The sequence below is a fragment of the Nonomuraea sp. NPDC050643 genome (assembly GCF_040654715.1).
Classification (GTDB): Bacteria; Actinomycetota; Actinomycetes; order Streptosporangiales; family Streptosporangiaceae; genus Nonomuraea.
On the sequence record NZ_JBFAIM010000024.1, the window covers coordinates 1 to 113,907 of the forward strand.

Annotated in this window: 98 protein-coding genes and 1 pseudogene (1 of these 99 only partly in view); 55 read left to right on the plus strand and 44 right to left on the minus strand. The window is 71.6% G+C overall.

The genetic code is table 11. The features are described from left to right. Nucleotides 1-185 precede the first annotated feature (185 nt). Genes AB0I15_RS30025 through AB0I15_RS30035 form a run of 3 tightly spaced genes read right to left on the minus strand, consistent with a single transcriptional unit; the run spans nt 186 to nt 2,910 of the window. Nucleotides 186-848 (minus strand): iron-sulfur cluster assembly protein, encoded by a 663-nt coding sequence (locus AB0I15_RS30025; protein WP_358102414.1) that lies wholly within the window; start codon nt 846-848, stop codon nt 186-188. Next, the gene (locus tag AB0I15_RS30030; RefSeq protein WP_358102416.1) at nt 845-1,870 is read right to left on the minus strand and encodes an amidohydrolase family protein; all 1,026 of its coding nucleotides are present in this window, start codon (nt 1,868-1,870) and stop codon (nt 845-847) included. The genes AB0I15_RS30025 and AB0I15_RS30030 overlap by 4 nt, the downstream gene beginning before the upstream one ends. Nucleotides 1,871-1,875: 5 nt before the next feature. Beyond that, nucleotides 1,876-2,910, minus strand: a complete 1,035-nt coding sequence (locus tag AB0I15_RS30035) for an NAD(P)-dependent alcohol dehydrogenase (protein WP_358102418.1) — start codon at nt 2,908-2,910, stop codon at nt 1,876-1,878. Between the two features lie 157 nt (nt 2,911-3,067). Between AB0I15_RS30035 and AB0I15_RS30040 the strand changes: the two genes are divergently transcribed. Further along, entirely contained in the window at nt 3,068-3,535 is a 468-nt protein-coding gene (locus AB0I15_RS30040; RefSeq protein ID WP_358102420.1) for a PPOX class F420-dependent oxidoreductase, read from the plus strand. Nucleotides 3,536-3,548: 13 nt separating this feature from the next. Here AB0I15_RS30040 and AB0I15_RS30045 read toward each other — a convergent pair whose 3' ends face one another. After that, nucleotides 3,549-4,181, minus strand: coding sequence for a helix-turn-helix domain-containing protein (locus tag AB0I15_RS30045; RefSeq protein WP_358102422.1), 633 nt, complete (start codon nt 4,179-4,181; stop codon nt 3,549-3,551). 71 nt (nt 4,182-4,252) lie between these two features. Here AB0I15_RS30045 and AB0I15_RS30050 point away from each other — a divergent pair, with 71 nt between their 5' ends. The 4 genes from AB0I15_RS30050 to ligA all read left to right on the plus strand — a co-directional run bounded on the left by AB0I15_RS30050 (nt 4,253) and on the right by ligA (nt 8,586). After that, complete coding sequence (locus tag AB0I15_RS30050) at nt 4,253-4,927, plus strand: hypothetical protein (protein WP_358102424.1); 675 nt, start codon at nt 4,253-4,255, stop codon at nt 4,925-4,927. Between the two features lie 145 nt (nt 4,928-5,072). Further along, the gene (locus tag AB0I15_RS30055; RefSeq protein WP_358102426.1) at nt 5,073-5,981 is read left to right on the plus strand and encodes a hypothetical protein; all 909 of its coding nucleotides are present in this window, start codon (nt 5,073-5,075) and stop codon (nt 5,979-5,981) included. A 108-nt stretch (nt 5,982-6,089) separates the two neighbouring features. Next, on the plus strand, nt 6,090-6,359 hold the full coding sequence (locus tag AB0I15_RS30060) for a hypothetical protein (RefSeq protein WP_358102428.1): 270 nt from the start codon (nt 6,090-6,092) through the stop codon (nt 6,357-6,359). A 139-nt stretch (nt 6,360-6,498) separates the two neighbouring features. Continuing rightward, nucleotides 6,499-8,586 (plus strand): NAD-dependent DNA ligase LigA, encoded by a 2,088-nt coding sequence (gene ligA, locus AB0I15_RS30065; protein WP_358102430.1) that lies wholly within the window; start codon nt 6,499-6,501, stop codon nt 8,584-8,586. A gap of 166 nt (nt 8,587-8,752) precedes the next feature. Here the strand turns inward: ligA and AB0I15_RS30070 are convergent, their stop codons facing one another. The 4 genes from AB0I15_RS30070 to AB0I15_RS30085 all read right to left on the minus strand — a co-directional run bounded on the left by AB0I15_RS30070 (nt 8,753) and on the right by AB0I15_RS30085 (nt 13,167). Beyond that, nucleotides 8,753-9,649, minus strand: a complete 897-nt coding sequence (locus AB0I15_RS30070) for a phosphorothioated DNA-binding restriction endonuclease (RefSeq protein ID WP_358102658.1) — start codon at nt 9,647-9,649, stop codon at nt 8,753-8,755. A 237-nt stretch (nt 9,650-9,886) separates the two neighbouring features. After that, nucleotides 9,887-11,032, minus strand: coding sequence for a serine hydrolase domain-containing protein (locus AB0I15_RS30075; protein WP_358102432.1), 1,146 nt, complete (start codon nt 11,030-11,032; stop codon nt 9,887-9,889). A gap of 119 nt (nt 11,033-11,151) precedes the next feature. Beyond that, complete coding sequence (locus tag AB0I15_RS30080) at nt 11,152-12,198, minus strand: tartrate dehydrogenase (protein ID WP_358102434.1); 1,047 nt, start codon at nt 12,196-12,198, stop codon at nt 11,152-11,154. A gap of 69 nt (nt 12,199-12,267) precedes the next feature. Next, nucleotides 12,268-13,167 carry a LysR family transcriptional regulator gene (locus AB0I15_RS30085; protein ID WP_358102436.1) on the minus strand — a complete coding sequence of 300 codons (900 nt, stop codon included), beginning with the start codon at nt 13,165-13,167 and terminating at the stop codon, nt 12,268-12,270. A 103-nt stretch (nt 13,168-13,270) separates the two neighbouring features. Between AB0I15_RS30085 and AB0I15_RS30090 the strand changes: the two genes are divergently transcribed. Further along, nucleotides 13,271-14,869 carry a DASS family sodium-coupled anion symporter gene (locus AB0I15_RS30090; protein ID WP_358102438.1) on the plus strand — a complete coding sequence of 533 codons (1,599 nt, stop codon included), beginning with the start codon at nt 13,271-13,273 and terminating at the stop codon, nt 14,867-14,869. Nucleotides 14,870-14,956: 87 nt separating this feature from the next. Here AB0I15_RS30090 and AB0I15_RS30095 read toward each other — a convergent pair whose 3' ends face one another. Continuing rightward, entirely contained in the window at nt 14,957-15,691 is a 735-nt protein-coding gene (locus tag AB0I15_RS30095; protein ID WP_358102441.1) for a Clp protease N-terminal domain-containing protein, read from the minus strand. 64 nt (nt 15,692-15,755) lie between these two features. On the opposite strand from AB0I15_RS30095, the gene AB0I15_RS30100 reads away from it, so the two are divergent. The 4 genes from AB0I15_RS30100 to AB0I15_RS30115 all read left to right on the plus strand — a co-directional run bounded on the left by AB0I15_RS30100 (nt 15,756) and on the right by AB0I15_RS30115 (nt 20,389). Beyond that, the gene (locus AB0I15_RS30100) at nt 15,756-17,192 is read left to right on the plus strand and encodes a serine hydrolase domain-containing protein (protein WP_358102443.1); all 1,437 of its coding nucleotides are present in this window, start codon (nt 15,756-15,758) and stop codon (nt 17,190-17,192) included. 68 nt (nt 17,193-17,260) lie between these two features. Beyond that, nucleotides 17,261-18,331, plus strand: a complete 1,071-nt coding sequence (locus AB0I15_RS30105; protein WP_358102445.1) for an AAA family ATPase — start codon at nt 17,261-17,263, stop codon at nt 18,329-18,331. After that, complete coding sequence (locus AB0I15_RS30110; protein ID WP_358102446.1) at nt 18,324-19,643, plus strand: VWA-like domain-containing protein; 1,320 nt, start codon at nt 18,324-18,326, stop codon at nt 19,641-19,643. Before AB0I15_RS30105 ends, AB0I15_RS30110 begins: the two co-directional genes overlap by 8 nt. Then, nucleotides 19,640-20,389 (plus strand): hypothetical protein, encoded by a 750-nt coding sequence (locus AB0I15_RS30115; protein ID WP_358102448.1) that lies wholly within the window; start codon nt 19,640-19,642, stop codon nt 20,387-20,389. The genes AB0I15_RS30110 and AB0I15_RS30115 overlap by 4 nt, the downstream gene beginning before the upstream one ends. A 21-nt stretch (nt 20,390-20,410) precedes the next feature. Here the strand turns inward: AB0I15_RS30115 and AB0I15_RS30120 are convergent, their stop codons facing one another. The 3 genes from AB0I15_RS30120 to AB0I15_RS30130 all read right to left on the minus strand — a co-directional run bounded on the left by AB0I15_RS30120 (nt 20,411) and on the right by AB0I15_RS30130 (nt 25,088). Further along, nucleotides 20,411-22,234: an ABC transporter ATP-binding protein gene (locus AB0I15_RS30120; protein ID WP_358102450.1), complete on the minus strand. Its 1,824-nt coding sequence runs from the start codon at nt 22,232-22,234 to the stop codon at nt 20,411-20,413. Next, nucleotides 22,234-24,063, minus strand: a complete 1,830-nt coding sequence (locus AB0I15_RS30125; protein WP_358102452.1) for an ABC transporter ATP-binding protein — start codon at nt 24,061-24,063, stop codon at nt 22,234-22,236. The genes AB0I15_RS30120 and AB0I15_RS30125 overlap by 1 nt, the downstream gene beginning before the upstream one ends. A gap of 176 nt (nt 24,064-24,239) precedes the next feature. Continuing rightward, complete coding sequence (locus tag AB0I15_RS30130; RefSeq protein ID WP_358102454.1) at nt 24,240-25,088, minus strand: dioxygenase; 849 nt, start codon at nt 25,086-25,088, stop codon at nt 24,240-24,242. Nucleotides 25,089-25,473: 385 nt separating this feature from the next. Between AB0I15_RS30130 and AB0I15_RS30135 the strand changes: the two genes are divergently transcribed. The 3 genes from AB0I15_RS30135 to AB0I15_RS30145 all read left to right on the plus strand — a co-directional run bounded on the left by AB0I15_RS30135 (nt 25,474) and on the right by AB0I15_RS30145 (nt 29,134). Continuing rightward, nucleotides 25,474-27,078, plus strand: a complete 1,605-nt coding sequence (locus AB0I15_RS30135) for a hypothetical protein (RefSeq protein WP_358102456.1) — start codon at nt 25,474-25,476, stop codon at nt 27,076-27,078. A 131-nt stretch (nt 27,079-27,209) separates the two neighbouring features. Further along, on the plus strand, nt 27,210-27,845 hold the full coding sequence (locus AB0I15_RS30140) for a disulfide bond formation protein DsbA (protein WP_358102458.1): 636 nt from the start codon (nt 27,210-27,212) through the stop codon (nt 27,843-27,845). Then, nucleotides 27,842-29,134, plus strand: coding sequence for an ArsB/NhaD family transporter (locus AB0I15_RS30145; RefSeq protein WP_358102460.1), 1,293 nt, complete (start codon nt 27,842-27,844; stop codon nt 29,132-29,134). The genes AB0I15_RS30140 and AB0I15_RS30145 overlap by 4 nt, the downstream gene beginning before the upstream one ends. Here the strand turns inward: AB0I15_RS30145 and AB0I15_RS30150 are convergent. The 4 genes from AB0I15_RS30150 to AB0I15_RS30165 all read right to left on the minus strand — a co-directional run bounded on the left by AB0I15_RS30150 (nt 29,127) and on the right by AB0I15_RS30165 (nt 33,424). Further along, a complete protein-coding gene (locus AB0I15_RS30150; RefSeq protein ID WP_358102462.1) occupies nt 29,127-29,585 on the minus strand; it encodes a nuclear transport factor 2 family protein in 459 nt (152 codons plus the stop codon). The genes AB0I15_RS30145 and AB0I15_RS30150 overlap by 8 nt on opposite strands. A gap of 103 nt (nt 29,586-29,688) precedes the next feature. Continuing rightward, on the minus strand, nt 29,689-31,959 hold the full coding sequence (locus tag AB0I15_RS30155; RefSeq protein ID WP_358102464.1) for a xanthine dehydrogenase family protein molybdopterin-binding subunit: 2,271 nt from the start codon (nt 31,957-31,959) through the stop codon (nt 29,689-29,691). Further along, nucleotides 31,956-32,951: a xanthine dehydrogenase family protein subunit M gene (locus AB0I15_RS30160; protein ID WP_358102466.1), complete on the minus strand. Its 996-nt coding sequence runs from the start codon at nt 32,949-32,951 to the stop codon at nt 31,956-31,958. Before AB0I15_RS30160 ends, AB0I15_RS30155 begins: the two co-directional genes overlap by 4 nt. Further along, nucleotides 32,948-33,424 carry a 2Fe-2S iron-sulfur cluster-binding protein gene (locus AB0I15_RS30165; RefSeq protein ID WP_358102660.1) on the minus strand — a complete coding sequence of 159 codons (477 nt, stop codon included), beginning with the start codon at nt 33,422-33,424 and terminating at the stop codon, nt 32,948-32,950. Before AB0I15_RS30165 ends, AB0I15_RS30160 begins: the two co-directional genes overlap by 4 nt. A gap of 123 nt (nt 33,425-33,547) precedes the next feature. Here AB0I15_RS30165 and AB0I15_RS30170 point away from each other — a divergent pair, with 123 nt between their 5' ends. Both AB0I15_RS30170 and AB0I15_RS30175 read left to right on the plus strand, forming a co-directional pair. Next, a complete protein-coding gene (locus tag AB0I15_RS30170) occupies nt 33,548-34,210 on the plus strand; it encodes a TetR family transcriptional regulator (protein ID WP_358102468.1) in 663 nt (220 codons plus the stop codon). Nucleotides 34,211-34,386: 176 nt separating this feature from the next. Then, on the plus strand, nt 34,387-35,943 hold the full coding sequence (locus AB0I15_RS30175; RefSeq protein ID WP_358102662.1) for a cellulase family glycosylhydrolase: 1,557 nt from the start codon (nt 34,387-34,389) through the stop codon (nt 35,941-35,943). 117 nt (nt 35,944-36,060) lie between these two features. Here the strand turns inward: AB0I15_RS30175 and AB0I15_RS30180 are convergent, their stop codons facing one another. The 6 genes from AB0I15_RS30180 to AB0I15_RS30205 form a co-directional block, all read right to left on the minus strand. Then, nucleotides 36,061-38,184, minus strand: a complete 2,124-nt coding sequence (locus AB0I15_RS30180) for a sensor histidine kinase (protein ID WP_358102470.1) — start codon at nt 38,182-38,184, stop codon at nt 36,061-36,063. A gap of 119 nt (nt 38,185-38,303) precedes the next feature. Continuing rightward, entirely contained in the window at nt 38,304-42,314 is a 4,011-nt protein-coding gene (locus AB0I15_RS30185; protein ID WP_358102472.1) for an Ig-like domain-containing protein, read from the minus strand. A gap of 9 nt (nt 42,315-42,323) precedes the next feature. Continuing rightward, nucleotides 42,324-44,153, minus strand: a complete 1,830-nt coding sequence (locus tag AB0I15_RS30190; protein WP_358102474.1) for a beta-L-arabinofuranosidase domain-containing protein — start codon at nt 44,151-44,153, stop codon at nt 42,324-42,326. After that, nucleotides 44,146-44,910, minus strand: a complete 765-nt coding sequence (locus AB0I15_RS30195; RefSeq protein ID WP_358102476.1) for a carbohydrate ABC transporter permease — start codon at nt 44,908-44,910, stop codon at nt 44,146-44,148. Before AB0I15_RS30195 ends, AB0I15_RS30190 begins: the two co-directional genes overlap by 8 nt. Then, nucleotides 44,907-45,803 carry a sugar ABC transporter permease gene (locus AB0I15_RS30200; RefSeq protein WP_358102478.1) on the minus strand — a complete coding sequence of 299 codons (897 nt, stop codon included), beginning with the start codon at nt 45,801-45,803 and terminating at the stop codon, nt 44,907-44,909. Before AB0I15_RS30200 ends, AB0I15_RS30195 begins: the two co-directional genes overlap by 4 nt. 5 nt (nt 45,804-45,808) lie before the next feature. Continuing rightward, entirely contained in the window at nt 45,809-47,080 is a 1,272-nt protein-coding gene (locus AB0I15_RS30205; RefSeq protein ID WP_358102480.1) for a sugar ABC transporter substrate-binding protein, read from the minus strand. Nucleotides 47,081-47,191: 111 nt separating this feature from the next. Between AB0I15_RS30205 and AB0I15_RS30210 the strand changes: the two genes are divergently transcribed. From AB0I15_RS30210 to AB0I15_RS30245, 8 genes are all read left to right on the plus strand, one after another. Further along, nucleotides 47,192-48,205, plus strand: a complete 1,014-nt coding sequence (locus AB0I15_RS30210) for a LacI family DNA-binding transcriptional regulator (protein WP_358102482.1) — start codon at nt 47,192-47,194, stop codon at nt 48,203-48,205. Between the two features lie 48 nt (nt 48,206-48,253). Next, nucleotides 48,254-48,523, plus strand: coding sequence for a sulfurtransferase TusA family protein (locus tag AB0I15_RS30215; protein WP_358102484.1), 270 nt, complete (start codon nt 48,254-48,256; stop codon nt 48,521-48,523). A gap of 89 nt (nt 48,524-48,612) precedes the next feature. Beyond that, a complete protein-coding gene (locus AB0I15_RS30220) occupies nt 48,613-49,629 on the plus strand; it encodes a LacI family DNA-binding transcriptional regulator (protein WP_358102486.1) in 1,017 nt (338 codons plus the stop codon). A 520-nt stretch (nt 49,630-50,149) separates the two neighbouring features. Next, a complete protein-coding gene (locus AB0I15_RS30225) occupies nt 50,150-50,944 on the plus strand; it encodes an alpha/beta hydrolase (protein WP_358102488.1) in 795 nt (264 codons plus the stop codon). Beyond that, complete coding sequence (locus tag AB0I15_RS30230) at nt 50,941-51,387, plus strand: YdeI/OmpD-associated family protein (RefSeq protein WP_358102490.1); 447 nt, start codon at nt 50,941-50,943, stop codon at nt 51,385-51,387. The genes AB0I15_RS30225 and AB0I15_RS30230 overlap by 4 nt, the downstream gene beginning before the upstream one ends. A gap of 106 nt (nt 51,388-51,493) precedes the next feature. Continuing rightward, nucleotides 51,494-51,826 carry a DUF3140 domain-containing protein gene (locus tag AB0I15_RS30235; protein WP_358102492.1) on the plus strand — a complete coding sequence of 111 codons (333 nt, stop codon included), beginning with the start codon at nt 51,494-51,496 and terminating at the stop codon, nt 51,824-51,826. Between the two features lie 3 nt (nt 51,827-51,829). Then, nucleotides 51,830-52,180, plus strand: coding sequence for a nuclear transport factor 2 family protein (locus AB0I15_RS30240; protein WP_358102494.1), 351 nt, complete (start codon nt 51,830-51,832; stop codon nt 52,178-52,180). A 37-nt stretch (nt 52,181-52,217) separates the two neighbouring features. Then, nucleotides 52,218-52,430 carry a hypothetical protein gene (locus tag AB0I15_RS30245; protein ID WP_358102496.1) on the plus strand — a complete coding sequence of 71 codons (213 nt, stop codon included), beginning with the start codon at nt 52,218-52,220 and terminating at the stop codon, nt 52,428-52,430. 32 nt (nt 52,431-52,462) lie between these two features. On the opposite strand, the gene AB0I15_RS30250 is transcribed toward AB0I15_RS30245, so the two are convergent. After that, the gene (locus tag AB0I15_RS30250; RefSeq protein ID WP_358102498.1) at nt 52,463-53,062 is read right to left on the minus strand and encodes a TetR/AcrR family transcriptional regulator; all 600 of its coding nucleotides are present in this window, start codon (nt 53,060-53,062) and stop codon (nt 52,463-52,465) included. Between the two features lie 72 nt (nt 53,063-53,134). Between AB0I15_RS30250 and AB0I15_RS30255 the strand changes: the two genes are divergently transcribed. Next, nucleotides 53,135-54,073: a beta-ketoacyl-ACP synthase III gene (locus tag AB0I15_RS30255; RefSeq protein ID WP_358102500.1), complete on the plus strand. Its 939-nt coding sequence runs from the start codon at nt 53,135-53,137 to the stop codon at nt 54,071-54,073. A 21-nt stretch (nt 54,074-54,094) separates the two neighbouring features. Here AB0I15_RS30255 and AB0I15_RS30260 read toward each other — a convergent pair whose 3' ends face one another. Further along, nucleotides 54,095-54,241, minus strand: coding sequence for a hypothetical protein (locus tag AB0I15_RS30260; RefSeq protein ID WP_358102502.1), 147 nt, complete (start codon nt 54,239-54,241; stop codon nt 54,095-54,097). Between the two features lie 62 nt (nt 54,242-54,303). Here AB0I15_RS30260 and AB0I15_RS30265 point away from each other — a divergent pair, with 62 nt between their 5' ends. Together AB0I15_RS30265 and AB0I15_RS30270 are read left to right on the plus strand one after the other, a co-directional pair. Beyond that, nucleotides 54,304-55,602, plus strand: a complete 1,299-nt coding sequence (locus tag AB0I15_RS30265; protein ID WP_358102504.1) for a hypothetical protein — start codon at nt 54,304-54,306, stop codon at nt 55,600-55,602. A 95-nt stretch (nt 55,603-55,697) separates the two neighbouring features. Beyond that, complete coding sequence (locus tag AB0I15_RS30270) at nt 55,698-58,556, plus strand: BTAD domain-containing putative transcriptional regulator (RefSeq protein WP_358102506.1); 2,859 nt, start codon at nt 55,698-55,700, stop codon at nt 58,554-58,556. Nucleotides 58,557-58,619: 63 nt separating this feature from the next. On the opposite strand, the gene AB0I15_RS30275 is transcribed toward AB0I15_RS30270, so the two are convergent. Continuing rightward, nucleotides 58,620-59,453 carry a phosphotransferase gene (locus AB0I15_RS30275; RefSeq protein ID WP_358102508.1) on the minus strand — a complete coding sequence of 278 codons (834 nt, stop codon included), beginning with the start codon at nt 59,451-59,453 and terminating at the stop codon, nt 58,620-58,622. 251 nt (nt 59,454-59,704) lie between these two features. Between AB0I15_RS30275 and AB0I15_RS30280 the strand changes: the two genes are divergently transcribed. After that, nucleotides 59,705-60,607 (plus strand): acyl-CoA desaturase, encoded by a 903-nt coding sequence (locus tag AB0I15_RS30280; RefSeq protein ID WP_358102510.1) that lies wholly within the window; start codon nt 59,705-59,707, stop codon nt 60,605-60,607. 17 nt (nt 60,608-60,624) lie between these two features. Here the strand turns inward: AB0I15_RS30280 and AB0I15_RS30285 are convergent, their stop codons facing one another. Next, entirely contained in the window at nt 60,625-60,852 is a 228-nt protein-coding gene (locus AB0I15_RS30285) for a hypothetical protein (RefSeq protein ID WP_358102512.1), read from the minus strand. A 70-nt stretch (nt 60,853-60,922) separates the two neighbouring features. Between AB0I15_RS30285 and AB0I15_RS30290 the strand changes: the two genes are divergently transcribed. From AB0I15_RS30290 to AB0I15_RS30305, 4 genes are all read left to right on the plus strand, one after another. Further along, entirely contained in the window at nt 60,923-62,050 is a 1,128-nt protein-coding gene (locus AB0I15_RS30290; protein ID WP_358102514.1) for a sensor histidine kinase, read from the plus strand. Next, nucleotides 62,047-62,715 carry a response regulator transcription factor gene (locus tag AB0I15_RS30295; protein ID WP_358102516.1) on the plus strand — a complete coding sequence of 223 codons (669 nt, stop codon included), beginning with the start codon at nt 62,047-62,049 and terminating at the stop codon, nt 62,713-62,715. Before AB0I15_RS30290 ends, AB0I15_RS30295 begins: the two co-directional genes overlap by 4 nt. Nucleotides 62,716-62,813: 98 nt before the next feature. Continuing rightward, nucleotides 62,814-64,064, plus strand: a complete 1,251-nt coding sequence (locus AB0I15_RS30300) for a cytochrome ubiquinol oxidase subunit I (protein WP_358102518.1) — start codon at nt 62,814-62,816, stop codon at nt 64,062-64,064. Between the two features lie 11 nt (nt 64,065-64,075). Then, complete coding sequence (locus AB0I15_RS30305; protein WP_358102519.1) at nt 64,076-64,816, plus strand: cytochrome d ubiquinol oxidase subunit II; 741 nt, start codon at nt 64,076-64,078, stop codon at nt 64,814-64,816. Nucleotides 64,817-64,832: 16 nt separating this feature from the next. On the opposite strand, the gene AB0I15_RS30310 is transcribed toward AB0I15_RS30305, so the two are convergent. Both AB0I15_RS30310 and AB0I15_RS30315 read right to left on the minus strand, forming a co-directional pair. Next, on the minus strand, nt 64,833-66,494 hold the full coding sequence (locus AB0I15_RS30310; RefSeq protein ID WP_358102521.1) for an alpha-amylase family protein: 1,662 nt from the start codon (nt 66,492-66,494) through the stop codon (nt 64,833-64,835). A gap of 69 nt (nt 66,495-66,563) precedes the next feature. After that, entirely contained in the window at nt 66,564-67,610 is a 1,047-nt protein-coding gene (locus AB0I15_RS30315) for an alpha/beta hydrolase family protein (RefSeq protein WP_358102523.1), read from the minus strand. Nucleotides 67,611-67,829: 219 nt separating this feature from the next. Here AB0I15_RS30315 and AB0I15_RS30320 point away from each other — a divergent pair, with 219 nt between their 5' ends. From AB0I15_RS30320 to AB0I15_RS30340, 5 genes are all read left to right on the plus strand, one after another. After that, nucleotides 67,830-73,628, plus strand: a complete 5,799-nt coding sequence (locus AB0I15_RS30320; RefSeq protein WP_358102524.1) for an SDR family NAD(P)-dependent oxidoreductase — start codon at nt 67,830-67,832, stop codon at nt 73,626-73,628. Beyond that, nucleotides 73,625-74,923: a crotonyl-CoA carboxylase/reductase gene (ccrA, locus tag AB0I15_RS30325; RefSeq protein WP_358102526.1), complete on the plus strand. Its 1,299-nt coding sequence runs from the start codon at nt 73,625-73,627 to the stop codon at nt 74,921-74,923. The genes AB0I15_RS30320 and ccrA overlap by 4 nt, the downstream gene beginning before the upstream one ends. 73 nt (nt 74,924-74,996) lie before the next feature. Further along, complete coding sequence (locus tag AB0I15_RS30330; protein ID WP_358102528.1) at nt 74,997-75,410, plus strand: SgcJ/EcaC family oxidoreductase; 414 nt, start codon at nt 74,997-74,999, stop codon at nt 75,408-75,410. A 96-nt stretch (nt 75,411-75,506) separates the two neighbouring features. Beyond that, complete coding sequence (locus tag AB0I15_RS30335; protein WP_358102530.1) at nt 75,507-76,886, plus strand: ATP-binding protein; 1,380 nt, start codon at nt 75,507-75,509, stop codon at nt 76,884-76,886. Continuing rightward, on the plus strand, nt 76,883-78,073 hold the full coding sequence (locus AB0I15_RS30340) for a tetratricopeptide repeat protein (RefSeq protein ID WP_358102532.1): 1,191 nt from the start codon (nt 76,883-76,885) through the stop codon (nt 78,071-78,073). The genes AB0I15_RS30335 and AB0I15_RS30340 overlap by 4 nt, the downstream gene beginning before the upstream one ends. Here the strand turns inward: AB0I15_RS30340 and AB0I15_RS30345 are convergent. Then, nucleotides 78,070-79,050 (minus strand): aldo/keto reductase, encoded by a 981-nt coding sequence (locus AB0I15_RS30345; protein WP_358102534.1) that lies wholly within the window; start codon nt 79,048-79,050, stop codon nt 78,070-78,072. The genes AB0I15_RS30340 and AB0I15_RS30345 overlap by 4 nt on opposite strands. Nucleotides 79,051-79,112: 62 nt before the next feature. Here AB0I15_RS30345 and AB0I15_RS30350 point away from each other — a divergent pair, with 62 nt between their 5' ends. The 3 genes from AB0I15_RS30350 (at nt 79,113) to AB0I15_RS30360 (ending at nt 81,459) form a co-directional block, all read left to right on the plus strand. Further along, nucleotides 79,113-79,991 (plus strand): LysR family transcriptional regulator, encoded by an 879-nt coding sequence (locus AB0I15_RS30350; RefSeq protein WP_358102536.1) that lies wholly within the window; start codon nt 79,113-79,115, stop codon nt 79,989-79,991. A 31-nt stretch (nt 79,992-80,022) separates the two neighbouring features. Then, nucleotides 80,023-80,223 (plus strand): EF-hand domain-containing protein, encoded by a 201-nt coding sequence (locus AB0I15_RS30355; protein WP_358102538.1) that lies wholly within the window; start codon nt 80,023-80,025, stop codon nt 80,221-80,223. A gap of 63 nt (nt 80,224-80,286) precedes the next feature. Then, entirely contained in the window at nt 80,287-81,459 is a 1,173-nt protein-coding gene (locus AB0I15_RS30360; protein WP_358102540.1) for a helix-turn-helix domain-containing protein, read from the plus strand. Nucleotides 81,460-81,465: 6 nt separating this feature from the next. Here AB0I15_RS30360 and AB0I15_RS30365 read toward each other — a convergent pair whose 3' ends face one another. Further along, entirely contained in the window at nt 81,466-81,879 is a 414-nt protein-coding gene (locus AB0I15_RS30365) for a PPOX class F420-dependent oxidoreductase (protein WP_358102541.1), read from the minus strand. 81 nt (nt 81,880-81,960) lie between these two features. Here AB0I15_RS30365 and AB0I15_RS30370 point away from each other — a divergent pair, with 81 nt between their 5' ends. Then, nucleotides 81,961-82,419 carry a nucleoside hydrolase gene (locus AB0I15_RS30370; RefSeq protein WP_358102543.1) on the plus strand — a complete coding sequence of 153 codons (459 nt, stop codon included), beginning with the start codon at nt 81,961-81,963 and terminating at the stop codon, nt 82,417-82,419. 59 nt (nt 82,420-82,478) lie between these two features. Here the strand turns inward: AB0I15_RS30370 and AB0I15_RS30375 are convergent, their stop codons facing one another. Then, nucleotides 82,479-82,811 (minus strand): hypothetical protein, encoded by a 333-nt coding sequence (locus tag AB0I15_RS30375; protein ID WP_358102545.1) that lies wholly within the window; start codon nt 82,809-82,811, stop codon nt 82,479-82,481. A 152-nt stretch (nt 82,812-82,963) separates the two neighbouring features. After that, nucleotides 82,964-85,087 (minus strand): alpha-galactosidase, encoded by a 2,124-nt coding sequence (locus AB0I15_RS30380; protein ID WP_358102546.1) that lies wholly within the window; start codon nt 85,085-85,087, stop codon nt 82,964-82,966. Between the two features lie 146 nt (nt 85,088-85,233). Here AB0I15_RS30380 and AB0I15_RS30385 point away from each other — a divergent pair, with 146 nt between their 5' ends. Next, nucleotides 85,234-86,394: an ROK family transcriptional regulator gene (locus AB0I15_RS30385; RefSeq protein ID WP_358102548.1), complete on the plus strand. Its 1,161-nt coding sequence runs from the start codon at nt 85,234-85,236 to the stop codon at nt 86,392-86,394. A gap of 116 nt (nt 86,395-86,510) precedes the next feature. Here the strand turns inward: AB0I15_RS30385 and AB0I15_RS30390 are convergent, their stop codons facing one another. The 5 genes from AB0I15_RS30390 to AB0I15_RS30410 are packed head-to-tail and all read right to left on the minus strand — an operon-like array spanning nt 86,511 to nt 94,692. After that, nucleotides 86,511-87,803, minus strand: coding sequence for a hypothetical protein (locus tag AB0I15_RS30390; protein WP_358102550.1), 1,293 nt, complete (start codon nt 87,801-87,803; stop codon nt 86,511-86,513). Nucleotides 87,804-87,856: 53 nt separating this feature from the next. Next, complete coding sequence (locus tag AB0I15_RS30395; protein WP_358102552.1) at nt 87,857-89,062, minus strand: glycosyltransferase; 1,206 nt, start codon at nt 89,060-89,062, stop codon at nt 87,857-87,859. Beyond that, a complete protein-coding gene (locus AB0I15_RS30400) occupies nt 89,059-90,402 on the minus strand; it encodes an MFS transporter (RefSeq protein ID WP_358102554.1) in 1,344 nt (447 codons plus the stop codon). Before AB0I15_RS30400 ends, AB0I15_RS30395 begins: the two co-directional genes overlap by 4 nt. Continuing rightward, on the minus strand, nt 90,399-92,999 hold the full coding sequence (locus AB0I15_RS30405) for an MMPL family transporter (RefSeq protein WP_358102556.1): 2,601 nt from the start codon (nt 92,997-92,999) through the stop codon (nt 90,399-90,401). The genes AB0I15_RS30400 and AB0I15_RS30405 overlap by 4 nt, the downstream gene beginning before the upstream one ends. Then, on the minus strand, nt 92,992-94,692 hold the full coding sequence (locus AB0I15_RS30410) for a fatty acyl-AMP ligase (RefSeq protein ID WP_358102558.1): 1,701 nt from the start codon (nt 94,690-94,692) through the stop codon (nt 92,992-92,994). Before AB0I15_RS30410 ends, AB0I15_RS30405 begins: the two co-directional genes overlap by 8 nt. Before the next feature lie 187 nt (nt 94,693-94,879). On the opposite strand from AB0I15_RS30410, the gene AB0I15_RS30415 reads away from it, so the two are divergent. Continuing rightward, on the plus strand, nt 94,880-96,136 hold the full coding sequence (locus tag AB0I15_RS30415) for an MFS transporter (protein WP_358102560.1): 1,257 nt from the start codon (nt 94,880-94,882) through the stop codon (nt 96,134-96,136). Here AB0I15_RS30415 and AB0I15_RS30420 read toward each other — a convergent pair. Together AB0I15_RS30420 and AB0I15_RS30425 are read right to left on the minus strand one after the other, a co-directional pair. After that, nucleotides 96,118-96,588: a hypothetical protein gene (locus tag AB0I15_RS30420; RefSeq protein ID WP_358102561.1), complete on the minus strand. Its 471-nt coding sequence runs from the start codon at nt 96,586-96,588 to the stop codon at nt 96,118-96,120. The genes AB0I15_RS30415 and AB0I15_RS30420 overlap by 19 nt on opposite strands. A 140-nt stretch (nt 96,589-96,728) precedes the next feature. Then, nucleotides 96,729-97,355 carry a hypothetical protein gene (locus tag AB0I15_RS30425; protein ID WP_358102563.1) on the minus strand — a complete coding sequence of 209 codons (627 nt, stop codon included), beginning with the start codon at nt 97,353-97,355 and terminating at the stop codon, nt 96,729-96,731. Between the two features lie 83 nt (nt 97,356-97,438). Between AB0I15_RS30425 and AB0I15_RS30430 the strand changes: the two genes are divergently transcribed. The 7 genes from AB0I15_RS30430 (at nt 97,439) to AB0I15_RS30460 (ending at nt 104,018) form a co-directional block, all read left to right on the plus strand. Beyond that, nucleotides 97,439-98,068, plus strand: a complete 630-nt coding sequence (locus tag AB0I15_RS30430) for a helix-turn-helix domain-containing protein (RefSeq protein ID WP_358102565.1) — start codon at nt 97,439-97,441, stop codon at nt 98,066-98,068. A 92-nt stretch (nt 98,069-98,160) separates the two neighbouring features. Further along, on the plus strand, nt 98,161-99,330 hold the full coding sequence (locus AB0I15_RS30435; protein WP_358102567.1) for a homogentisate 1,2-dioxygenase domain-containing protein: 1,170 nt from the start codon (nt 98,161-98,163) through the stop codon (nt 99,328-99,330). Further along, nucleotides 99,312-100,094: a hypothetical protein gene (locus AB0I15_RS30440; protein WP_358102569.1), complete on the plus strand. Its 783-nt coding sequence runs from the start codon at nt 99,312-99,314 to the stop codon at nt 100,092-100,094. The genes AB0I15_RS30435 and AB0I15_RS30440 overlap by 19 nt, the downstream gene beginning before the upstream one ends. After that, nucleotides 100,091-101,194 (plus strand): fumarylacetoacetase, encoded by a 1,104-nt coding sequence (gene fahA / locus AB0I15_RS30445; protein WP_358102570.1) that lies wholly within the window; start codon nt 100,091-100,093, stop codon nt 101,192-101,194. Before AB0I15_RS30440 ends, fahA begins: the two co-directional genes overlap by 4 nt. Nucleotides 101,195-101,266: 72 nt before the next feature. Next, a complete protein-coding gene (locus tag AB0I15_RS30450) occupies nt 101,267-102,436 on the plus strand; it encodes an Ig-like domain-containing protein (RefSeq protein ID WP_358102572.1) in 1,170 nt (389 codons plus the stop codon). A gap of 70 nt (nt 102,437-102,506) precedes the next feature. Next, complete coding sequence (locus AB0I15_RS30455; RefSeq protein ID WP_358102574.1) at nt 102,507-102,938, plus strand: NfeD family protein; 432 nt, start codon at nt 102,507-102,509, stop codon at nt 102,936-102,938. A gap of 3 nt (nt 102,939-102,941) precedes the next feature. Beyond that, nucleotides 102,942-104,018, plus strand: a complete 1,077-nt coding sequence (locus AB0I15_RS30460; RefSeq protein ID WP_358102576.1) for an SPFH domain-containing protein — start codon at nt 102,942-102,944, stop codon at nt 104,016-104,018. A gap of 47 nt (nt 104,019-104,065) precedes the next feature. Here the strand turns inward: AB0I15_RS30460 and AB0I15_RS30465 are convergent, their stop codons facing one another. The 3 genes and pseudogenes from AB0I15_RS30465 to AB0I15_RS30475 form a co-directional block, all read right to left on the minus strand. Further along, the gene (locus AB0I15_RS30465; RefSeq protein WP_358102665.1) at nt 104,066-104,290 is read right to left on the minus strand and encodes a hypothetical protein; all 225 of its coding nucleotides are present in this window, start codon (nt 104,288-104,290) and stop codon (nt 104,066-104,068) included. A gap of 55 nt (nt 104,291-104,345) precedes the next feature. Beyond that, nucleotides 104,346-104,522 (minus strand): annotated as a pseudogene (locus tag AB0I15_RS30470) (sigma factor); the annotation flags it as partial. A gap of 12 nt (nt 104,523-104,534) precedes the next feature. Then, nucleotides 104,535-105,728, minus strand: a complete 1,194-nt coding sequence (locus tag AB0I15_RS30475; RefSeq protein ID WP_358102578.1) for a Gfo/Idh/MocA family oxidoreductase — start codon at nt 105,726-105,728, stop codon at nt 104,535-104,537. A 159-nt stretch (nt 105,729-105,887) separates the two neighbouring features. Here AB0I15_RS30475 and tdh point away from each other — a divergent pair, with 159 nt between their 5' ends. From tdh to AB0I15_RS30505, 6 genes are read left to right on the plus strand one after another with little or no spacing between them, the layout of a single operon-like run. Beyond that, nucleotides 105,888-106,985: an L-threonine 3-dehydrogenase gene (gene tdh / locus AB0I15_RS30480; RefSeq protein ID WP_358102580.1), complete on the plus strand. Its 1,098-nt coding sequence runs from the start codon at nt 105,888-105,890 to the stop codon at nt 106,983-106,985. After that, the gene (locus tag AB0I15_RS30485; protein WP_358102582.1) at nt 106,985-108,154 is read left to right on the plus strand and encodes a glycine C-acetyltransferase; all 1,170 of its coding nucleotides are present in this window, start codon (nt 106,985-106,987) and stop codon (nt 108,152-108,154) included. The genes tdh and AB0I15_RS30485 overlap by 1 nt, the downstream gene beginning before the upstream one ends. A gap of 34 nt (nt 108,155-108,188) precedes the next feature. Continuing rightward, entirely contained in the window at nt 108,189-109,091 is a 903-nt protein-coding gene (locus AB0I15_RS30490; protein ID WP_358102584.1) for a LysR family transcriptional regulator, read from the plus strand. A gap of 60 nt (nt 109,092-109,151) precedes the next feature. Beyond that, nucleotides 109,152-109,697, plus strand: coding sequence for an RNA polymerase sigma factor (locus tag AB0I15_RS30495; RefSeq protein WP_358102586.1), 546 nt, complete (start codon nt 109,152-109,154; stop codon nt 109,695-109,697). After that, on the plus strand, nt 109,694-110,557 hold the full coding sequence (locus AB0I15_RS30500; protein WP_358102588.1) for a hypothetical protein: 864 nt from the start codon (nt 109,694-109,696) through the stop codon (nt 110,555-110,557). The genes AB0I15_RS30495 and AB0I15_RS30500 overlap by 4 nt, the downstream gene beginning before the upstream one ends. A gap of 22 nt (nt 110,558-110,579) precedes the next feature. Next, nucleotides 110,580-111,734, plus strand: a complete 1,155-nt coding sequence (locus tag AB0I15_RS30505; protein ID WP_358102590.1) for an MFS transporter — start codon at nt 110,580-110,582, stop codon at nt 111,732-111,734. A 46-nt stretch (nt 111,735-111,780) separates the two neighbouring features. Here AB0I15_RS30505 and AB0I15_RS30510 read toward each other — a convergent pair whose 3' ends face one another. Then, nucleotides 111,781-113,589, minus strand: a complete 1,809-nt coding sequence (locus tag AB0I15_RS30510) for a YfjP family GTPase (RefSeq protein ID WP_358102592.1) — start codon at nt 113,587-113,589, stop codon at nt 111,781-111,783. Then, on the minus strand, nt 113,586-113,907 hold the final stretch of the coding sequence (locus tag AB0I15_RS30515; RefSeq protein ID WP_358102594.1) for an ABC transporter. Its footprint extends 1,442 nt past the window's final position; the window shows 322 of its 1,764 coding nt (coding positions 1,443-1,764); its start codon lies off the right edge, out of view; its stop codon occupies nt 113,586-113,588. The genes AB0I15_RS30510 and AB0I15_RS30515 overlap by 4 nt, the downstream gene beginning before the upstream one ends.

The window sequence follows — 113,907 nt, forward strand, 5'->3', positions numbered from 1 at the left end:
TCGGGTTCCTCCTAGAGGGGCTACCACCGGCCCATCCGGCGATGACCTGAACGTTACGGAGAAGCCCCACGATCAACTGTGGAGGAATCCACACATCAGGGGTGATCAGCACCACACGGCGACTGTGCTGAACGACCGTGTTCCCCCGCGGCGTCTTCGTGGCAGCCGCCAGATCACCCAGGGCATCACGCCTGCTCATAGCGCGTACGCAGCAGGCCCCGGCACAGACCGGCGTTGCCCTCGATGCTCACCCGCACGACCCGGGCGAAACGCAACCGGCGTTCGCTCTCCTCCGCGGGGATCGGCACGCCGCGCTCGTCGAAGAGCAGCGGCGCGCCCGGCGAGCAGTCCAGGCCGAGGCCGGCCCGGCGGCGCAGCAGACCGGACAATTCGCCCGAGGCGGGCACGTCGCCCAGCCGCAATCGGGCGAGCTCCCGGCCCTCGACGGCCAGCCGTCTGGCCAGCCGGTCGAGCGCCGCCAGGTACGCCTTGCGCCGGAACGCCAGGCGCAGGGCGTCCAGCTCCTCCCGGGCCTCGCCGGGAAAGGCGCCGGTGAAGCCCGCGTCCGCCGCGACACCCGCGTTGATCTCGCCGGAGGCGAAGTGGTCCGCCAGCCGGACGTCCGCCGAGAGCACCCCGGGAAGCGCCCGGACCGCGTCGGCGGCGTCGGCCACCATGAGGTAGGCGAAGTTCGGCGCGCAGAAGTAGGTGGGCAGCCGCAGGCGTACCGAGGCGTGGCCGTCGCGGAGCTCGGCCTCGCTGACGAAGCCCAGCTCCGTGATCGGCTCGTCCAGCTCCGGGTCGCGCACGGTGGCCAGCGCGTCCCAGAGCGGAGACGGCCCGGTCATGCCGAGCCGATGGGCCGGTCGCTGCCCGCGTGGGCGTCGGCGACGTCGAGCTCGGGCGGGACCTTGATGTCGTAGAGCCGGGCCGCGTTGAGGCCCAGGATCTTCCGTTTGACCTCGAAGGTGAGCTCGCCGTACTCGCCGCGCATGTCCTCGGGGATCTGGAAGTCGACGAAACGCTCGATGAGCCACTTGGGCGTCCAGATGGCGTAGTCGCTGGCGAACGTGATGCGGTTCTCGTCGAGCCAGTAGAGCAGTTCGCCGATCACCTGGGCGAAATAGCGCGGCCTGGTGTGGATGAACGGCAGCGCGACCGCGATGCCCGCGTACACGTTGGGCTCCTGCGTGGCGATCCAGCAGAAGTCCTCCAGCCTGGGCAGCCCGCAGTGCTCGACGATGAACGTCAGCCCGGGGAACGCGCTCGCGGCGTCGTCCACGTCGGCCACGTCGAACGCGTCCCGGTTGAGCGGGTAGATCGTCGGACCCTTGTGCACGTGGATGTTGCGGATCCCGAGTTCCTGGCATTTGTCGAGATAGCGGTAGGCCCAGGGGTCGGACAGTTTCCAGCCCTTCGAGCCGCCCTTCCATTCGGCGGTGTACAGCTTGACCCCTCGCAGGTTCCAGCGCCGGGCCAGCGCCTCCAGGCGGGCGAGGCCGAGCTCGCCGTCGCGCGGATCCCATGAGCCGTTCACGATGAACCGGTCCGGGTGCTTCTCGGCGAGGGCGCCGTCCTGCTCGGTGGTGTTGAAGCCGTCGACGAAGAACTCCGTCAGGTAGGTGGGCTGGAAGATGGCCCGGTCCACGTAGCCGACCTCGAACAGGTCGTGCAGGATCCGCTCCTCGCTCTGCCGCCAGAACTCCTCCAGCGTCCAGACCTCCGAGGCCGGCGAGAGGTTGCGGTGGTAGTCGTAGAAGCAGTTGATGAAGCCCTCGCCGTAGCGGTTGGCCTGGTTCGACGGCCTGCCGTCCCAGAAGTGCACGTGTCCGTCGACGATGAAGTATTTGCGGCCGTCCTTTTCGTACATGGCCCTCAGCTCCTCGCCGGCACGAGAATGCCCCGCCCTCGCAGGCGTCCGTTGTCCAGGTCGTCCATGGCCTCGTTGACGGCGTCGAGCGGGTACGTCCTCGTGTACAGGCGCACCTTGCCGCGCGCGGCCAGGGCCATCAGCTCGGCCAGGTCGTTGTAGGAGCCGACGAGGTTGCCGACCACGTTGATCTCGGTGGAGATGATGTCAATGGTGGGGATCTCGACGCGGCCTCCGTACCCGATCACGAAGTACGAGCCCGCGCGGCGCAGCATCGCCACGCCCTCCCGCTCGGCGCCGCCCTCGCCGACGAAGTCCAGCACCACGTGGGCGCCCTGGCCTCCGGTGAGGTCGGCGACCGCCTCGACCTGCCGCCCGTCGGCCGGCACGGTGTGCGTGACGCCCAGGTCCTGGGCCAGCTCCAGCGCGGCCGGGGACCGGTCCACGACGATGATCTCGGCGGGCGTCATGGCGGTCAGGCACTGCACGCCGATGTGGCCCAGCCCGCCGGCGCCGATCACCACGACGTGGGTGCCGGGATAGAGGAGGGGCGCCGCCTTGCGTACCGCGTGATAGGCGGTGAGTCCCGCGTCGGCGAGCGCGGCGACATCCGCCGGACGCAGGACGGGATCCAGCTTGACCGCCGACCGGGCGTTGGTGAGCAGCAGTTCGGCCATGCCGCCGTCGGAGTCGATGCCGGGGAACCTCGATGCTGCGCAGTGCACGTCGTCGCCGGCGCGGCAGGCCCGGCACAGCCCGCACGTCACCACGGGGTGCAGGATCACCGCGTCGCCCGGACGGAGGTTCGTGACGGCGGGGCCGACCTCGCGTACCCAGCCGGCGTTCTCGTGCCCGATCGTGTACGGCAGCGCCACGCCGGCCTTCTCGGCCCACTGACCCTCGACGATGTGCAGGTCAGTGCGGCACAGTCCGGCGCCGCCGATCTCGACCAGAACGTCCGTCGGCCCGCCGATCACGGGGTCCGGGACGTCCTCCACGACCGGACGCTTGGTGTACTCATGCAGGCGTACGGCTTTCATCGCCACGCCCCTCTCTGGCAGTCTGACCGTCGAAAGGCCCTAGCCCGATCGTTGGATCGCGGGCGGTGACGGTCAACAGCCGATATTTCATAACGCGGGAATTTCTGCCGGGGGTGAAAGGATCGAGACCTTGGTCCGACACCGAAAGGCATGACTGATGGCTCCGAACATCGCGACCGCGCGCCGTACCGAACTGCCCGAACTGCTCGAGTTCCTGCGGCCCCGGCACCACGGCCTGCTGTCGACCACCCGTGCGGACGGGCGACCGCAGCTCTCGCCGGTCTCCTGCGGGGTGGACGAGAGCGGCCGGATCGTGGTCTCCACCTACCCCGACCGGGCCAAGGCCCGTAACGCGCGCCGTGACGAGCGGGTGTCGATCTGCGTGCTGTCCGACGACTGGAACGGGCCGTATGTGCAGGTCGACGGGCGCGCGGAGGTGCTCGACATGCCGGAGGCCGTCGAGGCGCTGGTCGAGTATTACCGGTGCATCGCCGGTGAGCACCCCGATTGGGACGAATATCGCGAGGCCATGCGACGCCAGGACAAGTCACTGATCCGCCTCCACATCGACCGCTGGGGCCCGATCGCGACCGGCGGCTTCCCCGCCCGCCTCATGCAGGACTGAGCAACGCGTACCCTCACGGAGGGCTGAGCAGTTCGCGCACCAGCGCCTCGCACCACCACTTCTCCACCCGGTCGGGCGACCATCCGCGCTCGGCGGTGAGCGTGGTGTAGACGTCGATGCTGCACAGACCCGCGTAGACGTCCACGGCCGCCCGCACGTCCAGGCCCGCGCGCAGGGTGCCGGCCGGCCAGGAGGAGAACACCGCGACGCGGGTCTCGTCGGCCCGCGCGCGGCCGTCGCGGTAGACGTCCGCCAGCTCGGGCTCGGTACGGCTGGCCTCGCGCACCAGGGTGATGACGTCCCCCGCGCGCTCGAACAGCCGCCGGTCGAAGGCGGCCATCACGGCGAGCTGCCGCCCGGGGCCCGCCTCCGGGGCCTCGAGCTCCGCGAGCAACTGGGCCACGTCGCCCGACAGGTCGGCGGCGTCGGCCAGGGCCCGGGTCAGGCCGGCCTTGTTCCCGTACACCGAGTAGACCGTCGGCACGGAGACCCCCGCCTCGCGCGCCACGTCGCGCACGGTCGTCGCCGCCCACCCGCGCTCGACGAAGAGCCGGCGGGCGGCCTCGGCGATGCCGGCCCGCGTCTCCAGCGCCTGCGTCGTGCGGCGCAGCGAGTCGTAGCGCCGCCGGCCCACCTCTGCACTCATGCTTGGCAGCCTAAGTGTTTACGCTACCTATAATGAATATAAGGTGCGTAAACCTCAGGAGGTCGTCCAGCATGCGCTTCACCCGGCTCAGCGGCATCGCCGCCATCGGCTTCGCCACCGCGATCGTGACCGCCAACCTGTTCATGGCCCCGGCCGGCCTGCCCCTCACCGGCGCCGACGAGGCCGCCGTCAGCGCGTTCTTCAGCGCCAAGGGCCATGTCGTCGGCCTCGCATCCACGTTCGTACCGGCCGCCTGGGTGCTGGCCACCCTGTTCGGCGCGGGCGCCGTGGCCGCGCTGTGGAGCTCGGAACGGGAGCGGGGCGAGGCCTGGTCGCTGGTCGGTTTCACCGGCCTGATCCTGCAGAACGTCACCTTCGCCGGTGTCATCTCGGCCCGCCTCGCACTGACCAGGACCGACCCGGCGGGCGTCCCGGCGCTCTGGGCACTGCACGACGCGGTGTTCACCCTCAACGGCACGTTCCTGGCGATCGCGATGCTGGGCCTGTCGGTCGGGGGACTGCGCGCCAAGCTCATCCGCCCCTGGCACGGCGTACTCGGCTTCCTGGCGGCGGCGCTGCAGTTCACCTCGGCGAGCCTGACGTACTCGATCATGCGCGAGGAGGGCCCGCTCGGGCTCATCGGCCTGGCCGGCTGGCTGCTGTGGGTGGCCTGGATCGTGACGTACGGCATCCGCCTGATCCGCCACCCCCAGGAGCAGCGGACGGTGGCGCCCGCGGGCCGATAGCCCGGCGACCGCGCCGTGGATGGTCGGCCACCGCTGTCATGCGTCCCGCGACGGAGCCGACCGTCCGTCAATCATCATCACTTTAAGTGTTCATCGTGCAACAATAAGCGACATGCCGTCCCCCTCACACGACGCTCTGGTTCAGATGTTCAGCGACCGCCCCCAACTGGCGGTGGAGATATTGCGTGACCTCATGGGCGTGGATCTGCCCGCCACCCCGCTGATCCAGCAGGAGGACAGATCCTTCAACACCCGCCCCTCCGACGACCTCGAGGCCGACCTGGTCTTCACCCTCGGACCACCCCAGCAGCCCGCCCACGCGATCATCGTCGAGGTCCAGCAGGACAAATCCAAAGACCCCCGGCAACTCGCCCGATACGCCGCCGCCCTGTGGCTGTTCCTCTGCTGCGACGTCACCGTCCTGGTCATCTGCCCCAGCCGCTCGGTCGCCGACCACTACGCGAAGCCGGTCGACACAGGGCTGACCGGTTACCGCATGCAGGCCCGGGTGCTGGGACCGGACGGCATCCCCGTCATCGTCAAGTCCGAACAGGCCGCCGCACACCTGGAACTCGCCGCCATGTCGGTCATGATCCACGGCCGCAACCGCAGGGTCATCGAAGCATTCGCCGCAGCCCTCGCCGAGGCCCCCGACGAACACTCTCCGAAGTATTATGAATACGCCTACAGTATGTCCGCGCCCGCGATCCGGGACCTCCTGAAGGAGATCATGATGTCCACCACCTGGCCGGTCTACAGCCCCTTCGCCCGCGAACACTACGGCCGCGGCCTCGAAGAAGGCCAGGCAAAAGGCAAAGCTGAAGGCATTGCTACGGGCGTGGCCAAAGGTAGAGCCGAAGGCATGGCCAGAGGTAGAGCAGAAGAGGCTGCCAGGGTGGTGTTGCTGGTGCTCACGGCCCGCGGCATCGAGATCCCGGACAACGCACTCACCGAGATCACCACCTGTCCCGACGTTACCCAACTCGAAATCTGGGTCGCCCGCGCAGCCACCGCCCAAACCGTCGACGACCTCTTCAACGAAGAGAACGAATAACGCGGCCACCGCCAAACACGCACAAACCCCACTCAACGCGCGCAGGACGACTTGAGCGCCTTCAGCATGTCCACACCCGCGATCCAGCACCTCCCGAAAGAGACCACGATGTCCGCCTGGCCCGTCTACAGCCCCTTCGCCCGCGAACACTACGACCGCGGCTTCGAAGAAGGCAAAGCCAAAGGCATGGCGGCAGGCAAGGTCGAAGAGGCTGCCAGGATGGTGTTGTTGGTGCTCGCGGCCCGCGGCATCGCGGTCCCGGACAACGCGTTCGCCAAGATCGCCACTTGTACCGACGTTGCTCAACTCGAAACCTGGGTCGCCCGCGCAGTCACCACCCAGACCATCGACGACCTCTTCAACGAAGAGAACGAATAACGCGGCCAGCGGGCACAGGGGCCACCGCGTCCGGGGCTCGCCCAAAGGGTTCGCCGGCGTACGCCGGGCTCACGCACCGCAGTTCAGGTCCCGTTTTCGTGTGCGGGAATTTGTCGGTACGGCTCGCCATGATGTCTTCATGACCGAGACACCTCCCGCCACCGTCCTTGCCGACGACATGGCCTACGCCGAGGCCGTTCAGCTCGCTGTTGACTCCGCCGCCGCCTACTACGCCGACGGCACCTCCACACTTGACGACGACGCCTACGACCGGCTGGTCCGCGGCATTCAGGCGTACGAGGAGGAGCATCCCGAGGCGGTGCTGCCGTCCTCGCCGACGGGCAAGGTGGCGGGCGGGGCCGTGGTGGGCGATGTGCCGCACACGGTGCCCATGCTCAGCTTGGACAACGTGTTCGGCACCGAGCAGCTCACAAGCTGGGCCGCCGGGCTGGAGCGCAGGCTGGGGCGGGCCGTCACGGTCTGGAGCGTGGAGCCCAAGCTCGACGGGCTGGCGATCTCGGCGCGCTACCGGCATGGGCGGCTGTCGCAGTTGGTGACGCGGGGAGACGGCAGCGCGGGTGAAGACGTCTCGCATGCCATCGGCACCATCGTCGGCCTGCCCGATCGGCTGGCCGACGCGGTCACGGTGGAGTTGCGCGGCGAGGTGATGATGACGGCCTCCCAGTTCGAGGAGGCCTGCGCCAAGCGGCAGGCGCATGACGGCACCACGTTCGCCAATCCGCGCAGCGCCGCCGCGGGCACGTTGCGGGCGCAGGATCGGCCGTACGTGTGCGAGCTGACGTTCTTCGGCTACGGCGTTCTGCCGCCTCCCGGTGACGACTCCGAGCTGGCCGTCCGCCTGCGCGAGCTGCCGCACAGCGAGATCATGGACTGGGTCGCCGCGCAGGGTGTGCAGACCACCGCGACCACGCCGGTGGCCGGGATCGTCGCCGAGACGCTGGAGCGGGTGCAGGAGCGCGTCGGGGAGATCGCCGGGGCCCGTGCCGGGCTGCCGTTCGGCATCGACGGGATCGTGATCAAGTGTGATCTGGCGAGCGACCAGGCCGAGGCCGGGTTCAGCTCGCGGGCGCCACGCTGGGCGGTCGCGTACAAGCTGCCTGCCACCGAGAAGATCACCAAACTGCTCGGCGTGGAGTGGAACACCGGCCGCACCGGCGTCATCGCACCGCGCGCAGTGCTTGAGCCGGTCGAGCTGGACGGCAGCTTGGTCACTTATGCCACTCTGCACAACGTCGCCGACATCACCCGTCGGGGCCTGATGCTCGGCGACAGCGTGACCGTCTACAAGGCGGGCGACGTGATCCCGCGGGTCGAGGCGCCGGTGGTGCACCTGCGCACCGGCGATGAGCAGCCGATCCCGATTCCCGCGGTCTGCCCGTCGTGCGGTGACGCCATCGACAGCTCGCAGGAGCGCTGGCGATGCGTACGCGGCCGCGCATGCCGCGCGATCGCGTCCATCATCTACGCGGTCGGCCGCGACCAGCTCGACATCGAGGGCCTGGCGGAGAACCGCGTCAAGCAGATGCTCGACGCCGGCCTGATCACCGACTTCGCCGACCTGTTCTTTCTGACCCGCGAGCAGTTGCTCGGTCTGGAGCGCATGGGCGAGACCAGCAGCGACAACCTGATCGCGGCCCTCGATCAGGCCAAGGGCCGGCCGCTCAGCAGGGTGTTCGCGGCGCTCGGCGTACGAGGCACGGGCCGCTCGATGAGCCGCCGCATCGCCCGCCACTTCGCGACCATGGAAGCGATCCGCGCGGCCGACGCCGAGGCGATCCAGCAGGTGGAGGGCATCGGCCCGGAGAAGTCGCCGGTCGTGGTGGCCGAGCTGATCGAGCTCGGCCCGCTCATCGACAAGCTGATCCTGGCCGGGGTGAACATGACCGAGCCCGGTGCCACCCCGTCTGTCGCGGGGGACGACGCGCAGGAAGCTCAGGAGACCGGGGTCGAACTACCGCTGGCCACGATGTCGGTGGTGGTCACTGGCACGATGACCGGGCCGCTGGCGGCACTGTCGCGCAACGAGGTCAACGAACTGATCGAGCGGGCGGGCGGCAAGGCATCCTCCAGCGTGTCCGCCAAGACGTCCCTGCTGGTGGCGGGAGAGAAGGCGGGCTCCAAGCGGACCAAGGCGGAGAGCCTGGGGGTGCGGATCGTCAGTCCGGAGGAGTTCGCCGACCAGGTGGAAGCGTTCATCCGAGGGTGATTCGCGGGAAGGTGGGTCGCTCGTTGTACGCGCCATACAAGGCTTGTGGATGGGGCTCGCCTTGGGCTGGTGTCTCGGGCTGGTGCTTTGAATTTGAACTCGTGCTGTGAGTTCGCGCCCTGAGCTGTGCGTCCTTGGGTGTGGGGGTGGGGTTGTGGGGGGGTGGTCAGTTGCGGGGTGGGGTGCGGAATACCTGGTGGCCGTGCCAGGCGATGTGGGTCGGCTCGACTGGTTCCCAGCCTGACTGCGGTTCTCTGGCTGGGCGGCCACCCAGTGACAGGACCAGGTCCTGGGAGGCGGCCGAGCGGCCGGCGAAACGGGCTGACACGGTGACGGTGCGGTCCGGGGTCAGGCCGAGCACGCCCTTGTCGAACAGCTTGTGGTGGATGGCGCAGAGGCACAGCCCGTTGGCCAGGTCGTCGGGTCCGTCGAAGGCCCACCACCGTACGTGGGCCGCGTCCAGCCCCACCACCGTGCCGTCCAGCCAGCCTTCGTAGCCGCAGAACGCGCAACAGTACTCGTACGCCATCAGCACCCGATCCCGGAAGCCCGGATCGCGGCGGGCCGGCGGTGGTCTGGTTCCGCCTGGGATCTCCAGGGTGGTTTCCAGAGTGTCCAGGTCGAGGCCGGCCAGCAGGCAGAGGTCGGCATGCAGGGATGGGGCGAAGTTGGTGTCAAGCAGGTAGCGGGCCATCCGGCCGAGCAGGCCGGGCTCCTCCGAGAGGGCGCGGGCCAGGTCGGGGTGGAGGCGTCCGCTGGCCTGGGTGTCGCGGAGGCGGCCCAGCTCAGGGCCTGGGCTGCCGGGGCCGTGGATGGTCTCCACCAGCCAGAGGCCGTCGCTCGTCAGGTGGTGGAACGGGTAGCCCGGGCTGGTGGCGCGGGGTGGGCCGTACTCCTTGAGGAGCTTTTTGAGCTCGGCCTCTGCGGCGCTGAACGGGATGGGTCTGTTGCCGTGGTGTTGGAAACGGCCCAGGACGTAGAGGAGGAGGAGCGGCTTGTGCGGGGCCCGCTCGCCGCCCCTGGTCCAACGCCGGATTTCGGCGACCCGATCGATCCAGTCCATCACGGTGGGCCAGTGTAGAACGGGCGGGAGTTTTGGGGTCGCTCTTGAGAGAGGTACAGGGTGTATGCCTCGTTGGGAGGCCCGCTCGCGGCCGGTGCAGGGCCTGTTCGATCGGATCGCTCTTGGGGCCGGAGTTGAGCTGCCTGGTCGGATCGCTCTCGGGGGCCAGGGTGGGGATGGCTGGTCGGGTTGCTCTCGGGGTCGAGTGGGACTTCTTCGAGAGGCTTGGGTGGGGGGTCAGGGGTTGCAGAGGGCTGTGTCCAGGGCGGTCTCGACGTTGTTACGGGCGGGGAGGGTAGTGGGGAGGTGGGTGACGGCGATGGTGGCGGCGCGGCCGTCTTTGGTGGCCGCGTTCGTCGTGTAGTAGCCGGGGATCGCGCCCCCATGCCCCCACGCGGTGGTGCCGCAGGTGAGTTTGGTGGCGCTCAGGCCGAGGCCGTACTGGGTGTTGGGGCCGAGTAGCGGGCTCTTGACCGTGGTGCGCATCTGCTTCAGTTGGGCGGGCTTGAGGAGCTTGCCGTCCAGGAGGGCGGTGAAGAAGCGGTTGAGGTCGGAGGGCGTGGAGACCATCTGGCCGGCGGTCCAGGCCTGGGAGGGGTCGAAGACGGTGACGTCGGTGAGGGGCTTGGCCGGGTCGTCGCGGTGGTAGCCGTTGGCGTGCGGGGTGCGGAGCTCCTGGTCGCCGACGTTCGGGAAGTAGGTGTGGTCCAGGCCGATCTTCTTGATCGTGCGCTTGGTGATCTCCTCGATGGCGGGGCGGCCGGTGACCTTCTCGATGAGCAGGCCGGCGACGATGTAGTTGGTGTTGGTGTACTGCCACTTGGCGCCGGGGGCGAAGGGGGCCTTCTGCTTCAGGGCCATGGCCAGCAGCTCGTGGGGCTGGAAGTAGACGTGCTGGTACGGCAGCGCCCCCTTGGCCAGGTAGTCGGTGTACTCGGGCAGGCCGCTGGTGTGCTGCAGGAGCTGCCGCACCGTGATGTTCCGGCCGTTGACGCCCTTGCCGCGCAGCAGCCCCGGCAGGTACGTCTCCACCGGCCCGTCCAGCTTGACCTTGCCCTCGCCGACCAGTTGCAGGACGGTCACCGCGGTGAAGGTCTTGGTGTTGCTGCCGATGCGGACGTACCCGTCGGCCGGTGGCTCCTCGTTCGTCTCCAGGTCCGCCACCCCGGCCGCATGGGTCTCGGTTCGCCCGTCGCGGCCCTGGACGACGGCCACGGCGGCCGGGAACTTGTCCTTGGTGACGAGGTCGTCCATGGCCTGCCGCACCGGGTTCGCGGTCGAGGCGTGTGCGACGCCGCCAAGGGTGCCGAGGGCGGCGGTGCTGAGGAGGGTCAGGGTGAGGACGGAGGCGCCGGTCCACCGGCGGGAGGAGGTTGTGATCATGCGACAACGTTATGAGCGGGCCGGGGGGAGCATCGATCCCGCTGGTGGCACTTTGTTGGTAGCGCAGGCTGTACCTCCCCGGCCCCCGGTATCCCGGCTCCGGGGGCGAGAGGCGGGTGTCAGGCCAGTTCGCTCAGCACCGCACGCGTGAACTCCTCGGTCCCGGCCGTGCCACCGAGGTCCCGAGTCCGTACGCCCCCCTTCGCCAGTACGGCCGCGATGCCCGCCACCACCTCCCCCGCCGCCGCCTCATGCCCGAGGTGTTCGAGCATCATCGCCGCCGACCAGATCGCCCCGATCGGATTGGCCACCCCTTGACCGGCGATGTCGGGCGCGGAGCCGTGTACGGGTTCGAACATCGACGGGAAGTCGCGCTCCGGGTTCAGGTTGGCCGATGGGGCGATGCCGATGCTGCCCGCGACCGCCGCCGCCAGGTCGCTGAGGATGTCGCCGAACAGGTTCGAGCCGACGATCACATCGAACCGCGACGGCTGCAGCACCAGCTTGGCGCACAGGGCGTCGATGTGCTCCTGGTCCCACCGCACGTCCGGATGGGCCGCCGCGCGTTCCAGGATCAGCTCGTCCCAGAACGGCAGCGTGTGCACGATGCCGTTGGACTTGGTGGCGGAGGTCAGGTAGCCGCGGCGGCGGCCGGCCAGGGTGAAGGCGTAGTCGAGGACGCGGGTCACGCCTACCCGGGTGAAGACGGCCTCCTGGACGGCCATCTCCTCGGGGAAGCCGCGGTTCATCCGGCCGCCGATCTCGCTGTATTCGCCCTCGGTGTTCTCCCTGACGACCACGAGGTCGATGTCGGCGCGTACGGGGCTTTCGATGCCCTCGAAGAGGCGTACCGGCCGGAGGTTCACGTACTGGCGGAAGGCGCGGCGGATCGGGATGAGCAGTCCCCACAGGGAGACGTGGTCGGGGACGCCGGGCGCGCCCACCGCGCCGAGGAAGATCGCGTCGTGGCGGCGAAGGAGCTCCAGGCCGTCGGACGGCATCATGGCGCCCTCGCGCAGGTACCGCTCGCACGACCAGTCGAACTCGGTGAACCGGAACCCGAAGCCGTGGCGGCGGCCCGCCGCCTGCGCGACCTCCAGGGCCGCGGGGGTGACCTCGAGCCCGATGCCGTCTCCTGGGATCACGGCGATGTCATGCGTCGTCATGTCCTCGATTCAAGCGGGGACCTGCGAAAACGTCCAAGACCGGCGGGTGATGCGTCCTATAGGCTGCGCCTATAGGACGCGGCGGGTGCTGCGCTTATGGGACAGAGCGAGGGCGAGGAACTCCTCGGCCGCCGGGGTCAGCCAGCCCTTCCTGCTGACCAGGGCCAGGTGCAGCGACGCGGGCGGGTCCAGCTCGAACACCAGCGCCCCCGCCCGTTCCGCGAGCGGGCGCCACGCCTCGGCCAGCAGGCCGATCCCGACGCCCTTGAGCACCAGGGGCAGGAACGCCTCGCGGTGCTCCGACTCGACCGCGATCGACAACTCGACGCCGGAGGCCCGGATCTCCTCGATCAGCCGGCGCAGCCCCGTGCCGTGCTCGCCCACGATCAGCCGCTGCCCGGCCAGCCGCGCGCGGGGCAGCGACGGGGCCGGCTCGAACGGGCCGTCCGGCGGGGCGACGAGCACGAACCGCTGCTCCTCGACGGGGTGCAGCGTCACGTCGGAGACCACGGGCAGCTCCCGGGCCGACAGCAGGCCGAGCTCGGCGACCCCTGTACGGACGAAGTCGATCACGGTTTGGGGCACCGGCGCGTCCTTGATCACCACCTCCACGCCCGGACGCCGTTCGCTGAACCGGCCGATCATGGTGCTCAGCGGCTCCACCGCCGGGGACGGCATCGAGGCGATGGCCACGCTGCCGCGCATCATCCCCTGTACGGAGGCCACACTGGCACGGGCGGCCGCGAGACTGCGGACGACCTGCCGCGCCGGCTCGATGAGCGCCTGCCCCGCGTCCGTGAGCACCACCCGCCGCCCGATGCGGTGGAAGAGGCGGCTGCCCAGGTCCTTCTCCAGCGTCCTGATCGCCTGGGACAGGGAGGGCTGGGCCATGAACAGCGCCTTGGCGCCCTTGTTGAAACCGCCGTGGTCGACGACGGCGAGGAAGTATTCGAGCTGCCGCACGTCCATCGAACGCTCCTATAGGAGACACCTATAACCACGGTAGCCATCGCGTCTTGGACTCCCGCGCCATCCAGATCTTCAATGACGGCGGAAACGTTAGGAGCAGGCGATGAACTCCGGTGGCCCCAGAACCGACGTCGACCAGGCCCTCCTCGGCCACGCTACCTATCGCAGTCTAGGGGAGCAGCGGCTGTCGCCGGCGGAGGAGCGCTTCGAGAAGGCCCGGCGCACCACCGGCTTGTGGCTCGCGCCGCTCGTCACGATCGTCTTCCTGCTGCTGCCCCTCGCCATGGACCCCAAGCAGCAGGCGCTGGCGGCCGTGCTGCTGGGCGTCATCGTCCTGTGGGTGACCGAACCCGTGCCCATCCCCGTCGGCGGCCTCATCGGCGTCGCCGCGATCGTGCTGCTCGGCGTGGCCTCGGCGGCGGACGCGCTGGCGCCGTTCGGCTCGCCCACGATCTTCACCTTCATCGGCGCGTTCATCCTGGCGCAGGCGATGCTCAAGCAGGGGCTGGCGCGGCGGTTCGCGTTCCGGATCCTGTCGTTGCCCGGGGTGGGGCGCTCGACGTTCCGGCTGATCGTGGCGTTCGGCGTCATCACCTGCCTGCTGTCGGCGTTCGTCTCCAACACCGCCACCGTGGCGATGCTGCTGCCCACGGCGCTCGGCATGCTCGCGGTGATCGCCAAGCTGCTGCAGGACCGGGGGCTGGTCGCGGCCGACTTCAACCCGCTGCGGCTGCGGGTGGGCGCGGCGCTCGTCCTGATGCTCGCGTACGGCGCCAGCGTCGGCGGCCTGCTCACCCCCGTCGGCAGCCCGCCGAACCTGATCGGCCGCGGTCTCATCGAGGAGGCCACCGGCAAGCGCATCTCGTTCGCCGAGTGGGTGATCACCGCGGTGCCGATCTGCGCGCTCATGTTCGTCGCGCTCGTCGCCGTGCTGCTCCTGCTGAACCGCCCGGAGATTCGCAAGATCGAGGGCGTCGAGGCGTACGTGCACAGCGAGCGCGCCGCCATGGGCGAACTGTCGCGCGCCGAGAAGAACACGCTCGTGGCCTTCTTCACCACCGTGTTCCTGTGGATCTTCCCCGGCCTGGTGGCGGTGTTCGCCGGGACGGAGTCCGCCCTCTACACGACCGTCAGCGGCCGGCTCAACGAGGGCATCGTGGCCGTGCTGGGCGCCTCGCTGCTGTTCCTGCTGCCGACCGACTGGAGCAAGCGCGAGTTCACCATGAACTGGAGCGACGCCGCCCGCATCGACTGGGGCACGATCCTGCTGTTCGGCACCGGCATCATCTTCGGTTCCCTGCTCGAGGGCACGGGGCTGGCCAAGACCATCGGCTCGTCGGCCGCCTCGGCGATCGGGCTGAGCAGCGTGTTCACGATCACGGCGTTCGCCGTGGTGCTGGCGGTGCTGGTCTCGGAGACCACCAGCAACACGGCCTCCGCCGCCGTGGTGGTGCCGATCATCATCCCGATCGCGGTCGCGGCGGGGATCAACCCGTTCGTCCCGGCGCTGGCGGCGACGTTCGCGGCGTCGTTCGGGTTCATGCTGCCGGTCTCGACGCCCCAGAACGCGATCGCGTACGGGTCCGGCGTCGTGCCGATCACCACGATGATCCGCTCGGGCGTCAGCTTCGACGTGCTGGGCGCGCTGCTGCTCATCCTGCTCCTGCCACTGCTCATCGCGGTGACCGGCATAGGCGGATAACGGAGACCTCGTACCACCTGCTGGGGCGTCTTCGCGGTGAACAAGAGGGCCGCCCGGCCCGAGTGTCCGTTGTTCGGCAGGTGGGAGCTACGTCTCGCGGGCGCGCAGGAGCGCTTCGAGGGCGGCGCGGACGGTCGCCCTCGTCGGCTCCAGCGTGATCCCCTGCTCGCGCAGGAGCTCGGCGGCCGGACTCGACCTGTCGCGCAACAGGCCCAGGAGCATGTGCTCGGTGCCGACGTAGTTGTGCCTGAGCTCCACGGTCTCGGCGAGCGTGGCCGTCAGGACGCGCCTGGCCTCGGCGCCGACCGGGACCGCCGCCGGCGACGGACCGGAGCCGGCGGGCAGGCGCTCTTCCAGGTCGGTACGCAGCCCCGCCGGGTCCGTGCCCTGGGCGGCGATCGCCTTGACGGCCAGGGTGACGGGGTCGTCGAGGATGCCGAGCAGCAGGTGGCCGGCGCCGATGGCGGACTGGCCCAGGCGGCGGGCGTGCCCCTCGGCCCGTTCGAGGGTCTGCTTGGCGCGGCCGGTGTAGCGCTCGAACGCCCCCGACTGGGCGAGGTCGGCGACGGTGAGGCTGGACCAGCGGCGGCCGAAGCGCTGCTGGGCGGCCTGGCGGCTGATGCCCAGGTGGTCGCCGATGTCGGCCCACGAGCAGCCCTCGGCCCTGGCCAGCTCGACGAGGTAGCCGAGCAGCCGGTCCCCGACGCCCTGCATGTCGGACAGCACGCCTTCGGCCACGGTGAGGCGGGTCAGGGCGTCGGCGTCCGTGGTGCGCTGGTCGACGATCGTCAGCAGCGTGGTGAGGTCGGGAAGCTCGGGCACCGTACCATTATGCCTGTCAATGTTCGCCTTGACACTTCTGGAGCGTCAATGCCAGCCTTGACACATGGACGTCAGTCGTTTGGCAGAGGCGCTCGACGTACTCGTGCCGGAGATCATGGGACATTGCGGGACACCGGGGTTGTCGATCGCGGTGGGGGTGGGTGCGGAGGTGGCGCTGGCCCGGGCGTACGGGCTGGCCGACCTCGCCACCGACCGGCCGATGACGGTGGACACGGTGGGGCCGACGGGGTCCGACTGCAAGCCGTACACCGGCGTGGCCGCCCTGCAGCTCGTGGAGCGGGGCCTCATCGGGCTGGACGACCCGATCGACCAGATGCCCCTCGTGAACCCGCACGGCGAGCGCCCGATCACACTCAAGGACCTGCTGACCCACCACAGCGGCCTGGGCCCCGGACTGGGCAACTGGGACCGGGTGCCGCCCGCGCCGCTGGGCGAGCACCTGCGCAGGGTCCTCGAGGCCGGCCGGTCCGACGCGTACGGCGGGTCGCTGCTGCCGTTCTGGGCCGGCCGGGTCGGTGAGCGCTACCAGTACAGCAACCTCGGGATCGCGATCATCGGATATCTGGTCGAACTGCTCAATCCCGACGGGGTCTCGTTCCCGGAATGGGTGGCGCGGCGGGTGTTCGAGCCGCTGGGGATGGACTCGACCTGCTTCCCGCCGGCCCAGCACCCCGATCACGTACCGGCCGAGTTGCTCGCGCGCCGCTCGACCGGGTACGCCACCCTGCCCGGATACCACTTCCCGCTCCCGCCCCTGTATCCCGGCGACTACCCGGCGGGCTCCGCGCTGACCACGCCGTCCGACCACGCCCGGTTCGTCCTCGCCCTGCTCAACGGCTCCGGCGCGGTACTCGACCCGGCGACGGCCCGGCAGATGATCACCGCTCAGGCGCCCGGCGGGACCCTCCTGGGGCCGAGCCAGGACATCTCGGTCGGGCTGGTCTTCAACGTCTTCGGCGGGGATCACCCGTACATCGGGCACGGCGGCGAGTATCCGTGGGGCTGGGGCCACTTCACCCGCGCCTGGCCCGGCCCGCAGGTGGCGCTGGTGATCTCCGCCAACCAGTACGACCTGGGCGACTTCACGCTCTCCCACCGCCCCAGCCACCAGGCCGGCCGCCTGGTCGCCGAGATCGTCACCGCGTGGGTGCACGGGGCCGACCCCAGGCCGCGGCGCGATCCGGTCGCCGCCCGGAGCTACCTGGCCGGGCTGCTGGTCGGCGACCGGCTCACCACGCGGTTCGGCATCGCGTCGGAGCCCGCACCCGAGGACGTCGCCGGGCTGGCGCGGGCGGCGATCGTGGCGCCCGGCCTCGGCTGGGACCCGGAGGCGTTCCGCCAGGCGGTCGGGCAGGTCCGGCTCAGCACCCTGCCGGACGCCGCCGCGCTCACCCGGCGCGAACTGCCCGACCACGAGCTCGCCCTGCTCAAACAGCAACTCGGCGTACCCGGCTTCGGCACCCTGGCCCAGGCGAAATGAGCGACCAAGGGCACGGTTCGGGTGGAACGGGCGATCAGGGGCACGGTTCGGGCGGTTTGAGTGCCGTGGTGCGTGAGGCGCTGTCGGTCGCGGTGTCGGCCGGGGTTCCCGTGCTGCTGTGGGGCAGTCCGGGGACCGGCAAGACCTCCGCCGTCGTCGCGCTGGCCGAGTCGCTGAACTGGCCGCTCGAAGTGGTGATCGGGTCGATCCGCGAGCCGAGCGACTTCGCCGGCCTGCCCGTGATCTCCGAGGGCACGGTGCGGCTGGCACCGCCCGCCTGGGCGCACCGGCTGGTCGCGGCCGGGCACGGCCTGCTCTTCCTGGACGAACTGACCACCGCTCCCCCGGCCGTACAGGCGGCCATGCTGCGGGTGGTGCTCGAACGGGTGGTCGGTGACGTACGCCTGCCGGACAAGGTGCACGTGGTGGCCGCCGCCAACCCGCCCGAGGAGGCGGCCGACGGCTGGGAGCTGGCCCCGCCACTGGCCAACCGACTTGTCCACCTCACCTGGCCGGTGGACGGCAGGCAGATCGCCCGGGGACTGGCTGTGGGGTTCCCCGCGCCGCCGCTGTCGGCGTTCGAGCGCCCGCCGGCCCATGAGCAGACGGCCGCGGCGCGGGCGACCGTGGCGGCGTTCCTCGAGGTACGGCCCGCGCTGGCGCTGCGGGTGGCGGCCGGCGGAGGGCAGGGCTGGCCCAGCCCGCGCTCGTGGGAGTCGGCGGCCCGCCTGATGGCCGCGTGCCAGGCCGCCGACGCTTCGCCCGACGTGCTGGCCGTACTGGTGGCCGGGGCCGTGGGTGAGGGGGCGGCGCTGGAGTTCCTGTCCTGGCTGGAGCATCTGGATCTGCCCGATCCCGTCGCCGTGCTGCGGGATCCGGACGGGTTCGAGCTGCCTCGGCGCGGCGACCGGGCGTTCGCCGTACTGACCTCGGTGGTTTCGGTGGCGGTCACCGCCGGGGACGCCGAGACGTGGGACGCGGCCTGGAAGGTGATCGCCAAGGCCGCGCGGTCGGCGCCCGACGTGGCCACCTTGGCCGCCCGTACGCTGGCCGGCCGCCGGCCCGCCGGTGCCCGGATCCCGGCGGCGCTGCTGGAGCTGACCCCGATCCTGCGAGCCGCCGGGTTGCTCGATGGCTAGCGCGCCGCTGCCGGAGAAGTGGGCGGCGGCCCGCGTGTGGGCCGCCCACCAGGCGCCGTACCTGGCCGGGGCGCTGCTCGCCCTGGAGCCCGTCGTCGTCACCGACCCCTCGGCGGATCTCCGCAGGTTCCCGGCCGACACGGGGTGGCGCGTGCATCTCAGCGTCATGGAGCTTGAACGGCAGAGTGTGGCCGAGGTGGGGTTCTGGCTGGTGCATCAGGTGACGCATCTGCTGCGGGAGCATGCTCGGCGGTATCCGGGCGGCGGCTCCCGGGCGGATTCGTCGCGCTGGAACCTGGCCGCCGACGCCGAGATCAACGACGACCTCGGCCTCACGCCACCCCCTGGGGCGATCACCCCTGCCCTGCTCGCCCTACCGAACGGGCACACGGCCGAACGCTACTGGCACGACCTGGACAGACGAACCACAGAGCAGGCGTCGGGCGAGCGGGCCGAGGAGCGGGACCTGGGTGAGCGGGACCTGGGTGAGCGGGTCGCAGAGCAGGAGCTGGGCGGGTGGGACGCAGGGCGAGGGCTGGGTGAGTTCGGTGGGGAGGGGGGTTTGGGTGGGGGTGTGGTGGAGGGGGATTGTGGGAGTGGGTGTGATGGGGTGGCTCGGGTTTGGGATCTTGGGCGGCCGGGGCTGTCCGGTGTGGGTGCACGGCTCACCGCGCTCGATGTCGCGAGGCGGATTCGGGAGCGGATGCGGGCGCGGGACGACGTACCGGCCGGGTGGTTGCGCTGGGCCGAGCAGGTGCTCGAACCGGCGGTGGACTGGCGGCGGCTGCTGGCCGCCAAGATCCGCCATGGACTCGCCCACACCGCAGGGCGAGTCGACTACACCTACCGCAGGCCGTCGCGCAGGGCCCTGCCCGGCGTCGTGCTGCCCAGCCTGCACCGGCCACTGCCCGCCGTGAGCGTGGTGATCGACACCTCGGGCTCGGTGACCGACGGGATGCTGGGGCAGGCGCTGGCCGAGGTCACCGGGGTACTGCGGGCCGCCGGGCGGCTCACGGTCATCTCGTGCGACGCCCGGGCGTACCGGGCGCAGGACGTCAAGCGGGTCGCGGAGCTGCGGCTGGGCGGTGGCGGGGGCACCGACCTGCGGGAAGGGTTCGCCGCCGCCCGGGCGCGGCGACCACCGCCTGACCTGATCATCGTGATCACCGACGGCCACACCCCGTGGCCGGACCGCCCGGACGCCAGGACCCGGGTCATCGTCTGCCTGCTCGACGCCGCCGCTGAGCCGCCCGGGTGGGCCGAGACCGTACGTGTCGATGTCGATGTCGATCAGTCTTCAGGAGCGTCATGAGCTCGTCGTTCGACCCGGGACCCTATCTGGCCGCCGGGATACGGTTGTCCGAGGCACGCCGCTGGTGGGGGTGGCGGCTGAGCGCGGCGCAGGCGCTGGCCTGGCGGCTGGCCGGGGTCGCCGATCCGGCCCGCGCCACGCAATGGGCCACCGCCGGCGTCACCCCCGACACGGTCGCGGACTGCCGCGCCGCCGGGCTGAGCGCCGCCGAGGCGCTGCTCTGGCACGAGTACGAGTTCGACGTGGGCGAGGCCCTCACCGCCAGACGGCAGGGCCACACCCCCGCCCAGGCCTTCGACCTCGTACGGGGCCGCAAACCGCAGCGTCAGGACGACCCCGACCCGTTCAGCAGCCTCATGGCCTTCACCGGCGGCGGCGATCCGCAGGACGGGACCCAGCGCTTCCTCGCGCGGGCCGCCCGCGCCGACGCCCTGGTGATGTACGGCTACATCAGCGAGAGCTGGACCGACGACGAGGCCGTCGCCTGGGCCCGCCAGAACATCGACGCCCCCACCGCCCGCATGTGGCAGGACTTCGGGCTGCGGCCGCACGAGGCGAGGCGCTACCTACGGCGCGGGCTCACCCCGATGGCCGTGGCGCGCGCCTGGTGGCAGGCCGGCATCCCCTTCGATGAGGCCGCCTCCTGGGCCGGTGCCGGGCTCTCCCCTCAGGAGGCCACCGAACAGCGCGCCAGAGGCGTCACCGCCGAACAGGCCGAAACCCTCCGCGCCCTACGCGACGACTGACCGGCGACACGGCCTGGCCCGTCACGGTGAGCTGACCGGGACGAAGCCGGTGCCGGCGCGGTAGTTGGGCGACTGGTGCCGGAAGTAGGTGTTGTAGACCTGGCAGTAGCGCCCGCCCCTGGCCAGCAGCGTGGGATGGTCGCCCTCCTCCACGATCTGTCCGTGATCGAGCACGATGATCCGGTCGACGTGCTCGATCGTGGACAGGCGGTGGGCGATGACGATCGAGGTGCGGCCGGCCAGCACCACGTCGAGCCCCTCCTGGATCTGGGCCTCGGTCATCGGGTCGACGCTGGCCGTGGCCTCGTCGAGGACGACGATCGCCGGGTCCTGGATGAGCAGGCGGGCCAGCGCGACGAGCTGACGCTGCCCCATGGACAGGGCCCGGCCGTGCTCGCCGACGTCGGTCTCGAGGCCGGCCGGCAGGGCGTCGATCCAGTCGCCGCCGCCCACCGCCGACGCGGCGGCCAGCACCTCCTCGTCGCGGGCGTCCGGCCGTGGATAGCGGATGTTGTCGGCGACCGTGCCGCTGAACAGGAACGGCACCTGCGGGACCGCCCCGATCTGCCGCCGGTAGGAGCCCAGGTCGAGGGTGCGGATGTCGCGCCCGTCGATGAGCAGCCGGCCTTCCTGGAACTCGTAGAAGCGGGTGATCAGCTTGCTCAGCGTGGACTTGCCCGCCCCGGTGTGGCCGACGAGGGCCACGCTCTCGCCCGCCTCGATGACCAGGTCGAAGTCGCGCAGCACGGGGTTGGCGGCGTCGTAGCCGAACGTGACCCGCTCGAACTCGATGCGCCCGGCCAACTCCCCGGCCGGTTGCGTGTCGCTCTGCACCACGCGGGGCGGCGCGTCGATCAGGGCGAAGACCCGCTCGGAGGCGGACAGGCCCTGCTGGAACTGCGACCAGAACGCGGCGATGGACGTCAGCGGGAACCAGAAGAGCGAGATGCCCTGGAGGAACAGGTACCAGGCACCGGCGGACAGGCCGCCGCCCAGCACCGCCGTGCCGCCGAGCTGGACGAGCGCCACGGTGGCGAGCCCGGCCACGAGGAACAGCACCGGGAAGATGGCCGAGAAGACGAACCCCTGCCGCAGCGTCACCTGGTAGCTCTGCCGGTTGATGGGCCCGAACTCGTCGTAGACCTGCCGCTCCTGCCGGAAGTTCTTGGCCACGGCGATGCCGCCCATGGTCTCCTGGAGGTTGGCGTTGACCCGGCTCAGCGAGCGCTGCGCGCGCCGGGTGCTGGCCCGGGCGAGCCGGCGGAACAGCAGCGCCAGGCCCACCACGATCGGCACCACCAGCAGCGTCAGCAGGGCAAGTTCGACGCTGCGCAGGAAGAGCAGGGCCGTGACGAAGCCGACCATCAGCACCTGGCTGATCAGGTCCATCGTGAGCGTGGAGACGGTGGCGAAGTCGTCGGTGTCGGACGTCACCCGGCTGACGATCTTGCCGGACGGCGTCTCGTCGTAGAAGGACAGGTCGCGTTCGAGCACGGCGTCGAAGGCGTCTTCGCGCAGCCGGAGCACGACGTCGCCGGTGACGCGCGAGCTGTACCACTGCCGGACGAAGTTGAAGCCCCAGCCGAGCAACCCGGCGGCCAGCAGCCCGGCCACGAACCTCCAGGCGACGTCGCCGATCGTGCCGTCCGCGATGGCGTCGACGCACCAGCTCACCAGCAGCGGCATGGCCGCCTGGCTCATCGACGACAACACGATCATGCCGGCCACCAGGAACATCGCCCCCAGCTTGGGCCGGAAGTAGGACAGGATCCGGCGCAGCAGGTCGCGGTCGTTGTAGGTGCGGTCGTAGTCTTCGGCGTCGAGGCCGTCCATGATGAAGCCCATCAGCGGGCACCCCCCTGCTCGCTCGCCAGGACCGGGGTGTCGTCTCCCGCGTCCACGCCGGCCTCGTCGTAGTGGGCGAAGATCCGCCGGTAGAGGCGGCTCCGCTCGATCAGCTCGTCATGGGTGCCGCTGTCGACCAGCTCGCCGCGGCGCATCAGCAGGACCTTGTCGGCCCACCGGATCTGGGAGAGCCGGTGGGTGATCAGCAGGGTGGTGCGGCCGTCGAGGATGCGGCCGATGGCCTGTTGGATCTTGTCCTCGGTGGCGGAGTCGATGGCGCTGGTCGAGTCGTCGAGGACGAGGATCGCCGGGTCGGTCAGCAGCGCCCGCGCGATGGCCAGGCGCTGGCGCTGACCGCCGGAGAGGGTGACGCCGCGCTCGCCGATGACCGTGTCGTAGCCATCGTCGAGCTCGGCCACGAACTCGGCGGCCTGCGCGTCTTCCGCGGCCCTGATCACGGCCTCCCGGTCGGCCCGCTGGCCCAGGCTGAAGGCGATGTTCTCGGCGACCGAGCGGGAGAAGAGCACGATGTCCTGCTCGATGGTGGAGATCTGGGACCGCAGCGAGTCGAGGTCCCATTCGCGTACGTCGACGCCGTCGACCAGGATGCGCCCCGAGGTGACGTCGTAGATGCGCGGCACCAGCTTCGTCACCGTGCTCTTGCCCGAGCCGGTCTCGCCCACGATCGCCACCGTCTCGCCCGGCCGCACGGTGAACGACACCCCGCGCAGTGCGGGCTCGCCGTCGTCGTAGCCGAACGTCACGTCGTCGAAGACGATCTCGCCGGTGATGGGGGCGGCGTGGCCGTCGGCCGGCTGCTGCAGCTCGGCCTCGGAGGCGACGATGCTCAGGATCCGGCGGGCGGAGGCGATGCCGACCTGCACCAGGGAGAAGGTGAAGATCGACATCTGCGTGGGGAAGCCCAGCATGACCATCAGGCCCATGAACGCCACCAGGTCGCCGACGCTGATGGCGCCCGTGCCCTGGAGATGGAGGCCGTGCCAGAGCGCCCCGGCCATGGCGCCGGCGAACAGCAACGTGGGCAGGTAGCGGGCCTGGACCAGGCCGTTGCGGACGAAGGAGTCGCGGTAGAGGCGCGCGTTGGCGCGGAAGCGCCGCCGCTCCTGGCCCTCCTGCGCGGTCACCTTGATCACCTCGATGCCGCGCACGGCCTGGTTGAGCGCCGCGTTGAGGTCGCCGAACTGCTCGCGCATGCGCGTGGCCACCGGGTTGAGCTGGCGCATGTAGTGCCAGAGCGCGAACACGAAGATGACCGCGTAGACGCAGGGCACCAGCAGCAGCCGCGGGTCGATGGTGGCGATGAAGAACAGCGGCACCAGGCCGGTCAGGCCGGAGTCGACGATCAGGTCGACGCCCGGGGTGACCATGATGGAGAGCTGCCTGATGTCGTTGGCGGCCCGGGCCATCAGGTCGCCGACGCGCTGCCGGTTGTGGAAGGTCTGGCTCTTGCCGAGCAGGCTCACGTAGAGCTCGTCGCGGGTGTCGCGTTCGAGCCGCTTGGCCAGGACCTCGCTCGACAGGCGGGCGACGAGGTCGAACAGGCCGCGGGCCGCCACGATGGCCAGCAGGGCCAGCGAGATCAGCCCGAGCGTGGCACCCGCCCCACCCCCTTTGGTCAGCACGGCGTCGAAGGCGGCGCCGGTGAGCTGGGGCACCGCGGCGTTGAGCACCACCATGACGAGCGAGCCGCCGAGGAAGCCGAGCAGGTGCAGCGGGTGATGGCGGACATGGGACCAGAGCCAGCGCACCGGGCCGCGGCGGTTGTAGCGCGGACCGGAGACGGAGAACTCCGAACTGCTGGTGCTCACGGGACGAGGCCTCCCGACCGCGGATGGCGAACATCGGACCCCGTTTTCTATCACCGGGGTCCGACAATTTTCCAACGGTTTAGGGCCCGCCCCGCCTGCGTGTCGCTTTCAGGGAGAGACGGGAGGTGTGCGGTCCTCGCGGCGCAGGGGCTCCGGGATGACCTGTGGGAACGGAGTCACTCGGGTTTCCAGTCCAGTGGCACCAGCCGGAGGTCGAACTCGATCTCCTCGTACGGGCCGTCCATCTCCCACCCCGACGTACGCGGCAGCGGCTCGCGCACCAGCTCATCCTTGACCGCGTACGCGGCGTCGGAGCCCAGATAGGGGTCACCGGCCACGAACACGTGCGTGACCAGCGGCCGGTGGCCGCCGGCGGAGACCCGGTAGTGCAGGTGGGCCGGGCGCATCGGATGCCGCCCGACGGCCCGCAGCAGCGTGCCGGCGGGGCCGTCGGTGGGCACGGGGTAGCTGCTCGGCCGGATCGTACGGAACCAGTAGCGCCCCTCCGCGTCCGTCCTGAACAGCCCCCGCAGGTTGCCGATCTCCTGGGCGTCGTCCTGGCTGTCGTACAGTCCGGCGTCGCTGGCCTGCCACAACTCCACCTCCGCGCCCGCCAGCGGGGTGCCGTCGCAGTCGAGCACCCGGCCGTGCACGACGGTCGGGGTGCCCCGCTCGCGCTCGGGCCCGTGGCTGATCCAGTCGCCGAGCGCGCGCACGGGCGCCGGGGAGTGGAAGGGCCCTTCGACGGAGGACGGCGTCATGTTGTCGGGGCCCTGGTGGTTGACGTCGTCCACCGCGCTGGTCAGGCCCAGCATGTCGGACAGCAGGACGAACTCGTTGCGGTGCTCGGTGCACATCCGCCCGGTCGCGATCAGGAAGTCGAGCCCCGCCAGCCATTCCCGCTCGGTGGGCCGGACCTCTTCGACGAAGTTGTGCAGGTGGGTGACGAGCGCGGCGACGACCTCGTTGATCCGGGGGTCGGGCCCGTCCACCTGGCTCAGGACCTGGCGCAGCAGCGGGGTCACGGGTGATCTCCTCCTACGGCTCAGCGGGAGCGTATCTCCCGCGCCGCCCCTGCGGCTACGGCCGCGCGAAGCGGGACGCTCACGCTCTGCGATAGACAGAGCGTGGGACCGTTCACCTTGGTTCGCCGTACGGGATCCGCGGCGCTGAGCGGGCGGCAAGCGCTTGCAGTAGATGCGTCCACATGCAACAAAGCTGCACATCCTACGCATTGACTTGCCTAACAATCGGTTGCATAAAGGTGTGAAAGCTCTCGAGTTTTACGCGCGACACCACATCCAGTGAGGAGCCCGTTCACGGCGGACGGGCTCCGCGGTCACGGCTGCGCGGAAGACGCTCGCCTGAGCCGAGCGCGGCCCGGTCGCCATCACAACCGGAGGCTCCAGAGTGCGAAGCAGGAAAGCACGGACCCGCTTACCGTTCGCCGTTCTCTCGGCGACCACGGCCGCCGCGCTGCTCGTGGCGGCGGCCCTGCTGGGGATGCCGAGCGCGTCGGCGGCGACGCTGTTCGGCGACGACTTCGAGGACGGCGACGCGGCCGGGTGGTCGCGTTCGGGCGGGAGCTGGTCGGTGGTCACCGACGGCTCCCAGGCCTACCGGCAGTCGGGCACCAGCGCGGACGCGCGGGCGGTGGCCGGCGCCGGGTGGACGGACCAGGCGGTGCGGGCGCGGGTGAAGCCGATCGCGTTCAACGGCGCGGGCCGGCACGTCGCGGTGCTGGCCAGGGCGCAGAGCACCAGCAGCTACTACTTCCTCGGGCTGAGCAACGCCGGCTCGGTGATCCTGGGCAGACGCACCGGCGGCGCCCCCGTGACGCTCGCCTCGGCCGCCGCCTCGGTGGTCCCCGGCACCTGGTACGCCCTCAGGCTCGAGGTGTTCGGCACCACGCTGCGCGGCTTCCTGAACGACGTCCAGGTCGTCACGGCGACGGACACCAGCCTGTCCTCGGGCCGCGCCGGCCTCGCGGGCCTGTACGCCAGCGCCTCGTTCGACGACGTGCTGGTGACCGACGTGGGCGGCCCGACCCAGCCACCGACCAGCCCGACCCCACCGCCCACCGGCACGTGCGTCTCCCCCGGCGGCCCCACCGGGTTCGCCTCGGTGAACGCCTGGGGCCAGAACGGCACCACGGGCGGCGCCGGCGGCCCCACGGTCGAGGTGGACACGGCGGCCGAGCTGATCTCCTCGATCGGCCAGAGCGGCCCCCTGACGGTCTGCGTCCGCGGGATGATCACGGTCCCGGCGGGCATGTACGACGTCGCCTCCGACAAGACGATCGTCGGCATCGGCGCCGGCTCGGGCATCAGCGGCGGCGGGCTCAACATCGGCCTGCCGGTGTCGGACGTCACCTCCCCGCCCGCGGACGCCGTGCACAACGTCATCGTCCGCAACCTGCTGTTCAGGGGCGCCAGCGACGACTCGATCAACGTGCAGATGTTCAGCCACCACGTCTGGATCGACCACAACGACCTGGCCGACGGCTACGACGGCCTGATCGACGTCAAACGCGGCTCCTCGTACGTCACCGTCTCCTGGAACCACACCCACGACCACACCAAGAACATGCTGCTCGGCCACGACGACGGCAACGGCGCGCAGGACGTCGGGCGGCTCAAGGTCACCTACCACCACAACTGGTTCGACCGCACGCCGCAGCGCAACCCCCGGGTGCGCTTCGGGGAGCCGGTGCACGTGTTCAACAACTACTACGTCTACAACACCGACGTCGGCGTGGCCTGCCAGGCGAACGCCGGCTGCGTGGTCGAGGGCAACTACTTCGAGCGGGTCGAGGAGCCGGTGAGCAACTCGTACGCCGGGCCCGGCGGCAGGTGCGTGGCCAGGAACAACGTGTTCGTGGACGAGTCCGGCGCGCCCGACTGCTCGGGCACCGTGCAGGAGCCCGGCACGTACTACGCCTACACCGTGGACGACCCGAACTCCGTGCGGGCGGCGGTCATGGCCGGGTCGGGCGTCGGCAGGATCGGGTCGTGAGATGAGACTCCCCGGCATCCTGGCGGCGGCCTGTCTCCTCGCCTGCCTGCCCCCGCGCCCGCTTCGGCGAGAGCTCTAGCCGGCGACGGGCCGCCGCCCGGACGGCGGCCCTTCCTGGCAAGCTGATCCTCATGCCTGCCAACGACCTCGCGAAGGCCACCGCGGACTTCTGGTTCGACCCGTCCTGTCCCTACACCTGGCTGACGTCACGGTGGCTGCTGGAGGTCCGGCAGGTGCGCCCGGTCGAGGTGCGCTGGCACGTGATGAGCCTGTCGGTGCTCAACGAGGGCCGCGACGACGACCCGGAAGGCGACCCCGAGGGCTACCTGTGGGTCCCGGTCCGGGTGTGCGCGGCCGTGCGGCGTCTCCATGGGCAGGAGGCGCTCGGCAGGCTCTACACCGCGATGTGGACCACCGGTGACGGCGACTGGCTCGGCGACCTGCGCACGGCCCTGACCACCGCGGGCCTGCCGGCCGAGCTGGCCGAGACCGGGCTGTCCGGCGACTACGACGACGACGTGCGCGCCTCGCACGCCGAGGCCATCGCCCTGATCGGCGGCGACCACGTGGGCACCCCGATCGTGGCCGTCACGCACGACGACGGCCCGCGGCGGGGCGAGCGCGCGGTGTTCTTCGGGCCGGTCGTGTCCCGCGTCCCCACCGGTGAGCAGGCCGGCCGCCTGTGGGACGGGACGCTGCTGGTGGCGGGCACGCCGGGCTTCCACGAGCTGAAGGGCAGGCCGCACGAGGAGCCGGAGCTCCGGTGACGGTCCTGGCGTGGGTGGCGGTGGCCGCCTTCCTGGGGGCGTACACGCTGATCGCCACCGAGAAGGTGCACCGGGTCGCGGCGGCGCTCGGCGGTGCGGGGATCATGCTGCTGATCCACGCCACCGACGCGGGCGCGGCGTTCTTCGACGAGCGCTCCGGCATCGACTGGAACGTGATCTTCCTGCTGCTCGGCATGATGGTCATCGTCGGCGTGCTCAAACAGACCGGGGTCTTCGAGTTCCTGGCCATCTGGGCGGCCAAGCGGGCCCGGGGCCGGCCCTTCCGGCTCATGGCGCTGCTGATCCTGATCACCGCGTTCGCCTCGGCGCTGCTCGACAACGTGACGACCGTGCTGCTGATCGCGCCGGTGACGTTCCTGGTGTGCGAGCGGCTGGCGCTGCCGGTGGCGCCCTACCTGATCGCCGAGGCCATGGCCTCCAACATCGGCGGCACCTCCACGCTGATCGGCGACCCGCCGAACATCATCATCGCCAGCCGGAGCGGCCTGACGTTCAACGACTTCCTCCTCCATCTGGCACCGCTGATCGTCGTGCTGGTGGCGGTGTTCGTGGCGCTGTGCCGGTGGCTGTTCAGGAGATCGTTCACGTACGACCCCGAGCTGGCCGCCGAGATCATGACGCTCAACGAGCGGGAGGCGATCGCCGACCGCCGGCTGCTCTGGCAGTCGCTGGCCGTGCTGGCGCTGGTCATGGTGGCGTTCGTGCTGCATCCGGTGCTGCACTACGAGCCCTCCGTCGTCGCGCTGCTGGGCGCCGGGGTGCTGGTGGCGGCCACCAAGGTGACGACCGAGGACGCCATCCGCGAGGTCGAGTGGCCGACGCTGGTGTTCTTCGCCGGGCTGTTCGTCATGGTCGGCGCGCTGGTGGAGACCGGCGTCATCGGGCAGATCTCCGCGGCCGTGGCCGAGGCCACGCAGGGGCGGCTGGGGCTGACCGCGATGCTGCTGCTGTGGGGCTCGGCCGCGCTGTCTGCCGTGATCGACAACATCCCGTACGTCGCCACCATGAGCCCCATCGTCGCCGACCTCGTGCAGGCCGGCGGCGGGGGCGAGGCCACACGGGTGCTGTGGTGGGCCCTGGCACTTGGGGCCGACCTGGGCGGGAACGCCACGGCGGTGGGGGCGGCGGCCAACGTCGTCGTCATCGGCATCGCCGCCCGCAACGGCACCCCGATCAGCTTCTGGCAGTTCACCAAGTACGGGCTCGTGGTGACGTTCGTGACCGTGGCGCTCTCGACGCCCTACCTGTGGCTGCGCTACCTCATCTGAGCGGCAGGACGTCCACGCCGCGCTCGTCGTCGCCACGCGGGCCGAAGACGCGCCGCTCGGACTCCTCGATGCGCACGTCGTTGATGCTCGCCTCCCTGCGCCGCATCAGGCCCGCCTCGTCGAACTCCCACTGCTCGTTGCCGTAGCTGCGCCACCACTGGCCGGAGGCGTCGCGGGACTCGTACTGGAAACGGACCGCGATGCGGTCGCCGAGCACGGCCCAGAGCTCCTTGCGCAGGGCGTAGTCGAGCTCCCTGTCCCATTTGCGGCGCAGGAACGCCCTGATCTCGTCGCGGCCGGCCAGGAACTCGTGGCGGTTGCGCCAGACCGAGTCCTCCGTGTACGCCATCGCGACCCGGTCGGGGTCGCAGGTGTTCCAGGCGTCCTCGGCGCCCTGCACCTTGACGCGGGCGCTCTCCTCGGTGAACGGCGGGACGGGCGGGCGGGACATGGCGGCCTCCTTCGTGGCGCGGGCGTTTCTCCTGGTCAGCGTAGAGAAGAAGGGCCCGCCCGGAGCGGCGCGGGCGGCCACGGCGAGCCGCCCGCCCGCCCGCTCACAGCACCTTGTCGAGCGTGATCGGCAGATCGACGACGCGCTTGCCCGTGGCGTGTCGCACGGCGTTGGCCACCGCCGCGGCGGCGCCGGTGATGCTGACCTCACCCACCCCGATCAGGCCGAGCGGCATGGTGGGGTCGGGCTCGTCGAGGTAGTGCACGTCGATGCGGGGGATGTCGGCGTGCACCGGCACGTGATACTCGGCCAGGCTCGGGTTCATGATCCGGCCGGTCCGCTGGTCGACCAGCGTCTCCTCCGACAGCGCCATGCCGATGCCCATCACGATGCCGCCCCGGAGCTGGCTGTTCGCCGTCTTCTCGTTGATCACGGTGCCGACGTCGAACACGCCCACCCAGCGCGACACGCGTACTTCGCCGGTGTCGGGATCGACCCGCACCTCGCAGAACTGCGCCCCGGTCGCCGCCTTCACGTAGCGCCTGCGCTCGCTCAGGGTCCTGGCCATGAAGCTCAGCATGCCGGACTTGACCGCGGCCTCCACGTGGTCGCGCCCGGCCCCGGCCAGGATCTCCGCGTACGTCTGGCCGCGCCCGCCGTGGAACAGCCCGCCGTCGCGGGCCTCCACCTCCTCAAGCCGGCGGCCACGCAGCGGGGAATCGGGCTGGCGCCGCGCCATCGCGAGCAGGGACTTCTTGAGCTTCTCCGCGGCGGCCAGCACGCCCGCCGCCGCGCTCGCGGTCTGCGCCGAGCCACCCGCGCCGGGCCCCGGCGGCAGGTCGGAGTCGCCGTACTCCACGCGCACGGCCTCCATCGGCACGCCCATCGCGTCGGCCGCGATCTGGGCCTGCGCGGTGGCCGCGCCCATGCCCATCTCGTGCAGGCCGCAGCGCACCACGACCCCGCCGTCCGCGCCCAAGCGCAGGGTGACGCTCGCCGGCATCCGCCACGACGGGTGGTACGCCGTCGCCACCCCCATGCCGACCAGCCACCTCCCGTCGCGCATGACGCCCGGCCGGGGATCGCGCTCGCGCCAGCCGAACCGGTCGGCCCCCAGCGCGTACGCCTCCCGCAGCATCCGGTGCGCGAACTGCTTGCCGTGCAGCGGGTCGCGCTCGGGCTCGTTGCGCATGCGCAGCTCGATCGGGTCCAGGCCGAGCTCCCAGGCCAGCTCGTCCACGGCCGACTCCAGGGCGAAGGTGCCGATCGACTCGCCGGGGGCCCGCATGGCGGTGTTGGCCAGCAGGTCGAGCTGGACCAGGTTCTGGCGCAGGTGCACGTTCTGAGCCGCGTACAGGTGCCGGGAGCCCGAGGTGATCTGCTCGGGCATGCCGCCGATCCGCGACGTCCTGGACACGCTCGTGTGGATGAGCGCGGTCAGGTTGCCCTCGGCGTCCGCGCCCAGCGCGACCCGTTGCGTGCTCGGCGTGCGCCCGCCGACCGTGTGGTAGACGCTCTCGCGGGTGAGAGCGAGCCGTACGGCCCGGCCGGTCGCCCGCGCGGCCAGCACGGCGAGCAGCGTGCCGGCCCAGACCGACCCCTTGCCGCCGAACCCGCCCCCCACGAACGGCGACAGCACCCGGATGTTCCGCTCGGGCACCCCGAACCGCTGGGACAGGTGCTTGCGCAGCCACGGGATGTTCTGCGTGCCCTCGTGCAGGGTCAGCTCGTCGCCGTCCCAGACGGCGGTGGTGGCGTGCGGCTCGATCGCGTTGTGGTGGTGCGGCGGGGTGCTGAAACGCAGGTCCACCGAGACCGGCGCGGCGGCCAGCGCGGCCCGCGCGTCCCCCTTGTCGGCCGCGGACGGCATCACCGGGTTGCTCCGCTGCTGCACCGCGTTCGGCTCCTCGGCCGCGAAGTCCACCACGGCGGGCCGCTCCTCGTACGTCAGCCGCACCAGGGACGCCGCGTGCCGCGCGGCCTCCGGCGTCTCGGCGACCACCACGGCCATCGGCTGGCCGTTCCAGTGCACCTCGTCGGTGGCCAGGTAGTTGACCGACGTCCCGGAGGCGAGAGAGCTGAGGTCGAGCACGCTGAACTTGGGCGCGGGCTTCATGGGCGGGGCGTTCTCGTGGGTCAGCACCTCGATCACGCCGGTCACCGCCCGCGCCGCCGCCGTGTCGACGGCCGTGACGCGCCCGCGGGCGATCGTGGCGTGCACGAGCGCGGCGTGGGCGAGGCCCGGGTATTGGTGCTCGGCCGCGAAACGGGCCTCGCCGGTGGTCTTGGCCAGGCCGTCGAGCCGGTCGATGGGACGGCCGACGTATTTGGTGCCGGTCGTCGCGGGCGCGGTCTCGGCGTACTTGGTGGTCATCCGTCCTCCCCTCCAGTGGTCAGCTCGCGCAGCGTGGCCACGATCGTGGCGCGCGCCAGGTTGACCTTGAACGCGTTGGCCGGCCGCACGGTCGCGGGGGCCAGCTCGGCCTCGGCCGCGCGGCGGAACTCGGCCTCGGTCGCGGGGCCGCCGAGCAGGATCCGCTCCGCCTCGCGGGCCCGCCAGGGCTTCGGCGCGACGCCGCCCAGCGCCAGCCGTACCTCGGTCACGGCGCCGTCCCGCACCTCCAGCGCCGCCGCGACGGAGACCAGGGCGAACGCGTACGACGCCCGATCGCGGACCTTGCGGTAGCGGGAGCGGGCGGCGACCGGCGCGGCGGGCAGCTCGACGGCCGTGATCAGCTCGTCGAGCGCGAGCTCGGTCTCGATCTCCGGGTTGTCGCCGGGCAGCCGGTGGAAGTCCGTCAGCGGGATCCGCCGGGTGCCGCGCACGCTGCGCGCCTCGACGACGGCATCGAGGGCGGCCAGGGCCACGGACATGTCGGAGGGGTGCGTAGCGATGCAGCTCTCGCTCACGCCCAGGATCGCCGAGCCCCGGTTGAAGCCTTCGAGAGCGTCGCAGCCGGCGCCGGGTTCACGCTTGTTGCAGGCCGCGGCGGCGTCGTAGAAGTACGGGCAGCGGGTGCGCTGCAGCAGGTTGCCGCCCACCGTGGCCATGTTGCGGAGCTGGGCCGAGGCGCCCGCGAGCAGCGCCTGCGACAGCAGCGGATAGCGGGCCAGCACCCGTGGGTCGGCGGCCAGGGCGCTGTTGCGCACCAGCGCGCCGATCCGCAGCCCGCCGCCGGGCAGCTCCTCCACCGTGTCGAGCGGCAGCCCGGTCACGTCCACGACGGTGTCGGGCCGCTCGATGCCCTCGCGCATCAGGTCGACGAGGTTGGTCCCGCCGCCGAGGAACTTCGCCCGCGGCTCGGTGGCCACCGCCCGCACGGCCGCGGTGACGTCGGCGGGCTTGACGTAAGCGAACGGCCTCATCCGGCGTCCTTCCCGGCGACGTCCATGATGGCGTCGACGATTCCGTTGTAGGCGCCGCAGCGGCACAGGTTGCCGCTCATCCGCTCCCTGACCTCGGTCTCGCTCAACTCGCGGTCGCCGGGTCCGGTGACGACGCTCGGCATGCCGGCGGCGTGCTCGGCCAGCATCCCGATCGCCGAGCAGATCTGGCCCGAGGTGCAGTAGCCGCACTGGAAGCCGTCGTGGCGCACGAACGCCTCCTGCAGCGGATGGGCCACCCCTTCGATCGTGGTGATCTCCCTTCCGTCGTATTGGACGGCCAGGGCCAGGCAGGCGTTGATCCGCATGCCGTCGGCGAGTACCGTGCACGCGCCGCAGGCGCCCTGGTCGCAGCCCTTCTTCGGCCCGGTCAGCCCGAGTCGCTCGCGCAGCGCGTCGAGCAGGCTGACCCACGGCTCTACGTCGAGGGACTCGACGGAGCCGTTCACCTTCATCCGAATCTCGGTCACTCGCTTCCTCCCACAGGAAACCGGTGTAAACCGGGACGCTAACAGAACACCGTTCCCTTAACAAGTGAATGGTGTTCTCTTAAATCGCGCCAGTATGCTTGCAGCGACATGACGCGGTCGGCATTTCTCCGGGCCAGGCGGCCAGAGCACAAGCAGCAGCGGCGCGAGGCGATCCTCGCCGCCGCCCGTGAGCTCGCCCGCACCTCAGGCGTGCGCAACGTCAGCCTGGGAGCGGTGGCGGAGGCGGTCGGCCTGGCGAAGTCCAACATCGTGCGCTATTTCGGCACCCGCGAGGAGATCTACCTCGAACTGGCCGCCGAGGAGTGGCGGATGTGGGCGAAGGAGTGCTCCGAGCGGCTCGACTCCGCGACCGGCCGCGACGACATGGTCATGGCGCTGGCCGAGACGCTCGCCGACCGGCCGCTCTTCCTCGACCTGCTCAGCCACTCCGCGACCAGCCTCGAGCACAACGTGTCGGTGCCGGCGGCCCGGGTGTTCAAGCGCACCGTTCACAGCGTGATCGACGAGCTGGGCCCTCGGGCGGCGGCCCCCGCCGGCCTGACGGACCAGGAGGGGACGGAGATCGTCACCGCCGCCGCCGGCCTGGGGGGCATGCTCTACCCGGCGACCAACCCGCCCCCGACCATCGTCGAGCTCTACGCCCAGGATCCCGACCTGGCCGCCGCCTGCCCGCAGTTCGTGCCCACGCTCACCCGCGCGCTCAAGGCGCTGGCCGCCGGTCTCCCCTTGCTCAGGGAGCCGGGCGAGTGAAACTTTCACCCCGATCCAGGCATTCCTGACCTCACCGCCGCCGCTTCCTGTACATCGGCGCGGATTCCGCCGAGCATGTGCCCGTGTACCTAACCGGTTAACACAAGAGAAGGGCACCCCCCATGACCAGACGACTCGGGCTCGCGGCGGCGGCGTTCCTGTCGCTCCTCGTCTCGATGCTGATCGTCCCGGCTCCCGCGCACGCCGCGGTCGGGCTCCGGGTCAGCGGCACCAGAATCGTGGAGGCCAACGGCAACGCGTTCGTCATGCGCGGCGCCAGTCACGCGCACACCTGGTTCACCAGTCAGACGAGCTCCTTCGCCAACATCAAGGCACTGCGCGCCAACACGGTCCGCGTGGTGCTGAGCGGCGGCCGGTGGACCCCGAACAGCGCGTCCGACGTGGCGAACGTCGTCTCCCTGTGTCGGCAGAACCGGTTAATATGCGTGCTCGAGAACCACGACACCACCGGTTACGGCGAGCAGAGCGGCGCGTACACGCTCGACCAGGCGGTCACCTACTGGAGCGGCGTCAGGAGCGCACTCACCGGCACCGAAGACTTCATCGTCATCAACATCGGCAACGAGCCCTACGGCAACAACAACGTCTCGGCCTGGACCAGCGCGACCACGAGCGCGATCAGCCGGATGCGGGGCCTGGGCTTCCAGCACCTGCTGATGGTGGACGCCCCCAACTGGGGCCAGGACTGGCAGTTCACGATGCGCGACAACGCCCAGGCCGTGTTCAACTCCGACGCGCAGCGCAACACGGTCTTCTCCGTCCACATGTACGGCGTCTTCGACACGGCCGCGGAGATCACCGCGTACCTGAACGCCTTCCAGACCGCCGGCCTGCCACTGGTGATCGGGGAGTTCGGGCACAACCACTCCGACGGCAACCCCGACGAGGACACGATCATGGCCCAGGCCCAGCAGCGCGGCCTCGGCTACATCGGCTGGTCGTGGAGCGGCAACGGCGGCGGCGTCGAATACCTCGACATGGTGACCAACTTCAACCCCGCCGGCCTGACGTCGTGGGGCCAGCGCATCTTCAACGGCGCCAACGGCATCGGCCAGACCTCGCGCGAGGCCACGTTCTTCGGCGGGGGCGGCACCGACACCACGGCCCCGACCACGCCCGGCACGCCCTCGTCCGCGAACGTCACCTCCACCGGCGCCACCCTGACCTGGTCGGCCTCCACGGACTCGGGCGGCTCGGGGCTGGCGGGCTACAACGTCTATCGCGAGCAGGGCAGCACCGACCCGCTCCTCGGCCAGAGCGCGACCAACTCGATCACGCTGACCGGCCTGAGCCCGTCCACGCAGTACCAGGTCTACGTGCGGGCCAGGGACGGGGCGAACAACCTGTCAGGCAACTCCGCCACGACCACGTTCACCACCACGACGGGCGGCGGGCCCGGCGGCGGCTGCACGGCCGCCGGGACCGTGCAGGGGCAGTGGAGCGGCGGGTACGTCGTGCAGCCGGTCACGGTCACCAACAGCGGCTCCTCCGCGATCACCGGCTGGACGGTCACCTTCACGCTGCCCGCCGGCCACACGATCACCGGCTCGTGGGGCGCCACGCTGACCACCAGCGGGCAGACCGTCACGGCCAGGAACGCCGGCTACAACGGCAACGTCGGGGCGGGCGCCTCGACGACCTTCGGCTACCAGGCCGCCCGGCCCGGCGGCGACACGGCCACCCCCGGCTCCTACACCTGCGCGGCCTCCTGACCACCCATCGCGTCCTCGCCGCCCCTACGCGGCGAGGACGCGACGAAAGGCGCGGCGAGGGCGCGGCTGCCGGGGCCGGTTCGCTGGCCGGGGATGGGCGGGGCTTGTTCGCCGGGTTCAGGCCAGGGCCTGGGACGGCGTGCTGAGGAGCGGGAGCATGACCTCCACGCGGGTGCCCGCGCCGGGCTCGCCGGTCACGACGCAGATCCCGCCCAGCTCGGCCGCCCGCTCGCGCATGGAGCCGAGGCCGACGCCGGCGCGGTGCGCGTCGGGCAGCCCCTTGCCGTCGTCGGAGATCAGCAGGCGCAGCACCGACTGCTCCCGCTGCAGGACGATCCGGGCCCGCGACGCCTGCGCGTGCCGGCGGATGTTGGTGAGCGCCTCCTGGACGATGCGGTAAACGGCCACCTCGACGGCCGCGGGCAGCTCCGACAGGAGGCCCTCGACCTCCACCTCGATCACGGTGTCGGGCGACGACCGGCCCGCCAGGTCGCGTACGGCGCTGGCCAGGCCGAGGTCGTCGAGGGCCGGCGGGCGCAGGCCGTACACGAGCTCGCGGATGTCGCCGGTGACGGCGCTCATGCCGGCGTGCAGCTCCCGCAGCAGCTCGTCGGCGGCGTTCGGGGAGTTCTTCAGGCTGAGGCGGGCCATGTTGATGGTCATCGCCATGGCCGACAGGGTCTGGCCGAGGCCGTCGTGCAGGTCGCGGCGCAGGCGGCGGCGTTCCTCCTCGCGCGTCGTCAGGATGCGCTCCCTCGATCGCTGCAGGTCCGCCGCCATGCGCACGGCGTGGGCCACGTCCGCCGCGTACGGCGTGAGCGTGGCCAGCACCCGTTCGTTGTGCGCGGCGGGGAAGCGGCGCTGTCCTGGCGGCCCGACGAGCAGGCGGCCGACGCGCGCCCCGTGCCAGACCAGTGGCACCTCCCTGGCGTCGCCGCCCACCCGGCCGCTCTCGACGTAGCGGGGCTCGCCGTCGATCACCTCCACGGCCACGCCCTCGACTGCCAGGCCGTCGCGCAGCACGTTCACCACGGAGGTCAGGGCCTTGGCCGGGTCGCCGCGCCGGACGGCCTGTGTCAGGCGCTCGGCGAGCAGGCCGGGGTCGCCGACGGCGCCGTACAGGAGGCGGTCCACGGCCCGCTGCAGCGCGCGCCGCAGCGGCTGGAAGAAGGCGCCGGCGAAGAGCGCGGCGGCGACCCCGGCCACCTGGTCGTAGCCGGAGACGACCAGGCTCGACAGCGTGCCCGCGCCGAAGTACACGGCGCTGACCACGACCACCACGCCGACCGCCACGAAGGCGCGGCTGATCACCGTGTCGATGCCGAAGAGCCGGTAGCGCATCACCGCGAATGCGATCGTGAACGGGATGACCCCCGCCCACATGATCGCCAGCCAGAGGACGTCGGGCCAGATCGCGCCCGCGACCAGGAACACGATGTAGCCGGAGAACGCGAACAGCGGCCAGCCGATCTGCCGCCGCGTGACCGCGTCGGCCCGCCGCATCCGCACCGCCATCGACACCGCCGCCAGCGCCATGGCGGTGTAGATGCCCACCCAGCTCGCGACCCACAGCCCCTCCATGTACGGCTCCAGCGCCGGCACCTGCAAGGGGTTGGGGATGACCTGCGGGTACGGGTACCCCTCGGGCGGCGGAGGCATCCTGAGCAGCGCCCGCACGGCGCCGGCCGTGATGGACGCGCAGCCCAGCCACAGGGCCGGCCGCCAGCGCCGGGAGGGCAGGCGGCCGTCGGGCGAGTACAGCGGCAGCACCATCGTGAGCAGCAGGCCGCACACCGCCCACCCGAGCTGCGTCGGCACCCGCAGCCACCCGGCGACGGCGAACTCCCCGTCGGCGGCGGCGCGGAACATCAGGGCGCTGGCGAAGTCGCTGACCCCGGCGCCCAGCCCGCCCGCGCACATGAGCCAGGCCATGTTGAGGCGCGGCCGGTGATAGATGAGGAACGCGCCGACCGCCGGGAAGGTGAAGATGACGGCGGACTGCGGGCTCACCGTCCTGGCGGGCGTCCACTCAGGGGGCAGCCCGGCCCAGACCAGGATCGCGGCCAGGCCGAGGATCGGCGAGGCCACCGCCATGACGACCGCCAGGATCAGCCGGCCCGTCACCTGGGGCGCGGCCCGGCGCGGCCCCTCGCCGGCGGCGGGAGTCTCCTCCGCCGTCATGACCTTGGCAGTCCCGGTGATCTCGGCCATCGTGCTCGTCCGCCTCTCGATCCCAGGCACGCCTCCCGCTGAACAGGATTATGACCCTCTATCGGGATAAATCCCCCCAGCGTTTCCGGCCCGTTATCGCAGAGGTCCTGTCCTGACCCCGCTCACGCGAGGTCAGGACAGGATAGGCGCTACTGGACGGTGACCGTGGCCTCCGCCGCGACGGTCGTGCCCGCCACCTGACCGGCCACGGTGAACGTGCCCGGCTGGGCGTACCGCGCAGGATCGACGGCCTCCCAGGTGACGGCCACCGAGCTGTCCCTCGACCCGTCGTTGTACGTCGCCACCACGGTCCTGGGCAGCGACGGCGCCACCCCGGCCCGGGTCGTGACGGCCTCCTCGGCGATCGAGGTGATCGTCACCGCCGACGTCGTGCGGACGTACACGGTGGCCTGGGCGGGCCGGCGCAGGCCCTCGGCGATGCCGGCGACGGTGAAGCTGGTGCCGCCGGTCCTGACCTGCTCGGGCGTCACCTGCTGCCAGGTGACGGCGGCCTGGCCGCGGGCGCCGTCCGCGTACAGGGTCTCGACCGTGGCGGGCAGCGCCGGCAGCGTGCCGGCCAGGGTGGGGACGTGGACCGGGCGCGCCGAGTCCGGCGGGACCGCGTACACCTTCCACTCCAGCAGCCCGACCGACGCCCCGCCGGACTCGAGCCGCACGCGCAGCCGCGAGGTCGTGACCGTGTCGAACGAGACGGCGTTGTAGGCGTCGAGCGCCTTCGGGTAGGAGGCGGCGCCGGTGACGTCCTCGAAGGAGTCGCCGTCCCACTGCTGGATCTTCCACGAGGCCGGCACGCGCACGCCGCCGTTGTCGTCGAAGAAGTACACCTCGGCCTTGTTCACCCGCACGGGCTCGGGCCATTCGAGCTGGACCCATTGCGTGCCCTGCTGCGGCCAGGTGCCCCAGCGCGGGTTGGCGCCGTCGTTGGAGCGCGGCGGGTCGATGCCGTCGTTGATCGCCGCGACCCGCTCCCACGGCGAGGTGTAGGAGGCGGTGGGCGTGGCCTTGGGCGCCACGTTCACCTGCTCGGCCTGGCTCGTGGCGGTCACGGCCACGGTCGCCGAGGTGCTCTTCGCGCCGTCGGAGGCGGTCAGCCGCAGCTTGTACGCCCCCGGCTCCGAGAACGCCACCACCGTCGTCGTGCCGGTCGGCTCGGTGAAGAACGCCTCACCGGGCCCCTCCACCTTGGACCACTGCGTGGTGAGCCCGCCCTTCGGCAGGCCGTCGTCCTTGACCACGGCCTCGATCCTGGCCTGCCCCGGGCGGCTGAAGACGGCGTCGGGCACCGCCAGCACGTACGGGGCCCGGTTGGCGACCGAGCCGGCGTCCGCGCCCGTCCGGTGGACCTGGACCTCCTTGACACCCGTGGCGTGTCCGGGCCGGTGGGTGACCAGGACGCGCAACTTCCGCGCGGTGACGGACGGGAAGCGGACCTCGTTGAGGTTCGCCCTCGGATAGACCGGCTTCCCGGCCTGGCGCGGCACGTCCTTCCAGACGCCGCCGTCCTGGTACTGCACCGAGTAGAAGGCCGGCTCGCTGTGGGCCTTGCGGTCGTTGAAGAAGTACAGCCTGACCCGGTCCACCCGCTGGGCCGAGCCGAGGTCCACCTCCAGCCAGTCTTGGGCCTGGCCCGAGTCCTTGCTGCTCCAGTGGGGTTCGTTGATCGTGAAACCGTCCACCGCCCCGGCCGGGTCGCCGTGGGAGGCGGTGGCGGACCTGACCAGGTTCTGGCGGGTGCTGCGCAGATCCACCCCGGCCTTCTGGAACAGGTCCTCGATCCGGTCGCCGCCCAGCTCGACCTGGACGGGGGCCTTCATCGACGACGCCTTCTCGGTGTGCACGACCGTGCCCTTTTCTTGGGGGCCACCCTCGACCTTGCCCGTCTTCGGGTCCCACACGGCGTGCTCGAGGCCGGACAGGGTGACCTTGCGTCTCCCGTCGACGATGATCGAGTAGCCCTCGGGGACCCCGGCGTAGTGCCTGGTGCCGTCGCCCGGCTTGTCCCAGACGATGCTCAGGTCGGCGCCCCGGTAGTTGATCCCGTTGACCGTGAAGTGGTCCCAGCCGATGTCCACCGGCCACAGCTCGACCTTGCCGTCGGAGCGCGGGCGCAGGCCCATGACGTCCTCGATCACGGTCCAGTTGCTGCTGCCCAGGATCGTGTGGTGGATCCAGGAGCGGTAGTCGATGGTCTTGGTGGCGGGGTTCCAGTTGGCCCAGAACTCGTTGGCGTCGGGGTAGCGGGTGTCGCCGCCGACGTACTGGGACCAGGCGTTCCAGTACAGGAGCTGCTTGTACTGCTCGGCCGTGATGTACGGCGTCGCGTACTGCCGCATCGCCTTGCTGAACAGCGCGAAGTTCCGGGTCGAGTTGATCTGCGAGAAGTTGTTGGACCCCGGGTTACCGGCGGCGGCCGCCTCGGCCTTGTCCTTCTGGTTGGCCGTGTACGCCGGGAAGATCGGATATTCGGCCGGGTCGGCCCACAACCGCAACGCCTCACGATATTTCGGGTCATCGGTCGGCACGAGCCCCGTCGCGTACGGGATGTAGTTGTTGGACTCCTTCCACGGGATCAGGTTGCCCGTCTGCAGGTCGCGGTGCTTGAACAGCTTGTTCTGCTCGTCCCAGAGCAGGGTGAGGATGCCGTTCCTGACCTTGTCGGCCACGCCGCGCATCTCGGTGGCCTTGCCCCCGTCGCCCGCCAGCTCGTACGCCTGCGCCGCCGCCATCGCGTTGGCGTACACGTACGCGCCTTCGAGCCGCTCGTTGGCCCGGTCGTAGTAGTGGAACGACACCGCGTCGGCGTCGTTGCCGGTCATGGCCTCCCAGTCGTACTCGATGACGCCGTTGTCGTTGGAGTCGTACGCGGCGAGCTGCCCGTAGACGTCCTTCTCGGCGTAGCGGGCCAGGTTGCGCAGGATCGACGGCTGCCCGCCGTGGATCTGGTAGCTCTCCAAAGCCGCGGCCGAGATGTACTGCGTGTAGCTGTTCGACCAGTTCTCGGGGTCGCCCGGGTTGTCGGTGTACTTGGAGTTGCGGGACACCTCGCCCGCCGACACCCACGGCCCGTACGAGTAGATCGGGTTGCGCAGGTACTTCAGGTCCTGCACGAACATGGGCACGGTCAGCACGATCGCGTTGTTGTAGCCCAGCGCGCCCTCCACCGACGTCGGGAACTGGAAGTCGTTCCCGGGGATGTCGGCGTCGAGGAAGTTGAAGCGCATCAGCCACCAGCGGTAGTAGACGAACTTCTTGATGTTCTCGTCGGGCACGTCGATGTAGGGCACGTTCGCGGCCCACCAGGAGTTGTAGTCCTGGAGCTGGTGGCGCAGCGCCTGCTGGGGCGAGCGGCCCTTGTAGCCGTCGTACTCGGCCCGCGACTCCGGCAACTCCTCGGTGACGAAGCCCATCTGCACCTTGGTCCGCACGGTCCGGCCGGGCTCGACCGTCACCGAGCCCTTCAGCGTGCCCTCGGAGACCTTCAGCCCGTCGCCGCTGAGCCTGGGGAGGATCGCGGTCAGCTTGTTCCTGGCCCACACGGTGCCGGTCAGCTCGCGGTCGCCGTCGGCCGCCTTGGTGTAGGGCGAGGTCACGGTGATGGGCACGGCGCGAGCGGCCGTACCGGTGTTGGTGATCTCCAGGGTGGTCACGGCGACGTTCTGGTGCGTGATGAACTTCTTCACCCCGACCGCGAGGCCGTCGCCCGCGTAGTGGCCGCTCCAGTGGCTGGGCATCTGCAGCCGCCTGGGCACGTCCTCGGTGAGCGTGCTCCCGAGCGAGATCTCGTACGCGTCCCGGTTGTCGATGCTCTCCCAGTACGCGGCGAACCCGCCGAACCCGAGCTTGCGCGGATCGTGCTCCTTCATGAACAGCGCCCGCCCGCGCGACATCAACCACGTCCCCGCCGGATCGGCGCCCGGCCGGGCCAGCATGCGGTCGATCCAGTACGAGTCGCCGCCCTTCTCCTTCCGGTAGATCTCCTCCATCATCCTGCGCGGGTGGTAGCCCACCGGCTCGGCGGGCACCGGGTCGGCGCCGGTGAACACCGGCAGGCCGAGGTCGTCCTGAGCCGCACGGGCCGGGGCCGTGCCAAGTGAGGCTGTGAGCGCTAACAGGGCCAAGCACACCAGGGGTCTACGCACGTGCATCTCCTAGATCGGTAGCCAGACACGCATGGTGGCGGGGCCGCGGTTGCCCCACCGGTGGTACGGCACCAGCCGCAGCCGGACGTCCGCGCCACCCCCGTGCGCGTCCTCGACCCCGTACGGCCAGCCGCCGTTGTCACCGGCGCCGAGCACCGCGGTCACCTCCAGCTCCACCACCCCGTCCACCGCGCGCTCCACCGGCGGATCGACGCGCGTCGTCAGGTCGCCGAGCGGCGGCTCGTCGGCCACCGACTCCGCGCAGTAGACGAGCGGTCCCCGCTCCACCGCCGCGCTCCCCCGCAGCGCGTCGATCCGCCGGTCCGGGAAGGTCCATCTCGGCCGCATCGGCAGCTCCAGCCGAAGCTCGTCGCCGGCCCGCCAAGGACCGTCCACGTGGGCGTAGCCCGGGCTCACCGGCCGGATGACGGGGCCGTCGGGCAGCGGCGCGTCCGGCGACGAGACCGGGACGTGCGCGAGCGTCGCGTCCGAGGCCCAGGCCGGCACGCGCAGGCCGATGCGCCCCTCGCCGTCCGCCAGCACCCGCACGCTCACCGAGCCGGTCCACGGGTAACCGGTCTCCACCCGCACCGCCAGCCCGCCGTGGCGGATCTCCGACGGCGTGAGGTGGTGGATGAGGATCCCGTCGCCGGAGGCCGCGGCCACGTAGGCGGGCAGCGAGGCCAGCGTCCTGGCGATGTTGTTCGGGCAGCACGACACGTCGAACCAGGGCGAGCGCAGCCCGCCCTCGGCGGCGTGGTTGACCCCCTCCAGCGGCACCGCGGGCACCCGTACCTGCAGGGGGTTGGCGTAGAAGAACGAGCGGCCGTCCAGCGCGGCCCCGGTGGCGAGCATGTTGTACAGGGTGCGCTCGGTCAGGTCGGCGTAGCGCGCGTCGCCGGTGGCCAGCAGCAGCCGGTGCGCCAGCATGATGGAGGCGATGCCGGCGCAGGTCTCGTTGTAGGCCCGGTCCGGGGGCAGCTCGTAGTCCTCACCGTACGACTCGTCGGCATGCCTCGAGCCCATGCCGCCGGTCAGGTGGGTACGCCGGGCCACCGTGCGCTCCCACTGGGACTCGATCGCCTTCAGCAGCTCCTGGTCCTCGGTCTCGACCGCCACGTCCACCACGCCGGAGGCCAGGTAGAGCGCGCGCACGGCGTGCCCGCGGAACACCTGCGCCTGCCTGACCGGCAGGTCGTCCTGGTAGTAGGCGCGACCGAAGGGGATCTCGGCGAGCGCGGGCAGCCCCCGCCGCTCGACGAAGCGGCGGGCCATCTCCAGGTAGCGCTCGGCGCGGGTGACGCGGTAGAGCTCGACCAGCGCCATCTCGATCACAGGGTGGCCGCAGGTCTGGGTGCCCTCCATGAACCGGCGGCACACGTGGTCGGCGGCCCTGATCGCGACCTCGGTGAGCCGGTCCTCGCCGTGCATGCGCAGCCGGGCGACCCCGGCCTGGATGAGGTGGCCGTAGCAGTAGAGCTCGTGCCCCCACTCGAAGTCGGTGTAGCGGCTGCCGGACCAGCGGGTGTTGATGTAGCCGTCGCCCTCCTGAGCCTGGGCGACGGTCTCGGCGAGCGCGGGCAGTTCGGGGTGATCGGCCCAGGCCATGGCCTCGAGCAGCTTGTAGATCTCGGAGTCGCTGAACTCCCGCCCCCTGCGGGGCCGCTCGCCGCGGAAGTTGCCGATCCAGCCTTCTCGCTCCTCCCATTCCTGGCAGTGGGCGATGGTGACCTCGCGGTTCAGCGCCGCCCGATCGCCCCAGAAACCGGGCGACAGCCGTACCGCGTCTAGGCCGAGGGGGGACAGGACGCCCGATGAGGGCAGGACAGGATTAGCCACGCAGAGCTCCTGACATGAATCCGCGCACGTAGTGGCGCTGCAGCACGATGAAGAGGATGAGACAGGGGATGGCCATGACCATGACGCCGGCCTGGAGCATGCCGTAGTCGATCGCGCCGAACGTGTGCTGCGTCATGCTGACCACGGCCACCGGCAGCGTGAACGACGAGCCGTCGTTGAGCAGGATGAGCGGCGCGAAGAAGTCGTTCCACGAGGCGAGGAAGGCGAACAGGCCGACGGTGATCAGCGCGGGCCGCACGGCGTGCAGCAGGATCCGGGAGAACGCCCTGAACGTGCCGCAGCCGTCCACCAGCGCCGCCTCCTCCAGTTCGCGCGGCACCGCCTCGAACGCGTTGCGCATCATGAACAGTGCGAACGGAAGCTGGAACATCACGAACACGAGCGACAGCCCGACCAGCGAGTTCTGCAGGCCGATGTAGCCGAGCAGCACGTAGAGCGGGATCAGGATCGTCGCGTACGGCACCATGAGGATCGCCAGCGTGGCCAGGAACAGCAGGTTCTTGCCCGGGAAGTCGAAGCGGGCGAACCCGTAGCCGCCGAGCGCCGAGACGACCAGCGTGCCGCCCACGGTCATCGCCGACACCAGCACGCTGTTGGTGGCGTACGTGCCGACGCCCTCGCCGAACCGAGCCATCTCCAGGTAGTTGGACGGCTCCTCCAGCGAGGCGTAGCCGCTCCACACCAGCGGGAACAGGAACAGCACCGCCAGTGCGGACAGCGTCAGATAGCGGCTCATCGCAGCCTCCGCATCATGAGCGTGTTCAGGCCGACGAGGGCCGCCAGCAGCACGACCGACAACGCCGCCGCGCCGCCGAGGTCGAAGCGGAAGAACGCGTCCCGGTAGACGACCATGACCATCGAGACCGTGCTGTTGTCCGGGCCGCCGTTGGTGAAGACGAAGAACTGGTCGAAGGCCAGCAGCGAGCCCGTGACGCTGAGGATCAGCATCAGCGCCAGCGTCGGGCGCAGCAGCGGCAGCGTGATCTTGGTGAAGATCTGCCACCGGTTGGCTCCGTCGCTCCTGGCGGCCTCGTACACCTCGGTCGGGATCGCCTGCAGGCCGGTCAGCAGGATGAGCATGTTGAACCCGGCGAAGCGCCACAGCACCAGCGTGATCGTGGAGAACAGCGCCATGTTCGGCGTGCCGATCCACTTGACCGGCTCGCTGGTGATGCCCAGCGCCCGCAGCATCGGGTCGATCGGGCCGAAGTCGTTGTTCAGCATGCCGTAGAACAGCAGCCCGGCGGCGGCGAAGCCGACGGCCCCCGGCAGGAAGAACGCGGTCCTGAAGAAGGCGATGCCCGGCCTGCGCTCCTGCACGAGCAGGGCCAGGCCGAGCGCGACGCCCGACAGCAGGACGGTGGTGATGGCCGTGTACTTGAGCGTGAAGAAGACCGCGTCGACGAAGAGCGGATTGTCGGCGATCTTCAGGTAGTTGGCCGGGGCGTTGAACGTGGCCTGGCCGAGCAGGGGCCAGCGGTTGAGCGACATCCACACGACCAGCACCAGGGGCGCGATGAACAGCACGCCCACGATGACGGCCGTCGGGGCGGCGTAGAGCCACCCCTGGACCTTCCTGCTCCCCCACCGGGCGGACGGTGCCGCTCTCCGCCCGGTTCTCGTCAGCATCAGGGTCATTGCTGCAAGGACTTCGTGACTTCGCCGTTGAGCGTGGCCACCTTCCCCGCGTCACCGAACACGGCCTCGCGGGCCAGCCGCAGCCACGGCCCCTGCGGGTCGTTGAAGGTCTGGCCGAAGCGCAGCGCGAACGGGGTCTGCCCCTTGGCCACCAGCGAGTTGATCAGCACGACGCGCGGGTCCTCCGAGGAGTACTTGTTGCTGGACAGGTCGGTACGCGCGAGCACGTCCTTGTTCTTGGCCATGACCTCGACCTGGGCGTCGTCGGAGACCGTCCAGGACAGGAACTCCCAGGCCGCGTCCGCGTTCTTGCTCGTGGCCGAGATGCCCACGGAGTCGCCGCCCACGAACGTCGACTCGCCGCCGTCGGGACCGGCGATCGGGGTGACGCCGATCCTCATCTCCTTGGGCATGAGGCCGAGCGTGGTGGAGGGCATCGGCATGACGCCGATCTCACCCTTGGGGAAGAAGCCGGTCCACGTCGGGCCCTGCTCCTCCTTGGCGGTCGGGCCGGTGGCCTTCTTCTCGTACAGCTCGCGCCAGATCCTGAACACGTCCGTCATGGCGGCCTGGTCGTTGAGGGAGGTCGTGCCCTCGGGGTTCATGACCTGCGCGCCGGCGGCCCAGACCGAGGGCCAGAAGGTGAAGACGTAGCAGCCGCCGCAGTTGCCACCGAAGAACGTGCCGTGGACCTTGCCGTCCTTGCCGAGCTTCTCCTGGATCGTGGTGGCCTGCTGGGCGAACTCCTTCAGCGACTTCGGCCCCTGCTCGGGGTCGAGGCCGGCCTTCTCGTACAGGTCCTTGTTCCAGAACCAGACCGACAGGTCGAGGGTGTGCGGGAGCGTGTACTGCCGGTTGTCCAGCGTGCCCAGCTTCATGTGCGAGGGTGCGAGCTTGTCCTTGTACGGCAGGGCCGCGATCCTGTCGGTGACGTCCATGAACAGACCCTGGGAGGTGTAGTTCGGGACGAAGATGACGTCGGCCGCGAACACGTCGGGCAACTGCTTGGCGCCGGCCGCGGCGGCGATGCGGGGCTGATAGTTGTCGGTGGGGATGACGGTGAGCTTCACCTGGTTCTTGTGACTGCTGTTGTAGGCCTGCACCAGGCGCTCGCTCTGCGTCTGGGTGGCCGCTCGGGTCCACATGGTGATCGTCACGGGACCGTCCGCCGGCTGCGTCGCGCCGCCACCACCGCCGCCGCTGCCGCAGGCCGCCGCTGTGAGCGTTAACACACCGAGGAGGGAGATCCCGGCCAGCCTTCGTCTCATGATGTGCTCCTGGACTTAAAGGTTTTCGGAAACGTAGAAGAAACATGACCCCATGTCAATGGGTGCTATGGTGCTAAGCGGTTCACAATTCACCGAAAAGGGTTTCGAAGTATGGCGAGTAAGCGGGCGACCATCAACGATGTGGCCTCGCTGGCGGGGGTTTCGATCGCCACGGCGTCCAAGGCGCTCAACGGCCGCCAGGATGTGCGGGCGGCGACGCGCGAGCGGGTGCTCGCCGCCGCGGCGGAGCTGTCCTTCCAGCCGAACGCCCTGGCCAGGGGGCTGCTGTCCGGGCAGACGCGCACGGTGGGGCTGCTGACGTCCGACAGCGTCGGCAGGTTCGGCATCCCGGTGCTGCTGGGCGCGGAGGACGCGTTCGGCGCCGGGGAGATGGCCGTGCTGCTCTGCGACGCGCGGGGGGACGCGATCAGGGAGCAGCATCATCTGCGGGCGCTGCTGTCACGGCGGGTGGACGGGCTGATCGTGGTGGGCGAGAGCACCAACCCGCGGCCCTCGGTGAGCAAGGACCTGCCGGTCCCCGTCGTGTACGCGTACGGGCCGTCGGAGGACCCCGGCGACGTCTCGTTCGTGCCCGACGACGTCGGGGCGGCGGCGATGGCCGTCAACCACCTGCTGGCCCTGGGCCGGCGGCGGATCGCGCACATCACCGGGCCCACGCACTACAAGGCCGCCCGCGACCGCGAGGAGGGGTTCCGCCGGGCCCTCGAAGAGGCCGGGGCGGAGCAGACCGGGCAGACCATGTCCGGCGTGTGGTCGCAGCGCTGGGGGCGGCACGCGGCCGAGATGCTGCTGATGGCCGAGCCCGAGATCGACGCGGTGTTCTGCGGCAGCGACCAGATCGCGGCCGGCTTCGTGGAGGCGGCCAGGGAACGCGGGCGCCGGGTGCCCGACGACATCGCGGTGGTCGGCTACGACAACTGGGAGGTCCTGTCGACCGAGACCCGGCCCGCGCTGACGACCGTGGACATGAACCTGGAGCTTCTGGGCCGGACGGCCGCCCAGCACCTGTTCGCCGCCATCGACGGCAAGGCGACGCCAGGGGTGCACAAGATGCCGTGCCAGCTCGTGATCCGCGACTCGACCTCCCCGCCCGGCATCTCGTGACCCCCGCCACCGGCTCATCCAGGGCTCAGGGGATGATTTCCTGTACTCATGCCTGATCTCGTGGTGGACGGTGGCGACAAGCTCTGCGTGCAGCTCCTCATCGAGCTACGCGGGCATGTCCGCGAGGCCGGTCCCGGCGCCGTGATCCACCTGATCGCCTCCGACCCGGCCGCGCCCGTCGACCTGCCGGCGTGGTGCCACCTGACCGGGCACACCTACCTGGGGCCCGTCGAGGGCGCGGAGCGGGCGACGTACGCGCTGCGGGTGGCGGAGGCCGCCAAGGACACCGAGGCCGCCAAGCCCTGGCACGTGGCTTAAGCGGTTAACACCCTCACCGGATGGGCACCATGCCACTGGGCGCCGGTGGCCTACAGTATGAGGGGTTATCCGGTTCAGAGAGGGAGTCCGTGAAGCGACCGACGATCGCCGACATCGCCAGCCGGGCGGGAGTGTCCAAGGTGGCGGTCTCCTACGCGCTCAACGGGCAGCCGGGGGTGTCGGAGGCGACGCGGGCCAGGATCGTCGCCATCGCCGACGAGATCGGCTGGCGGCCCAACAGCGCGGCGCGGGCGCTCAACGGCGCCAGGGCCAACTGCGTCGGCCTCGCCCTCTGCCGGCCCGCGCGCGTCCTGGGCGTGGAGCCGTTCTTCATGGAGCTGATCAGCGGCATCGAGGGCGTGCTCGCCGACCGCTCCTACGCGCTGCTGCTCCAGGTCGTCGCCAGCCACCAGCAGGAGAGCGAGGTCTACCGGCACTGGTGGGGCGAGAGCCGCATCGACGGCGTGTTCCTCGTCGACCTGCACTACTCCGACTCCCGCGTGGCCGAGCTCGAGCGGCTCGGCATGCCGGTGGTGGTCATCGGCCATCCCTCGGAGTCGGGCTCGCTGTCGGCCATCTGGTCCGACGAACGCGTGGCCGTCCGCGAGACCGTCGGCTACCTGGTCGCGCTGGGCCACCGCCGCATCGCGCGGGTGGCCGGCATGCCGGAGCTGGTCCACACGACCGTGCGCGACCAGGCGTTCGCGCAGGCGTGCGAGGGCGTGGCAGAGCACGTCACCATGCACACCGACTACACCGGCGAGGAGGGCGCCCGCGCCACCAGGCGGCTGCTCAGCTCGGCCGACCGGCCGACCGCCATCGTCTATGACAACGACATCATGGCCGTGGCGGGGCTGTCGGTGGCGCAGGAGATGCGGGTGGAGGTGCCGCGCGACCTGTCGATCGTGGCCTGGGACGACTCCCCGCTGGCCCAGGTCGTCCGGCCGCCGCTGACCGCGCTCACCCGCGACATCCCCGCCTACGGCGCGCACGCGGCGCAGCGGCTGCTGGCGCTGATCGCGGGCGAGAGCGTGCCCCCCTACGAGGACCAGGCGGCCATCCTCACCCCCCGTGGCAGCACCGGCCCCGCCCACTCCGCCGCGTAGCCCTCCCCCGCGCTCCGGCTCCGCCGCGTAGCTCTCACCCGTCGATCCGCCCCAGGCCGCGCGGCCCTCACCTGTCGATCCCCCCGCCGCGCAGCCCGCTCCCCGCGATCCACCCCCGGCTGCGCGGCCTTTCCCCCGTCGATCCACCCCCGCCGCGCAGCCCTCTCCCCCTGGATCGGCCTCTCCCCCGCGATCGGCCTCGCCGCACGACGCCCTGCAGCCGCCGCGCGGCCCGCCGCCCAAGGCACGTGCCGCAGGCCGGGCGTGTGGCTGGCAGACCACTCGTCTCGCCCTGCGGCACGTGCCTTCCCCTCCTCGCGGCACGCCCCTCCTGGGAGCCGTCTCCGCGTCCCCCGCGCCGAGACGGCTCCGGATTGTCGGAGTACGCAGGGCACCGCCGGAGTACGCCCGTACCTAAACGAGACCTGAAGTACGACGAATCGTGACCTGACCATCTCGAAAAGCTTGACAAATTTTTTTGTCGGCAGCTACCTTGTTCACAGTGAAAACGGAGGTCACCATGAGCAACGTCAGTTCAGCCGACGGCACCCCCATCGCCTTCACCCGCACAGGCCAGGGCCCGGCGGTCATCCTCGTCGACGGGGCCCTCAGCCACCGCGCGCAGAGCATCAACGCCGACCTCGCCACGGCCCTGGCCGGGCACTTCACCGTCTACACCTACGACCGGCGCGGTCGCGGCGAGAGCGGCGACACCGCCCCCTACGCCCCCGAGCGCGAGGTCGAAGACCTGGCCGCGCTCGTCGAGGAGGCGGGCGGCTCCGTGCGGCTCTACGGCACGTCGTCGGGGGCGGCCGTCGCGCTGGCCGCCGTCGAGAGCGGGGTGCCGGTCGAGCGGCTGGCGCTCTACGAGCCGCCGTTCATCGTCGACGGCACCAGGCCGGCCATCCCCGACGACTACGTGCGGACGCTGGACGAGCTGGTGGCCGCCGACCGGCGCGCCGACGCGGTGCGCTACTTCATGCGCAGGGGCGTCGGGCTGCCGGGCGCGATGGTGGCCATGATGCGCTTCATGCCCGCCTGGCCCAAGCTCAAGGCGGTGGCGCACACGCTGCCGTACGACGTGGCGTTCGTGGCCCCCTACGAGCACGGCCGGCCCTACCCGGCCGCCGCCTGGGCCTCGGTCAAGGTGCCCACGCTCGTCATGGACGGCGGCAAGAGCCCGGCGTGGATCCGCAACGCGGCCAGGTCCCTGGCCGGCCTGCTGCCCACGGCCGAGCACCGCACGCTCGACGGCCAGACCCACATCGTCAAGGCCGCCGCGCTGGCGCCCGTACTGGAGGGGTTCTTCCGATGAGGTTCCGCACCACGATCGAGCTGGGCGGCAAGACCGCCACGGGCTTCGAGGTCCCCGCCGAGGTCGTCGAGAGCTTCGGCACCGGCAGGCGGCCCGCCGTGACCGTCACGATCAACTCCCACAGCTACCGCAGCACGGTGGCCACGATGGGCGGCCGGTTCATGCTGCCGCTCAGCGCCGAGAACCGGCAGGGCGCCGGGGTGGCGGCGGGCGACGAGGTCGAGGTGGAGCTCGCGCTCGACACCGCGCCCCGCGCGGCCGAGGTGCCGGACGACCTGGCCGAGGCGCTGGAGCGCGCGCCGGAGGCGAAGCGGTTCTTCGAGAGCCTGTCCTACTCGCGCAAGAGGCGTTACATCCTGCAGATCGAGGCCGCCAAGAAGCCGGAGACCCGGCAGCGCCGCGTGGCCGACACGGTCGCCAAGCTCGCCGACGGCGTGGCCTGAGCCCCGAACGGGGGGTGGCCCGAACTGCGGGACGGGCCGTGAGCCGTACTCCTCCGGCGGGTGCGGGAGGGTGCGTAACGCGAGGTCTGACGGGTAGTCGGCCGATATGACTGACGGTTTCGACACCGAAGACCTTGACATCGACAGGCTGTGGGAAGAGTTTCACCGCGTCGTCAACATGAACTCCGCGGAGCTGCGCTCCTTCCTGCTCACCGACGCCTCGGCGGAGGAGGGCTTCCCGCCCGACCCCGACATGGGCATCGACGAGCTGGGCCGGGGTGTGCTGCACGTGCTGAACAAGCGGAAGCACGATCTCACCAAGAGCGACGTCGAGGTGATGCGCCAGATCGTGGACTTCGTCGAGACCATGGGCGACAAGACGGATGACGACTCGCGGCACACGCTCATGCTCGTGGGTCACGATCCGCTGAAAGGATGAGTCATGGTCGAGCCACGCCCGTGGATCGACGGGTACGTCCGCGCGTGGAACACCAACGATCCCGACGACATCGCCGCCCTGTTCACCGAAGGCGCGGTCTACTACACCGAGCCCTACAGCTCACCGTGGCAGGGGCTCGACGAGATCGTCTCGCAGTGGCTGGGACGGGCCGACAAGCCTGGTGAAGCCCAGTTCGAGTGGCACCCGGTGAGTGTCACGGAAGACGTGAGCGTCATCCAGGGTGTGACCACGTATCCCGACAAAACGTACAGCAACCTCTGGGTGATACGGTTCGTTCCCGACGGGCGATGCCGGGAATTCACTGAATGGTGGATGCGGCACGATGCCAAATGATGCAATGGGCCGAGCCGTCTTCACCCGAGGAGATCCGTTGAGAGACAACCTCGACCTCGCCGCGAGCGCCCAGGAACTGGCCGACGCCGCCCCGACGGGATCGATCGATCGTGCCGCCGCCACGTCCGTGGCCATCACCCTGGCCACCACGCGCGACATCACCGACGCCAGAAAAACACTGGACGGGCTCTCTCCGGCCGAGGTTCGCCAGGCTGCCCTGGCCCTCTTCGACCGTCTCTCGGCAAGCTGACCCACCTGAGCCCGCCTGACGATCACGGCGGGTCAGGTCTCCAGACGGGCCCTCACGGCGTGGCGGGCACGAGTCGCGGCTCGGGGGTCGCGATGAAGCTGGATGGCGTGGTTCAGGGCCATGACCAGCCCCAGGAGTTCGAAGACGAGCTGGTCGGGATCCGTGCTGCCCGGAAGGTCGCCGGCGGCCACGGCACGCCCGGCCTCCTTGGTCAGCCGGGCCCGCCAGGTGTCGAACCTGGCCTCCACCGCGCCCCTCACCGGCCCCGGCCTGCCGTCGAACTCGTGTGCCGCCGCCACGAAGAAGCACCCGCCGGGGAAGACGCCGCGTTCGAGGTAGGAGATCCAGGCTTCACACAGCGCCCGCAGCCGCACCAGCCCGGGCGCGGCGGCCACGACGGGCTCCCACACCTCGGTACGGAAGATCTCCCCCGCCCGGTCGAGCACCGCGAGCTGAAGGGCTTCTTTGGAGCCGAAGTGCCCGAGGACGCCTGACTTGCTCATGCCCAGCTCGGTGGCGAGCCGGCCGATGGTGAGCCCTTCGAGCCCCTCCGCCGAGGCGATGGCGACCGAGCGGCCGAGGATGGCCGAACGGGTGCCGAGGGCGTCGGCGACGGACCTACGCGGGCTCATGCGAGCTTCTTCTTCCTGAGGGCAGCACTTGGACAGATTAGCGTCCGAACGTTCGGTTGCTATAGTCCGCCCATGAATGGATCAAGACTTGTCTCCGCAGGCCACTATCAACCCGCCAAAATCCTGACAAATGATGATCTTGCGGCCATGGTGGACACCAGTGACGAGTGGATCAGCAGGCGGGTCGGGATCCGTACCAGGCACATGGCCGAGCCCGACGAGAGTGTGTCCGACGTGGCCGCGCACGCCGCCGCCAAGGCCCTGGCCGCGAGCGGGCTGGACGCGGGCGACATCGACCTCGTGCTGATCGCCACCTGCACGCAGACCGAGCGCGCCCCCAGCGTCGCCTCCCGCGTCGCGGCGCGGCTGGGCGTGCCCCGAGCCGCGCTGATGGACCTCGGCGTCTCGTGTTCCGGGTTCACCCACGCCCTGGCCCAGGCCGACCACGCGATTCGCGCGGGAGCGGCCACGAACGCGCTGGTCGTGGGCGCGGACCTGATGACCGCGGTGACCGACTGGACCGATCGGACCACGTGCGTGCTGACGGGTGACGGGGCGGGGGCGGTCGTGATCAGCGCGGCGGCCGAGGCGGAGATCGGGCCCGTGGTGTGGGGGTCGGCGCCGGAGCTGGGCACCGCCGTACGGATCGAGGGCACCCCGACCCGCTTCTCCCAGGACGGCCAGACCGTGTACCGCTGGGCCACCACCCAGGTGCCCGACATCGCGCGGCGAGCCTGCGAGCGCGGCGGCGTACGGCCGGAGGAGCTGGCGGCGGTGGTGCTGCACCAGGCGAACCTGCGCATCATCGAGCCCATCGCCAAGAAGCTCGGCGCGGTCAACGCGATCATCGCGCGGGACGTGGTGGAGTCGGGCAACACCTCGGCCGCGAGCGTGCCGCTGGCGCTGTCGAAGCTGCTGGAGCAGGGCGAGGTGACGCGGGGCGCGCCGATGCTGCTGCTCGGGTTCGGCGGGAACCTGTCGTACGCCGGGATGGTCGTCCGCTGCCCCTGACGCCCGCCGGACCCGCGGCCCTCAAAAGGGCCGCAGTTGGTCGACCAGTTTCTGGATCTCGCGCCCGTAGTGCTCGGCGAACTCCGGCGAGGCCGGATCCTGGCCCGAGACCGCCCGGACGAGCTGGGGATAGGTGATGCCCGCCGCCGCCATCGAGAACAGCGCCACCAGGAGCGCGGCCGGGTCGAGGTCCGCGGGGAACTCGCCCGCCTCCTGACGCTGCGGCCGTCGTGGTCGCCGCGGACGGCGGGAACTCGCGGGTGCGCGCGCAGTATCTGCCGCACGCCAAGCGGGTGGACACCGGGATCACCACGGTCGCCGGCAAGTTCCCGCTTACGGACGAGACCAGGAGGCTCCTGGCGCCGCGCCTGACCGAAGGGCCGAACACCATCATCCCGCCCAAGGGCATGGGGTTGTTCACCGCACCGCACGACCTGGGCGGCGCGACGGCCCACGACGGGATCGGGGTGACGGAGAGCGAGGGCGCGCTGATGGACGACACGAGCAGCTACGTGTTGTGGGCGTTCGGCGCCACCACGAGCCGCTTCCCGTCCGACGTCTCGGAGCTGCCGGGTGAGCGGCTCTCCTCCGCGACGCCCTCACCGGCGACCGCGACCCGGTCGAGGCCATCGCGCGCTACGAGGCCGAGATGCGCGAATACGGCTTCGCGTGGCGCGGGCGGGGTTCAGGACCTTCCTCCGCCTGGTCCGGCGGTTCCCCACGCTGAAGGTGAAGGTGTTCTCCTAGTCTCGCCTGTTGCGCGCCGGAACCCGGGCGAAGAGGGTGGAGGCATGCCAGGCGTCGACACGCTGGACGGCCTGCTCCAGGCCGTCGCCGAGTTCGATACGGACGGATACGAGCTGCAGGTGGAGCCGGCCGCGCTCGACAGGGCCAGGCGGTCGATCGAGGAGTCGGGGCTGCTCCTGCTCGGCGAGCTCCACGGCGTCAAGGAGAACCCGCTCGTCATCCTCGGGCTCATGCGGCACCTCGGGCTGACCCACCTGGCCCTCGAATGGCTCACGGACCTGCAACCGCAGCTCGAGGTCTATCGGGCCGATGGGACCGGGCTCGACGATCCGCTGTGGTGGCTCGGCGACGGGCGGGTCACGGCGGGGCACTTCGCGATGCTGCGGGCGGTACCCGGGCTGACGGTCACGCTGTTCGACGGGGGGATCTTCACCGGCGACTGGTCACAGCGGGACGCCGTGATGGCCGAGCGGGTGCTGGCGGCGCACGCCGAGCCCGCGCTCGTGGTGGCGGGCCACGCCCACGCGCTGACCTCGCCCACCGAGCTGGGGCTGCCGATGGGGGCGTGCCTGGCCAGCGCGCGGCCGTCGCTGCGGAGCGTGCGCATCGACTACGGCACGGGGAGCTTCTACAACATCGAGCCGCGGCGCGTCAGGGGCTACTCCGCGGGCGAGGGGCTGCGGATCACCGATGACGAGCTCGTCGTGGGGCTGCCCGCGTTCAGCGAGGCCACGGTGCCGCACCTCCCGGTCGAACTGCTCCGGGAGCGGCTCGACCTGTGAGCGGGCGGAGCGAGTGAGCCGTCAGAGGCGGTAGCGAGCCTTGAGGACGGGGACGCGCGCGTACTGTGGACTCGGCACGCGGGCGTGGAGGGTGGATGCGGGTCGGGATCCTGGGGCCGCTGCGGGTGGCGGGGAGCGAGGCCGGCGGGGCGCGGGTGCGTGCGCTGCTGGTGCGGCTGGCGCTCGACCCCGGCCGGGTGGTGACCGCCGATCGCCTGATCGACGACCTGTGGCCGGGCGATCCGCCCGCGCATCCGACGGCGGCGCTGCAGTCGCTGGTGTCCAGGGCGCGCAAGGAGGCCCCGGGGCTGATCTCGTCCCATCCGGCCGGCTACCTGCTCGACGTGCCGCCGGGTGAGGTGGACGCGTGGGTGTTCGAGCGGCTGCTGCGTGACGGTGACGTGCGGCGGGCGCTGGCCCTGTGGCGCGGCCCGGCGCTGGCGGACGCGGCCGGCCTGCCCTTCTCCGCCGGCCCCGCGGCCCGTCTGGAAGAGCTCCGGCTCACGGCACTGGCCACCCGGATCGCGGCCGACCTCGAAGCGGACGCGGGCGATCGCGAGCAGGGGGCCGGCGAGCTGGTGGCGGAGCTGGAGGGGCTGGTCACGGCCTACCGGTTGCGGGAGCCGTTTCATGCCCTGCTCATGCGGGCCCTGGTCGCGAAGGGGCGGCGGGCCGAGGCACTCACCGTCTTCGAGCGGATCAAGACGAACCTGGCCGCGGAGCTGGGCGTGGATCCGGGGCCCGAGCTGCGGGAGGCGCACCTGGCGGCGCTGCGCGACCCGGAGCCGTCCAGGAAGGGCAATCTGCCCGCGCGGCTGACCAGCTTCGTGGGGCGGGAAGAGGACATCGCCCGCGTCCGGCGCCTGCTGGGCGACGGCGGGAGCAGGCTGGTCACGCTGGCCGGACCGGGCGGGGCGGGGAAGACGCGGCTGGCCGTCGAGGCGCTCGCCGGGTTCCCCGTGCGCGACGGGACCTGGCTGGTCGAGCTGGCCTCCGCCACAGAGGTGCGCGCGGCGGTGGAGGGCGTGCTCAAGACGACCGACCTCGTCCGGTCGCTGCGCGGCACCGCGCCGCTGATCGTGCTGGACAACTGCGAGCACGTGATCGAGGAGGCCGCGCGGGTGGCGCGGTGGCTGCTGTCCGAGGTCGCGGGCCTGCGGATCCTGGCCACGAGCAGGGAGCCGCTCGACATCCCGGGCGAGAGCCTGCACCAGGTGCTCCCGCTGCCCGCGGGCCCGGCCGTCGAGCTGCTGCGCGACCGGGCCGCCGCGGCCAGGCCGGACCTGGCCGTGGCGGCGGCGGACGCGGCGCGCATCTGCCGGGAGCTCGACGGCATCCCGCTGGCCATCGAGCTGGCGGCCGCGCGGCTGCGGACGATGCCGGTGTCGGTGCTGGTCGAGCAGCTCGGCGACCGGCTGGCCTTCCAGGGCGGGCGCACGTCCGAGCCGCGGCACCGCACGCTGCGCGCCGTCATCGACTGGAGCTGGAACCTGCTGTCGGAGCCCGAGCGCGATCTGCTGCGCGGGCTGACGGTCTTCTCCGGCGGCGCCACGTACGAGGCCGTCTCCCGGATCTGCGGCGGCGACCCCGGCCTGCTCTCCTCTCTGGTCGACAAGTCGCTCATCGCGGTCTCGGGCGACCGCTACACGATGCTGGAGACGATCAGGCAGTACGCCGCCGCCGACCTGCCGGCGCTGCGCCAGGCCCACGCCCGTTACTACACCGAGCTGGCCGAGGCGGCGGAGCCGTACCTGCGGACGGGTGAGCAGGTGGCGTGGCTGACGATGCTGGACGAAGAGCAGGGCAACCTGGACGCGGCGCTGCGGCACTCCGACGATCCGCTCCGGCTCATCCTGCCCCGGTTCCGGCCCTGGATCATGCGCGGCCGGCGGCGCGAGATGGGCGAGCAGGCCGCGGCCGTGCTGGCCAGGGTCGGCGACGTGCCGCCACCGGGGCGCGAGCTGGCGCACGGGCTGTGCGAGCTGCTGTCGGGCGGCGAGCCGACGGAGGCGGTGCGTACGTCCGACCATCCCGCCGCGGTGAACTGGTGGCTGCTGAGCGGCACCCCGGGGCCGGGCCTGGTGGAGCTGACCGAGCAGGCGGTGGCGCGGTTGCGGGCGCACCCCGACCTCTGGACCCGGTCGGCGGCGCTGCTGGTCGGGGGCATCGTGCGGTTCGAGTACGGGGCGGTGGCGGGGGCCGAGGGCCTGCTGGAGCCGGCGCTGGCCGGGTTCAGGGAGACCGGCGACCGGTGGGGGCAGTGGGCGGCGCTCTACTGGCTGTCGCTGGTGGCCGAGAACCGCGGCGACTTCGCCGCGGCCGTCGCGCTCGCCGAGGAGCCCGAGCGGCTGGCGGCCGACCTGGCCGGGCTGCACGTCTCCCTGGGGCCGATGACCTTCCTGCTGCGCCTCGGGCAGCTCAAGGGCCGGGCCGGCGACCTGGCCGGGGCCGCCGAGACGCTCGGGCGGGCCTGGGCGGCGGCGGTGCGCTTCGAGGACCAGGAGCTGATGGCCCGCGTCATGCACGGCAGGGCCGAGCTGGCCCGGCGGACCGGCTCCCCGGGCGAGGCCGCCGAGCTGCTGGAGGCGGCGCTGGCGCTCGACGTCGAGACCCCGGCGCAGTTCCGCGCGTTCGCGAACGTCGAGCTGGCCCGGGTCGCCGACGACCCCGCCGGGCCGCTGCGGCGGGCGCTGGAGCTGATGGCCGGCTGCTCCGACCGGACCGCGCGGGCCACCGTGCTGGAGGGCGTGGCCGAGCACCTGGAGCCGCTGCCGGCGGCCGAGCTGCTGGGGGCCGCGCGGGCGCTGCGCGGCATCGCCGAGTCCGCCGACCCCCACGTCAACGGCCTGGCCGCCCGGTGCGTGGCCGCCCTGGGCGCGGACGGCTACCAGGCGGCGCTGGAGAGGGGCGCGGCGCTGCCGGACCCCGAGAAGCACGCGCTGAGCCGCTCGTGAACCCCGAACCCGGTGATGGTCGAGGGCGTGGCCGGTGGCGGTCGGGGAGGTGACCGGAGGTGGTCAGGGGCGGAGCCGGTGGAACAGGGCGACTCTCGCGTGGTGGTATTCGAGGTCGTCCGCGTCGTGCCGCACTCCCCTGCGCACGGCCTTGTGGAAGTAGGCGTACTCCCTGCGCAGCTTGTGCCGGACGAGCTGGGCCAACGACTCCTCGTCGAGGCGGGCCGCCGTGCCGCCGGCCTCGTGGTAGGCGGCCACGAACTCCGCGCTCGGCCCGGTCAGGTCGTCGCCCCATTCGAGCGCCGCGGCGGCCAGCTCGAGCTCGGGGGCGCCGACGAACGTCTCGTCCCAGTCGAGCACGGCCACGATCTCGCCGTCCCTCGCCAGGGTGTTGCCGGCGTAGTAGTCGCCGTGCAGCGGATGGCGCAGGGGGTGCTCCGCGTGGAAGACGGCCAGCCAGCGGTCGAGCCCGGGGTCGTCGAGCTCGGCGGCGTCGGCGGGTGGGGCGCCGTACAGGCCGGACTCCTGGAAGGCGGGCACCGGGCGCGGGCCCGGGTCGAACGTGGCCACCGACTCGTGCAGCCTGGCCAGCAGGCGGGCGCCCGCCGCGCGCTGCGCCGGGACGTCGGAGTCGGGCCAGGAGCCGGTCACGTACGGCCAGCAGGAGATCGGGCGGTCCGCCACCGTGATGACCGTGCTCCCGCCGGGTGTCGGCAGGGGCGCGACGGCCTCCGGGAGCGTGGCGGCGGCGTGCCGGGCGATCGCGTGGCACCACTCCGACTCGGCGGCCGTGCGCCCCGCCGGACCGACCCGGATCACGTGACCGTCGAGCAGGTGGGCCGCCGACTCCTCCCCGCCGTGCAACCGCTCGCTTTCCCCTCTTAAACCCCAGGTCAAGGCTATCGCCTCACGGATATCAAGGGTCAGGGGAGTCTCTGCATAGACCACCTGTCCAGCGTACGACCGCGGATCGACTTTCGGTTTGGCGGCGAATGCGCCACTGTTGGGACAACTTCCACCGCGAGGTAAGGAGAGCAGTGGCCAGTCCAGGCACGATCGACACTCGAGGCAGTGACTTCGCCCGACTAGCCCATCGAATCTCTGACGCCGGTCTCCTCGACCGGCGTCCTGTTTACTACGCCGTACGCATGAGCATCGCCGCCGTGGCCTACCTCGGCTGCTGGGCGCTGTTCGTCTGGGTGGGCGACTCCTGGTGGCAACTCCTCGTCGCGGTCGTGATGGCCGTGATGTTCGCGCAGCTGGGATTTCTCGCCCACGATCTCGGCCACCGGCAGGTCTTCAGAAGACGGCAGCCGAGCGACGTCGCCGGCCTGATCATCGGCAATTTCGGCGTCGGGCTCGGCTGGGGCTGGTGGAACACCAAGCACAACCGCCATCACGCCAACCCCAACCACGAGGACCACGACCCCGACGTCTCCCCCGCCGTCATCGTCTGGTCAGAAGATCAGGTGGCCAAGAGCACCGGGATTCCGCGATTCTTCGCGAAGTATCAGGCTTACTGGTTCTTCCCGCTGCTCACCCTTGAGGCGTGGCATCTCCACATCGCCAGCGTCAAGGCGCTGCTGGACCCGACGGCCAAACGCCGCCGCCTGGAGCTGACCCTGCTCGTCACGCACTTCGTGCTCTACTTCGGCCTGGTCTTCGCCGTGCTGCCGTTCGGCCTGGCACTGCTCTTCCTGGTCGTGCACCAAGGACTGTTCGGTCTCTACCTCGGCTCCACGTTCGCGCCCAACCACAAGGGCATGCCCGTGCTGACCAAGGAGGACAAGCTCGACTTTCTTCGCAAGCAGGTGCTGACCTCGCGCAACGTGCGCGGTGGCTGGTTCACCGATGTGGCGCTCGGCCAGCTCAACTACCAGATCGAGCACCATCTGTTCCCGAACATGCCGGCCCCGAACCTGCGCAGGGCCCAGCCGATCGTCCAGAAGTACTGCGCTGAGATCGGCGTGGACTACCTGCAGACCGGGCTGCTCGAGTCGTACGGGCAGGCGCTACGGCACCTGCACGAGGTGGGCGCCGCCCTGCGCTGAGCCCCTCGGGCGCCCTGTCACCGGGCGCCCCCCCCCTCCTGCTCCAGCCGTTCCCGCAGGTGGTCGCGGCGGCGTTCGAGCCCCGCGATCAGCTCGGCCAGCTCGTCCGCCTGGCCGATCATCGTCCCGACCTCGATCTGATCGGTCGCGCCGATCTCGCCGACCTGCTGCCGCATCTCCCGCTCTTGGGTACGCAGCCGCTCCAGATCCTTGTCCACGTCTTGGAGCTCGTCCTTAGTGCTCATGGATCGGCTCTACCCAGATGCGGTCCGCCCAATTACCCCGCCAAATGCGTAAACGTACAGAATGGGAGGCATGCGCAGGCCCTCGACGAGCACGATCGTGTCCCTCGCGACGATCATCGCCGTGCTGGCCGGCACCGTGCTCACCTACCTCCTCCGCCGTCCGGGGATCCAGATCAACGCCCTCGACGTCGTGCTGCCGCTCATCGCCTTCGGCGCGTTGCTGCTGCGCGAGCGCTACCCCGTCGCGGCACTGATCGTGGTGGCCGTGGCGGTCGCCGCGTACTATCCGTGGGCCAGGCTCGACGGGCCGATCATCGTGCTGCCGTTCCTGGCCTTCTACACCGCCGCCGACCGGGGGCACCTCACCGCGGCGATCGCCACGGGGGCGGCGTCGCTGCTGGCCATGGGGCTCGGCGAGACCGGCGGGGTCAGGCACGTGGACGACAGCCTGTTCATCATGATCGCGGGCTGGATGGTCGCGGCGATCGCGTTCGGGGGCGTCACCCGCAACCGGCGCGCGTACCTGGTGGAGGCCCGCCGGCACGCGCTCGACGCCCTGCACAGCAAGGAGGAGGAGGCCAGGCGGCGGGCCAGCGAGGAGCGGCTGCGCATCGCCAGGGAGCTGCACGACGTGCTCGGGCACAACATCTCCATGATCAACGTGCAGGCCTCCGCGGCGCTGCACGGGCTCAAGAAGCGGCCGGAGGACGCCGAGGCGGCGCTCAAGACCATCAAGGAGACCAGCGGGGAGACGCTGCGCGAGCTGCGGACCACGCTGGGCGTGCTGCGCCAGGTGGACGAGGACGCGCCGACCGCGCCCGCCGACAGCCTTGCGCGGGTGGACGCGCTGGTCGCGGCGTCGGGGCTGGACGTGCGCACCGAGCTGTCGGGACCGCTGGACACCCTGCCGACCGAGGTGGACCTGGCCGCCGCCCGCATCGTCAGGGAGTCGCTGACGAACGTCGCCCGCCATTCCGGGACGACGGATGCCAGGCTGACCATCACCCATAAGTCCGGAAATATCGTTATCCGCGTGGAGGATGACGGGCCGGGCACCACGTACGACGGGGGCAGCGGCTTCGGCCTCCAGGGCATGCGCGAGCGCGCCACCGCGCTCGGCGGCACCCTGGAGGCGGGCCCCCGCCCGGAGGGCGGCTTCCGCGTCGTCGCCCGTCTGCCCTTGAAGGGAGCTCGATGATCCGCGTGCTGCTCGCCGACGACCAGACCCTGGTACGGGCCGGATTCCGGTCCATACTCAGCGACGAGGACGACATCGACGTCGTGGCCGAGGCCGCCAACGGCGCACAGGCCGTGTCCCTCGCCCGCGAGCACAAGCCCGACGTCGTGCTCATGGACATCCGCATGCCCGAGCTCGACGGCCTCGAGGCCACCGGCAGGATCGCCCGCGACCCCACCCTGGACGGCGTCAAGGTGATCATCCTGACCACGTTCGACCTGGACGACTACATCTACGCCGCGCTGCGGGCGGGCGCCGGCGGCTTCCTGGTCAAGGACACCGAGCCGGCCGAGCTGATCCACGCGGTCCGGGTCGTGGCCAGGGGCGACGCGCTCATCTCCCCGTCGGTCACCCGCCGCCTGATCGCCGAGTTCGCCGGCCGCGTCAAGCGCCCCGAACCGGGCCCCGAGCTGAACGCGCTGACCGAGCGCGAGCGCGAGGTCATGACGCTGGTGGCCGCCGGGCTGTCGAACGACGAGATCGCGGCCCGGCTCGTGCTGAGCCCCGCCACGGCGAAGACCCACGTCAGCCGCATCATGACCAAGCTGTCGGTCCGCGACAGGGCCCAGCTCGTGGTCATCGCGTACGAGGCCGGGATGATCACCCCAGGCTGGCTTACCTCCTGAGTCGTACGCGGGCCACCCCCCGGTCCACCCGAGATGTACGGCAGGTGCCCGCCCGGGCATGACGCGGCGGGCGGAGCCGTACCGGGAGGCTCGGGGCCATGGACATCGTGGACCTCGCCCGCCTGCAGTTCGCGCTCACCGCGGGCGCGCACTTCCTGTTCGTGGCCCTGACGCTGGGCCTGGCGGCCCTGGTGGCCGTCGTCCAGACCAGGGCCACGTTCGGCCGGAACCCCGTGCACCTGCGGATGACCCGGTTCTGGGGCCAGCTCTACATCATCAACTACGCGATGGGCATCGTCACCGGACTCGTGATGGAGTTCCAGCTCGGGCTGTCGTGGAGCGGGCTGACCGAGTACGCGGGCAACGTCTTCGGCTCGGCTCTGGCGATCGAGACGCTGGTGGCGTTCTTCATCGAGTCCACGTTCCTGGGCCTGTGGATCTTCGGCTGGGACCGGCTGAACCGGTGGGCGCACCTGGCGCTGATCTGGGTGGTGACGCTGACCGCGTACGCGTCGGCGTTCTGGATCATGGTCGCCAACGGCTTCCTGCAGAGCCCGGTCGGCCACGTGGTGGAGGGCGGCCACCTGCGGCTGGCCGACTTCGGCGCGATGGTGGCCAACCCGGCGGCACAGGTGGCGTTCTGGCACGTGATGGGCGGCGCGATGGTCACCGGCGGGTTCTTCATGGCCGGAGTGAGCGCGTACCACCTGCGCAGGCGCACCGCCGAGCAGGACCTCTTCCGCAAGTCGCTGCGGATCGGGATCGGCGTGGCGCTGCCGGCCACGCTCGTCACCGCGACGTTCGGCGGGCTCGCGTTCGAGACCATGCAGCCGACCAAGGTGGCCGCGTGGGCGGGCTCGGCGGAGCGGATGGCCGAGGCGCAGGCCCAGATGGTGGCGGCGCACGGGCCCGGCGACTACCTGCCGCCGGTGGCCTGGGTGCAGACGGGCGGCATCACGATGATGACGCTGTTCGCGGTGCTGCTGTTCGTGGCCGGGGCGAGTTTCCTGCTGATGCTCGTCCGGCCGGCCGTGCGGGGGTTCAGGCTCTGGCACGGGCTGCTGACGCTGATGATCCCGGTCCCGTTCGTGACGATGCTGGCCGGCTGGATCTTCCGTGAGATGGGCCGTCAGCCCTGGGCGGTCTACGGGCTGCTGAAGACCTCCGAGGCCATGTCGCCGGTGTCCGCGGCCCAGATGCGCTTCTCGCTGACCGCGTTCGTCACCGTGTTCGCGGTGCTGGTCGCCGTCAACTACTGGCTGCTGGCCCGGCATGCCCGGCGCGGCCCCGGCGAGGTGGCGCTCGGCGGCCGGCCGATCGAGGACCCCGTTCCCGTCCCTTCCTTCTAGAGGAGCCGTTCATGGAGATCTTCATTCTGGCCTTCTTCGCGATCGGCTACCTCGTGCTGGCCGGGGCCGACATCGGGGTCGGCATGACGCTGCCGTACCTGGGGCGCTCGGGGGCCGAGCGCCGCGAGGTGATCGCCGCGATCGCGCCGTTCTTCCTGGGCAACGAGGTGTGGCTGGTGGCGACGGCGGGCGTGCTGGCCGGGCTGTTCCCCGAGCTGGAGGGCGAGCTGCTGGCCGGGAACTACTCGGTCGTGGTGACGCTGGTCCTGGCGTGGGTGGTGCGCGACGTGGGCCTGTGGCTGCGCGGGCGGGTGCCGGGGCCGCGCTGGCGGGCCTTCTGGGACGGCGCGGTCGTGGCCGGGAGCTGGGGGCTGGCGCTGAGCTGGGGGCTGCTGCTCGGCCACGTGCTGCTCGGCATCCAGGGGCCGCTCGCGGCGCTGCCCGCGCTGATCGTGGCGGCGCTGTTCGCCACGCACGGGATGACGTTCGCGGCACTGCGGCTGCGCGGGACGCTGCGGGCGCGGGCGGCCCTGCCGTCCGGCGGTGCCGGGGAGGCCCGCACGTACGCGCTGACCTCGGCGGCACTGGCGGCGGTGGGCGTGCTGGCCGGGCTCCGGCTGCCACTGGAGCCCGGCACGTCAGGGCCGCTGCTGGTGCCCGTCGTGCTCACCCTGATCCCCCTGCTGGTGGCCGCCCAGGGGTGGGTGTGGTGGACGTTCAGGCACCGGGTGACCGGCCCGTCGTACCTCTAGAGGGAGTCGACGGAGGCTAGCGGGACTTGACCGAGGCGTCCTCCGGGGAGATCCGCGGGGGCGAGGCGCGGAGCCAGCGGCTGCCGTGCGGGCCCAGCGGGAGCCGTACGGCGCCCTTGTCCGACACTTCGGCCGTGCCGTCCGCCAGCAGGTCCGTGAGCTGGTAGCCGTCGATCCCCTCCAGTGTCAGCTCCACCTCCTGGGCCGTGTCGCACAGGTTGTGCGCCACCACCACCGTGGCGCCGTCGGCGTCGCAGCGGTGGGCGAAGACGGCCTTGTGGCCGGTCTCCAGCACGGTGTAGTCGCCCCACGCCAGCTCGGGGCACTCCCGGTAGCGCTCGATCAGGAGCTGGAACCAGCGCAGCAGCGAGTCGGTGTCCCGCTTCTGGTCGGCCACGTTCACCCGGTCGGGGGCGAAGGAGCCCTCCGGGATCTCGCGCACCGGCTCGGCCCGGCTGAAGCCGCCGTCCTCCGACCACTGCATCGGGATGCGGACCGCCATCCGGCCCTCCTCGGCGAGGTTCTCCCCCATCCCGATCTCCTCGCCGTAGAAGATCACCGGCGTGCCCGGAAGCGAGAACAGCAGGCTGTAGGCCATCTTGATCCGGCGCAGGTCGCCGCCGAGCATGGTCGGCAGGCGGCGGCGCAGGCCGCGGCCGAAGATCTGCATGTCCTTCTCCGGCCCGAACGCCTGGAAGACCTCCTCCCGCTCCTCGTCCGTGAGCTTGTCCAGGGTCAGCTCGTCGTGGTTGCGCAGGAACACGGCCCACTGGCAGTCCTTCGGCGGCTTCGGGCGCTCGCGCAGGGCGGCGGCCAGCGGTGTGGCGTCGCTGCGCGCCATCGACAGCCACGCCTTCTGCATGCCGATGAAGTCGAAGCACATGGTGATCTGGTCGCCGAGGCCCTCGCCGAAATACGTGACCAGGTCCTTGTACGCGACGTTGACCTCGCCGAGCAGGATCGACTCGCCCTTGCGCCGCGTCATGAACGCCCGCAGGTCGGCCAGGAAGTCGTGCGGGCTGGCCAGCTCGGGAGCGACGTTCTCGATGAGGAACGGCACCGCGTCCACCCGGAACCCCGAAAGGCCCAGCTCCATCCAGAAGCCGAGGATGCGCGTGATCTCGTCCCTGACCTCGGGGTTGGCCACGTTGAGGTCCGGCTGGTGACGGTAGAAGCTGTGCAGGTAGTACTGGCGCGAGCCCTTGTCGTACTCCCAGATGCTGTCCTCCTTGTCGGGGAAGACGACCTGCTCGGGGTTGTCCGGCTCGGGCTTGTCGGACCAGACGTACCAGTCGCGCCGGGGCGAGTCCTTGGCCGACCGCGCCTCCTTGAACCAGGGGTGCTGGTCGGAGGTGTGGTTGACGACCAGGTCCGCGATCACCCGCAGGCCGCGGTCGTGGGCGGTGCGCATGAACTCCACGAAGTCGCCCAGCGTCCCCAGGCGGGGGTCGATGCTGTAGAAGTCGGTGATGTCATAGCCGTCGTCGCGGTTCGGAGTGGGGAAGAACGGCATCAGCCACAGGCACGTCACGCCCAGTCCCGCGAGATAGTCGATCTGCTGCGTCAGCCCGCGGAAGTCGCCCACGCCGTCGTCGTTGCCGTCCTTGAAGGTCTCGACGTCGAGACAGTAGACGACGGCGTTCTTCCACCACACATCCGAGGTATAGGTCAGTCGCACTCCCGGGCACCTCCTGCGCTTGGAGCCAAAGGGATGCGACTACCCCGAGCGCGGGCCGCCGAACTCGCCTCAGGCGCCCAGCGCCTGGCGGATCATCGGATACGAGCTCTTGAACTCGCGGATCCAGTACGGCCAGGTGTGGGTGCCGTTGCCGTACAGGTGGAGGGTGTGCGGGATGCCGAGCCTCTTGAGGCGGGCGCTCAGGGCCTTGCCGGTGTAGGCCGAGATGGGCTCGCCCAGGTGCGCCGGATGCCATGGGGAGCCGGGCGGGTCCAGCTCGCCGAGGAAGCTGTTGGTGCCGCTGGACAGGTAGAGGCGCACGCCCCTGAGGTTCCGGGCCAGGGCCAGGGGGTCGTTGGCGGCCCAGACCCGCTTGTCGCGCCTGGGGTCGCCCCACAGGGCCAGGGGGTCCTGCTTCTCGCTGGCCTGGGCGTTCATGATGATCGCCGGGATGCCGGGGAGCCGGGTGGCGAGGATGCCGCTGTAGGCGCCGGCGAAGCGGAACATGCCGGGGTGGCGGGCGGCGTACTTGATCGCCCCGTACGCGCCCATCGACAGGCCCGCGATGGCGCGGCGGGCGCCGGCGCGGTAGCCGACCTCCAGCAGGCGGCGTACCTCGTAGGTGTGGAAGGTGTCCCAGGCGGGCGGGCCGCCCCTGCCGCCGTTGTGCCAGTCCGAGTAGTTGCCCGCGCGGCCGGCCTCGGGCATGACGACGATGGCGTCCAGGTCCTCGGTGTAGGTCTCGACGTCGGTCATGCGGGTCCACGAGGTGTAGTCGTCGGCGCCGCCGTGCAGCAGGTACAGCACCGGCCACGTCCGCTTCGCGCTCCTCGACCAGCCCTCGGGGAGGAGCAGGCGGACCGGCAGCAGACGGCCCACGGACGGCGAGGAGACGAGCAGGTCGAGCGTGCGGGCGTCCAGCCGGCGCTCGCGTACGACGCGGGCGGTGCCGGGCAGGGCCTTCTGCCAGGGGAGGTAACCGGTGTCCCGCGCGGGCGGCGCGGAGGGCGGCGGCGAGCTCGACCCTTCGGGGACGAGCGACCAGTCGGGGTCGGCGTGGGCGGGCGTGGCCGCGAGGAGCAGCAATGTCGTCGCCAGTGCCAGCAAGCCGCGCATGAGTCGGGCCCTTCGCGTCGGGGTGCACGTGAGGGTAGGCGGTGCGGCGGCGGGGCTGCTATGAGCCGGGGCAACGAAAACGCCGCTCTGGTTGCGCCGTGCCGGATAAATCATCACGGCGGTGACAAATCACGCCCGAGGAATGTTCCGTTCGGGCCTGCCTCTCGCCCGGGGCCTGTGGGTATGTTGGCCGATCACCCGGACGCATGGAGTGTGCCGATGGACGTACCCGGCGAAGGTGAGATCCGCCGCTTCCTCGTCGAGCGCTTCGGCGAGCACGTGGATCCCGATCGGCCCCTCGGAGAATACGGGCTCTCCTCGCGCGAGGCGGTGGCCGTGGCGGGCGAGCTGGCCGGGCTGCTGCGCCGGGAGCTGAGCCCGACGCTCGTGTGGGAGCATCCGACGATCAACCGCCTGGTCCGGGTGCTGTCCGCCCCCGAGCCCCCGGTACGCGTTAGGGCCGCCCCATCCGAGCCGATCGCCGTCGTCGGGCTCGGGTGCCGGTTCCCGGGCGCGCACGGGCCGGCCGCGTACTGGGAGCTGCTGGTCGAAGGGCGGGACGCGGTCGGGGAGGTGCCGGCCGGGCGGTGGGAGGCGTTCGACGACGGCTCCGCGCGTACCGGGGCGGTGCTGGCGGGCACGACCAGGCACGGCGGGTTCCTGGACGACGTCGCCGGGTTCGACGCCGAGTTCTTCGGCATCGCGCCGGGCGAGGCGGCGGCCATGGATCCGCAGCAGCGGCTGCTCCTGGAGACGGCCTGGGAGGCGCTCGAACACGGCGGGATCGCGCCCAGGTCGCTGGGCGGGACGCGTACCGGGGTGTTCACCGGCCTGTCCGGCTCCGAGTACGCCTACCTGACCGCCTCCGACCTGGCCTCCGTCGACGCCTGGACGGCCACGGGCGGCGCGCTCAGCATCGCCGCCAACCGCCTGTCATACCTCCTCGACCTGCGCGGCCCCTCCCTGGCCGTGGACACCGCCTGCTCCTCCTCGCTCGTCGCCACCCACCTGGCGGTCTCGAGCCTGCGGGCCGGCGAGTGCGACCTGGCGCTGGCCGCCGGGGTCAACGTGCTGCTGTCCCCGGTGGTCACGGTGGCCTTCGACCGGGGCGGGGGCACGGCCGCCGACGGGCGGTGCAAGGCGTTCGACGCCTCGGCGGACGGAATGGTGCGGGCCGAGGGCTGCGGGGTCGTGGTGCTCAAGCGGCTGGCGGACGCCGTACGGGACGGGGACCGGGTGCTGGCGCTGATCGGCGCGACCGCCGTCAACCAGGACGGCCGCTCCAACGGCCTGGTCGCGCCCAACCCCGAGGCGCAGGAGTCGCTGCTGCGGCAGGTGTACGGAGAGCGCGGGCCCGACTACATCGAGGCCCACGGGACGGGCACGTTCCTCGGCGACCCCATCGAGGCCCGCGCCATCGCCGCCGTCCTCGGCACGGCGGACGCGCCGGTGCTGCTGGGCTCGGTGAAGACGAACCTCGGCCACCTGGAGGCCGCCGCCGGGGTGGCGGGGCTCATCAAGACCGTCCTCGCCCTGCGTCACGGCGTCATCCCGCCCAGCCTGCACTTCCGCGACCCGAACCCGCACATCCCGTGGGACACGCTGGAGGTCGTCACCACGGCGAGGCCGTGGCCCAGGACCGACGCTCGGGCGGGGGTGTCGGCGTTCGGGTTCGGCGGGACCAACGCGCACCTGGTGGTGGACGCGTACGGGGTGCCGGAGGCCCGGCGCGAGAGCGCCGACGCCCCGGCCAAACACGTCTTCCTCCTCACCGACACCACCCCGGACCGGCTCCGCCGCCACGCCGGGACACTCACCGGCTGGCTGTCCACCACCGGCCTCGGCTCCGGCCGGTGGCCCGCCGAGCTCGGGGACGTCGCCCATACCCTGACCAGGCGGGCCGGGCGGGGGCGGGTGGCCGCGGCCGTGCTGGCGGGGGACGTGGAGGAACTGGCCCAGCGGCTCCGCGACGTCCGGCCCAGGACGGTCACGGCGCGCGGCCCGGTGTGGGTCTTCGGCGGCTACACCGCCCAGCGGCCCGCCCTCGACCTCTACGACGCCGAACCCGCCTACCGCCGCACGATCGACACGCTGGCCCCGCTGCTGGACGCCGAGGCGGGCATCGACGTGCACGATCCCGCCCCGTCCGGGGTCGCCACGATCCAGCCGCTCATCTTCGCCGCCCAGCTCGCCCTCGCGAACCTGTGGCGCGCCTACGGCTTCACCCCGGCCGCCGTGATCGGCCACTCCATGGGCGAGGTGGCCGCCGCGGTCGTCGCGGGCGGGCTCTCCACGCGGGACGCCGTCAGGGTCATCTGCACCCGGGCCCGCCTGCTCGGCGGCCTGGGCGGCGGCGGGGCGATGGCCGTGGTGGCGGTGGGCGCGGCGGAGGTGCCGGACGACCTGCACGTGGCCGTGCACACCGCGCCCGGCCAGTGCGTGGTCACCGGTGATCCCGATCGGGTGGCGGGGTTCGCGGCGGAGGTGGTGGCGCGGGGGCTGTTCTCCAGGACGCTCACGGCGGAGGGCGCCGGGCATTCGCCGCAGGTGGCGCCGCTGGTGCCGGCGCTGCGGGACGCGCTGACGGGGATCGCCGGTGGGAAGCCCCTGCTGCCGTACTACTCGGGGGTCTTCGACGATCCCCGGGAGGTTCCGGTGTTCGAGGCCGCGTACTGGGCCGCGGGGGTACGCCGTCCCGTACGGCTCATGCAGGCCGTACGGGCCGCCGCCGAGGACGGTCACACCCTCTTCACGGAGCTCAGCCCCCGCCCCCTGCTCACCGGCGCGCTGCGCGACACGCTCCCCGCCGGCGCGCTGATCACCACGGGCGACCTCCACACCCAGGTGGCCACCGCCGCCACCGCCGTCCCCCCGCGCACCAGGGGCCGCGTGGTGGACGTGCCCCACTCCCCGTGGCACCACGTACGCCACTGGGCCGAGCGCTCCCGCCCACGGCTCGGGCCGGCGCACGTGGAGACCCCGGCCGGACACTCCTGGTCGGTCACCGCCGACGCCCCACCGGACGACCCGCGCCCGGTGCTCCGGGTCGCCGCCCTGGCCGAGCTGATCCAGGGGGCGGTCGGGGAGACGGACCTGTACGACGTCACCCTGCGCGCCCTGCTCCCGCTGCCCGCCCAGGTCACGATCACGCTGGCGGACACGGCCGTCGAGGTCGCGGCGAAGGACGCGGCCGGGGCCTGGCACGTCTACGGCACCGCCGATCTCACCCCACGTGCGGGATCGGGCGGGCTGGAGCGGATCGGGCGCGTGGCCGCGAACGGGGCCTTCTCAGGTGCCGAGACGGCCGATTTGTCCCTGGCGTCGCTCCCTACCAAGCTGGACGCCAAGCTGCTCGTACGCTCCTGGACCCCCGCACCACCCCGGGAGGCGGGCCCGTCCCGCGCATGGCTCATCCTGGCCGATGAGGGGGATGCGCGGGCCGCCCGCCTCCACACCCTGCTCGACACGTCCCCGGCTGACGCGGATGGGGCGGCGGCCTCGGTGGTGGTGCTGCCGCCGCGCGGCCTCGATCCGGTGGGGGCGCGGCGGGTCCTGCTGCGGGTGGCGGCCCTGGTCGCGCGGGGGTCCAGGATCGTGATCGCGACCGAGCGGGCTCAGGGCGTACGGGAGGGGGCGGCACCGGATCCCGGACCGGCCGCGTTGCGGGGGCTGGTCAGGGTGGTCGCCCTCGAACACCCCGAGGCCCACGCCAGGCTGGTGGACTTCGACGACCTCGGCGACCTGGCGAAGGAGCTGGCCCTCGACGCGACCGAGGACGAGGTCGCCTGGCGGCGGGGAGTCCGCTACGCCGCCCGCCTCCGCCGCGCCCCTCTCCCGACCCGCCTGGACCCTCCCGTTCCGTTCGCCCGTCCGGCCGCTGTGGCCGGGCCCGGGGCTTACGTGATCACCGGCGGCTACGGCCGGCTCGGCCGCATCGCCGCCCGCTGGCTGGCCGCACGTGGCGCCACCCGGATCGTGCTGAACGGCCGCGCCCGGGCACCGATCCGGGAGGACGGCGTCACACAGGTGGTGGTGGGCGATCTGGCCGCGCCCGGCACGGCGGAGCGGCTGGTGGAGGCGGCGACCGCCGGTGGGACGCGGCTGCGGGGCGTGGTCCACGCGGCCGGGATCCTCGACGACCGGCTGATCGCCGACCTGGACCCGGACAGCCTCGAACGCGTGTGGGCCGCCAAGGTCACCGGCGGGCTGCGGCTCCACGACGCCACCAAGGGGCTCGACCTGGACTGGTGGGTGGCGTTCTCGTCGGCGGCCGGGCTGCTCGGCTCGCCCGGCCAGGCCGCCTACGCCGCCGCGAACGCCTGGCTGGACGCCCTGTGCGAGCGGCGCAGGGCGGAGGGGCTGCCGGGGATCAGCATCGCGTGGGGTCCTTGGGAGGGTACGGCCACCGCGCTGCCCTCCGTGGACCCGCTGACCGCCGAGGAGGGCGTCGAGGCGCTGGAGGCCCTGATCCAGCGGAACCTCTCGGCGGGGGTGGCCAAGGTCAACGTCGCCGAAGCGGTCACGATATTTCCGTCTATTGCCCGCATTTCGTATTTCTCCGACTTCGCCGCCGCCTCCCCCGGGCCCGACCACGACCTGGCCCCCGATGCCGTCCGCGCCAAGGTCCGGGAGCGGGTGGCGGCGGTGCTGGGCGTCGGCACTGACCGGTTGGACGAGGACACCGTCCTGACGGACCTGGGCCTGGACTCCCTGGCCGCGACCCGGCTGCGCGGCATGATCGAGCACGACTTCGGCGTCACGGTCGCCACCCCGCCGCTGCTCACGGGCGGCACCCTCGGCACGCTCACCCACCGGGTCACCACCGTCCTGACCCCGGCGACAACGGCCGAAGCCACGCAACCGGACCGGCCGGCGGCAGCGGCCGGTGGGGCGGACAGTGGGGTCGCTGGTGAGGTCGCCGGTGCGGTCGCCGGTGCGGTCGCCGGTGCGGTCGCCGGGGTGGCCGCCGTCGGGGCGCGGGATGCGGCCGAGCGGCAGGTGGTGCGGGTGCTCGCCGGGCTGCTCGGCCGGGAGCCGTCCGTCACCGAGCCCGTCGCGCCGGACGTGCTGCCCGAGGCGCTCGGCCGGCTCGCCCGCGAGCTCGGCGACCTGCCGTCCGGGGACCGGCGCGTGGTCGGTCCGCCGTCCGGGGACCGGCGCGTGGTCAGTGTGGCGGACCTCGCCGACCTGGTGCGGGAGGCCGACGAGGCGGCGGCCGGGCGGGACGTCGTGCGGCCGCTGAACGCGTACGACGGCGCCGCGACGAGCCCCCTCTTCCTGGCCCACCCCGCAGGCGGCACCACCGGCGTGTACGGGCTGCTCGCCGAGCGGCTGCCCGTTCCGGTGCTCGGGCTGGAACGCCTGGAGGAGGGCGGCGGCGTCCCCGAACGGGCGGCTCACTACGCCAGGGTCATCAGGAGAACGTGCGCGCCCCCGTACCGGCTGGGCGGGTGGTCGTTCGGCGGCATCCTGGCCTTCGAGATCGCCCACCAGCTCGGCGCCGGCGTCGAGCTGGTGGCGATGATCGACTCGGGTCTGCCCGAGCCCCTGCCCGAGGAGGCGCGGCGGGAGGTCGAGGCCCGGCGGTACGAAGATTTCGCCGGATACCTCAGGGAGATCTACGGCCTGGAGATCGGGCTCGACGCGGCCGAGTTGCGGGCGCTGGGCGACGAGGAGCAGGCGGAGCTCGTCCGGCGGCGGATGGCCGAGTCGGGGGCGCTGGACGTGCTGCCCGCGCCCATCCTCCGCCACCAGCTCACCTCCCACCAGGACACCAGGGCCATCGAGCGCTATCGTCCCGCCCCGTACGACGGCAGGGTCGTCCTCTACCGCTCCACGGAGCCCACCCCGTGGGCCGTGCGGGACGCCCGCTACGCGCACGAGGGGGACCCGGCGCGGGGCTTCGGCCCGTACGCGAGCCACCTGGAGATCGTCGAGATCCCCGGGGCGCACCACCTCGACCTGCTCGATCCCCCGCACTTCGAGGTCATCGCCGAGCACCTGAGAGGACTGCTATGACGCTGGCACAGGCAGTGGTGGCGGGCGCGGAGCCCGCCGAGCTGGAGCGGCTGGAGGTGCCGTCGGCCTACCGGGCCGCCCACCTGCGCAAGGACGAGGTGGGCACGTTCGACCAGGACACCGGCGACAAGGACGTACGCAGGACCCTGCACGTCGGCGAGGTGCCGATGCCGGAGCTGGCCGAGGACGAGGTGCTGGTCGCGGTGATGGCCAGCGCGATCAACTTCAACACGGTGTGGTCGGCGATGTTCGAGCCGATCCCGACGTTCGCGTTCCTGGAGCGGTTCGGGCGCACGGACCCCCGGCACGACCTGCCGACGCACGTGCTCGGCTCGGACGCGGCGGGCGTGATCGTCAGGACCGGCCGCGCGGTACGCCGCTGGCACGTCGGCGACCGCGTCGTCACCAGCCCCGCGTACGTGGACGGCGAGGACCCGATCGTCCAGCACGACGGCATGCTGGCGGCCGACCTGCGCGCCTGGGGTTTCGAGACGAACTTCGGCGGGCTGGCCGAGTACGCCGTGGTCAAGGCCACCCAACTGCTCGCCAAGCCCAGGCATCTGACCTGGGAGGAGGCGGCCTGCAACATGCTGTGCGCCTCGACCGCGTACCGGATGCTGGTCGGGGAGCGCGGCGCGCGGATGAAGCAGGGCGACGTGGTGCTGCTGTGGGGCGCCACGGGCGGCCTCGGCGGGTACGGCGTGCAGCTCGTCCAGAACGGCGGCGGCATCCCCGTCGGCGTCGTGAGCTCGCCGGAGAAGGCCGAGCTGCTGCGCCGCATGGGCTGCCGGCACGTCGTGGACCGCTCGCAGTTCGAGGACCTGAGCGACGAGAAGGCGTGGCGGCGCCTCGGGGCGGAGGTCCGGCGGCTGGTCGGCGAGGATCCGGCCATCGTGTTCGAGCACACGGGCAGGGACACGTTCGGCGCTTCCGTGTACGTCGCCAAGCGCGGCGGCGCGGTCGTGACCTGCGGCTCGTCCAGCGGCTACGCCCACGAGTACGACAACCGCCACCTGTGGATGAAGCTCAAGCGCATCATCGGCTCCCACGGCGCCAACTACCAGGAATGTCACGAGGTCAACCGGCTCATCTCGCTCGGCATGGTGCACCCGACGCTCTCCGCCGTCCACCCGCTGGACGAGGCGGCGGAGGCGGCCCGGGCCGTGCAGCTCAACCGGCATGTGGGCAAGGTCGGCGTGCTGGCGCTGGCCCCCGGGGAGGGACTCGGCGTCGAGGACCACGAGCTGCGCGACCGTGTCGGCGAGGACCGCCTGCGTCTCTTCCGCTCGCCATAAGCCTTGCGGAGCGTATCGCTCCGCTTGTAGAGTCTTAATCGGAGCAAGTCGCTCCGATTGAGGAGGCACGGTCATGAGCGAGATGGAGACCGCCGCGATCCGGCGGCTGGTCGTGGACGCGGAGGAGCACCAGAGCGACGTGGAGACGTTCGTCGCCCTGCACACCGCCGACACGAGCATCGTCAACTTCGGCGGGCGCCGGGTGGCGGGCAGGCAGGCGCTGACCACGGTGATGCGGGCCGCGCTGGAGTCGCCGCTGGCCCAGGTCATCACGAGGAACGAGGTGAAGGACATCCGTTTCGTCCGGCCGGACGTGGCGATCGTGACCTGCCTCAAGCGGGTGTCCGACGGCCGGGAGGCGGAGGTCAGGGAGGATCCCCGTACCGCGCTGCCGGCGTCGTCGGGGTGGCTGACGTACGTGGTGGCGAAGGAGCCGGGCGGCGCCTGGCGCATCGCCTCGGCGCAGACGACGCCGATCACCGGGTGAATCTCCGCAGGTGCCGGACCCGGTCGATGCAATGATATTTCGGTATCTTGCGTAGCTTGAGACCCGACCGATACCTGCGACAGAAGGGAACGGCACGTGTCCGACGATGCCGGCCTCCAGGCGCTCCGTGAAGCGGCCCGCCTGTCCCCGGACAACCTCCCCCTGCGGCAGCACCTGGCCGGGCAACTGCTGGCCAAGGGATACCTCGCCGCGGCCGAGGCCGAATTCCGCGCCGCACTCGTGCTCGCGCCCAAGAACCCGGACATCCTGGCCGGGCTGGCGGAGGTCTTCGTCCGGCAGAGCTCCTACGGCGAGGCGCTGGCGGCGCTCGAACCCCTGCTGGCCACGCCCGGCTACCCGCCCAGGCTCGGCATTCTGGCGGCCAGGGCGCTGATGGGCGAGGGCGACATGGGGCGGGCGGGATATCGATACTTCGAGGCGATCTCCCGCGACGCCTCCCTCGCCGACGCCGAACTGGCCGCCCGGCTGACCCCGGCCATCGCCGGCTCCCCGCGGCCGACGCCGCCGGAGGCCACGACCGCGCCCCAGCCCCTGTACGCCGCGCCCGCCTCCCACCCCTCCCCGGCGGACTCCGCCACGGCCGAGGTGGAGCGCGGCGGGCTCACGTTCGCCGACGTGGCCGGGATGGAGACGGTGAAGGAGGCGCTGCGGATCAAGCTGCTGCTGCCGATCCAGCAGCCCGACCTGTTCGCCGCCTACGGCAAGCGCGCCGGCGGCGGCGTCCTGCTCTACGGGCCGCCGGGAGCCGGCAAGACGCACCTGGCCAGGGCCGCCGCCGGCGAGCTCGGCGCGGCGTTCGTCAACGTGGGCCTGGCCGACATCCTGGACATGTACGTCGGCTCCAGCGAGCGCAACCTGCGCGCCACCTTCGACCTGGCCCGCCGCAACCGCCCCTGCGTGCTGTTCTTCGACGAGGTCGACGCCCTGGCCGCGCGCCGCTCCGACATGCGCCAGGCGCACACCCGGCAGCTCGTCAACCAGTTCCTGGCCGAGCTCGACGGCGTGGACCAGAGCGCCAACGAGGGCGTCCTGGTGCTGGCCGCCACGAACGCCCCCTGGTACGTGGACGCCGCCTTCCGCCGCCCCGGCCGGCTCGACCAGCCGGTGTTCGTCCCACCGCCGGACGGCGCGGCGCGCGCGGCCATCCTGCGCATCCTGCTGCGCGACAAGCCGCTGGCCGAGATGGACTTCGACGCGGTGGCCAAGGTGACCGAGCACTTCGTCGGCGCCGACCTGAAGGGCGTGGTGGACCGGGCGGTGGAGGCCAAGCTCCAGCAGTCGATCAGCGCGGGCCGCGCCATCCCGCTCACCACGCCCGACCTGCTGACCGCCGCCAAGACCGTACGTCCCACGGCCGTGCGCGAGTGGATGGCCACCGCGCGCAACTACGTCATGCACGCCAACGACTCCGGCGCCTGGGACGAGCTGATGCCCTGGGTCAAGGGGAAGTGGTGAAGGTCGCCGACCCGGTCCAGCGGGCCCGTACGCTGCTGCAGATGCGCCGCCCGGCCGAGGCCGAGCGCGAGTTGCGCGGCCTGCTGGCCCAGGAGCCGCAGCACATCACCGGGCACGCCATGCTCGGCCTGGCCCTGATCCAGCAGGGCCAGGTGCCCGAGGCCGTCGACGAGGCGCACGAGGCGGTCCGCCTCGCGCCCGACCAGTGGTTCCCGCACTACGCCGCCGCCCAGGTGCACTACCGGGCCCGCCGGCCCGAGGAGGCCATGGCCGCCGTCCACGCGGCCCTGAACCTCCAGCCCGAGTCGGCCAACACGTGGGAGCTGCTGTCCCGGATCCACATGCTCAGGGACGAATGGCCCCAGATGGCCGACGCCGCCCGCCGCGGCCTGAGCATCGACCCGCAGGACTCCGACCTGGTCAGCCTGCTGGCGCTGGCCTGCGTCAACCTCGGGGACACCGTGCAGGCCAGGAACGCCGCCGCGCACGCCGTCCAGCTCGACCCGGAGAGCGCCACCGCGCACTTCGTCCACGGCAGCGCGGCGCTGAGGTCGGGTGACGCGCGCGGGGCGGCGGACTCCTTCCGCGAGGTGCTCCGCCTCGACCCGGGCTTCGGCCGGGCCCGAGACCTGCTCGTCGCCGCGCTCAAGCAGCGCAACCCGCTGTTCAGGGGCCTTTCGCGGCTGCGCGGCAGGTTCCCGAACGGGTGGCGGCTGATCTTCCTGCTGCCCGCGCTCCCGCCCGTCATCGCGGTCTTCATCATCATGGCGGTGCTGCACTGGGTGGGCTGGGTCGCCGAGGCGTGGACCACGTTGCGGCTGGCCCGCGCCAAGGCCACCCGGCTGCTCTTCGAGGGCGCCGACGCCCGCGTGGCCCTGGCCTGCTGCGGCCTGGTGGTGGCGGGCGCGGCGCTGCTGGTGCTGGGCATCACGCTCGGCCAGGACGCGATCGGCACCGCCGGCGCGGCCGTCATGGCGCTGGTCACCCCCGTCCAGGAGGCCGCGCACACCGGCGCGCCCCGGGGACGCCAGGTCCTGTACGGCTGGGCCGCCGTGCTCGCCGTGGCCGTCGCCGTCTCGGTGGTCGCCGGCACGCCGGTGGTGGCGCTGCTCAGCGTGTACGCCGGTCTCGCCACCGTCTGGATCGCCTCCGCCGTCCGCGGCAGACCGGTGGGCCAGGGAATCTAGAGCAGCGTCCCGCCCGTCACCTCGAACGCGGCCAGCGCCTCGTCGATCCTGGCCAGCGTGTCGGCGTGCAGGGTGAGGTCGGCCGCGGTCAGGTTCTCCTCGATGTGGGCCGGGGTGCGGCTGCCGGGGATCGTCACCACGTGCTCGTCCTGGTGCAGCAGCCAGGCCAGGGCGAGCTGGGCCGGCGTGATGCCGAGCCGCGCGGCCAGCGCCCTGATCGGGGCGTAGCGGTCGTTGTTGCCGGCCAGGTTCTCGGCCGAGAAGCGGGGCGCGTTGTGCCGGAAGTCGCCCTCGCCGAGCGAGCGCACCGTACCGGTCAGGAAGCCGTTGCCCAGCGGGCTCCACGCCACCACGCCCACGCCCAGCTCCCGCGCCGCCGCCAGCAGGTCCCCGTCCACGGGGCGCCACATCGACCACTCGTTCTGCACGGCGGTCACCGGGTGCGCCGCGTGCGCCGCCCTGAGCTGCGCGGCCGTCACGTTGGACAGGCCGATGTGCCTGATCAGCCCGTCGCGCACCAGCTCGGCCAGCGCGCCCACGGTCTCCTCGATCGGGACGCCCGGGTCCGGGTAGTGGGCGTAGTAGAGGTCGATCACGTCGGTGCCCAGGTTGCGCAGGCTGCGTTCGGCGTAGCCGCGGATCAGGCGGGGCTCGGCGTTCACCCGGAGCTCGCCGAACGCGTACCCGACCGGCTGCGACCTGCTCGCCTCGCCCTCCGGGATCGCCAGGCCGAACTTGGTGGCCACGACCACCTCGTCCCTGCGGCCCTTGATGACGCGGCCGACCAGGCGCTCGTTGTGGCCGTTCAGCCCGTAGGCGTCGCTGGTGTCCACGTGGGTGCCGCCCGCGTCCAGCGCCGCCTTGAGCGCGGCCTCCGCCCGGGTGTCGTCCACGTCGCCGTACACGCCGGGCGAGAGCACCATGGCGCCGAAACCGATGGCGGGAACCCGCAGACTGCCGAGAGTGCGTGTCTTCATGGCCGTGATAGTGGCCCGCGTCCGGGAGCGGCGTCCAAGACCCTTTGCTATAACCAGTGGCTATGGACGTGCATCTTCGGGAGCTGCGCTACTTCGTGGCGGTGGCCGAGGAGCTGAACGTGACACGGGCCGCCGAGCGGCTGTTCGTCTCCCAGCCGGCGCTGTCCAAGCAGCTCAGGGTGCTGGAGCGGCAGCTTGGGTTCCGGTTGTTCGAGCGGGTGCACGGCGGGGTGGCGCTCACCCGGCAGGGCGCGGCGCTGCTGCCGGTGGCGCGTGAGCTGCTCGAACGGTGGACGGCCGGAGTGGCGGGCGCGCGGGCGGCGGCGCCCACCGGGACGCTGGTGATCGGGATGCAGACGGCCGTGGGGCGGGGGCTGCAGCAGGAGGCGCTACGCCGGTTCAGGGCCGTGATGCCGGGCTGGGAGGTGTCGTTGCGGCTCGTCGGCTGGGACGACCCCAGCGGCGGGCTGGCCGACGGGTCCTCCGACGTGGCGTTCATCTGGCTGCCGGTGCCGCCGGGGCTGAGGACGTACGTGCTGGCGACCGAGTCGCGCGGGGTGGCCCTGCCGGCCGATCACTCGCTGGCCGGGCTGGCGGAGGTGCCGTTCGCGGCGCTGCGCGACGAGCCGTTCATCGCGCTGCCGCCGGCGGCGGGGCCGCTGCGGGCCTTCTGGCTCGGGCTCGACGCCCGCGACGACGAGCCGGTGATCGGGGTGACCGCCAACACGCCCGAGGAGGTGTTCGAGGCCGTGACCAGCGGACTCGGCGTCGTGCTCGTCGCCGAGGGGAACGCCACGCTCTACAACCGGCCGGGAATGACCTATCGGCCTGTTACGGGGCTGCCTCCTGGGGAACTCGCCATTGCCTGGCGCGAAGGTGATGTGAGTCCACAAGTCATGGCATTCATCGACGCACTACGACAAGTGACCACTAAGGTCTGACGCGATATCGGACCACGCAGAAGGGCAGCCAATGAGCGACTACACGATCACCTTCGACCTGATCGACGCCGACAAGGACGGCCGTATCTCCGCCGTCGAGCTCGTACGGCTGATGGAGGTGCTCGGCCAGCCCGTGACGCTGGAGGCCGCGCAGGAGGGCGTGCTGAAGCTCGACAAGGACGGTGACGGCCTGATCGACCTGGAGGAGTTCGCCTCGTTCCTCCAGAAGTGATAAAAGCAAGCGTTTGCTACACATTCTCTTGTTGCCTGGGTCACAATGGCGGCAGGAGGGACGATGGCCATCAAGAGTGACATCAGCGAAAGCCGTACACCCGCGGACATCGTGAAGACGCTCAGGTCGGGCATCGGCCGGGTCTCCGAAGAGGTGATCGAGGAGATCCAGGCCCGCATCCCCGAGTACGCCCGGCCATCGGACGAGATCTACATCAAGGTCGTGCGAACGGCGGTCGAGCAGGCCATCGAGGGCTTCCTCGACCGCATCGAGAACCCTGACGCCCCCTGGAACCCCGAGCCGTTCCGCATGATCGGCAAGGGGGAGGCGGCCGAGGGCCGCAACCTGGAGCCGCTGCAGGCCGCGATGCGGCTCGGCGCCCGGGTGGGCTGGCGGCGGCTGACGGAGATCGCCGAACCGCTCGGCCTGTCGCCCCAATCCCTGTACGACCTGGGCGAGGCCATCTTCGTCTACCTCGACCAGCTCGCCGACGCCGCGGCCGAGGGCTTCGACGAGGCCAGGGCGCACGCCGCCGGCGAGATCGAACGCCGCCGCAACCGCCTGCTCGACCTGCTGCTCACCCAGCCGCCCGCGAGCGCGGAGGCCATCTCCGACCTGGCCAAGGCCGCCGGCTGGCGGCTGCCGCGGACCGTCGCCTGCGTGGCGCTCGACGACCAGCACGGCGCCTGCCGTGTGCCGCCGCTCCCGCCCGACGTCCTCACCGGCCTGGATCGGCCCGCGCCCTGCCTGCTCGTGCCCGACCCCAGCGGCCCCGGCCAGGCCCAGATGCTGGAGCACGCCCTGCGCGGGCACCGGGCCGCCATCGGCCCCGCCGTACGGTTCGGCTCGGCGGCGACGTCGCTGCGCTGGGCCGGGGAGGCCCTTGAGCTGTCGCGGCGCGGCGTCCTGCCCCGCGGCCTGCTGCGGTGCGAGGACCATATGGCCACGCTGGTGGTGTTCAAGGACGAGGAGCTGGTCAGCGCGCTGGCCGAGGTGCGCCTGGCGCCGCTGGCCCACCTGCGGCCCACCCAGCAGGACCGGCTGGCCGAGACGCTGCTGGCCTGGCTGCGGCACGGCCGGGGCGCGGGCGAGGTGGCCGCCAGGCTGCACGTGCACCCGCAGACCGTGCGCTACCGGCTGCGGCAGCTCGAGGAGCTCTACGGCGACCAGCTCGCCGACCCCGACATCCGGTTCGAGCTGGAGATCGCGCTGCGGGTCCGGCAGGCCGGCCGCTGAGCCCGTCTACCGGTGGACGGCCCGTCTCGACGGGTACCAGGCGTCGCCGACCGGCTCGCCGGCCATGTTCCAGCTCCACGAGATCGTGGGCGTGATGCGCGAGTAGAGGCCGGGGCCGACGAGCCCGACCCGCTCCACCGGCTCCTCGGCCACGCCGTAGACGCGTACGCCGCGCGCGACGAAGGGCTCGAACGACACCATGTCGTCCACGACCAGGGCCACCTTGGCGTTCCCTGCCGCGATGTTGCGGAACTTCCTGGTGCGCAGCACCTCCCGGCCCACGCCGCCGATCCAGAAGTGCGCGCCGTCGAACTCGTACGCCACCGGCACCACGTCCGGCTGCCCGCCGCCGGCCAGGGTGGCCACCCGCGCGAGCGGCTGCGACCGGAGGTAGGCGATCTCTTCGTCGGTGAACGACATGTGGTTGTCCCCTTTCGTGCCTCTCTCTTCCCAGACGATCGGCCCAGGCCGCGATCGACACCTGATCTGTAGCATGTTCGGATGCCGACACCGGTGATCCTCGACTGCGACCCCGGCCACGACGACGTCTTCGCGATCTGGCTGGCCGCCGGCGACCCGGCGATCGACCTGCGCGCCATCACCACGGTCGGCGGCAACGGCCGGCTCGACCACACCACCTACAACGCCAGGGTGGTGACGGAGCCGGCCGGGATCACCGGCGTGCCGATCTCGGCGGGCGCCGCCGGCCCGCTGGTGCGGCCGCTGTCACCGGCTGAGGGCATTCACGGTGCCAACGCGCTGGGCGGGGCCGAGCTGCCCGAGCCTTCCGTGGCGGCGGATCCGCGCACGGCGGCCGAGCTGGTCAGGGACACGCTCGACGCGGCCGGCGAGCCGGTGACGATCGTGGCCACGGGGCCGCTGACGAACGTCGCGATGTTCGTGCGCACCTACCCGGAGCGGCTCTCCCCGGTCGAGGACGCGCTCCGCACGCTTTCCTAGGCGCGGAGGCCGGGGCGCCCCTTCACGGTCGCGCCCCGGCCTGTCGCACGCGGGTCCCCTTACGGAACGTCGAACGTCTTCTTGTTGTTGGCCCCGATCACCTCGATGCCCTTGGTGCCGAGGATGCCGTCGAGCGGGATCGACACCGTGTAGGGCGCGGTGGTGGGAAGGCCGATGCCGGACAGCGAGCCGATGACCTCGATCCCCCAGTATTCCGGCTGCCTGATGTAGACCAGCGGGGACAGCTCGACCTTCATGTTGAGGTACGGCTTCGTGCCGCTGACGATCAGAATGAACGTCTTGGGCACGATGCCCGGTACGACCCTCGCCTCCTCGAAGTCGATCAGCTTGACGGATGCGGGCGCGGGCAGTTCGGCGAAGTTCTCGGCCATGGTGAATCCCCCTTGTGGAAATGGACGAACCCCCTGCGATCACGGACTGTGACCGTGACCGCGGCTTCGAAACTCTCACGCCCCGCCAAGGCGGGCAACGACCACTCTGGCCGGTCACGCGACCCTAACGGCCAAGCCACACGCCCCGGTGATCAGAGCTTCCTGAGCACCACCATCTCGCTGCGATGGTCGTCGCCGATCGGCTCCCACGCGGCGGGTCGCAGGCCGGAGGCCATCAGGGTGGCGCCGTACCAGCGGGAACCGTCGGCCGCCAGCTCGTACAGGGCCTCGGCGTCGAGGCCGGTCAGGCGGAGGCGGCGCGGGCCGCGCCCGGCGTTGCCGATCGGGTTGTAGACCAGCACCACGACCTCGTCGCCCAGGGCGTACTGCACGGCCGAGCGTTCCTGGCCCGGCACGCCCGCCAGCCGGTACTGGCGGCCCCGCTGCACGGTCGCGCGCACCCGCTTGTACTGCGCGATCAGGTCGGCGGCCTCCTCCAGCTCGGCGGAGGTCCACTCCGACAGGTCGCCGCCGATCCCGAGCACCCCGGACATGGCCACGTGGAAGCGGTAGCGCAGCGAGATCGTGCGCCGGGTGGTGGCGTTGGGCACGTCGGTGACCCAGGCCGACATGACACCGGCCGGGTAGAGCTGGGAGAAGCCGTGGTGCACGGTCTGCCGGTCGCGGGCGTCGGTGTTGTCCGACGGCCAGACCTCGTCGGTGTGCCGCAGGATCCCGAAGTCCGTACGCCCGCCGCCGCCGGCGCAGGACTCGATGCGCAGCCCGGGGTGGCGCTCGCGCAACTCGGCCATCACGCGGTAGACGCCGCGCGTGTGCTCGATCCAGACCCGGTCCTGGGTGGCGCCCCGCTCCGGCCAGCCCGCCTGGGTGAACGGGCGGTTCATGTCCCACTTGAGGTAGTCGAGGCCGAGCTCGGTGACCAGCCGGTCGAGCCAGCCGAATGCCCACGCGCGTACGTCGTCGCGGGCGAAGTTGAGCACGAGCTGCCGGCGCTTCTCGTCGCGGCGCCGGTGCTCCATGTGCAGGGCCCAGTCGGGGTGCGCCCGGTACAGCTCGCTCTCCTTGCTGAGGCCCTCGGGCTCCACCCACAGCCCGGCCCGCAGCCCCAGGTCGCGGATCCCGTCGAACATGCGGCGCAGCCCCTCGGGGAAGCGCCCCCGGTGCGGGAACCAGTCGCCCAGCGAGGTGGTGTCGTCGTCACGGGCGCCGAACCAGCCGTCGTCGATCACGAACAGCTCGACGCCGATCGAGGCCGCGGTCTTGGCCAGTTCGAGCTGGTGCTCCTCGGTGACGGCGAACGTGGTCGCCTCCCACGAGTTGTAGAGCACCGGCCGGTCCTCCGCGGGGGTGGGCAGCACGTGGGCTCGGGCGTACTCGTGCCAGGCCCGGCTGGCGGCCCCGAACCCGCCGGACGAGTAGAGGCCGAGCGTGACCGGCGTGACCAGCTCCTCCCCCGGCGACAGCGTCCAGCGCAGGCCGTCGTGGCCGAAGCCGGCCGACACGCAGGCGCCGCCCTCGGGACGGTGGGTGCTGGTCACGCGCCAGCTTCCGCTCCAGGCCAGGGCGACGCCCCAGACCTCGCCGTGCTCCTCGGTGGCCGCGCCCTCGTCGATCATCACCCACGGGTTGGACATGTGGCCGGTGATGCCCTGGCGGCTGGTGAAGGTCAGCTCGCCGACCGGCAGCGGGCCACGCTGGAGCTGCGTCTCCTCAGCCCACGCGCCGAAGACGCCGCTGTAGCGGTACGCCGCCGCGTCGGGGATGAACCAGTTGCCCGAGTCCAGCCGCGTGATGGCCGCCTCGGCGCCCGCGCGGACGGTGGTCCAGCGCTCGATGACGTCGGTGCCGGGATGGGCGCGTACGGACAGCACGACCTCGAAGGGGTGGTGCGCGTCGGCCAGCACGAGGTCGAGCCGCTCGGTGCCGCCGCCCTCGTCGTGCACCCGCGCGCCGGCGAAGCGCAGCTCCAGCGAGCGCGCGTGGCCGAAGGCGACCTGCAGCGACGGCGAGCCCCAGCGGGTGCCGCCGTCGACCGGAAGCAGTTCCTCGATCTCGCCGGGGGTGGAGAAGCTGGAGACGTGACGTCGCGGCACGGTGGTGACCTGGCGGGCGGCCTCGGGCGTGAGCCGCGGCCCCCAGTACGTCTGGCGCGGCGCGGCCTCCCCGGTCCGCGGGTCGATCTCCACGCCGAGCACGTACGTGGAGGCGGGCGTGATGACCGCCCAGTGGTGATCGTCTAGAGGAGTTACAGGCACCGGCGTCCCCCGAGCTGCTGGATCGATCAGGCGGCTGGAGGTTAACCCGAATTAGTGCACGTGGTCAATGAATGGGGTGCTGTTTCAGGAACGATCGCAATATCTGCAGCCTTGTTACTTGACATCACGAACAAAGGGGTTCGAGCATGAGCCGCGTGTTCTCCCCCACCGCACCCGAGCCGGTGCGGCTCACGGACGCCATGCGGTCGGTGTTCGTCGAGCTGCTCGTGCACGGGCCCCTGTCCAGAGCGGAGGTGGCCCGCAGGCTGGCGTTGTCGCCGTCCGCGCTGACCAAGCTCACCAAGCCGTTCATCGAGGCGGGATATCTGCTGGAGGCGGCCGGCGAGGGCCCGGCGGGCGTCGGGCGGCCCTCGCAGCCGCTGCGGGTGGACGCCTCGCGCATGTCGTTCGCCGGCATCAAGCTGACCGCCGACGAATTGTTCGCCGTGCGCGTCGACCTGGCGGCCACAGTGCGGCGGGAGACCTCCAGGCCGCTCGCGAGCCATGACCTCGGCCACGTGCTCGGCCGGATCGCCGAGGCGGTCGAGGAGCTGAGCGTGCCGGGCCGGCCGTTGTCGGCCGTGGGCATCAGCCTGGCGGGCACGGCCACACCGGGCGATCCCGTCGTGCACACCTCGCCGTTCCTCGGCTGGAGCCGGGTGCCGCTGGCCAGGCTGGTGGAGGAGGCCGTGTCGGTGCCGGCGGTGGTGGACAACGACGTGCGGGCGCTGACCGCCGTACAGCAGTGGTTCGGGGCGGGGGTGGGGCATTCGTCGTTCGCGCTGATCACGGTCGGCGCCGGGATCGGCTGCGGGCTCGTCATCGGCGACCGGCTGGTCACCGGGCGGTCGGGGGCCACCGGGCTGGTGGGCCACCTGCGGATCGACGACCGCGGCCCCCTGTGCGAGCGGGGCCACCGCGGCTGCGCCCGCGCGTACGCCAGCGCCCCGTCCATCCGCCGCTCGATCGCCTCGACGCTCGACCGGCCCGCGCTCACCTTCGACGACTGCCTGGCCCTGGCCGCCGACGGCCAGCCCGTCGCCCGCCGCGTGCTCGACGAGGCCGGGGCCGCCCTCGGCCAGGTGGTCGCCACCGTCGCCAACCTCACCGGTCCGGAGCTGGTCGTCCTGTCCGGCGAGTCGGTCCACATGTACGACGTGTGCGCGACGGCGTTCGACGCCGCACTCGCCCGCCACACCCACTGGACGACCGCCCCCGTCCGGGTCGCCGTCAAGCCCTTCACCTTCAACGAGTGGGCCAGAGGGGCGGCCGTCACCGCTCTCCAGCACCTGCTGCTGCACCGCTGACGGGAGCCACCGGCTCCGTGAAAGCGCCGTGGCCGGGCACCGCGTGCGCGGTGCCCGGCCACGGGTGGCTCGGATCAGACGGCCCTGATCAGACGGTTCCGGTCAGGCGGCTCCGGTCAGGCGGCGTGCAGGTAGACCTGTCCGAAGACCTCCGAGAGGTTCTTCAGGTCCGTGGCCAGGTCCACCTCGGGGTTGGCCGGGTCGTAGATGGTGGCCAGGCGAGGCCGGACCGTGCCGAGCTTCTTGAGCTGGTCCCACGTGACGTTGGCGGCCCACTTCTCGCCGTACACCCGGCTGACCTGCCCCTGGTCGTTCTGCCAGCGGGTCCACAGCGTGACCGTCTCGGCCGCGTCGTCCTGGAGCGGGCTGGCGATGCGGTCGGTGATGGCCTTGGTGGCCTGCTCCTCGGTGAGCTGGGCGGTGCCGGTGGCGGCGAAGGAGGCGTCCTCGGCGGCGATCTGCGCGTAGGCGTCCCAGGCGCGGGCGCGGACCTGGATCCACTGGTTGCGCTGGGCCTCGGCGGCGTCGATCTTCCAGGTGGCGTAGTCGGTGGCCAGACGGCCGCTGTCGAGGGAGAGCTGGTCGATCGTGCCCTTGGCCAGCCAGGAGCCGATGCGGTCGGGGTCGAGCAGCGGGTACTTCTTCGTCATCTCGGCCTTGCAGGCGTCGTTCGCGCCGCAGCCGAACAGCGGCACCAGCGTGTGCGCGGACATCTTCTTGCCCGGCAGCAGCGCGCGCAGCGCGGTCGTCGTCTCGGTGACGAACTTGTCCAGCTCCTCCGCCGTCGCGAAGTTCTGGTTGAAGCCGAGCTGCGAGGTGAACCGGACGCCCACGACGTTCGGCTGCGCGACGGCCAGCGCGGCGATCTTCTTGACGGCCTCGGCCAGCTTGCCGGCCTTGTAGTCGTCGGCGAGCTCGGTCTCGATCCAGACGCGCATGTCGGTCTGGGCGATGGCCTGCGTGGCCTTGCCCGCCGGGGTCTCCTGGGCGGCGCTCTTCTCGGCGGCGCTGAGCCCGTTGCCGTCGACGAAGCACTGCTCGCCGTTCTGGCACTCGGGCGTCCCGCCGTCCTCGGCGCCGGGGACATCGGGGCCGTCCACGTCGTGGAGCTGGCCGTCACCCTCGGAGTCGGTCGGGCAGACGTTCCCCTCGTCGCTGCAGTCGATCAGGATCGGGTTCATGGGCCCGGCTTCCTTGAGGTTCTCGCTGTCGTTCTCCAGCCAGAACTTCGCGATGTCCAGAGCCTCTTCGGGGGTGGCCATCCAGGTGCAGACGACGTACGCCGGGGTGTCGGCGGACAGCAGGTCGTTACAGCTCTTGGGGTCGTCCTGGGACCAGGCGGGAATGCCGATGCCGAGGAGCGAGAGGGTGAGGCCGATGACGAAGACCTGCCGTAGCCGGAGTCTCATGGCACCTTACTTCCAAGGGGTGATCGTTGGCATATCGCACAATATCCGGACGATCAACAACGTTCAATGAGATCTATGGCATTCTTCACGCCATTCTCAACGCGAAGTAGCCGCCCCAGTTGCACTGATTTTTCTACATATTTCGGTACGGCAAGCAGCCGCGCAGCCAACGTCTCCCTGCTCAGCTCCCTGATCGGCAACGGCGGCGGCCCCGCTCCCAGCGCCGTCACCCTGCGCCCCCAGAACGGCTGATCGGAAAAGAACGGGCACACCACGTTGGGCACCCCCGCCGCCAGCCCCGTCCCCGTGGTCCCCGCGCCGCCATGGTGAACGATTGCCGTCATTCTCGGAAACAATGCGTCGTGCGCCACCTCCCCCACCACCCGAAGATCGTCGTCCGCCGCGACCGGCAGCCCCTGCACCACCCCGCGCAGCCGCGCCCGCCGCAACGCGGCCACCACCTCGGCGGCGACCCGCTCGGGCTCCCGCGGCGCCATGCTCCCGAACCCCACGAACACGGGCGCCGCCCCCGCCGCCAGGAAGTCCTCAAGCTCCTCGCCCACCCCCGTGCCGGGCAGCCGCCAGTAGCCGGTCATCCGCACGTGCTCAGGCCAGTCCGGAGGGCGGGGCACCACCAGCGGGCTGACCCCGCACAACACCGGCACCCGCGCCCGCCGGTCGGCCGCGAACGGGCTCCCCCGCAGCGGCCCCAGCCCCAGCACGCTCGACCGCAGCCGGTTCACCATGCGCCCGAGCACCATCCAGCCGAGCCGCTCGACCAGGGCGTAGCTGGCCCGGTTCCCGAGAGCGCCGAGGGTCGCGAGCGGCACCAGCGGGTTGGGGAACTCGCGGGTGGGCTCGCTGGGCTGGAAATGCAGGATCCGGTACGGCATCCCGTACCTGTCGTGCAGGTGCCGGCCGAAGGCGCCCAGGGCGGGGGCGAGCACCAGGTCCGCGCCGGCGCAGGCACCGTCGACCTGGGCGGCCAGCTTGGCGGCCGACGGCTCCACCACGTCCCTGAACCCGCGTACGAACCCCAGCGGCCCGCTCCGCAGCCACCGCTGCCCCTCCTCGCTCTCCAGGATCGCCACCGGATCCACCTCCAGCGGCACGAACCTCGTACCGGGCGGCCCCGTCCTCGCGTAGCGGCCGGCCGCGACGAGGGTGACCTCGTGGCCTCGTCCGGCCAGCCCCCGGGCCAGCGCGGCGCACGGCTGGACGTCGCCCCGCGACCCGAAGCCCAGCACGGCCACCCTCATGGCAGGGTCACCAGGCTGACCAGCGCCCCGACCAGTACGAGCCCGGCCGCGACGAGCAGCCCGACCGCGTACCCGGCGGCGAAGCCACTGGCCGCGTGCACGATCACCCCGACCACGGCGATGCCGAACAGCCCCGAGATCTCGCGGCTCACGGAGAAGACGCCGCCCGCGACCCCCGCCCGCGCCTCCGGCACGGCCCCCAGCACCGCCGATCCCAGCGGCATCGTCAGCGCCGACCCCACCCCGATCGCGCACACGGCGGGCAGCAACCGCCCCCACCCGTCGCCCGCCTGCAGCGTCGCGGCCAGCGCCATCCCGAGCGCCACGAGCACGAGCCCGGCCGCCACCGTGCGCCCGGCCCCCAGCCGCCGCTCCACCGCCGGCGCCAGCGGCGTGACGAGCACCACCAGCAGCGCCAGCGGCACGAAGGCCAGCCCGGAGTCCGTGGGCGTGAACCCGAGCACGCCCTGGAGGAAGATCGCGGTGTAGAAGAACACCCCGTTCACGCCGAGCCCCCAGAGCACCTGGGCCACCACGCCGCCGGTGAAGCTCCGCACCGCGAACAGCCGCACGTCCACCATCGGGTCCCGGGCCCGCCGCTCGGCCACCGCGAACGCCGCCCCTCCGCCCGCGCACGCCAGCAGCGCGACCACGACGGCCGGCGACCCGAAGCCGTGCTCGCCACCGTGGATCAACGCGAACGTCCCCGCCGCCAGGAACACCACGGACGTGACCACCCCGGCCACGTCCAGGTCACGGCCATCGCCACGGGAGGGCGGAACGGCCACGGCGGCCAGCGCCATGACGGCCGCGCCCAGGGGCACGTTGATCAGGAACACCCAGCTCCAGTGCGCGTGCTGGCTGAGGTACCCGCCCACCACCGGCCCGAGCGCCAGCGCCGCGGCCCCGGAGGCCATCCACACGGCCACCCCCATGGACCGCTGCCGCTCCTCCCGCCCGGCCAGCACGGCCAGCGTCGCGGGCAGGATCAGCGCGGCGCCCGCGCCCTGGACCAGCCGGGCGGCGACCAGCGCGCCGACGGAGGTGGCCAGCCCCGCACCGAGCGAGGCCGCCGTGAACGTGCCGAGCCCGGCCAGCAGCACCCGCCGATGCCCGTGCACGTCGGCCAGCCGGCCGCCGGCCAGCATGAGGCCCGCGAAGGTCAGGATGTAGCCGGTCGCCACCCACTCCAGGGCGGTCAGGCGGGCGTCCAGGTCTCGCTGGATGCTGGGCAGCGCGACGGTGACGACCGTGTTGTCCAGGGTGGTCATGAACCCGGCCAGCCCGACGACGAGGAACAGCGGGCCGGGCCTGCGTACCCGGAGGCCGGCGACGCTCACTCGTCCACCTCCACCCACCGCCACCCGGCGCCGCCGGGATCGGCCCGCACCACCCGGTCGCGTCCCGCCGCCACCTTCACCCACCCGGGACGGGCGGGCTCGGCGGGCAACGGCACGGGGTCGGTGTCCGCCCCGAAGACGGCCGGCCGCCCGCGCACGGTGATCCGCGGCGGCACGTCCACCACCCGCGGCGGAGAGGCCGCCTCGGCCCCGGTCGCCCTCGGCGGCGCACCCGCCCGCGAACCGGGCGCCACGGCCTGCGGCACGGAGCCCGGCCTCGGCGCGGAGGCCGAACCAGCAGCCGAACCAGGAGCCCAGCCGGGTGCGGGGGGCGAGCCGGGTGCGGAGGCCAGGCTTCGTGCGGGGGCCGGTCGCGGCTCAAGGGCCGGTCGGGGAGCGGGCTCGTGGAGGTCGATGCGCCGGTGGAAGCGCCGCCACGACCGGGGCAGCCACCAGTTGGCCCCGCCCAGCAGCCGCATGGACGCGGGCACCAGCAGCGCCCGCACCAGCGTGGCGTCCACCACGATCGCCACGAACATGCCCACCCCGAGCAGCTTCACGATCGTGATCCCGGCCGTGGAGAACGCCCCGATCACGACCAGCAGCAGCAACGCCGCACTGGTGATCACCCCGCCCGTCTGCTGCAGCCCGGCCGCCACCGCCGCCGTGTTGTCCCCGGTGCGCACCCACTCCGCCCGCACCCGCGACAGCAGGAACAGCTCGTAGTCCATCGACAGCCCGAACACCACGGCCAGGATGAGGACGGTGACGGTCGCCTCGATCGACCCCGTCGAGGTGAAGTCCAGGACCGAGGCCAGGTGACCGTCCTGGAAGGCCCACACGATCACCCCGAACGAGGCCCCGATCGACAGGACGTTCATCAGCAGCGCCTTCACCGGCAGCACCAGCGACCCGAACGCCGCGAACAGCAGCACCCCGGTGACCGAGCACACCACCAGCCCCATCCACGGCAGCGTGGCGAGCAGGCTGTCCTGTAGGTCGAGCTGCGCGGCGGTGGTCCCGCCGACCACGACGCGGCGCGTGTTCGGCTCCAGGTCCAGGGACCTGATCGACCGGACCAGCTCTCTGGCCTCGTCCGACATCGGGTCCCGGTCGTAGCGCACGGCCAGCCGTACCGCGCCGTTGGTCTGGGAGAGCCCGGCCACCTCGACCGCCGTGACGTGGGGCAGCCGCTTCAGGCGGGTCACGAAGGGCCGTACGTCGGAGGGGGTCACCGGCGTGACGGCGCTGATCGGCGTGTGCCCCTGCCCCAGCGGGCCGCGGCGGGCGGGAGGCTCGGTGAAGGAGCGTTCGACCAGGACGTGTACGTCGATCGGCGCCATGGAGTTCCTGGCGAAGTCCCGGTCGAGCGTCTCGGCGACGCGGCGGCCCTCGGAGGCGGCGGGCAGCACCCGGTGGTCCACGTTGCCGAACTTGACGTGCAGGAACGGCACCGCCAGCGCGACCAGCACGACCGTCACCGCCACCAGGTACAGCAGCGGCCGGCGCATCACGCTCGACGCCACGGCGTGCCACACCCCGCCCTCCCGCCGCCCGAAGTCGGGCGTGAGGCGCAGGGCGTTCACCCGTGGCCCGAGCACGCCCAGCACGGCGGGCAGCACGACCAGCGCCGCCACCATGGCGACCAGCACCACGGCCGCCGCGCCGAGCCCGATCGAGCGCAGGAACATCTGCGGGAACAGCAGCAGCCCCAGCAGCGCCGTGGCGACCGTCAGTCCGGAGAAGGCCACGGTGCGCCCGGCCGTGGCCATCGTGCGCACCACGGCCTGCTCGTTCGAGGCGCCGGCCGCGATCTCCTCCCTGAACGCCTTGAGCACGAACAGCGAATAGTCGATGGCCAGGCCCAGCCCGAGCATGGTGACGACGTTCAGGGAGAAGACGGAGACCTCGGTGACCTCGGTGAGCAGGCGTAACAGCACCAGCGCGCCGAGCACCGAGAGCAGCCCCACAAGCAGCGGCAGCCCGGCGGCCACCAGACTGCCGAACACCACCACGAGCAGCACCAGCAGCACGGGCATGGAGATGGCCTCGGCGCGGGCGAGATCGGCGGCAGTCTGGTCGTTGAGCTCCGCCAGCAGCGGCACCGAGCCGCCGACGGAGACGTAGAGGTTCTGGACGCCTCTGAGCCGCCGCTCGATCGCGGCGTAGCCGTCGCGTTTGGCCTGCGGCCCGCCCTTCAGCGTGACCACCGCGTACGTCGAATGCCCGTCCGCGGACACCATCTTCTTCGACCCGGTCGTCCAGTACGTGGCCATCGCGCGCACGTACCGGCCGGGCAGCCCGCGCAGCGAGTCGTGCACCGCCTTCTTGTAGCGCGGGTCGCGGGCCTCGACCGCCGGATGCCGGTAGAGGACGACGACGTCGGGCGCGTGGCCGCCGTACCACTCGTCGTTCCAGTGGGCGGAGGTCGTGGAGTCGGCGCGCGGGTCCTCGAAGCCGCCGTCCGCCATCCGCCCGAACAGCTCCAGCCCCAGCGGCGCGACGAGGACGGCCACCGCCAGGCTCAGCACCAGCAGCGTCCACCTGCCGCGATAGACGAAGCGCCCCGCCGACTCGAACGCGCCCGATTCAGACAAGGGCGCCCTCCAGATACGCCCGCAGGCAGGCCCGCCGGGCGATCTTCCCGCTGGACGTCCTGGGCACGGCCCCGGCCGGGGTCAGCACGAAGTCGTACACCGATAGTTCGTGATATTTCTGGACCGCCGCCCGTACCGCCCGGCCCACCTCGTCCGCGTCGGCCTCCAGCCCGTGCCGCGACCGCTCGGCCACCACCACGAGCCGCTCGGTCCCCTCCCCCGGCACCGCGAAAGCCGCCACCCGGTCCCGCCGCACCGCCGGGTGCGCCTCCTGCGCGGTGGCCTCGATGTCCTGGGGGTAGTGGTTGCGCCCGTCCACGATGACCAGGTCCTTGATCCGCCCGGTGACGTAGAGCCGGCCGCCGTGCAGCACACCGAGGTCGCCGGTGCGCAACCAGGCCCCCTCCGCACCGTCCGGCACCGTCCCGTCCGACGTCGCGCCGTTCACCACCGCGCCGAACGTCTCCGCGCTGCGGGCCGGGTCCCGCCAGTAGGCGCGGGCCACGTTCGGCCCCCGCACCCAGATCTCGCCGACCTCGCCGCCGGGCCGCTCCCGCCCGTCCTCGCCGACCAGGCGGACCTGCTGGCCGTGGGGGCGCCCGCAGGAGACGAGCGTGCTGCGCGGGCCGGTCCCGGTGTGCGGCACCGCCCGCCCGTCGCGCAGCGCGTCGCGCTCGAACGCGGTCACCACCGGCCGCTCGTCCCGCCCGGTCGCGGCCACGAACACGGTCGCCTCGGCCAGCCCGTACGCCGGCGTGTGCGCCTCCGGCCGCAGCCCGCACCCGGCGAAGGCGTCGTCGAACGCCTCGATAGCGCCCGGCCGCACCGGCTCGGCGCCGTTCAGCATGACCCGCACGCCGGACAGGTCGAGCCCTTCCTTCTCCTGGGGGCTGACGCGGGCGGCGGTGTACTCGTAGGCGAAGTTGGGCCCGCCGGTGAACACGTCGCCGAACTCCGACAGCAGCCGCAACCACCGCACCGGGCTCATCACGAACGCCACCGGATCCATGAACACCGCCTGGTTGCCGCCCACGATCGGCATCGCGACGGTGGCGACCAGCCCCATGTCGTGGAAGAGCGGCAGCCACAGCGCCGCCACCGAGGTCCTGGGCGTGGCCCGGAACACCTCCCAGAGCTGGGCGGCATTGGCCGTCAGGTTCGCGTGCGTGATCTCGACCCCGGCGGGCGCGCGGGTGGAGCCGGAGGTGTACTGCAGGTAGGCCAGGTCTTCGGGGCGGATCCGCTCGGGCTCCCACTCGTCGGCGAGCAGGTCGGAGACCGCGTCCACGGCCACCACCCGCTTCGGCGCGGGGGCGGTGGCCAGGAAGTCGCGGACGCCGGGCAGCGCGGCCGTGGTGGTCAGCACGACGAGCGGGTCGGCGTCGGCGTAGGCCCCGGACAGCCGCTCGGCGTGCCCGGGCAGGCCGGGGGCGAACAGCGGCACCGCGACGAGCCGCGCGTACATCACGCCCAGCATCGCCACCACGTAGTCCAGCCCCTGCGGCGCGAGCACCGCGACCCGGTCCCCCGGCCCGGCCAGCTCGCGCAGCCGTACGGCCAGCGCCCTGGCCTTGAGATCCACCCGGCCCCAGGTGAGCGTCCCGCGCGAACCGTCCCCGAGGTGGTCGACGAACGTGTACGCGGGCGACTCCGGGATCTCCCGGGCCCATCGGGCCACCTGAGCGATCAGCATGCCTGGCCCCCTCGCCGTCAGCAGGGACCTAGCAAATTACGGGAGAAGCAGGCTCGATTCTTGCCAAACGCCTGCACATTCCGCGATCGCTCTTGTCACGAGAGTGACAAGAAATAACCAGACGACAAGGGCCGAAACAGGCGGCAGAATGGTGGAGTTTGGCGCTTTTTCCAGGGGGTTCGGGCCGGTGCACAGTTATCTCAGCGATCTCGGGTTGCTCCGGGACCGCCGGTTCACCCTGCTGCTCTCGGCGCGGACGATCTCCGTTCTGGGCAGTGCCTTCGCCCCTGTCGCTCTGGCGTTCGGCATCCTCAACCTGCCCGGGGCGACCGCCTCGACCCTGTCGGCCGTGCTGACCGCCGAAGCGCTGCCCATGATCCTGTTCATGCTGGTCGGCGGCGTGATCGCGGACCGGCTGCCGCGGCAGCGGGTGATGATGGCGGGCGAGTTCCTCATGGCGGCCGGTTTTCTGGCGCTGTCGGCGATGCTGCTCACCGGCTGGACCCCGTTGCCCGCGCTGATCACGGCCGCGGCGGTCAGTGGTGTCGCCACGGCGGTCACGTTCCCCGCGCTGACCGGGATCATCCCCGAGGTCGTGCCGCGGGAGCATCTGCAGGCCGGCAACGCGCTGCTCGGCCTGGGCGCCAACGCCTCGCGCGTGGCGGGCGCGGTGCTGGGCGGCGGCACGGTGGTGCTGTTCGGCGGCGGCTGGGCGCTGGCGGTGAGCGGCGCCATGTTCGCGACGGCCGGCGTGCTGATCGCGCTGCTGCGCCTGGAGCCGGGCGAGAAGCTCGCGGGTGAGCGGCACTCGGTGCTGGCCGACCTGCGGGACGGCTGGCGGGAGTTCAGCTCGCGGCAGTGGATCTGGGTGGTGGTCGCGCAGTTCTCACTCATGGTCATGGCCATCCAGGCCGGGCACGGGGTGCTCGGCCCGCTGATGGCCAAGGAGACCCTGGGCGGGCCCGCGGCCTGGTCGGCGTTCCTGGTGGGCGAGGCGGTCGGGACGATCGTCGGCGTGATCGTGTCGATACGGGTGCGGCCACGCCGTCCGATCCTGGTGGCCGTGCTGCTGTGCCTGCCGACCTCGCTGCCGTACTTCCTGCTCGGGCTCGACGCGCCGCTCTGGGCGCTGGTGGCCGGGTCGTTCGTGCTCGGCGTGTGCTTCGACGTGTTCGGCGTGCTGTGGCAGACGACGATGCAGCGGGAGGTCCCGGCCGAGTCGCTGTCGCGGGTGAGCTCGTACGACATGCTCGGGTCGCTGATGTTCGGGCCGATCGGGCTGCTGCTGGCGGGTCCGGCGGCCGGCCTGTTCGGCACGGAGCAGGCGCTGCTCGGCTGCGGGGTCATCGTGGTGGTGGCCACGCTGGCCGCGCTGCTGTCCCCGGGCGTGCGCAACCTGCGCGCGCCCGAGCCGCTGACCCCCGTTCACGCGGACCTGAAATAGGCGTTGGCGCGGGGCTGGAACATCAGGGTCACCGCGCCGAGCACGGCCAGGACGTGCAGGATCCGGCTGCCCGCGAAGATCAGCTCCATCGTGCCCGCCCCGGCCAGGGCCTCGCCGATCGAGCCGCCCGCCAGCAGCCACTGGGCGGGCTCGATCACCAGCGACAGCGTCCCGAACACGCCGAGCGTGCCGGCCAGCGTCCAGCGTGCCCAGTTCGCGCCGCCCTTCAGTTTCAGGGCCAGGAAGATCGCCCCGGCGAACACGGCCAGCCGGAACCCGGCTCCCGGCAGCAGGTCGAGCACCGGGGTGCCCTCGTACAGCAGGCTGCCGATCATCAGCACGGCCTCGAACGCGCCGAACGCGACCGCCGACAGCCAGAGCATGGCGGCGGTGTGCACGACAGGCGGGGGCGACTGCTGCTCGGTCTTGCGCGCTGCGGTGATGGTGCTCATGGCGGGCCTCCTAGGTGCGGGGTTACCTGAGAAGTGTGCGTTGTGAGCCGGGCTCAGATCATGCCCGCCGTCCCCCGACTTCTGGTGGGGCCCGCCCTACCGGGCCAGGTACGGGCCGGCCCGGCTCGCGACCGTAGGGCTCAGACGATGATCAGCCGGACGACGACGCCCGCGCAGTTGCCCGCCACGCAGATCCGCACCGGCACCTCGGACAGGCCGGGCGCCTGGGGGACGCCGCCCACCTGCCCGTCGGGGCCGATGCTCACGCCTTTGGGCAGCTTGTCGTAGTCGGTCACGGTGAAGGTGGGGACCACGCCGGTGGGGCCGCCGTTGATGCCGATCGCGCCGGACAGCGCGGTGCCCGCCCTGCCGGGGAAGGTCAGCTCACGCGGCTCCCACGGCACGTTGCTGAGCACCACGAGCGTGAGGTCCTGCTCCCGGCACGCCTGACCGGCACAGATCTGGACGGGGGTGACGTAGGTGCCGGAGCGCTGCGGCTTGCCGTACAGGCGGCCGCCCTGGTCGACCTTGACGCCGACCGCGAGGTAGGCGGCCCGGAAGGCCACGCCCTTCGTGGTGGGCAGCAGCCACTGGCGCACCTCGATGCCCTCGGTGAGGTAGAAGGTGTCCTCCACCAGGCTCTCGCCCGCGGGTTCGAGCGGAGTTTGCCTGGCCATGGGGGTCATGGGCGCGGTGAAGGAGGGCACGGCAGGGTAGAGCGCGCACAAGGCCAGCCCGGCAAGCAGGAGAACCCACCTTTGCCGCATCGTTACCCCCCGGCGTCACTACGCCGATACGTACCCCCTCATCGGCCCACGTCACAGCGACGCGTCACTGGATAATCGGTCGCATGGCCGCTGAATCCGCTCAGACCCTCGAACGCGGGCTGCGCCTGCTCAGGCTGCTCGCCGACGGCAAGGGCGGGCGCACCCCCACCGAGCTGAGCACCGAGCTGGCGCTGAGCAGGCCCGTGGTCTACCGGCTGCTGACGACGCTGCTGAACGAGGGATTCGTGCGCAGGGACGCCGAGGGGCGGGTGCATCTCGGGTTCGGGGTGCTGGCGCTGGCGCAGGCCGTACAGCCGTTGTTGCGGGCGGCGGCGGTGCCGACGCTGCGGCGGCTGGCCGAGGAGGTGGGCGCCACCGCGCATCTGACCGTGGCCGAGGGTGACGACGGGCTGGCCGTGGCCGTCGTCGAGCCGTCGTGGACGAACATGCACGTGGCCTACCGCGAGGGCGCGCGCCATCCGCTGGCGAAGGGGGCGGCCGGGCAGGCGATCCTGGCGCTGCGCGAGGGGCGGCACGACTACTTCGTCACGGAGGGGCAGTTGCAGGAAGGGGCGCGAGGCGTCGCCGCGCCGGTCACCGGGTTGCCGTGGCTGGAGGCCTCGGTGGGGGTGGTGACGTTCGGGCCGCTGGAGGAGTCCGCCGGGCCGCGCGTCGTGGCCGCCGCCGCCGAGCTGGCCGCCGCGCTGGGTTGACATCTCCAGGTCGATAGCGGACGGTAGTTACGTATAGAGGACATAGTTGTCCGTTTATCGGACGCTATGGGTATGGTGGTCAGGAGGGGCGGATGCCGTACTACCGGGTCGTGGGAGAGGTGCCGCGTAAACGGCACGTACAGTTCAGGCGGCCGGACGGCGGCCTCTACGCGGAGGAGCTGATGGGCGAGGAGGGCTTCTCGTCCGACTCCTCGCTGCTCTACCACCGCCATCTGCCGACCGCGATCGTCAAGGCGGAGGCGGCCACGCCGGCGGTCGAGACCCGACTGGAGCCCAACCTACCGCTCTCACCCCGTCACTTCCGCACCCAGGAGCTCTCCAGCGCCGGCGACCTGGTCACGGGCCGCCAACTGCTGGCGGGCAACGGCGACGTCCGATTGTCGTACGCCACCAGCGACCGCCCCAGCGAGCTCTACCGCGACTCCATGGGCGACGAGTGCGTCTACGTCCAGCGCGGGAGGGTGCGCTTCGAGTCCACGTACGGCGTGATCGAGGCCGCCGAGGGCGACTACATCGTCATCCCGACCGGCACCATCCACCGGTGGGTGCCCGACGGGCAGGTCAACGTGCTGGCCATCGAGGCGGCCGGGCACATCAGGCCCCCCAAGCGCTACCTGTCGCAGTACGGGCAACTCCTGGAGCACGCGCCCTACTGCGAGCGCGACCTGCGCGGCCCCACCGAGCCGTTCGTGGTCGAGGGCGAGGAGGTGCCGGTGCTGGTGCGCACGCGGGGCGGCCTGACCCGGCTCGTCTACCGCAACCATCCGTTCGACGTCGTGGGCTGGGACGGCTACCTCTATCCGTTCGCGTTCAACATCAACGACTTCGAGCCGATCGTGAAGCGGACGCACGCGCCGCCGCCCGTGCACCAGACGTTCGAGGGGCCGGGGTTCGTGGTCTGCTCGTTCTGCCCGCGACCGCTGGACTACCATCCCGAGGCCGTCCCGATCCCGTACAACCATCACAACGTGGACTCCGACGAGTTCATGTTCTACGTGGGCGGCGACTACTCCGCCCGCAAGGGGTCCGGCATCGACGTGGGCTCCATCTCCCTGCATCCCGCCGGGTTCACGCACGGGCCGCAGCCCGGGGCGGTCGAGGCGGTGATCGACGCGGTCGCGCGCGGCGTCACGACGACGAGCGAGATGGCCGTCATGGTGGACACGTTCCGCCCTCTCGACCTCGGCCAGGGCGCGCTGTCCTGCGAGGACCCCGGATACGCGTGGACCTGGGCACGATGATCCTCTACACCGCACTGGTCGACGACGCGGGCCTGTTCCCGCCGACCTCCCTGCACATGGACGAGGCCCTGGCCCGGCACCGCCGGGACGCGGAGCGGGGCGAGCAGGTGCTCACCCACCGCTTCCTCTGCCCTGCCAGCCGGCTCGACCGGCTGCGCGGCCTGCCGGACCGGCCGCGCCGGATCGGGCTCATCATGGACACCGAGAAGCTGCCGGACTTCGACGACCTGCCGGTCGACTTCGTGGAGGCGCGACTGCCGCCCGACACGTCCGTCGAGGCGCTGGCCGAACGCCTGGCGCTGCCGGCCGGCGTACGCCTGTTCGCCGAGGTGATCCCCAAGAAACCGGCCATCGACGTGCCACCGGGCACGGGGCTGAAGGTCCGCTGCGGCGGCGCGACCGCCGACACGTTCCCGCCGGTCGAGCACCTTGCGCAGTTCATCAGGTTCTGCGTGGAGCACGACGTCCCGTTCAAGGCCACGGCGGGGCTGCACCACGCCGTACGCCACTTCGACCCCTCGCTCGGCGTGGACCGGCACGGCTTCCTGAACCTGCTGATGGCCGTCTGCGAGGCTGTGGACGGGCGCGATCCCGCGCCCGTGCTGCGCACGACCGACGTCGGCCACCTCGTACGCCTGGCGAACTCCGTACCGGAGGGCATCGCGAAGCGGGCGCGGCGGCTGCTGGTGAGCTACGGCTCGTGCAGCACCAGCACGCCCATCGACGACCTGCGCACGCTCGGACTGATCGAGGAGAACCCGTGACCTGGGGAGTGGACAATCTGCCCTACGGGGTCTTCTCCTGTCCCGGAGAGGCGCCCCGGGTGGGCGTACGGTACGGCGACAAGGTGCTCGACCTGGCCCGCGCACTGCACGACGAGGTGTTCGCCGCCCCCTCGCTCAACCCCTTCATGGCCAGGGGCCGCGCCGCCTGGCACGACACCAGGGCGCTGATCCAGAACAAGCTCACCGGCGACATGTCCGTCACCGAGCGGCACCTCATCCCGCTGGAGAACGTGCGCATGCGGTTGCCGTTCGAGGTGGCCGACTACGTCGACTTCTACTGCTCGATCGACCACGCGAGCAACATCGGCAAGATCTTCCGGCCCGGTTCCGAGCCGCTGCAGCCGAACTGGCGGCACCTGCCCGTCGGCTACCACGGCAGGTCGGGGACGGTCGTGGTGTCGGGCACGCCGGTCGGACGGCCCCAGGGGCAGCTCGGCGCCGGGGCGTTCGGGCCGTGCCAGAAGCTCGACATCGAGGCGGAGCTGGGGTTCGTGGTCGGGGTGCCGACCACGATGGGCTCGCCGGCCGGGGCGTTCGAGGACCACGTGTTCGGGGTGACGCTGGTCAACGACTGGAGCGCCCGCGACATCCAGGCCTGGGAGTACGTGCCCCTCGGGCCCTTCCTGGCCAAGTCGTTCGCCACCTCGGTCTCGCCGTGGGTGACACCGCTGGAGGCGCTGCCCAGGATCCCCGGGCGGGCCCAGGACCCCGAGCCGGCCGGCTATCTGCGCAGGCGGGCCGACTGGGGGCTGGACATCTCAGTGGAGATCCTGCTCAACGGGGAGACGGTGTCGCGCCCGCCGTACTCGGCCATGTACTGGACGCCGGACCAGATGCTCGCGCACATGACGGTGAACGGGGCCTCCCTGCGCACGGGTGACCTGTTCGCCAGCGGCACGATCTCGGGCCCCGATCCCGGTGAGCGCGGCTCGCTCATCGAGCTGACCTGGAACGGGAGCGACCCTCTCAAGCTGGCGGGCGGCGAGACCCGTACGTTCCTGCAGGACGGGGACACGGTGACCATCCGGGCGACCGCGGGCGGCCTGACGTTGGGGGAGGTTTCCGGAACCGTCGGATAGGTGACTCAGCGTGCTTGAAAGTTGACTCACCGCTACCCTTGGGGCACCCTTCCCTCGGAAAGCAGGAGTCACATGCGCCGTGTCGCGATGCTTTGTGTCGCTTTTCTCCTGGTCTGCGGCTGTGGCTCCTCCCCGACCGAGACCCCGGCGCCGCCCCCCGTCGTGCAGGTCTGGCCGTCGTTCGACGCCAAGCGCGCCAGGACCGACCGCGGCCTGGTCGTCAAGGCACACGGCGGCACGCTCAGCCAGGTGCTGGTCTACGAGGGCGGGGAGTCGGTGGCGGGCCGGCTCGACGAGTCGCGCACGACGTGGCGTACCGACTGGACGCTCAAGCCCGCCGCCGAATACACGGTGACGGCCACCGCCGCCCGCGCCGGCGCGCCCGCCACGGTCGCGATGGGCCGCCTGCGCACCCGCGCGCCCGAGGAGACGTTCCAGGTGGCCGCGACCGCGCCCCTGCCCGGCGAGACCGTGGGCACCGGCATGCCGGTCATCATCGACTTCGACGCCCCCGTCGAGGACAAGGCGGCCGTCGAGCGGGCGCTGGAGGTCAGGACGGCGACCCCGGTCGAAGGCGCCTGGCGGTGGACCGGCGACACCCGGGTGATCTTCCGCACCCGCCGGTTCTGGGCGGCGAGGCAGCAGGTGACGGTGACCGCCCACCTGGCGGGCGTGCGCGCGGCCGACGGCCGCTACGGCGCCACCGACTCCACGTTCTCCTTCACCGTCGGCCGCAGGCAGACGAGCTCGATCGACACCCGGACGCACCAGATGCTCGTCCACCGAGACGGCGCGGTCGCCCAGCGCATGGCGATCAGCGCGGGCATGGCCACCACCTTCGAATACACGACGACCAGCGGCGTGCATCTGACCATGGACAAGGGAAATCCGGTCCGCATGGTCTCCCCCGGCCGCGAGAAAGGCGATCCCGGCTTCTACGACATGATGATCGACCACGCCGTGCGCATTTCCAACAGCGGCGAATACGTGCACGCGAAGAACAACGTGTGGGCGCAGGGCCGGGCAAACGTCAGTCACGGCTGCATCAATTCCCGGCCTGACCAGGCGGCCTGGTTCTACGACACCTCCCTGCGCGGCGACCCCATCACGATCACGGGCACCGGCCGTGAGCTCGAATGGGACAACGGATGGGGTTTCTGGCAGCTCTCGTGGGAGAAATGGCGGCAGGGAAGCGCCCTGGCCGAAACCGATGCCGCAGGTGGATGGGTGCCGAAGCGCTGATATCGGGATTACCGTAGAGAAGGGGAACCACACGATAGCGCAGGCCCGTTGTCCCATCAGGAGGGCCGACATGGATGAATGGATCATCTGGGTAATCCTCGCGGTAGTCCTCGGCGTGGCCGAAATATTCACGCTCACGGCTTCTCTCGGTCTCCTGGGCGCGGCCGCCCTCCTGACCGCCGCGACCGCGGCCATCGGATTGCCCGTTCCCCTGCAGTTACTCTTCTTCGCCGTCTCCTCGGCTGCGGGGCTGCTGGTGCTCAGGCCGATCGCCATGCGCCACATCACCCAGCCGCCGCTGCAGCGCTTCGGCGTGGAAGCGCTCGTCGGGAAGCCCGCGTACGTGGTCGCGGAAGTGACGGGCCGCGACGGCCGGGTACGCATCGGGGGCGAGGAATGGTCGGCGCGCGCCTATGACGAAACCCTGGTGATTCCCACGGGGGCGACCGTCGACATCATCGAGATCGAGGGCGCGACAGCCCTCGTATATCCCCGGGAGTGACCCATGGACCCGCTGTTGCTGGTCGGACTCTTCGTCATACTGTTCGCGGCGATCACGCTGCTCAAGGCCGTGCGGATCGTCCCGCAGGCCAGGGCGCGCAACGTCGAGCGCCTCGGTCGCTACCACCGCACGCTCAAGCCGGGGCTCAACTTCGTCATCCCGTACATCGACCGCGTCTATCCCATGATCGACCTTCGTGAGCAGGTCGTCTCCTTCCGCCCCCAGCCCGTCATCACCGAGGACAACCTGGTCGTCGAGATCGACACCGTCCTCTACTTCCAGGTCACCGACCCGCGGGCGGCGGCCTACGAGATCGCCAACTACATCACGGGCGTCGAGCAGCTCACCGTCACCACGCTGCGCAACGTGGTCGGCTCCATGGACCTGGAGAAGACGCTGACCTCCCGCGACACCATCAACAGCCAGCTACGCGGCGTCCTCGACGAGGCCACCGGCAAGTGGGGCCTGCGCGTCAACCGCGTCGAGATCAAGGCCATCGACCCGCCGAAGACCATCAAGGACGCGATGGAGAAGCAGATGCGGGCCGAGCGCGACAAGCGGGCCGCCATCCTGAACGCCGAGGGCCAGCGGCAGTCGCAGATCCTGACGGCCGAAGGCGACAAGCAGAGCCGCATCCTGCGGGCGGAGGGCCAGCGCACCGCGGCCATCCTGGAGGCCGAGGGCCAGTCGCGGGCCATCGACCAGGTCTTCCAGGCCGTCCACCGCAACGACCCCGACCCGAAGCTGCTGGCGTACCAGTATCTACAGGTGCTGCCGCAGCTCGCCCAGGGTGACAACAACACGTTCTGGGTCATCCCGAGCGAGGTCACCTCGGCGCTGCAGGGCGTCTCGAAGGCGTTCACGGAGGCCCTGCCCAGGTCGGCGGCGACCCGCGACGACCAGCCGCAGAGCTCGGCCGCCGAGGAGGAGGCCGCGGCTGCGGCGGAGGCCGCCGCCGAGGCCGTGGCGGACGCCCAGGACGCGGAGAGCCCCAACGGGCCGCGCCAGCTCACCCAGGGCGTCGAGGAGCCGCCGCCGTTCCCCATCGTGGACCGTGAGGCCAAGGAGGCCGAGCGCTGACCTGCCCGTGCGGGTGCCCGCCCGTCCGCGGCGGGCGCCTCACCGGGTCAGTGCGAGAGCGGGGCGTCCGTGGTGTCCACCAGTTCGCACTCGGCGATCGGGTTCCGGCCCACCGCGGCCCAGATGCCGGCGACCACCGTGCTGCTGTGCTCCGAGACGCTGAACTCCAGCACACCCGTCTGGCCCTCGCCGATCACGCGCGGGTCGATGACGAAGCCCCGCTCGCCCCCCTCCTCGACGAAGGCCGGCCCGGTCACCGGCGCGGGGAACACCGACAGCGGCGCCTCCTCGTCGGACAGGAAAGCGCTGCTTCGGGCCGCCCTCCGCGTCGATCCTGTCCCGTAAGCGCCAGGCTTCGAGGAACGTCAACGCCATGACGTCCTCGGCCGTGGACCAGTTGGCGGTCAGGCGGAAGGCATGGTTGTAGACGGCTCTGGCGAACTCGTCGAAGAGCTCGCCGAACGCCATCTGGTCCCCGTCACGAATGCGGGCGCGCAACGACATATCCACATATGTCTACTGTCCGGACGCCGCTCCCGGCTCCTTCTGCCCGTTGTCGAAGTACGCCGCCAGCCCCGCGTCCAGCCCCGGCACGTCGTACGGCATGCCGCCGTCGCGCAGCGACATCGTGGCCATGTACCCGGCCGCCACGCTCATCCGGGCCGCCACCGGCGAGGTGTCCGTCGCCCCGCCCTCCCGGACGAACCTGCGGAACTCGGCCATGATCTCCACGTCCGCGCCCCCGTGCGTCCCCTGCGCCGGCGGCACCCGGTAGGTGATGTCGCCGTCCTCCCGATACCCCGAGGGCCCGGTGTTCCAGACCTTGACCGTGTCCCCGGGCCCGTCCCCGAAGTTCTCCAGCCGCCCCTCGGTCCCGATGACCGTGTAGTTGCGCACGTAGTCGGGCGTGAAGTGGCACTGCTGGTAGGCCGCGATGACCCCGTTGTCGAGCCGCATGTTCATCACTGACACGTCCTCGACGTCCACGACGTGGTGCAGCCCGGTACGCGTGGGCGGCGGCCACTCGAACTCCTGCAGCCACCCCTCGGGCCGAGGCGTGCCCGGCTCGCGGCGCGGCAGGTCGCCGTAGAGCATGAGGTCGCCGAGCGCGTTCACGCGGGTGGTGTAGCCGCCGGCCAGCCAGTGGATCACGTCGAGGTCGTGGGCGGCCTTCTGCAGCAGCAGCCCCGTCGTACGGGTGCGGTCGGCGTGCCAGTCCTTGAAGTAGTAGTCGCCGCCGTAGGAGACGAAGTGGCGCACCCAGACGGTCTTCGGCTCGCCGATGACGCCCTTGGCGATGATGTCGCGCATCAGGCGGACCACGCCCATGTGCCGCATGTTGTGGCCCACGTACAGGCGGGTGCCGGTCCGGCGCGCGGCGCGCAGGATGTTGTCGCAGCCCTCCACCGTGATCGCGAGCGGCTTCTCCAGGTAGACGGCCTTGCCTGCCTCCAGGCAGTCGATCGCGATGCGCTCGTGCGTGTCGTCGGGCGTCATCACGATCACCGCGTCGAGGTCCGGCCGGTCGAGCAGTTCGCGGTGGTCCTCGGTGCGGAACTCCGCCTCGAACCGCCCCGCCTGGCTCTTGAGCACCGCCGGGTCGGAGTCGCACAGGGCGGTCACGACCGAGCCCCTGCCGGGCTGGTGGGCGGTGAGGGCGAGGCTCGCGCGAAGGCCGAGACCGATGACGCCGATGCGGAGGTCGTCCATTGGTGTCCTTTCTGGGGGTGTTACGAACCCATTCAATCAAGACCGTGGATCGGCGTGCTGCGTGAAGCTGAGCTGTGGGGGCACTTAAGAATCCCTCGATGGACACGTCCCGAGCTGAGCGGGCACAGTGCGTTAGGTTCGGATTGGGGGAATGAGGCCATGAAAGCGCTGGTCAAAGAGACGGCCGAGCCTGGGCTACGGCTGAAGGACGTGCCGGAGCCCGAGGTGGGGCCCGGCGAGGTGAAGATCCGGGTCCTGCGGACCGGCATCTGCGGCACCGACCTACATATTCGGAAATTTGATGATTGGGCCAGGAACACCCTGGAGCTGCCGCTGATCGTCGGGCACGAGTTCTCCGGCCACGTGGTCGAGGTGGCACCGGGCGTCGAGGACATCGCCGTCGGCGACCTCGTCAGCGGCGAGGGCCACATCGTGTGCGGCAAGTGCCGCAACTGCATGGCGGGCCGCAGGCACCTGTGCCGCAACACGGTGGGGCTGGGGGTCAACCGCGACGGCGCCTTCGCCGAATACGTCACGCTGCCCGCCTCGAACGTCTGGGTGCACCGCGTCCCCGTCCATCCCGACGTGGCCGCCATCTTCGACCCGTTCGGCAACGCCGTGCACACCGCGCTGTCCTTCCCCCTGGTCGGCGAGGACGTGCTGATCACCGGGGCGGGGCCGATCGGGCTGATGGCCGCGGCCGTGGCGACCCACGTCGGCGCGCGCAACGTGATGATCACCGACGTCAGCGACGAGCGGCTCGACCTGGCCGGCAAGCTCGGCGTCTCCCTCGCGCTCAACGTCTCCAGGTCCTCGATCGCCGAGGGCATGCGCCAGCTCCACCTGCGGGAGGGCTTCGACGTGGGGCTGGAGATGTCCGGCAACCCCGTGGCCGTGCGCGACATGATCGCGAGCATGACGCACGGCGGGAAGATCGCCATGCTCGGGCTGCCCGCCGAGGAGTTCGCCGTCGACTGGTCCACGATCGTGACCTCCATGATCACGATCAAGGGCGTCTACGGCCGGGAGATGTACGAGACCTGGTACAACATGTCCGTCCTGCTGGAGAAGGGCCTCGACCTCACCCCGGTGATCACCGACCGTTTCCCATACCACGACTTCGACGCCGCCTTCGACACGGCCGCCAGCGGCCGGACCGGCAAGGTCATCCTCGACTGGAGCGAAGCCGGGCCCGGCAGGGCGGGGAACGAGCCGACGGAGGCCGACGCGGCCACGACCATCGACAGGAGCGCCTGATGTTCACGAACGTGCGCGAGCAGCTACGCACGACGCTCGACGAGATCACCGAGGCCGGCCTGCACAAGCCGGAACGCGTGATCTCCACCCCCCAGAGCTCGCAGGTGAGCGTGGCCGGCCGCGAAGTGCTCAACTTCTGCGCCAACAACTACCTGGGCCTGGCCGACGACCCCACCGTGGTGGCGGCGGCCAAGCAGGCGCTCGACCGATGGGGGTTCGGCATGGCCTCCGTCCGCTTCATCTGCGGCACCCAGGAGGTGCACAAGGAGCTCGAGGGCCGCCTGTCGGACTTCCTCGGCATGGAGGACACCGTCCTGTACAGCTCCTGCTTCGACGCGAACGGCGGCGTCTTCGAGACCCTGCTCGACGCCCAGGACGCGGTGATCTCCGACGCGCTCAACCACGCGAGCATCATCGACGGCATCCGGCTCTGCAAGGCCCAGCGCTTCCGCTACGCCAACCGCGACATGGCCGAGCTGGAGGCCAGGCTGAAGGAGGCCTCGGAGGCGCGGCGGCGGCTCATCGTGACCGACGGCGTGTTCTCCATGGACGGCTACCTGGCGCCGCTGCGGGAGATCTGCGACCTGGCCGAACGGTACGACGCCATGGTCATGGTCGACGACTCCCACGCCGTCGGCTTCGTCGGCCCCACCGGGCGCGGCACCCCCGAGCTGCACGGCGTCACCGACCGGATCGACATCATCACCGGCACGCTGGGCAAGGCGCTCGGCGGGGCCAGCGGCGGCTACGTCTCGGCCCGTAAGGAGATCTGCGAGCTGCTGCGCCAGCGCTCCCGCCCGTACCTGTTCTCCAACTCCCTCGCCCCCGTCATCGCCTCGGCCTCGCTGCGCATCCTCGACGTGCTCGAGACCTCCGGCGAGGCGCGCGAGCGGCTGCGCGCCAACACCGCCCGCTTCCGGGAGGCGATGACCGAGGCCGGCTTCGACCTCCTGCCCGGTGAGCACCCGATCGTGCCCGTGATGATCGGCGACGCGGCCGAGGCCGGCGCGATGGCCGAGCGCCTGCTCGACCTCGGCATCTACGTGATCGGCTTCTCCTACCCGGTGGTGCCGCACGGCCAGGCCAGGATCCGGGTGCAGCTCTCCGCCGCGCACTCGCCGGAGGACGTGGACCGGGCGGTGCGGGCGTTCGTCCAAGCCAGGGGCTGAGTGGTCATGGCGCCCGGATGAGTATTCTCGCTGCGTGATAGACACGCGGCGGCTGCGTACGCTACGCGCGGTGGCCGACCACGGCACGGTCACCGCGGCGGCGGCGGCGCTGCATCTCACCCCGTCCGCCGTGTCCCAGCAGCTCGTGGCGCTGGAGCACGAGGTGGGGCACCGGCTGTTCACCCGCGACGGGCGCGGCGTGCGCCTGACGGCCGTGGGCAAGATCATGCTCAGCCACGCCAACGAGGTGCTCGCCCAGCTCGAACGGGCCGAGGCCGAGGTGGCGGCGTACACGACGGGCGAGGCCGGCGAGGTCAGCGTGGCCTGCTTCGCCACCGCGATCAGCGCCGTGCTCTCCCCCGCCATCACCGCCCTGCGCGCCTCCGCCCCCGGGCTGCGCGTCCGCGTGCTCGACGCCGAAGGCGACCACAGCCTGTCCCTGCTGCTGGACGGGCGGGCCGACCTGGCCATCACGGTCGAGTACCGCGGCGCGCCCGACGCCGCCGACCCCCGCCTGTCGCGCCGGCCCCTCTACGCCGAGCCGTTCGACCTCGTGCTCCCCCACGACCATCCCCTGGCCGGCTCGGCCACGCTGGTGTCGCTGGCCGATGAGACCTGGATCGGGCCCTACCCGGGCAACCCGGTGCACGACATGATCACGTTCGCCTGCCAGCAGGCGGGCTTCACGCCGGACCTCGTGCACTGCTCCGACGACTTCCGCGCCGTGGTCGCGCTGGTGGGCGCGGGGGCCGGGGTGGCGCTGGTGCCGCGGCTGGCGCTGCGGGACATGGCGCTGCCCGGTGTCGTCGTCCGCCGCACACCGGGTCCGGAGCGCCGCGTCTTCGCCGCCGTACGACGGGGGTCCGACGCCCAGCCCCTGCTGCGCCCGCTCCTGTCGGCGCTCCGCGAGGTCGCGGAATCGCTCGGGACCGAGTGAAACACCCCGCCTTAACCGGACATCTCCTCAAATGTGTTCGCCAATCGGAAGGAACGCCGCATGGGGCTGCCTGAGCCCGAGGAACGCTTCGAGGAGATCTACATGGCGCACTACCCCGCCATCGCCGGCTACGTCCGGCGCCGCGCCGGGTCCCCGGACGACATAGCGGACGTGATCGCGGAGACCTTCACCACGGCCTGGCGCCGCCTGGACGCCGTCCCGAAGGGCGACGAGGCCAGGCTCTGGCTGTACGGCGTCGCCCGGCGCGTGCTCGCCAACCACTTCCGCGCCGAGGAGCGCAGGATCGCCCTGGCCGTACGGCTGCGCGAGGAGATCACCGCCTGGGCCGAGCCGGTCAGCGCGCACGACTCGGCGTACCAGGCGTTCCAGCGGCTCACGGACGACGACAAGGAGCTGCTCTCCCTGGTCGCGTGGGAGGGGCTCAGCGGGCCGGAGGTCGCGAAGGTGCTCGGCTGCTCTCGGGGCGCCGCCCGGCTGCGGCTGCACCGCGCCCGCAAGCGGCTGGCCAAGGAGCTGGCCGACCTGGACCCGGAACTCGACGGCTACGGCCCGCGCGCCGTCTCACTCGCGGAGGGACAGTCATGACCCACGACATCGACCGCATCGTCTCCCGGTTCGCGGCGCCCGCCGTCCCTGGGGTCAGTGAAGGGGCCCGTGAGCTGATGCACGAGATCATCGCCGGTGACCCCGCTCCCGCCCCGGTCAGGCCCCGCAGGCGGCTCAGCCCGCGGGTGGCCGTACCGGCGGGCGCGCTCCTGGCCGCCGGCGCCGTGGGGGCCACCTGGCTGCTCCCGATGTCGGCCGCCGCGGCGCTCGACATCACGGAGGAGAACGGCTACTACGTCATCGAGATCAAGGACCTCTACGCCAACCCGAAGATCTACGAGAAGCAGCTAAGAGATTACGGGCTCGACCTCACGCTGACGGTCGTCCCCTCCACCGCCGCCTTCGAGGGCCAGGTCTTCCCCACGACACCCGACAACCGGTACCTGACCGAGATCCAGGGCATCTACCCGCCCGGCCCCTGCGACAAGCTGGACGGCTGCGCCATCGGCGTGAAGATCCCCACGAACTTCAAGGGCACCGCCGACGTCGCCGTGGGCAGGAAGGCCCGGCCGGGCGAGAAGTACCAGAGCTCCACCACGTTCTCCGCCAAGGGCGAGCCCATGCACTGCGTTCCCTACCGCGACAAACCCGTCGCCGAGGTGCGGGAGCTGCTGAAGGATCGCGGGGTGCGCGTCTCCACGTACGCGGTGCGGGATCCCGCCGCGGAGGAGGGCGTGGGCGTGCGGACATCGGTGCCCGACACCTGGTACGTCGATGGCGGCTTCCTCACGGAACCCGGCGTGGCCACCCTCGTCGCGAAGGAGAAGCCGCTTTCGCGGGAGAAGCTCGAGAAGTTCAACGAGAAGTCCGCCAAGGTCGACGGCTGTCCCGTTTCTTGATCTACGGGATAGCGTGCGGCTTATGTACCGGACGCTGCTCGGGCTGCCCGGGGTCACGGCACAGGCCGTGCTCGGGTTCCTGGCCCAGCTCACCCAGCAGGTCGCACCGGTGGGGATCGTCCTGGTCGTCCGGTACGCGAGCGGCTCGCTGGCCCTGGCCGGGCTGACGGCGGCGGCGTTCTCCCTCGGGGCCGGCATGGGCAGGCCCCTGCACGGGCGGGTCATGGACCGGCGCGGGGCCGGGCCGGTGCTGGTGTGCTGCGCCCTGGTGCACGTGGCGGCGCTGCTCGCGCTGGTCGCCTGCGCCGGGGCGAGGACGCCCGCGTGGACGCTGGTGGCGCTGGCCTGGCTGGCCGGGGCCGGACTGCCGCCGATCTCCCTCAGCATGCGGATCGAGTGGGGCCGCCGCATGGGCGGCGAGGGACGCACGACCGCCTACAGCCTCGTGTACCTGGTGCAGGAACTGGCCATGCTCACCGGGCCGCTGGTGTTCGGGCTGCTGATCGTGGTGGCCTCGTCCTCGCTGGCGCTGGGCGTGGTCGCGGTGGCGGCCGGACTCGGCACGCTGGCCTTCGCCCGGGTGGCACGGGCGGGCACGAGCGCACTCTCGCGGGGGCGGGGGCGCGTGTTCGCCGACCGGCGGATGCTCGTCCTGCTGGCCGTGGTGCTGCTGACCGGCGGGACCATGGGGGCGCTGGAGGTGGGGCTGCCCGCGCTGGCCGCCGCCCGCGACCTCCCCGCGGCGACCGGGCCGCTGGTGGCGGCCCTGTCACTCGGCGGCATCGCCGGGGCCGCCCTCTACGGCGCCCGGCGATGGAGGTCGGGGGTGCGGGCGCGGCTGACCGGGCTCATGCTGGCGATGGGGATCGTGCTGGCGCCACTGGTGCTGATCGACTCGCTGCCGGTGCTCTGGGTGGCGCTGTTCGCCGGCGGGCTGGCGCTGAACCCGGCGCTGACGACGGCGTCGCTGCTGGTGGACGAGTTCGCGCCGACCGCGCAGGCGGAGGCGTTCGGGTGGGTCTCGACGGCCATCGGTACGGGGGCCGCGCTGGGCTCCGGGGTGGCCGGGGTCGTCGGCGAACGAATCGGCCCCTCTGCCCCCTTCCTCGCCGCCGCCGCGTCCGCCCTGCTGGGGGCGGTGCTGGCGGCCGTACTGCACGGAAAGAACCCGTCTTGACCCATCCGGGCTCAGGTCCCGGCCCCGGACGGCTCACCGCCGGGCCTCAGGTCTTGGCCCGGGCCAGTTCCAGCGCCTCGGCGAAGCGGGCGTAGCGGTCGAGCTCGGCCCGCACCGGCTCGATCACCAGCTCCCGGCCCACCTGGTCGATGGCCACGCGCAGGGCCTTGGCCGTACGGCGGGCCCGTCGCCGGCCCCCGATCCAGGCCGCCAGCCGTGACAGCAGCGCGAGCAGCACGCCCGCCAGCGCACCGCCCACCAGCAGCACCGTCGGCCACGGCACCACGCCGGCGGTCGGGAGCGGCGGCTGGGGCAGGCGCAGGTAGTCCATCCCGAACAGCGCCCCCAGCCACAACGCACCGGCCAGCAGCGCGCCGAACACCAGCCACTGCAGCAGGTTGACCGCCCGCCACCACCTGGGCCTCCTGGTGGCGCCGACGGAGGTCGTGGCCACCACCCGGTCCACCGCGTCCGCCAGCTCGCGAGCCCGATCCCTGGCCGCCTGCCGCACCGCCACCGCCCACGGCCCCGGCGTCCCTGCCGCGGCCACCTCACCGACGTCCCTGACCGCCGTCTCGACCTGCGCCCGCTGCACGGCCGACGCCGCCGGAACCGATGTTCGCCCCACGATCTCCCCGCCCGGCCCGCCCCCGAGGCGCAGCCTGCGGAGCGGATCGGGCCGGAACCTCCTGAGCCACCGCGTGATCGGCCACCCGGTGGCGACCACGGCGCGATGCCGATGCCCCTTGGCCACGGCCTCCACGACGAGCGGCACCCCGGCCGCCACGGACAGCGCCCCGGTGAGCGCCTTGCCCGCCCCCGCGACCCGCTTGGCCTCGTCACCCGCCGGCGGCCTCGTGTCCACCCCGCCACTCGCAGGGCCACTCGCTGGGCCGCTCACCGGGCCGTTCACCGGGCTCTTCACCGCGACGTTCACCGCGTGGCCCACCAGGTTGCCCGCCCCGTCGCCCGCCCCGTCGCCCGCCCTGTCGCCCACCGCGTGGCCCGCCGCAGCGCCCGCCGCGCCGTCCACCCCGTCCGGCCGTGCGGGGCCCGCGCCTGCCAGGTGGTCGGCGGCGGTGGTGATGTCGGCGGCCAGGCGGGCCGACCACGACTTGCGCTCGGAGACGCGGTCGCCGAGCAGCGAGCGCAGCTCGCCCATGCCCTGCCCGGTACGGGCCGAGACCGCCAGCACCGGCACACCCGTCAGGCCGTCCTCGTCCAGCAGGCGGCGCAGATCGCGCAGGCACCGCTCGACCGCCTGGGGCGGGAGCCGGTCCACCTGGTTGAGCACCACCAGCATGACGTCCCCGTGCTCGGCCAGTGGCCGCAGGTAGCGCTCGTGGAGCGCGCCGTCGGCGTATTTCTGCGGGTCCACCACCCAGACCAGCAGGTCCACCTGCTCCACCAGGCGGTCCACCTCGAGGCGGTGCGAGAGGCGGATGGAGTCGTGGTCAGGGAGGTCGAGCAGGACGAGCCCGGACAGGTCGGAGTCGGGGGTGGTGGAGTGGCGCCGGGGGACGTCCAGCCAGTCCAGCAGCGGGCCCGCGCCGTCACCGTCCCAGAGCGCGGCCTGGGCGGCGGAGGTCGTGGGCCTGGTGACGCCCACGGCCGCCAGGTCCTCCCCGGCCAGGGCGTTGTAGAGGGAGGACTTCCCGCTGCCGGTGGCTCCCGCGAGCGCGGCCACGGTGTGGTCGATGGACAGGTCGCGGCGTACGCCCGCCCGTTCGGCGATCGTCCGCGCCTCGGTCACCGCCCGCTCCGACAGCCGGCCCTCGCCCAGGGCGGCCGCCTCCAGCAGCGCGGCCAGCCGCGACTCGAGCGACGGCCCCTCCTTACGGCGCAGCAGCTTCACGACCTCTCCTCCGGACCGATCACCGGGGGCCGCAACTCGGCCGTCTTGGCGGACTCCCCGGCTGCCGGGAGTTCGGCGCGGTGCTCGTGGATGCGGCGGCCCGCCTTACGCAGGGCGTCCGCCGTCCCCTTCGGGGGTTCCACCGACTCCAGCCGCGCCGTGAACCGGGCGGCCTCCTCCTCCAGCAGGATCCGCACCCGTTCGCGCAGATCCTCCCGGGCCCGCACGGTCAGCGAGCGCACCGCCTGATCCCCGAACACGGCCTCAAGCAGCTTCTGCGACAGCACGCTCGTCCCGCCCGCGATCCCCACCTCGATC

Coding starts and splice junctions, on each gene's coding strand:
- AB0I15_RS30460 (WP_358102576.1), top strand. CDS start 102,942: ATGGACCCGCTGTTGCTGGTCGGACTCTTCGTCATACTGTTCGCGGCG.
- AB0I15_RS30395 (WP_358102552.1), bottom strand. CDS start 89,062: ATGAGGGTGGCCGTGCTGGGCTTCGGGTCGCGGGGCGACGTCCAGCCG.
- AB0I15_RS30300 (WP_358102518.1), top strand. CDS start 62,814: ATGGACATCGTGGACCTCGCCCGCCTGCAGTTCGCGCTCACCGCGGGC.
- AB0I15_RS30170 (WP_358102468.1), top strand. CDS start 33,548: ATGACGCGGTCGGCATTTCTCCGGGCCAGGCGGCCAGAGCACAAGCAG.
- AB0I15_RS30270 (WP_358102506.1), top strand. CDS start 55,698: ATGCGGGTCGGGATCCTGGGGCCGCTGCGGGTGGCGGGGAGCGAGGCC.
- AB0I15_RS30500 (WP_358102588.1), top strand. CDS start 109,694: ATGACCCACGACATCGACCGCATCGTCTCCCGGTTCGCGGCGCCCGCC.
- AB0I15_RS30435 (WP_358102567.1), top strand. CDS start 98,161: ATGCCGTACTACCGGGTCGTGGGAGAGGTGCCGCGTAAACGGCACGTA.
- AB0I15_RS30240 (WP_358102494.1), top strand. CDS start 51,830: ATGGTCGAGCCACGCCCGTGGATCGACGGGTACGTCCGCGCGTGGAAC.
- AB0I15_RS30085 (WP_358102436.1), bottom strand. CDS start 13,167: ATGGACGTGCGGCAGCTCGAATACTTCCTCGCCGTCGTCGACCACGGC.
- AB0I15_RS30285 (WP_358102512.1), bottom strand. CDS start 60,852: ATGAGCACTAAGGACGAGCTCCAAGACGTGGACAAGGATCTGGAGCGG.
- AB0I15_RS30035 (WP_358102418.1), bottom strand. CDS start 2,910: ATGAAAGCCGTACGCCTGCATGAGTACACCAAGCGTCCGGTCGTGGAG.
- AB0I15_RS30200 (WP_358102478.1), bottom strand. CDS start 45,803: ATGCTGACGAGAACCGGGCGGAGAGCGGCACCGTCCGCCCGGTGGGGG.
- ligA (WP_358102430.1), top strand. CDS start 6,499: ATGACCGAGACACCTCCCGCCACCGTCCTTGCCGACGACATGGCCTAC.
- AB0I15_RS30025 (WP_358102414.1), bottom strand. CDS start 848: ATGACCGGGCCGTCTCCGCTCTGGGACGCGCTGGCCACCGTGCGCGAC.
- AB0I15_RS30250 (WP_358102498.1), bottom strand. CDS start 53,062: ATGAGCCCGCGTAGGTCCGTCGCCGACGCCCTCGGCACCCGTTCGGCC.
- AB0I15_RS30330 (WP_358102528.1), top strand. CDS start 74,997: ATGAGCGAGATGGAGACCGCCGCGATCCGGCGGCTGGTCGTGGACGCG.
- ccrA (WP_358102526.1), top strand. CDS start 73,625: ATGACGCTGGCACAGGCAGTGGTGGCGGGCGCGGAGCCCGCCGAGCTG.
- AB0I15_RS30165 (WP_358102660.1), bottom strand. CDS start 33,424: ATGAAGGTGAACGGCTCCGTCGAGTCCCTCGACGTAGAGCCGTGGGTC.
- AB0I15_RS30505 (WP_358102590.1), top strand. CDS start 110,580: ATGTACCGGACGCTGCTCGGGCTGCCCGGGGTCACGGCACAGGCCGTG.
- AB0I15_RS30345 (WP_358102534.1), bottom strand. CDS start 79,050: ATGAAGACACGCACTCTCGGCAGTCTGCGGGTTCCCGCCATCGGTTTC.
- AB0I15_RS30205 (WP_358102480.1), bottom strand. CDS start 47,080: ATGAGACGAAGGCTGGCCGGGATCTCCCTCCTCGGTGTGTTAACGCTC.
- AB0I15_RS30175 (WP_358102662.1), top strand. CDS start 34,387: ATGCTGATCGTCCCGGCTCCCGCGCACGCCGCGGTCGGGCTCCGGGTC.
- AB0I15_RS30075 (WP_358102432.1), bottom strand. CDS start 11,032: ATGATCACAACCTCCTCCCGCCGGTGGACCGGCGCCTCCGTCCTCACC.
- AB0I15_RS30455 (WP_358102574.1), top strand. CDS start 102,507: ATGGATGAATGGATCATCTGGGTAATCCTCGCGGTAGTCCTCGGCGTG.
- AB0I15_RS30450 (WP_358102572.1), top strand. CDS start 101,267: ATGCGCCGTGTCGCGATGCTTTGTGTCGCTTTTCTCCTGGTCTGCGGC.
- AB0I15_RS30045 (WP_358102422.1), bottom strand. CDS start 4,181: ATGAGTGCAGAGGTGGGCCGGCGGCGCTACGACTCGCTGCGCCGCACG.
- AB0I15_RS30390 (WP_358102550.1), bottom strand. CDS start 87,803: ATGAGACTCCGGCTACGGCAGGTCTTCGTCATCGGCCTCACCCTCTCG.
- AB0I15_RS30055 (WP_358102426.1), top strand. CDS start 5,073: ATGTTCAGCGACCGCCCCCAACTGGCGGTGGAGATATTGCGTGACCTC.
- AB0I15_RS30355 (WP_358102538.1), top strand. CDS start 80,023: ATGAGCGACTACACGATCACCTTCGACCTGATCGACGCCGACAAGGAC.
- AB0I15_RS30280 (WP_358102510.1), top strand. CDS start 59,705: ATGAGCATCGCCGCCGTGGCCTACCTCGGCTGCTGGGCGCTGTTCGTC.
- AB0I15_RS30225 (WP_358102488.1), top strand. CDS start 50,150: ATGAGCAACGTCAGTTCAGCCGACGGCACCCCCATCGCCTTCACCCGC.
- AB0I15_RS30210 (WP_358102482.1), top strand. CDS start 47,192: ATGGCGAGTAAGCGGGCGACCATCAACGATGTGGCCTCGCTGGCGGGG.
- AB0I15_RS30360 (WP_358102540.1), top strand. CDS start 80,287: ATGGCCATCAAGAGTGACATCAGCGAAAGCCGTACACCCGCGGACATC.
- AB0I15_RS30140 (WP_358102458.1), top strand. CDS start 27,210: ATGCCTGCCAACGACCTCGCGAAGGCCACCGCGGACTTCTGGTTCGAC.
- AB0I15_RS30115 (WP_358102448.1), top strand. CDS start 19,640: ATGAGCTCGTCGTTCGACCCGGGACCCTATCTGGCCGCCGGGATACGG.
- AB0I15_RS30365 (WP_358102541.1), bottom strand. CDS start 81,879: ATGTCGTTCACCGACGAAGAGATCGCCTACCTCCGGTCGCAGCCGCTC.
- AB0I15_RS30100 (WP_358102443.1), top strand. CDS start 15,756: ATGGACGTCAGTCGTTTGGCAGAGGCGCTCGACGTACTCGTGCCGGAG.
- AB0I15_RS30230 (WP_358102490.1), top strand. CDS start 50,941: ATGAGGTTCCGCACCACGATCGAGCTGGGCGGCAAGACCGCCACGGGC.
- AB0I15_RS30150 (WP_358102462.1), bottom strand. CDS start 29,585: ATGTCCCGCCCGCCCGTCCCGCCGTTCACCGAGGAGAGCGCCCGCGTC.
- AB0I15_RS30425 (WP_358102563.1), bottom strand. CDS start 97,355: ATGCGGCAAAGGTGGGTTCTCCTGCTTGCCGGGCTGGCCTTGTGCGCG.
- AB0I15_RS30080 (WP_358102434.1), bottom strand. CDS start 12,198: ATGACGACGCATGACATCGCCGTGATCCCAGGAGACGGCATCGGGCTC.
- AB0I15_RS30050 (WP_358102424.1), top strand. CDS start 4,253: ATGCGCTTCACCCGGCTCAGCGGCATCGCCGCCATCGGCTTCGCCACC.
- AB0I15_RS30040 (WP_358102420.1), top strand. CDS start 3,068: ATGGCTCCGAACATCGCGACCGCGCGCCGTACCGAACTGCCCGAACTG.
- AB0I15_RS30475 (WP_358102578.1), bottom strand. CDS start 105,728: ATGGACGACCTCCGCATCGGCGTCATCGGTCTCGGCCTTCGCGCGAGC.
- AB0I15_RS30350 (WP_358102536.1), top strand. CDS start 79,113: ATGGACGTGCATCTTCGGGAGCTGCGCTACTTCGTGGCGGTGGCCGAG.
- AB0I15_RS30235 (WP_358102492.1), top strand. CDS start 51,494: ATGACTGACGGTTTCGACACCGAAGACCTTGACATCGACAGGCTGTGG.
- AB0I15_RS30155 (WP_358102464.1), bottom strand. CDS start 31,959: ATGACCACCAAGTACGCCGAGACCGCGCCCGCGACGACCGGCACCAAA.
- AB0I15_RS30320 (WP_358102524.1), top strand. CDS start 67,830: ATGGACGTACCCGGCGAAGGTGAGATCCGCCGCTTCCTCGTCGAGCGC.
- AB0I15_RS30060 (WP_358102428.1), top strand. CDS start 6,090: ATGTCCGCCTGGCCCGTCTACAGCCCCTTCGCCCGCGAACACTACGAC.
- AB0I15_RS30290 (WP_358102514.1), top strand. CDS start 60,923: ATGCGCAGGCCCTCGACGAGCACGATCGTGTCCCTCGCGACGATCATC.
- tdh (WP_358102580.1), top strand. CDS start 105,888: ATGAAAGCGCTGGTCAAAGAGACGGCCGAGCCTGGGCTACGGCTGAAG.
- AB0I15_RS30120 (WP_358102450.1), bottom strand. CDS start 22,234: ATGGGCTTCATCATGGACGGCCTCGACGCCGAAGACTACGACCGCACC.
- AB0I15_RS30070 (WP_358102658.1), bottom strand. CDS start 9,649: ATGGACTGGATCGATCGGGTCGCCGAAATCCGGCGTTGGACCAGGGGC.
- AB0I15_RS30410 (WP_358102558.1), bottom strand. CDS start 94,692: ATGCTGATCGCTCAGGTGGCCCGATGGGCCCGGGAGATCCCGGAGTCG.
- AB0I15_RS30420 (WP_358102561.1), bottom strand. CDS start 96,588: ATGAGCACCATCACCGCAGCGCGCAAGACCGAGCAGCAGTCGCCCCCG.
- AB0I15_RS30215 (WP_358102484.1), top strand. CDS start 48,254: ATGCCTGATCTCGTGGTGGACGGTGGCGACAAGCTCTGCGTGCAGCTC.
- AB0I15_RS30195 (WP_358102476.1), bottom strand. CDS start 44,910: ATGAGCCGCTATCTGACGCTGTCCGCACTGGCGGTGCTGTTCCTGTTC.
- AB0I15_RS30030 (WP_358102416.1), bottom strand. CDS start 1,870: ATGTACGAAAAGGACGGCCGCAAATACTTCATCGTCGACGGACACGTG.
- AB0I15_RS30295 (WP_358102516.1), top strand. CDS start 62,047: ATGATCCGCGTGCTGCTCGCCGACGACCAGACCCTGGTACGGGCCGGA.
- AB0I15_RS30430 (WP_358102565.1), top strand. CDS start 97,439: ATGGCCGCTGAATCCGCTCAGACCCTCGAACGCGGGCTGCGCCTGCTC.
- AB0I15_RS30375 (WP_358102545.1), bottom strand. CDS start 82,811: ATGGCCGAGAACTTCGCCGAACTGCCCGCGCCCGCATCCGTCAAGCTG.
- AB0I15_RS30090 (WP_358102438.1), top strand. CDS start 13,271: ATGAACTCCGGTGGCCCCAGAACCGACGTCGACCAGGCCCTCCTCGGC.
- AB0I15_RS30110 (WP_358102446.1), top strand. CDS start 18,324: ATGGCTAGCGCGCCGCTGCCGGAGAAGTGGGCGGCGGCCCGCGTGTGG.
- AB0I15_RS30305 (WP_358102519.1), top strand. CDS start 64,076: ATGGAGATCTTCATTCTGGCCTTCTTCGCGATCGGCTACCTCGTGCTG.
- AB0I15_RS30255 (WP_358102500.1), top strand. CDS start 53,135: ATGAATGGATCAAGACTTGTCTCCGCAGGCCACTATCAACCCGCCAAA.
- AB0I15_RS30495 (WP_358102586.1), top strand. CDS start 109,152: ATGGGGCTGCCTGAGCCCGAGGAACGCTTCGAGGAGATCTACATGGCG.
- AB0I15_RS30485 (WP_358102582.1), top strand. CDS start 106,985: ATGTTCACGAACGTGCGCGAGCAGCTACGCACGACGCTCGACGAGATC.
- AB0I15_RS30370 (WP_358102543.1), top strand. CDS start 81,961: ATGCCGACACCGGTGATCCTCGACTGCGACCCCGGCCACGACGACGTC.
- AB0I15_RS30160 (WP_358102466.1), bottom strand. CDS start 32,951: ATGAGGCCGTTCGCTTACGTCAAGCCCGCCGACGTCACCGCGGCCGTG.
- AB0I15_RS30385 (WP_358102548.1), top strand. CDS start 85,234: ATGAGCCGCGTGTTCTCCCCCACCGCACCCGAGCCGGTGCGGCTCACG.
- AB0I15_RS30315 (WP_358102523.1), bottom strand. CDS start 67,610: ATGCGCGGCTTGCTGGCACTGGCGACGACATTGCTGCTCCTCGCGGCC.